Origin of the sequence: Mesorhizobium sp. KACC 23794 (genome assembly GCF_052180275.1) — a bacterium.
In the GTDB taxonomy this organism is placed as follows: Bacteria; Pseudomonadota; Alphaproteobacteria; order Rhizobiales; family Rhizobiaceae; genus Kumtagia.
In genome coordinates this window covers 5,819,788-5,933,750 of record NZ_CP197465.1, presented here as the reverse complement: position 1 = coordinate 5,933,750, position 113,963 = coordinate 5,819,788, and the positions used below count along the sequence as shown (strand labels likewise).

Sequence of the window (113,963 nt, the reverse complement as noted above, 5' to 3'; positions counted from 1 at the left end):
GAGGTGGCGCCCTACGTTGCCCCCCTCTGTCCTGCCGGACATCTCCCCCGCTTGGGGGGAGATTGGCTGTCATCTCCGCTTTCGCCAATCGTCGACGTTGCAGGAAGAGCGGCAGCGGTGACGCTGGCAATCTCCCCCCTTGCGGGGGAGATGTCCGGCAGGACAGAGGGGGGCACTGTCCCGCCAGCATCTCCATACTCTTGCTTGTCTCAAGAGACTATCCATGCGCCTTGAGCCCAAGCCCGCGCCGTCGATTGCCGCGACGCTGCTCTATCCGGTCGGCGCGATCCTCGTCACGCTGGGTTTTGCGGCGCTGCTGGTGCTGGCGGCCGGAGCTGATCCGCTGTCTGTCTTCACGCTCGTGGCGCGGGGAGCCGCCGGTTCGCAATTCGCGCTGCTGGAGACCTTGACCCGCGCTACCCCGCTGATCTTCATCGGGCTGGCGGTCGCTGTCGCCTTCAGGGCAAAGCTGTGGAACATCGGCGCCGAGGCACAACTGTATATCGGCGGGGCCGTTACCGTGGTGCTCGGCACCGGCCTGCTGCCTTGGCCGTCCTATGTGCTGCTTCCGGTCATCGCGGTGGCAGCTATGCTGGCAGGCGCGCTGCTGCTGCTGGGCCCGGCGCTGCTGAAGACAAAACTCGGCGTCGACGAGGTGGTCACCACACTGCTGCTCAATTTCATTGTCCTGCTGTTCGTCTCGATGCTGCTGGAAGGCGTTCTGAAAGACCCGACCGGCCTCGGCTGGCCGCAATCGCGAAAGGTGATCGAGGCTGCGCAACTGCCGCGCATCATCCAGGGCAAGCGCCTGCACTACGGTTTCGTGCTCGCGATCGTGTCGGCGGTCGTGATCTGGATCATCATGAAGAAGACCGCGCTGGGTTATGAAATGCGCGCGGTTGGCCACAATCCCGACGCGGCGCGTTTTGCCGGCATTCCGGTCAACCGGGTGTTGATGAAGACGGCGCTGCTGTCCGGCGGGTTGGCCGCGCTCGCAGGGTTCTCGGAAGTCGCCGGGCTGAAGGGCAACCTGACGCTCGACCTGTCGCCGGGCTACGGCTATTCCGGCATCGTGGTGGCCATGCTTGCCATGCTCAATCCGCTCGGCGTGGTCGCCGCCGCGATCTTCGTCGCCGGCATCTTTGTCGGTGCCGACGCCATGAGCCGTTCCGCCGGCGTGCCGAGCTATATCGCCGACGTCATGGTCGCCACCGCGTTGCTGACCATGGTGGTCGCGATCCTGCTGTCGCGGTTCCGGGTGCGGTGGAGGTGACGATGCAAGCCCTCGACATCCTGCTCACAGCCTCGTTCTGGGTCGCCGCGATCCGCATCGCCTCGCCGCTGATCTTCGCTACCATGGGCGAGTTGATCTGCGAGCGCGCCGGCGTGCTCAACCTCGGCATCGAAGGCATCATGACGGTCGGCGCCTTCGCCGGCTGGTTCACCGTCTACTCCGGCGGGGACCTGTGGACCGGGGTTGCCGTGGCGGCGGTGTCCGGCGCGCTGTTCGGGCTGCTGCACGGCCTGCTCACCGTGCCGCTCGGCCTGTCGCAGCATGTGGTCGGCATCGGCATCACGCTGCTCGCCACCAGCCTCACCTATTTCACCTACCGCCTGGTGCTTCCCGAAGTCACCTCGCCGCCGAAGATCGAACCTTTTTCGCCGCTGCCGATTCCCGGCCTGTCGCAGATACCGATCCTCGGCGAGGCGCTGTTCTCGCAGACGCCGCTGACCTATCTGGCCTTCGCCAGCGTTGCCGTCGTCGCCTGGGTGTTTTATCGCACACCGCTGGGGCTCGCCATGCGCGCCGCCGGCGAGAACCCCTCGGCGGTCGAGGCGCAAGGCATTTCCGTCAGTGGCATCCGCATCGGCGCGGTCATGGCCGGAAGCGCGCTGATGGCGGTCGGAGGCGCCTTCCTGACCATGTCGGCCTTCAACTCGTTCTTCTTCGAGATGATCAACGGCCGTGGCTGGATCTGCATCGCGCTGGTGGTGTTCGGTTCATGGCGGCCGGGCAAGGCGCTGCTCGGCGCCATCCTGTTCGCCGCCTTCGATGCCTACCAGGTGCGGCTTCAGCAGATCACCGGCGGCGTCGTGCCCTACCAGATATTCTTGATGATGCCCTATGTGCTGTCCATCCTGGCGCTTGTGCTCGTCGCGCGCCGGGCGACCTATCCGAGGGCGCTGATGATCCCGTACCAGAAGGGCGAGAGATGACATTTGACCTGATCGTCAAGGATGGCACGCTTGCCGATGGCCGCGTCGCCGATATCGGCATTTCGGGCGAAACGATCACCGCCATCGAGCCGCTCATCGAGGCGGACGCGGGGCGCGTCATCAATGCCACGGGGAACCTCGTCTCGCAGCCCTTCGTCGATCCGCATTTCCACATGGATGCGACGCTGTCCTATGGCATCCCGCGCATCAATGCATCGGGCACGCTGCTGGAAGGCATCGCGCTGTGGGGCGAACTGAAGCCGCTGCTCACCCACGAGTCGGTGACGGAACGCGCGCTCGCCTATTGCGACTGGGCGGTCTCGATGGGCCTGCTCGCCATCCGTACCCATGTCGACACCTGTGACGACCGGCTGCTCGCCGTCGAGGCGCTGCTCGACGTGAAGAAGACCGTTGCGCCTTATATCGACCTGCAGCTTGTCGCCTTCCCGCAGGACGGATTTTACCGCGACCCGACCGCCCGCGAAAACACGTTGCGCGCGCTGGACATGGGCGTCGACGTGGTCGGCGGCATCCCGCATTTCGAGCGCACCATGGAGGACGGCCGCCGTTCGGTTACCGAGCTTTGCGAGATCGCCGAGAAGCGCGGGCTGATGGTCGATGTCCATTGCGACGAGACCGACGATCCGATGTCGCGCCATATCGAGCAGCTTGCCTATGAGACGCAGCGGCTGGGCCTGCAGGGCAGGGTGGCCGGCTCGCACCTCACCTCTATGCACTCCATGGACAATTATTACGTCTCAAAACTGCTGCCGCTGATCGCCGAAGCGAGCGTCTCGGCAATCCCCAACCCGCTGATCAACATCGTCATCCAGGGCCGACACGACACCTATCCGAAGCGGCGCGGCCTGACCCGCGTGCCGGAGATGCTGAAGCATGGCATCCGCGTTGGCTGGGGCCAGGATTGCGTGCTCGACCCGTGGTATCCGCTGGGCACCGCCGACATGCTGGACGTCGCCTTCATGGGCCTGCATGTCGCGCAACTGACCAGCCCCGCCGACATGGCGCATTGCTTCGACATGGTGACGAAGGTCAACGCCGAAATCCTCGGCCTCGACCATCTCGGCCTGGAGGTGGGAAAACGCGCCAGCCTCGTCGTGCTCGACGCCGGCAACCGTGTCGAAGCGCTGCGCCTGCGCGCCGAGCGGCTTTGCGTGATTTCGCGCGGCAAGGTTGTCGCCGAGCGCGAGAAGCGGGCGACGAAACTGATGCTTGCCGGAAGACCCGGAACGGTTGAGCGGCGGCATACGCCGCCGGCCTGACGGCAGAGCGGCTTCGGTCCCTCTTCCTCGGCCGAATAAAGTATACTATTCAATTCAGGATTCGAATGAGGAGAGCAGCCATGTGGCGCAAGGCCCTGATTGTGGCGGGCATCGCCGCCCTGTGCTCAGGCTGTATGACGGCGGAACAGCAGCGTGCCGCCGACGAAGATAAATGCCGCGGCTATGGGTTTCGGGCGCGTACTGACGCCTTTGCCGAGTGCCTGCAACGCATCGATCTCGCCCGCAGCGCCGCGCGGCGCTACGATTCGGATTTCGACCGCTGGGATGGTCCGATCGTCGTCTACCGGCCGATGCTCGTGCCGGTACAGGCCGATTGATTACCCAGAATTGAAGTTCGTTCTTGGCGGCTTTCCGGTGAACTCGTCAGCTCGCCAGCACCAGCGCCCAGTAGCGGCGCTTCGGATTGGCGGCATCGCGAACATAGGCCAGCCCGAACCGCGAAAAAGCCGGGTCGAGCATGTTGCGGCGGTGGCCGGCGGAATTCATCCAGCGCGAAAACACTTCCGGTGGGTCCATGTCGCCATAAGCGATATTCTCGGCTGCCGCGCCGCGGACCCCATCGGCGCGCATGCGCGAGACGAAATCCTTGCCCCAGCCGGTGGTGTGCGCCATGCGCCCGCTGCGGGCCATGTAGCCAGCCTGGTGCAGTGCTGCCTGTTCCAGTGTCTGGTCGACGACCAGCGGCGGCAGGCCGTTCGACGAACGGATTTGCGCGAGCACGCTTTGACCGGCCACCGAGGCACCGGCGCCCTCGCCGACCTCCTGCACGGTGCTGCGGCAGCCCGCTGCCGCAAGACCGAGCATGGCGACGCTTCCGGATAGGAACCAGCGGCGATGGACGGAAATACTCTTCATGCGGCGGGCGTTATCCGACGAATCCTGCCGCTTTATGGCTGCCGTCGCAGAACGGCTTGTTCTGCGAATGCCCGCAGCGGCAGAGGAAGGCGCGGGTGACGCGGTCGATCGTGTGGCCGGTGCCGGAGACGATCTCCAGATTGCCGTCGAGGCGTAGCGGTCCGTTCGGCTGTGGCGCGACTTTCACCGGCCCGTTGCGCGCCGCAAGCGGCTGCGAGTCCTTGATGGCCGGTTCGCCGGTGGCCGTGAAGCCGGCCTTGGTGTGGCTGCCGTCGCAGAACGGCTTTCTGGCGGATGCACCGCATCGGCAGAGGGTCGCCCGCAGCACCGTCTCGCCATCGATCACCATCTCGGCGTTGATCGCCAGCGGCCCGTTTTCACGGATGCGGACAAGATTGACCACCGGCGGCGCCTCGGCCGGCCCGCCATCCTTGCGGCGATAGGTGATGGCGCCCGAGGGACAGTTTTCCGCGACCCGTACGATCGCCTCCGCGGACGCTGCTTCGGGATGAATCCATTCGCCCGGAGCGTTCGGCACGAAAACTTCCGGGTGCCCGAGCACGCAATTGCGGGAATGAATGCATTTCTTGCCGTCGAAACCGACGTCGATCGTCTCGCCTTCCACGAAATGCGTGGCCATGGGTGCGCTCCTCAGCTTGGTAAGAGGCAGGCTATCACAGCGCGCCGGATGGTTAAGCGCAATTCGGCGCGACTATCCGAACGTCGAACGATAGCGCTCCAGCGTGGCATCCAGCTTTTCGAGATTCTCGGCCGTGTAGGCGCCGTAGTCGACGCCGGGGGCCTGCATGTGGAGTTCGGAGACGAGGCCCCACATCACCTCGCGCAGCAGCGAGGCGCATTGCATGGCGGCGTGGGCGCGGCGAAGCGCTGCGTCCGGCTCGGCGCCGAAATAGAGCGAGAGCAGGGCGTCGGCCTCGGTCTCGGTCATGCCGGCATTGGACGCTGTGCCCGCCAGGTCGAACATCGCCGTGTTGAAACCGGCATATTCGAAGTCGATCAGCCAGAGCTTTTCGCCGTCATCGAGGAAGTTGGCTGGCAACAGGTCATTGTGGCCGAAGACGATCGGCAGCGGTTTTTGCGCGGCCTCAAGCTCGTCGGCGAGAGCCAGGAAACGCGGCAGTTCGCTCTTCATCCGGCTGCCGCCGGCTTCCAGCGTGCGGGCATAGTCGCGCAGCACGTGAAAAACCCAGAACATGAAACCGGCGCCCGAAACGTGGCGCGGCATCTCCTCGTGGAAACGCCGCACCAGCGCGGCGATGCGCGGTGCATTGGCGCGCACGTCGCCGCCATCAAAAGTCTTAGCGCCGAGGAATTCCGTGACCATGATGCCCGGCTCGGCATACCGCACCTCGGGACCGAAGCCGGCCGAGTGGGCAGCGCGCGCCGCCATGATCTCGCGCTCGCGAAAAACATGGTGGAAAGGGAAGTCGCGGCCGATGCGCACCACGTGCCTGCCGCCGGATTCGGTGATAAGGAAACTCTCGTTGCTGAGGCCACCTTTCAGGGGCTCGATCGTTATCCGGCTCTTCCACAGCGGCAATGCGCGGATGCGGTCTTCGATGGCGCTCATGCCGGTCCTTTTCTGGCTGCGTGGCGCGAGTTTCTTTCGCTGTTTCAGTTGAGTCAATCAACTGCGTGGTTATTTCTGTGTTTTTGCCTGAAAACGTGCCGAATTTATTGTCATAAGGCGGTTGTTCGCCTAAGAACCGGTCAGGGGAAAAATTCGCGACGGCGAGACCAGCATGAACCATTCAAAGCGCCACGGTGAAATCCTCCGCCTCGTGCAGGAAGCCGGCACCATCACCATCGCCGATCTGGCCGCCAAGCTCAACGTCTCGCTGGAGACCGTGCGCCGCGATGTGAAGCCGCTCACCGGCGACGGCTCGGTGCTGAAGATGCATGGGGCGATCGGCCTGCCGGCGCTGGCGGGCGAGGCGCCGTTCGAGCGCCGCATGCGCGAGAACGCCGAAGCCAAGCGGGCCATCGCCAGGGCGGTTGCAACCACCATCGGCGATGGCGATTCGGTGATGCTGGACACCGGCACCACGACCAGCTTCCTCGCCCGCGAGCTGCTCAGCCACCGGCGCCTGACCGTCATCACCAATTCGTCCGACATCGCCCGCACGCTGGCCACCGTCAACGGCAACAAGGTCTATATGGCCGGCGGCGAGCTGCGCAGCGATTCCGGCGCGGCCTTCGGCGGCTCGGCGGTGGATTTCGTCAGCCGCTTCAGCGTCAACCATGCGGTGATCAGCACCGGTGCCGTCGACGCGGTCATGGGCGTGATGGATTACGACCTGGAGGAGGCCGAGTTCGCGCGCATGGTGTTGACGCGCGGCGCGCGCCGCGTCGTCGTCACCGACCACACCAAGTTTGGCCGGCAGGGGCTGGTGCAGGTCTGCGGCTTCGACGGTTTTGGTGAAATCGTCACCGACCGGCTTCCGCCGCGCGACGTGGGGCACGCGATCGACAAGGCCGGCGCGAAGCTGACCATCGCAAGCCCGTAGGAGCCTCCCGACTTTCCAAGTCGGGCGGGCCGGTGTCTATTCGGCGGATGGCGTTCACTCTCAGGCAGTTGCAGTTCTTCGTGGCGGTGGCCGAGCAAGGCTCGGTATCGCGTGCCGCCCAAAACCTTTCGATTTCGCAGTCCTCAGTCACCGAAGCGGTGAAGGAACTCGAGGGCGACCTCGGCGTCGAACTGTTCGACCGCCACCCGCGTGGCCTCACCATTACCCACAAGGGCCATCAGTTCCTCCGCCACGCGACAAAAATCCTCGCCGACGTTTCCGACGCGCGCCGCACCTTTTCCGGACATCAGGAGCGGGGCGGCGGAAGGCTGCAACTCGGTGTCACATCCCTGGTCGCTGGGTACGTGCTGTCCGACCTGCTGGCGCGTTATCGCCGTGGTTTTCCGGGCGTCGAGATCGGCGCGATCGAGGACAATGGTGACTATCTGGAGCATCTGCTGGTCGGCGGCGAACTCGACGTCGCGGTGATGGTCATCTCCAATCTGCGCGACCGCATGGCGTTGCAGGCGGAAATCCTCGAAGTGTCGCCCTATCGCCTGTGGCTGCCGCTCGGGCACCCATTGTCCAGCGCCGACATCATCGGCATCAACGATATTGTCACCGAACCGCTGATCATGTTGACCGTCGACGAGATCGAGGAGAACACTGGCAAGCTTCTGGCGGCCCTCGGCGCCCGGCCACACGTTGCCTTCCGCACGCGCTCGGTCGAGGCGGTGCGTAGCCTCGTCGCGACCGGAGCCGGTATCGCGCTGCTGCCCGATCTCGTCTACCGGCCGTGGTCGCTGGAAGGTGACCGCATCGAGTCGCGCGACATTTCCGGCTCGCTGCCGGTCGTGCAGGTCGGCATGGTGTGGCGGCGCGGGTCGGGCCTCACCCAGGCCGCCCGCGACTTCATCGGCGTCGCGCAGGGGCAGCGGATGATGCGGCGGCTGGGAGGGCAGGCGCGGTAACCTGCTCTGCCTTGAATGCCTGCTTCGGAGGCGGTTCGAAGGCGCCGGCGCCGGCCAGCCGCACCATGCGGCGGAATGTCGGACATTCCATCAGGCTCGGCGCCGGACATGCCGCTGCATGGCGCAGCCCCTCGCGCATCGCTGTCAGCCGCTGGATCGTGTGGTCGAGTTCTTCGGCTTTCGCCGTCAGCCGTGCGCGGTCGAAGCTTGGCCTGCCGTCTGCCGCCAGCATGTCCCTGATCTCGTCCAGCGAGAATCCGGAGGCGCGCGCCAGGGAGATCAGAGCTAGACGCTCGAAGATGCCGGGGTCGAACAGCCGCTTGAGGCCGCGCCTGCCGACCGATGCGACGAGCCCCTTTTCCTCGTAGAAACGAAGCGTGGACGCCGGCACGCCGGACTGGCGCGCGACCTCGACGATATCCGGATCTTTCACTCTTGACCTCAAGCGCGCTTGAACTCGTAGACTGCATCGAGCCGTCAAGACAATCAACCTCAAAGGACAGAGCTGATGTCGGATATTTCGCCCAATCGTGATCAGACAGAACTCTGGAACAAAGGCAGCGGCGAAGCCTGGGTCGAGATGCAGGCGCTGCTTGACCGTATTCTGGAGCCGTTTGGGCGGCTCGTGGTCGACGCCGGTTGTCCCCGTGAGGGCAGTCATGTCCTCGACATCGGCTGCGGCTGCGGCGCCACCACCCTGGCGATGGCGCGCCGCGTCGGCGGGAGCGGCCATTGCGCGGGGCTCGACATTTCGCATCCGCTGATTACGGTTGCGAGGAAGCGCGCCGCCGCGGAAGGTGTCGCGAATGTGAGCTTCATCGAAGGCGATGCGCAGGTCTACGCGCTCGAACCGGGACAGTACGACGCCGTGATCTCGCGCTTCGGCGTCATGTTCTTCAACGATCCGGCAACCGCGTTCGCCAACATTCGCCGTTCCGCGCGGAACGGCGCGAAGCTCGCGTTCGTCGCCTGGCGCAGTCCGGCCGAAAACGAGTTCATGACGACGGCGGTTCGTGCAGCCGCACCGTTCCTGCCGCCGATGCCCAAGCCAGATCCGGAAGCGCCAGGCCAGTTCGCCTTTGCCGACAAATCCCGGGTAACGTCGATTCTGGAGGAGAGTGGCTGGTCGGCGGTCGAGCTTGAGCGGACGGACGTGGCATGCCAAATGAGCGAGGACGACCTGATGATCTATGTCACCCGGCTCGGGCCGGTCGGCAACGCTTTGCGGGAGGCCGACGAGCCTGCGAAGGAAAAGGTGACCGCGGCGTTGGGCCTAGCGTTTGCTCCCTTCATCAATGCAGGCTTCGCACGGTTCACCGCCGCTTGTTGGCTGGCAACGGCGCGGGCTTAACGCCCCTTACTGATCGAGCATAGCAGAACATCCGGTATCGCTTCGGCAATGGGAATGCCGTGAACTTTGGAAGCTGTTAGCATTCGCATGCCTGTTTGCTCCTCCGCCGGTCGATGGTATCCTTACGTCATGAACCAGCAATTCCGATCTCCTGGGCTTTCTCCCACCACGCAGGCTGCGGAAGGACTGATGCGGCGGCGCTGGACCGTGGCCGAGATCGAGGCAATGGTGCAGACGGGTATCATAGACGAGCACGAGCGCTTCGAACTGATCGGGGGGGAGATCGTTCCGATGAATGCCAAGGGCGCACATCACGAGCGTCTAAAGAACATGCTCATCTATCATTTCGTGAGGACCGCGCCGGATGCGTTCCGCGTTGCATCCGAGACCACCTTTCGTCTGGACGAGGACAGCTTCGTCGAACCCGACTTCATCTTCTTCCGCAAAGCCGACGGCTTGGCCAATCTCAACCCCCGTACCGCGCTGCTCGCCGTCGAAGTTGCGGATTCAAGTCTGAAGTGGGATCTCGGTCGCAAGGCGAGGATTTACGCCAATTTCGGCGTCCCGGAATTGTGGGTCGTCGAGGCGGTGTCGCGTGTTGCGCATGTCCACAGGCGCCCGGCGCTGGAAGGTTATGACGAGATTGTCAAGCTCTCGGAAGACCAGACACTGGTTTCTCAGGCAGTGCCTGGGCTCGCCGTGACGCTCTCCGAACTCGAAGAAATTTAGGCAACTCAAGAAACGGCCCAGGCCGGCTTAGATCGCTGCGGTGTCTCGCCAGACTTATCGGTAAAACCGATACCGGCTTTCTGCTAAATGAATTTGCGAAAGCGCGCCATTCACGTCACTTTGCATACATGGGGCTGAAGTCGCCGCTCATGAGCGACGCCCGTTTATGGGAGACGTGACAATGAAGCGAATTCTCAAGTCCTGTACGGCTTTGGCGCTGGCGCTCTCCGCAAGCGGCCAGGCGGTCGCGCAAGTCAAGGAAATTGGTGCCGGCGAGGGTCAAGTCAACATCATCGCCTGGGCCGGCTACATCGAGCGCGGCGAGACCGACAAGAACTACGACTGGGTCACGGATTTCGAGAAGGCGACCTCCTGCAAGGTCAACGTGAAGACCGCCGCCACCTCCGACGAGATGGTCGCGCTGATGAACGAGGGCGGATACGACCTCGTGACCGCTTCGGGCGATGCCTCGCTGCGCCTCATCGCCGGCAAGCGCGTCCAGCCGGTCAACATCGACCTGATCAAAAGCTGGTCGACGGTCGACGACCGCCTGAAGGATGCGCCCTGGTTCACCGTCGACGGCGCGCATTACGGCGTTCCCTACCAGTGGGGGCCGAACGTGCTGATGTACAACACGACGGTGTTCAAGGAAGCGCCGAAGAGCTGGAACGTCGTCTTCGAGGAAATGAACCTGCCCGACGGCAAGTCCAACAAGGGCCGTGTGCAAGCCTATGACGGGCCGATCCACGTCGCCGACGCCGCCAACTACCTGATATCAGCCAAGCCCGACCTCGGCATCAAGGATCCCTACGAGCTCAACGAGGACCAGTACAAGGCGGCCCTCGACCTGTTGCGGACCCAGCGCACGCTGGTCGGCCGCTACTGGCACGACGCCATGATCCAGATCGACGACTTCAAGACGGAAGGCGTCGTGGCGTCCGGTTCGTGGCCGTTCCAGGTCAATCTGCTCGCGGCCGAGAAGCAGCCTGTCGCTTCGACAATTCCGCAGGAGGGCGCAACCGGCTGGGCGGACACGACGATGATGGCCACCGACGCGGCCAACCCCAATTGCGCCTATATGTGGATGGAGCATTCGCTGTCGCCGAAGGTGCAGGGCGACCTCGCCGCCTGGTTCGGCTCGAACCCGGCGGTCCCCGCCGCCTGCAAGGGCAATGCGCTGCTGACAGACGAAGGCTGCAAGACCAATGGCTTCGAGGATTTCCAGAAGATAAAATTCTGGAAGACGCCGGTGAGCAAATGCGCCACGCAGAACGACCAGTGCGTGCCCTATTACCGCTGGGTGTCGGATTACATCGGCGTGATTGGGGGACGGTGAGCGGTGCTTACCCTCCCCTTGAGGGGGAGGGTCGGACCGTAGGTCCGGGGTGGGGTGAACAGCGCCGTCACCCCCACCCCCGCCTTCGGCGCGACCTCCCCCCTCAAGGGGGAGGTAGGCCGTCGCGATGCCAGTGATTGGTGCTCAGTTCCGCGCGCGCTCAGATCGTTGCAATGACCCCAGCCGTCTCCTTCAAAAAAGTCTCCCGCCATTTCGGCAGCGTGCGCGCCGTCGATGCGGTCGACCTCGATATCGTGGCGGGCGAGTTCTTCGCCATGCTCGGCCCGTCGGGTTCGGGCAAGACCACTTGCCTAAGGCTGATCGCCGGCTTCGAGCAGCCGACCGGCGGGGCCATCGAGATTTTCGGTGAACGCGCCGACGGTGTTCCGCCCTACCGGCGCAACGTCAACACCGTCTTCCAGGACTACGCGCTGTTTCCACATCTCAACGTGCTCGACAACGTCGCCTACGGCCTGATGGTCAAGGGCATCGGCAAGCCGGAGCGCCAAAAGGCGGCGGAGGAGGCACTCGCCCTCGTCCGCTTGCCCGGCTACGGCGCGCGAAAACCCGGCCAGCTTTCCGGCGGCCAGCGCCAGCGTGTGGCGCTTGCCCGTGCGCTTGTCAACCGGCCGAAAGTGCTGTTGCTCGATGAGCCGCTCGGCGCGCTTGACTTGAAGCTGCGCGAGAACATGCAGGAGGAGTTGAAGACCCTGCAGAAGGCGTTGGGCATCACCTTCGTCTTCGTCACCCACGACCAGGGCGAAGCGCTGTCGATGGCAGATCGCGTCGCCGTCTTCAACGACGGCAGGATCATGCAGATCGGCTCGCCGCAGGAGATCTACCAGAAGCCGCGCTCGCGTTTCGTCGCCGATTTCGTCGGCTCGTCGAATGTGCTGCCGCCGGATTTCGTCCAGCGCTGGTCGGGGCAGAACCGCTGGGGCAGTCTCAGGCCGGAGTCGATCCGCATCGCGCGCCAAGCGGCCGGCGAGGGTGTTCCTGCCCGCGTCGTCGCCATGAACTATCTCGGCAGCGCGACACGGCTGGCGCTCGATGTCGAAGGTTTTCGCCTGCACGCCATAGTGCCAGCAGGTTCGTCCTTGCCGGAGACCGGCGACGCGGTGATGCTCACCTTCAACCGCGAGCACCTGCATGTGATGGACGAGCCGGCATGAGCGTCGGGACGGTCATGCCTGTTGTACCGGCGCCGACCATCCTGCCGCGCAAGGGTGGCTGGGCCGGCGCGCTGTCCGACACTCTGTGGCGCAATCCGGGGCTGCTTCTGCTCATCATGCTGGCGCCGCCGCTTCTGTGGCTCGGCATCGTCTATCTCGGCTCGCTGTTCGCGCTGCTGATCCAGAGTTTCTTCTCGATCGACGAATTCTCCGGGATGATCAACCGGAAATTCACGCTGAAGACCTATGGCGACCTGCTGCAGGCGACCAACATCGACATCATCGTCCGTACGGTGACGATGGCAGCCCTGGTGACGCTGGCTTCCGCTGCCATCGCCTTTCCCATCGCCTACTTCGCCGCCCGTTACGCGCGCGGCAAATGGAAGGCGCTGTTCTATCTCGGCGTCATGCTGCCGCTGTGGTCGAGCTATCTGGTCAAGGTCTATGCGTGGAAGCTGATCCTCGCCAAGGAAGGCATTCTGGGCTGGCTGTTCGCCAAGCTGCATCTGACCTCAGTGCTCGACGCGTGGCTGTCGCTGCCTATTGTCGGCGGCAATTCCTTGTCGGTCAGTTGGACCGGCACTTTCATCGTCTTCGTCTATGTCTGGCTGCCCTTTATGATCCTGCCGGTGCAGGCGGCATTGGAGCGCGTGCCGGTCAACCTCACCGAAGCCTCGTCCGACCTCGGGGCATCGCCCGGACAGACCTTTCGCAACGTGATCTTCCCGCTGGCGCTGCCGGGCATCGTCGCCGGCTCGATCTTCACCTTCTCGCTGACGCTTGGCGACTACATCATCCCGCAGATCGTCGGTACGTCGCGGCTGTTCATCGGCCAGGCCGTCTACGCCCACCAGGGAACCGCCGGCAACATCCCGCTCGCCGCCGCCTTCACCGTGGTGCCGGTGGTCATCATGGGATTTTATCTGTGGGGCGCCAAGCGCATGGGGGCGTTCGATGCGCTCTGACCGAGGCAACACCGCCCCCCTTGCGCTGAAGATCGCTGCGGCAGCAGGACTGCTGTTCCTGCACCTGCCGATCCTGCTGATCTTCGTCTACGCTTTCACGACGGAGGAGAAGAGCTACCAGTGGCCGCCGCCGGGGCTGACCACGCAGTGGTTCGCCGCCGCCTGGAACCGGCCGGATGTCTGGGAGGCGCTGGCGCTCTCGGTCAAGGTCGCGTCGATCTCGACGCTGATCGCCCTGACCCTCGGTACGCTGTGCGCCGCCGCCGTCAGCAGGACGAAATTCTTCGGTCGCGAGGCGATCTCGCTGCTGGTCATCCTGCCGATCGCGCTGCCCGGCATCATCACCGGCATATCGCTGCGCTCCGCCTTCAGCCTGATGGAGATACCCTTCTCCACCTGGACCATCGTGCTCGGCCACGCCACCTTCTGCGTGGTCGTCGTCTACAACAACGCGGTGGCGCGCTTCCGCCGCACATCGGGATCGATGATCGAGGCGTCGATGGACCTCGGCGCGGATGGTTTCCAGACGTTCCGCTACGTGGTGCTGCCCAACATCGGCACGGCGCTGCTGGCGGGCGGCATGCTCGCCTTCGCGCTCAGCTTCGATGAGGTGATCGTTACCACGTTTACCGCCGGCCAGCAGCAGACACTGCCGATCTGGATGCTGGAGGAACTGGTGCGCCCGCGCCAGCGGCCAGTGACCAACGTCGTCGCCATGGTCGTGGTGCTGGTCACCGCGCTGCCGATCCTTCTTGCCTATTACCTGACGAAGGACGGGGATCAGATCGCTGGGGCGGGAAAATGAAAAAGAGAGCGAATAGCGAATAGGGAGTAGCGAATAGGGAAAATGCTGCGGTGGGAAACGGGCGCTTCACAGATGATCAGCCCGCTATTCGCAACTCCCTATTCGCTATTCGCCCAGCACAAAGGGAGACACATCCATGCTGACCGACATGCTGATCGGGGCGCGTTTCGAAAAAGGCACCGAGACCGAGGAGCCGATCTTCAATCCACGGACTGGGGAAACGGTGCTCAATCTGCCTGAAGCGAACCAGGCGCAGATCGACGCGGCGGTCGCCGCCGCCGAAAAAGCCTTTGCGACATGGTCGCGGACGACGCCGGGGCAGCGTTCCGGCTACCTGCTCAAGATCGCCGAGCGTATCGAGGCCGAGGCCGAGGAATTCGCCAGGCTGGAGGCGCTTAACTGCGGCAAGCCGATCAACGCGGTGCTCAACGACGAGATCCCGGCGATCGTCGACTGCTACCGTTTCTTCGCCGGCGCGGTGCGCACCATGCCGGGGGTCGTGGCGGGCGAATATCTGCCCGGCTTCACCTCCATGGTCCGCCGCGACGCCATCGGCATCGTCGCCTCCATCGCCCCGTGGAACTATCCTCTGATGATGATGGCCTGGAAGCTGGCACCGGCGATCGGCGGCGGCAACACGGTGGTGTTCAAGCCGTCCGAGCAGACGCCGTTGACGGCGCTGAAACTCGCCAAGATCCTCGCTAATGTCCTGCCGGAGGGCGTGGTCAATGTCGTGCTCGGGCGCGGCGAGAGCGTCGGCAACGCGCTGATCAACCATCCGAAAATCAACATGATCTCGATCACCGGCGACGTGGCCACCGGCAAGAAGGTGCTGCAGGCGGCCGCCAAGTCGGTCAAGCGCACGCATCTGGAGCTTGGCGGCAAGGCGCCGGTCATCGTCTTCGACGACGCCGACATCGATGCCGTCGTCGCTGGCTTGCGCGCCTTCGGCTACTACAATGCCGGGCAGGACTGCACCGCCGCCTGCCGCATCTATGCCGGCAAGAAGGTCTACGAAAAGCTCGTCGCCGATCTGTCCTCGGCCGTCTCGACCATCCGCTACGACAAGCCCGATGACACCGAGAACGAGATCGGGCCGCTGATCTCGAAACGCCAGCGCGATCGCGTCGCCTCCTTCGTCGAGCGGGCCTCCGAGTTGAAGCACATCGACATCACCACCGGCGGCAAGCCGGGAGAGGGCGGCGGATATTATTATCAGCCGACCGTGGTTGCCGGCGCGCTGCAGGAAGACGAGATCGTGCGGCGCGAGGTGTTCGGCCCGGTCGTCTCGGTCACACGCTTCTCCGATGTCGACGAGGCGGTTAACTGGGCGAACGACAGCGACTACGGCCTCGCTTCCTCGGTGTGGACGAAGGACGTGTCGCGCGCCATGGCAACCGCGGCGCGCCTGCAATATGGCTGCACCTGGATCAACACGCATTTCATGCTGACCAACGAGATGCCGCATGGCGGCGTAAAGCAGTCCGGCTACGGCAAGGACATGTCGCTCTACGCGCTGGAGGATTATACCGCCGTCCGCCATGTGATGGTCGCGCACGGTTAGTGCTTGGCCTCTCCGTGTTGGGGAGGCCTGATTGCCGGAGTATCAACAGGAGGAGATACGCACATGCATCGCCGCCATTTCATGACAGCCGCCGCAATGGCTTCGGCATTTCTTGTCACTGCGCCAGTCTTCGCCGACGACAGCCCAAAGGCTGTCGTGGAAGCCTATGTCTCAGGCTGGAACGCGCATGACTCCGCCAAGGCCGCAGGCTATTTCGCTGACGACGTCGTCTATTACGACGCCTCCGTCGGCAAGCCGGCGCAGGGCATGGCCGAGGCCAAGGGCGTCATCGACGGTTTTCTCGCCGCCGCGCCCGACGCCGCCTGGACGATCAAGGGCGCGCCCGTCGCCGAGGGCGACCGGGTGTCGTTCGAGTGGGAGTTCTCCGGAACCAACACAGGCGACTGGTCCGATGGCACCAAGGCGACCGGCAAGAAATTCTCCTTCACCGGCGCCTCGATGTTCACGGTCAAGGGCGGCAAGATCGTCAGCCAGAGCGACTACTACGACGCGTTGGGCTTTTACAAGCAACTCGGCCTGATGTAGTTTTCGCCTCCGGGCTGAGCTTTCGCCAATGGCAGGTCGCCCATGGGCTTCCTGTTGGCGGCATAGTATGGTCCTTCCAGGCCGTCCGGGGCGGCTCCATGGAGGGCTGCATGCAGACTGTCAACGATCACCAAGCATGGAGCGTCGGCGGTTTCCCGCTGCTTTTCCTGTGGCTTGCATTGATGGGGGCGGCCGCACTTCTGCTGTGGCCCTTGATCATTCCGATCGCCATCATCGGTGTGCTGTTTGCCAGCGGCTTTACCATCATTCAGCCGAACGAGGCGCGCGTCGTCACCTTCTTTGGGCGCTACATGGGAACGCTGCGCAAGAACGGTTTTCTCTACACGATCCCGTTCAGCTCCAAGACGCGCGTGCCGCTGAAGCTGATCAACTTCGTCACCGACCAGTTGAAGGTCAATGACCGCAACGGCAATCCGATCGAGATCGGCGCCGTCGTCGTCTGGCGGGTGACCGACGCAGCCCAGGCCACCTTCAATGTCGACGACTACAAGACCTTCGTCGCCAACCAGAGCGACATCGCCATCCGGGCTCTGGCCGCCCATTATCCCTATGATTCCGAGACGGAGAGTTCGCTGCGCGGCAATATCGACGACGTCGCCGCACAATTGCAGGCTACGCTGCAGGTCAAACTTGCCATCGCCGGCATTCATGTCGAGGAGACGCGGCTCAGCCATCTCGCCTATGCCTCTGAGATCGCAGGGGCCATGCTCAAGCGCCAGCAGGCGGTGGCGATCTTCCAGGCGCGCCGCTACATGGTCGAGAATGCGCTGGCCATCATCGACGAGGTGATGCTGCACTTCGACAAGCAGGAAGGCGTCGCCATTTCCAACGACAAGAAGGCGGACCTGATCAACAGCCTGCTGGTCGTCATGACCTCGGAAAAAGAGTCCAATCCGGTCATCAATGTCGGCCGCTGACCTGCTGGCGTAGCACGCTCCCGACGGCTTAAGCTCTTGTGAGGACATGTGGCGGCAACGCTCGCGCGCGTCGCCGCTCTGTTTTCGACGGCATGGCATGCCGGCCATCATTTCCCATGCTGGCCTCGCGCAGCCAATGTAACGGCTGTGTAACGTCTGGAGACGAATGGATACATTCGCCTCCTCGCCGGCGGCATGAGCCGGACGGCATTCCCTCCTATTCCTTCGATCGCCGGTTCGGTTCATCCGAACTGCGATTGTATTGGAAAATAAGAAGGAACGGGAATGCCGAGCTATACGGGCAATAATTCCGACAACACGATTGTCGGATCAGGAATAGGCGACTCGATATACGGATATGGCGGCGCCGACAATCTGAAGGGTGGTGACGGCGACGATTACATCTATGGCGGATTCAGCAACAGTACTGTCGATAACAGCGCCGATACGCTGGATGGCGGCGACGGCAACGACTATCTCTATGGCGAGGAAGGCAATGACATCCTGCTCGGCGGCGACGGCGACGACAGCTTGTACGGCGAGGACGGCAACGACAATCTGAACGGCGGCAGCGGCGCCGACTACCTGTACAGCGGCAACGGAACCGACAAGCTGGTCGGCGGGAGCGGCGACGACCGCATCTTCGCCGCGCTCGGCCGCAAGATCATCGATGGCGGCAGCGGCTTCGACCAGCTCGACTTCGATCGTTCGACCAGCACGACCGCGCATGTCTTCGCCCTCAACGGCGCGAGCAATGACAACACCACCACGACCGGCATCGAGGAACTCGTCTATCGCGCGGGTTCGGCCGGCGACACCATCTCCGGCGCCGATGGCGACGACGTCATCTACGGCAATGACGGCAACGACACCCTGCGCGGCTATGGCGGCGACGACGATCTCATGGGCGGCGCCGGCGCCGACAAGCTCTATGGCGGCGAAAGCCGCGACCAGCTCTATGGCGGTTCTGAAGCCGATACGCTGTATGGCGACGACGGCAACGACACGCTCTATGGCGGCTTCGGCAATACGACCACGGAGAACAGCAACGATCGCCTTTTCGGCGGCGAGGGCGACGATACGCTCTATGGCGAGGAAGGAAACGACAGGCTCGACGGCGGTGGCGGCAACGACACGCTCTATGGCGAGGCGGGAGACGACACGCTGATCGGCGGCAACGGCAACGACCACATCTATTCCGACCTCGGCGTGGACGTCATCAGCGGTGGCGAGGGTGACGACAGCATCTACGCCACCAACGGCAAGAAGACCATCGATGGCGGAACCGGTTTCGACTATCTTGAGATCGACCGTTCGGGCCAGTCGGACGCACAGGTGTTCAGACTGAACGGTGCTGCCGGCAACGATGGCAGCACCGCCGTCAACATCGAGCAGATGCACTACAGGGCCGGCGCCGGCGCCGACCTGATCGCCGGTGGCGCGGGCATCGACACCATCTATGGAAATGCCGGAAACGACCAGCTCGCCGGCTACGACGGCAACGACACGCTGCACGGCGATGCGGGCATCGACAAGCTGAATGGCGGCGAAGGCAACGACTATCTCTATGGCGATGCTGACGCCGACACGCTGATCGGCGGTGAAGGCAACGACGTCCTGTACGGCGGTTTCGGCAACTCCACCGCGGAACTGAGCGACGACGTGCTCTACGGGCTCGAAGGCAATGATTACCTGTATGGCGAAGAGGGCAACGACACGCTGGATGGCGGAACCGGCAACGACAACCTTAACGGAGAGGCGGGCGACGATACGTTGCTCGGCGGCAACGGCAACGACACAATGACCGGCGGCGTCGGCACGGACATCTTGCGGGGCGGCAACGGCAACGACAATCTGCAAGGCGAGGACGGCATCGATTATCTCTATGGCGGGCTCGGCAACGACATGCTGAATGGCGGCGCCGATGTCGACCGGTTCGTTTTCGACACGGCGCTGGACGCGGTGGCGAATGTCGACACCATCGTCGGTTTCTCCGTGGCGCAGGATCAGATCAGGCTGGAAAATGCGATCTTCACGGCGCTGACGACGGGCGGGACGCTGGCCGCGTCGGCTTTCGCTGCCAACCTGACCGGCGCTGCCGCCGACGCCAGCGACCGCATCATCTACGAGACCGACACCGGCAAGCTGTTCTACGACGCGGACGGCAGCGGCGCTGGCCTGGCGGTGCACTTCGCCACGCTGGATTCGGGACTGGCGCTCGGCAACACCAGTTTCTTCATCTACTGACGAGGCCGACGGTCGGTGCCGGGGGGGCACCGGCCAAGCCAGAGGCGCCGGCCGCATCCGCATGCGGCCGGCACCTCTTTTTGATGAGGTCCTGATGTCTACGGCCCTGGTGGCTGCCTTCAGCCGCACACCAGCCCTTCGGGGCCGCCGCTTCTTCATCTGCGAGTAGGGGAAGCCAAGCTGGAGAAGCGCGGGCATCGCGGCAGCATATTCCTCTGCCCGTATAAGGCAGATAGGTAGTCCAAAGGGCCGGAGTGGTGGTGCCTTGGCATCAAAGCTGACGCCCTTGGGTATAATCTGTCGCGCAAGGAAGCTTTGCTTTTTAGGTGCTTGACGGAAAAGCGCAGGGGCCGGGTAGATATTCGAAGCGACTGTGCCTTGTTCCCGTCATAACTTTCGGCAATAAAACGCCAGCTCAGAAGTACGTGGGCCTCGAAAGAGGCAGTTCATCCGGCCTGGGCTCTGAAAGTGCGACAACGTCGCCGACAGGGCTTGTGCGTCTATCGTCCGGGTGAACGAACATGGTTGGATTCTAGTCAGCCTCATTCGTCTCAGCGTCCGCTCAAACAGGCGGGCGTTTTCCTGCGATTGGCATGCATTTCGCTCCTGGCGGGGGGCTCGGCGTCACGTGTCGCGTTGAAGCAGGCGCATATCCGCGCCGGCACAACCGAGGAGACGAAGAATGCCGACCTTTAACGGAAATGACGATCCTAACACCATCGTTGGCTCGCCGATAGGCGACTACATCTATGGACGCGGCGGCGCCGACAAGCTTTACGGCGGCGACGGCGACGACATCATCTATGGCGGATATGGAAACACCACCATCGAGCCGAGCAACGATACGATAAGTGGCGGTGACGGCAACGATGTTCTCTATGGCGAGGAAGGAAACGATTCCCTCGCCGGCGGCGACGGCGACGACACGCTCTATGGCGAGGACGGCAACGACAAACTGAACGGTGGCGTCGGCTCCGACAACCTCTATTCCGGCATCGGTACGGACATCCTGACCGGCGGTACCGGAGACGACAATTTCTACGCGGGGCTCGGCAAGAAGACGATCAACGGCGGCAGCGGTTTCGACACGCTCGATTTCGACCGCACGACGAGCGTGACCGGCCATGTGTTTGCCCTGAACGGCGGGGCCGGCAGCGACGGCAGCAGCAGCGTCGACGTCGAGCGGCTGATCTACCGTGCTGGAGGCGGTGCCGACGACATTTCCGGCGCCGCGGGCGACGACGTCCTCTATGGCAATGGCGGCAACGACACCCTGAAAGGCTACGAGGGCGCCGACAACATCCAGGGCGGGGACGGCACCGACACCGGTTACGGTGGCGGCAGCAACGACTATCTCTACGGCGGCGCTGGCGCCGACAAACTGTTCGGCCAGGACGGCAACGACCTTCTGTACGGGGGCCTCGGCAACTCGACGGTCGAGACCGGCGACGATCGGCTTTATGGCGGCGAGGGCAACGATACGCTCTACGGTGAAGAGGGCAACGACATCCTCGACGGCGGCGGCGGCGACGACAATGTGTACGGCGAATCCGGCAACGACAACATGCTGGGTGGAACCGGCAATGATTATCTCTACGGCGACACCGGCGTCGATGTGATGAACGGCGGCGACGGCGACGACCGCATCTACGGCACGATCAACAAGAAGACGATCGACGGCGGCACGGGCTTCGACTATCTGGAACTCGACCGCAGCGCCACATCCGCGGCACAGGTTTTCAAGCTCAACGGCGCGGCCGGCAATGACGGCAGCACGGCGGTCAACATCGAGCAGATGCTCTATCGGGCCGGCGCCGGCGCCGACACGATCTACGGCGGCGACGGGAGTGACACGATCTTCGGCAACGCCGGTAATGACCAGCTCGCCGGAGCCGGGGGTTCGGACAGCCTCCGAGGCGAGGTCGGCAACGACAAGCTGAACGGCGGCGAAGGTGCCGATTACTTGTATGGCGGCGTCGAGGTCGACACCCTCATCGGCGGGGAAGGCAATGATGTCCTCTACGGCGGCGACGGGAATTCGACCGTCGATTTCAGCGACGACAGTCTCTACGGCCAGGACGGCAACGACACGCTGTATGGCGAGGAGGGCAACGACACGCTGGACGGCGGCACGGGCAACGACAATCTGCAGGGTGAGTCCGGCAATGACGAACTGCTCGGCGGAAACGGCAACGACTATCTCTACGGCGGCGCCGACAGCGACATCCTTCAGGGCGGCAGCGGCAACGACAGTCTGCAGGGCGAGGATGGGGTCGACTATCTCTACGGCGGGCTCGGCAACGACACGCTGAATGGTGGTACCGGCACGGATCGGTTCCAGTTCAATACGGCGCTCGATTCCGTGTCGAATGTCGATACGGTCTCCGGCTTCGTCGTAGGTGAGGATCAAATCCGCCTGGAGAATGCGATCTTCACCGCGCTGACGACGACGGGAGCACTGGCCGCCGGCTTTTTCCGGGCAAATACGACCGGGGCCGCGCAGGATGCCAACGACCACATCATCTACGAGACGGATACCGGTTATCTCTACTACGACAGCGATGGGACCGGCGCCGCGGATGCAGTTCAGTTCGCGTCCCTGACGGCAAATCTGGCGCTGACCAACGCCAGTTTCCTTGTCTACTGAGCAGTCGATTGCGGCCGGCGCCAAGGCGCCGGCCGCGTCCTCCTGCGGCAGTCGGAGGCTGGATCGCGCTGCAAAAACGCCTGTATTTCACACCGTTGGCATCTGGTCGGACCAGATTTTTCACGTTAGGCTCCGCCCCAAATTATGAGGGGAGGACACCATGAAAATCGGCTTCTGCATGTTCCTTTGGACGAGCAACGTCACGGGAAAACACGAGAAATTATTGAGGGATATCAAGGCGACCGGCTATGACGGCGTCGAGATCCCGATCTTCGAGGGCACGCCGGACGATTACAAGCGCCTCGGCGACCTGCTGGACAGGATCGGCCTGGAACGCACCTCGGTGACCGCCATGGGCGACCCTGCGCTGAACCTGATCGGCGACGCGGCGGCGCGCAAGGCCGGCATCAAATACATGAAATGGGCGATCGACTGCGCCCATGCGCTGGGGGCGGACAAGATCTCGGGGCCGATGCATTCGACGCTCGGGCATTTCTCCGGCGTGGGACCGACGAGGGCGGAGAAGAAGCGCTCGGTGTCGTCGCAGCGTGCCATCGGCGACTACGCCGCGACCAGGAACGTCACGGTGGGACTAGAGGCGCTGAACCGCTTCGAATGCTATCTTTTCAACACGATGGACGATCTCTGCGCACATCTCGACGAGGTCGACCATCCGCACGTCAAGGCGATGTACGACACGTTCCATTGCAACATCGAGGAGCAGGACCCGATCGGCGCCTTCACGAAGAGCCTGCGGCATATCGTGCATGTTCATATCTCGGAAAACGACCGTGGCGTGCCGGGGCGCGGCAACATCCCGTGGAAGAAGACGTTTTCGGCGATCCGCGACAGCGGCTATGACGGCTGGCTGACGATCGAGGCGTTCGGGCGCGGGCTCAAGGATCTGGCAGCGGCGACAAAGGTTTGGCGGGATTTCGCCGAGACGCCGCAAGCCGTCTACAAGGAAGGTTTCGTCCACATCCGCGACCATTGGAAGAAGGCCGGCAAGAAGTAGAAAATGTCCGCGGCGTGCGTCTTTCGAGGCTTGCCCGCATAAGTTTATTGTGAATTTGCAAAGGTTTGCGGGCTCGCACCTCAAGATGAGGACGGGCGTTGCCGCGTTGCGACACTCCTGCGACCGGTGGTCTCGCCCGGTGAACATAGCGTAACCGACGCACCTTGAGGTGCCGTCTTGCCCGGGCGGGCTTCGACGTCCTATCTGCGGGGCGATCATTTCCTCGCGGATGGAGTTTCACCTTGGCGCTCAGGCTCAACATCGTCATCGGCAGCACGCGGCCGGGCCGCATCGGTCCGAAAGTCGCGACCTGGTTTCACGAATTTGCCAAGGAAAACAGTAAGTTCGACGCCGTTCTGGTCGATCTCGCCGACTTCGAGCTTCCGGTCTACGACGAGCCCAAGCATCCGCGCCTGCAGCAATACGAGCATGCCCATACGAAACGCTGGGCGGAGAGCGTGGCTGGTGCCGATGCGTTCGTTTTCGTGACGCCGGAATACAATTATTTCGCACCGCCGGCCCTGGTAAACGCGGTGACCTACCTGTCCAAGGAATGGGCCTACAAGCCGGCCGGGCTTGTGAGCTATGGCGGGGTCTCCGGTGGGCTGCGGGCGGCGCAGTCCGAGAAGCTTCTGTTGACCACCTTGAAGGTCATGCCGATCCCGGAAGGCGTGCCGATTCAGATGGTTAATCAGTATGTCGGCGAGGACGGCGTGTTCCGCCCGAGCGAACAGATCGCATCGGGAGCCAAGACGATGCTCGACGAACTGCATCGCTGGGCCGAGGCGTTGCAGCCTATGCGGGGCTAGGCGCGGGAGCGCGTGAAGACCGTAATATCTCTTCTTCTCAATGTCTTATGGTGAATGCGCCGCTTCGAGGCGGCGATTCGCTTCACAAAACCGCTTCCAGACCCGCCGCGCGGCCATCATTTGACCGCTTCCGTGTTGAATCGGCTTCCAATCGCTTCACGCCACGCTACACCTGATCGACACACGGAAAGGTAATCTGGTCGGACCAGTTCGGTGAAATCGACGAGTGAGTTGTTGTTCAATCCGGATGGACTGCCGTGCCGGCAGGCGGTCGCCTATGCCGCCGGTTTCTCCGCAGGCGCCGGACGCCGGATCTTCGCGGCGGCTTCCTTGACGATCGGCAGCAGGCCCTCTCCGCCGGCGTCGTACACTTCGAAGAAATGACGCCGCATGCGCGGTTCCCAGAATTTGTTGATGTGCTCGGCCGTGCCGGCGACGCCTTCGTCATGCGGTTTGGACAGGAAGAACGTTCCGATCTGGTTGGCCATGCGCACGATTCTCTCGATGCCCGTGGTCGTATGGGTTTCGTCATGCGACATGTCTAGCGGCTCCGGCTGAAACCCGTCCGGGGTGTGTGAAGATATCGAAGTCCTCGCCGCGAACCAGCGCGACCAAGGTCATGCCGGCCTCTTCCGCCGTGCGGATGGCGAGCGCGGTGGGGGCGGAAACGGCGATGATGAAGGAAGCGCCGATGGAAGCGGTCTTCTGCACCATCTCGACGGAGACGCGGGAGGTCACGACGACGGCGCCGGCTGCTCCATTGACGCCGGCCTTCGCCAGCGCGCCGGCGAGTTTATCGAGCGCGTTGTGGCGGCCGACATCCTCGCGCGCGGCGACGATGCCTTTTCCGGGGATGTAAAAACCGGCGGCGTGAACCGCGCCGGTCTCGGCATGCAGCGGCTGGACTTTCGACAGCAATTTTACCGAGCCGACGATGTCGTCCGGCAGAAGCGTGAGCGGCGACTTGTCGACGTGGTCGGCCGACCGCATGGCTTCATCGATCGATTCGATGCCGCAGAGCCCGCAGCCGACCGGGCCGGCAAGGCGGCGGCGGCGCGCCTGGAAGCGGGTGTTGGCGGTGTCCTTCAGCCGGATCTGGATATCGACGCCGGCGCCGAGATCTTCGACCTCGATGGATTCGATCTCTTTCGGTTTGGAGATGATGCCTTCCGTCAGCGAGAAGCCGAGGGCGAAATCGTCGAAGTCGGCGGGCGACGCCATCATCACGGCATGCGTCGTGCCGGCATAGGACAGCGCCACAGGCGTTTCTTCCGGCACCATGCGGCTGGCGGCGGATGTTCCGGACGCGCGCCGGGCGATGCGGGTGGTGGAAGTGACGGGAGGGCGGGTCATGGGTACGACCCATACAGGAAGTGTGGGAACTCCACGTTACCCCCCTCTGTCCTGCCGGACATCTCCCCCGCAAGGGGGGAGATTGGCAGCTTCGTTGCCAGCGCGTCTTCAACACCGTCGGCCATTGGCGAAAGCCATGCGGCCATGGCGATCTCCCCCCTCGTGGGGGAGATGTCCGGCAGGACAGAGGAGGGCGCGAAGGAATGCGGCGGTCGCATTTCTTTATGGTATCCGGTTACTCAGCCGCCTCCAGATGCCCCTCGATGCGGCGCGAGCGGCGGGAGAGTTCGTCGTACTCTTCCTGCCAGCGGCTGGGGCCGTTGGAGGGTGAGACCTGCACGGCGGTCACCTTGTATTCCGGGCAGTTGGTGGCCCAGTCGGAGAAATCGGTGGTGATGACGTTGGCCTGCGTGTCGGGGTGGTGGAAGGTCGTGTAGACGACGCCGGGCGACACGCGGTCGGTGATCAGGGCGCGCAACGTCGTCTCGCCGGCGCGGCTCTTCAGCCTGACCCAGTCGCCGTCGCGCAGGCCACGATTCTCGGCGTCGTGCGGGTGGATCTCCAGCCGGTCTTCCGAGTGCCACATCACATTGTCGGTGCGCCTGGTCTGCGCGCCGACATTATACTGGCTGAGGATGCGTCCGGTGGTCAGAAGCAGCGGGAAGCGCGGGCCGGTCTTTTCGTCGGTCGCCACATATTCGGTGCGGATGAACTTGCCCTTGCCGCGCACGAAGCCGTCGACATGCATGATCGGGGTGCCGAGAGGCGCTTTCTCGTTGCACGGCCACGTCACCGAGCCCTCCCGGTCGAGCAGGTCGTAGCTGACGCCGGCAAAGCTCGGCGTGGTCGCCGCCACCTCGTCCATGATCTCGGACGGATGCGCATAATTCCAGGAAAGCCCCATCGCCTGCGCAAGCTTCTGCGTCACTTCCCAGTCGCCAAAGCCGTTCTTCGGCGCCATCACTTTTCGCACGCGATTTATCCGCCGTTCCGCATTGGTGAAGGTGCCGTCCTTCTCGAGGAAGGAGGAGCCCGGCAGGAAGACGTGGGCGTAGTTGGCGGTCTCGTTGAGGAACAGGTCGTGGACGACGACGCATTCCATGGCGGCGAGGCCAGCCGAGACGTGCTTGGTGTCGGGGTCGGACTGAAGGATGTCCTCGCCCTGGATGTAGATGCCCTTGAACGTGCCTTCGACGGCGGCGTCCAGCATGTTGGGGATGCGCAGGCCGGGCTCGTTGTCGAGCTTCACGCCCCACAGATTGTCATAGATGTCGCGCACCGCATCGCCGGAGATGTGGCGGTAGCCCGGAAGCTCGTGCGGGAAGGAACCCATGTCGCAGGCGCCTTGCACATTGTTCTGGCCGCGCAGCGGGTTCACGCCGACGCCGCGCCGGCCGATATTGCCGGTGAGCATGGCGAGGTTGGCGATGGCGATGACGGTGGTCGATCCCTGACTGTGCTCGGTGACACCGAGGCCGTAATAGATCGCGCCGTTGCCGCCCCTCGCATAGAGCCGCGCGGCGCCGCGGATTTCCTCCGCCGGCACGCTGGAGAGTTTTTCGACCTCTTCCGGGCTATGACGCTCCTCGGCGACGAAGGCGGCATAATCCTCGAACTCCGACCAGTCGCAGCGCTCGCGGATGAATTTTTCGTCGAACAGGCCTTCGGTGACGATGACATGCGCCAGCGACGTGACCACGGCGACGTTGGTGCCGGGCTTCAGCGGCAGGTGGTGCTCCGCCTCGATATGCGCCGACTTGACCATCTCGGTGCGACGCGGGTCGATGACGATCAGCTTGGCGCCCTGGCGCAGCCGCTTCTTCATGCGCGACGCGAACACCGGATGCGCCGAGGCCGGATTGGCGCCGATGACCATGACGACGTCGGTGTCTTCCACCGAGTCAAAATCCTGGGTGCCGGCGGAAGTGCCATACGTCTGGCCAAGGCCGTAGCCGGTCGGCGAGTGGCAGACGCGGGCGCAGGTATCGACATTGTTGTTGGCGAAACCCTGGCGGACCAGTTTCTGAACGAGGTAGGTTTCCTCGTTCGTACAACGGGAAGACGTGATGCCGCCGATGGAACCCCTGCCGTACTGATACTGGATGCGCCGGAACTCTTTTGCCGTATAGGCGAGCGCCTCTTCCCAGCTCACTTCGCGCCATGGATCCGAGATCTTCTCGCGGATCATCGGGTTGAGGATGCGCTCCTTGTGGGTGGCGTAACCGTAGGCGAAACGTCCCTTGACGCAGGAATGGCCGCGATTGGCCTTGCCGTCCTTCCACGGCACCATGCGCACGAGCTCGTCGCCGCGCATCTCGGCCTTGAACGAGCAGCCTACGCCGCAATAGGCGCAGGTGGTGACCACCGAATGCTCGGGCTGGCCGATCTTGATGACGCTCTTTTCGGTGAGCGTCGCGGTGGGGCAGGCCTGCACGCAGGCCCCGCAGGACACGCACTCCGAGTCCAGGAAATGCTGGTGCATGCCGGGCGATACGCGGCTGTCGAAACCGCGGCCCTCGATGGTCAGCGCGAAGGTGCCCTGCACCTCCTCGCAGGCGCGCACGCAGCGCGAGCAGACGATGCATTTCGACGGGTCGTAGGTGAAATACGGGTTTGATTCGTCCTTCGCCATCCAGCGGAAGTTTTCGGCGCCGTCGTTCTTCCTGAAGACGTGGTTGTCGCCCTCGTAGCCGTAGCGCACGTCGCGCAGGCCGACCACGCCGGCCTGGGTCTGCAACTCGCAATCGCCATTGGCCGCGCAGGTGAGGCAGTCGAGCGGGTGGTCGGAGATGTAGAGCTCCATCACGCCCTTGCGGATGGTTTTAAGCCGCTCGGTCTGGGTTTTTACCACCATGCCGGGCATGACCGGGGTGGTGCAGGACGACGGTGTGCCGTTGCGGCCTTCGATCTCGACGAGGCAGAGCCGGCAGGAGCCGAAGGCGTCGACCATGTCGGTGGCGCAGAGTTTTGGAATCGCAATGCCGGCCTCCATCGAGGCCCGCATGATCGACGTGCCTTCCGGCACGGTGACGGTGAAACCGTCGACGCTGAGCGTGACCTGCTTCTCGGATTTCGAGGCGGGCGTGCCGAAGTCGATTTCCTGGATGAGACCCATGGTGGTTCTCCTATTCCGCTGCTTCGGCGACCGCGTGCGGCCGAAAATCTTCGGGGAAATGGTTGATCGCGCTCATCACCGGATAAGGGGTAAAACCCCCGAGAGCGCAAAGCGATCCAAATTTCATCGTGTTGCAGAGGTCGGTGACCAGCTCGATGTTCTTCTGCGGCTCGATGCCGGCGGAAATCCTGTCGATGGTCTCGACGCCGCGCGTCGAGCCGATGCGGCAAGGCGTGCATTTTCCGCAGGATTCGATGGCGCAGAATTCCATGGCGAAGCGCGCCTGCTTCAGCATGTCCGCCGTGTCGTCGAACACGGTGATGCCGGCGTGGCCGATCAGCCCGTCCTTGCCGGCAAAAGCCTCGTAGTCGAACGGCGTGTCGAACAAAGCGCGCGGAAAATAGGCGCCGAGCGGCCCGCCCACCTGCACGGCTTTCACCGGCCTGCCGGTCGCCGTGCCACCGCCAATGTCGTCGACGATCTCGCCCAGCGTCAGGCCGAACGCCGTCTCGAACAGGCCGCCGTGCTTGACGTTGCCGGCGATCTGGATCGGGATGGTGCCACGCGAGCGGCCCATGCCGAAATCCTTGTAGAAGGCCGGACCCTTGTCCATGATGATCGGCACGGAGGCGAGGCTGATGACGTTGTTGATCACCGTCGGCCTGCCGAACAGGCCCTGGATGGCCGGCAGCGGCGGCTTTGCCCGCACCACGCCGCGCTTGCCTTCCAGCGAGTTGAGAAGCGACGTCTCCTCGCCGCAGACATAGGCGCCGGCGCCGACGCGGATTTCTATGTCGAAGGCGTTGGGTGAACCGAGCACGGTGGCGCCGAGCACGCCGCCCTGCCGCGCGACCTCGACGGCACGGCGCATCTTGTCGACCGCATGCGGATATTCGGAGCGGATATAGACGAAACCCTTGGTGGCGCCGGTGGCGATGCCGGCGATCGCCATGCCCTCGATCAGTACGAAGGGGTCGCCCTCCATGATCATCCGGTCGGCAAAGGTGGCGCTGTCGCCCTCGTCGGCGTTGCAGACGATGTATTTGCGGTCGCCGGCGGTATCGAGCACCGTCTTCCACTTGATGCCGGTCGGGAAACCCGCGCCGCCGCGCCCGCGCAGGCCGGAGTCCGTGACGGTCTTGACGATGTCGGCGGGCGTCATCGCCACAGCCTTTTTCAGGCCGGAGAGGCCGCCATTCATGCGGTAGGCGTCGAGCGACAGCGGATCGATGACTCCGCAGCGCGCGAAGGTAAGGCGGGTCTGTTTGGCGAAGAACGGAATCTTGTCGGGCGCGCCCAGCCAGCGCTTGTGGTAGCCGCCGGTCAGCAAGCCGGCATCGAACATCGACTTGACGTCGGACGGCTTTACCGGGCCATAGGCAATGCGGCCCTTCTCGGTCTGGACCTCGACCATCGGCTCGAGGAAGTAGGCGCCGCGCGAGCCGTTGCGCACGATCCGCGCTTCCTTGCCGCGCGCCTTCAGTTCGGCCTGGATCGCCTTGGCGACCTTGTCCGCGCCAAGCGCCAGCGCGCCGGAATCGCCGGGGATGTAGATGACCGGGATCATGAGCGGATCTCCGCGACGATCTCGTCGAGCTTTTCGGCGTCGAGCCGGCCGATGACCTCGCCGTCGAACATCGCCGAGGGGGCGCAAGCGCAAAGCCCGAGGCAATAGACGGGCTCCAGCGTTACCGACCCGTCGGCTGCAGTCTCATGAAAACCGATGCCGAGCAACTGCCGGATCTTTGCCGCGATGGCATCGGAACCCATCGACTGGCAGGCCTCGGCGCGGCAGATCTTCAGCACATGCCGGCCGGCCGGCGCGCGCCGGTAATCGTGGTAGAAGGTGACGACGCCATGCACCTCGGCATTGGAAATGTTGAGCGCCTCGGCGATCACCGGCAGCGACTCGGTCGGCACGAAGCCGAATTCGTCCTGGACGCCGTGCAGGATCGGCAGCAGCGGACCTTCCAGTCCGTTCACGCCCTCAATGACCGCCGCCGTCCTAGCGACGACGTCCGGCGGGGCCTGGGTACTTGCAGGCTGCATCATGATGCAGCGCCCTCCCTGATCGGCTTTTCACGTCGAGACGACGCTAAGCATTTACAAAACCAGACAAAACCGCCGAAATCAATAAAGCGGTCTCGTGGCTTGATAGAAATCATCTATCAAGCGCATCCTGATCAAAGGTAGTTCAGCGCGTGGTGCCGAAGTTGCCCGCCAGCGTCATCGCCTCGCTCAACAGCGCCGAGACCAGCGGCGTATGCGGCTCGCGGCGGGTGGCGACGAGGCCGACGAGATGGCTGGCGTCCGGTTCGACGATTGGAATGGCCCGGATCGGCTCGGCGAAGCCGAAGGTCTCGGCCAGGTTGAGCGGCATGATCGACGACCATTTGCCGGTGCGGATATGCGAGAACAGCACGATCATCGAATTGGATTCCAGCGTCGGCCGCGTCACCGCGCCGGCTTCCGTCAGATGCTGGTCGATGATGCGGCGGTTCTGCATGTCGGGCGTCAGCAGGCAGAGCGGCAGTTTCGCGACCTCGGCCCAGGTGACCTTCTGCCGTTCCGAGAATGGGTTGCCGGCGGCGGTGATCAACTGGTAGCGCTCGGAATAGAGCGGCACGCTGATGACGTTGCCCAGCGGCTCGTTGTCGAGATAGGTGATGCCGGCGTCGATGTCGAAATTGCCGAGCAGCGACAGCACCTCGATGGAGGTCCGCGACAGGATGGAAAACGTCACACCGGGATGTTTTTCGCGGAACGGCGTGGTGAGGTGCGCCACCATGGCGAGCGCCGTCGGGATCGCGGCGATGCGGATGCGCCCCGACAGGCCGTGTCGGGCGGCGCGCATCTCCTCGCGCATGGTGCGAGCGTCGCCGGCGATGCGCCGCGCCCATACCAGCACCTGCTCGCCCTCCGGCGTCAGCCCCTGAAACCGCGAGCCGCGGATGACCAGCATGACGCCGAGCTGGTCCTCCAGCTGCTTGATCGCGGCGGAAAGCGTCGGCTGGGTGATGCCGAGCTCCTCGGCGGCCCGGCCGAAATGCTGGGCTTTTGCGAGCGCGATGAAGAATTCCAGCTTGTCGATCATGCGAAGGCTTTGTAGCCGGAGCCACGGGTGTTCGCCAGCGATGCCGCCTGGATGTGCAGGCAATCGCTTGGAGGGATTGCCTGCGTGGATTCGAGTCCGGCTTGCCGCTTCCTTTCTCCGGCCAAGGCTATGACATTGATTTCCAGCGAGGGACTTTCCGTGCGAAATCAGGGCTTTCAGACCGGTGTGCGCAGATAGGGCCGCATGTCGCGCAACACGCGCGTGCAGCGTCCCATCGATTCCAGCAGCAAATCCGGCCCTCCGACCTGCAGCGGGTAGCGCAGAGCGGTGGCAGCTTTGCGGACTTCCGGATCGTTGCCAGCGTCCTGGACGGATCGGGTGAGCGCCGATTGCACGCCCGACGCCATCCCGCCCGGGCCGAACATGACGATCGGTCCGGTGATCGCCGTGCGCAGACCTTGTCCGACTTCGCGATAGGTCGGAACGCCGGCGAACCGTGGATTGCGCGCGCCGCCGAAGGTGGCGATCGGTCTAAGCGGCGGGCGGTTGTCCGCCGTGAGCAGGCTGATGGTGGGCAGGAAACCGACATCGGCCTTGCCTCCGTCCAGTGCCGCGATGACCTCGGCGCGCGTGCTTGCCAGCACATCGTCGAAACGCTGGCCGAACTGCGCCTCGATCATGGCGAGCGGCAGCGCGAACAGCAGGCTCGGATTGTGCGCCACGCGCAGCCTGCCGGCTTTGACACGCTCTTCGAAGGATTTCCAGTCGGTGATCGGGGACGCATGCGACACCACCAGCGCGGCGGAGATGCCCGTCGTGAGCTGTGCGACCGGCGTCATCTTGCGAAAGCTGGGGCGCTCCGGCGCCTCGGCCTCAGGATCGATGAAGGGGCTCAGCAATTGCGCCACCAACAGGGTGTTGCCGTCCGGCACGCTTTTGGAAACCTCTGCGAGCGCGCGTCCCCCGGCATCGCCGGACACTTCCCGGACGGTAACAGGGGCCTCCAGCAGCCGGGTCAACGCCGGCCGCAACAGCGCTGCCGCGTCGTCGGTGGAGGAATTGGGGCCAAAGGGCTCGATCAGCGTCACCGGCGATGCCGCGTCCGCCTGCTTCACGATCACTGTTCCGGCTGCCACGCCCAAAAGTCCGGCAAGCGTATCGCGTCTTGTCAGTCCAGCCATTTCTTCCGCCCTCCTGGTCTTCGACAACGCAGCCGCCCGAGAAGGACCGCGAAGCGTCGCGGCGAATCTGGCCGCGCCGGGGAAAGCGAGTCAATCTCCCGAAAGGCCTCAAGCATCGATTCATGTGTCGAGCCGGGCTCCGCCGGTCAAGCGGGAGCCCGTGCGGGTATCACCCCCTTGCCGCCGCTTCGAGTGCTGCCACATCAAGCTTCACCATCTGCATCATCGCGGCGGTGACACGCTTCGCCTTCTCGCGGTCCGGGTCCTTGAACAGGCGAGGCAGGACTTCCGGCACGATCTGCCAGGAGAAGCCGTATCTGTCCTTGAGCCAGCCACATTGGACCTCCTTGCCGCCGTCCGCCGTGAGCTTCGACCAGTACTCGTCGACCTCCGCCTGGTCCTTGCACGAGATCTGGAAGGAGACGGCGTCGTTCGGCACGGCCCCCGGGTGCGGCCCGCCGTTGAGGCAGACGAAAGTATGGCCTTCTATGGTGACTTCGGCGGTCAGCACCTGGCCTTCGGTTGTGTACGGCTCGCCGCCGCCCGGCGCCTTGACGACCTCGCCGACCTCGGCGTTGCGGAATACCGATGCGTAGAACTGTGCTGCTTCCCTGGCCTGGGTCTCGAACCACAGGCATGTCGTGATCTTGTGCATGACGTCTCCTTCCGGCTTGTTGTGTCGGTCAGCCCGAGGACGTAACTGGATCGACAAGTCCGACACCGCCCGCTCGTTTTTTCGCGCTCGTTCTGTTGTCCAAAGCGTTAACCATCGCGTCAATCTCTCGCTGAGGATTGAACCATGGTCGAGTTTCCCGCGTATTCTCGGCACTCGGCGATCGCCCGCGGAGAGAGCAATTTGCCCCGCACACAAAGCCAAAACTTTGATATTGATCCAGATTCCATGATGCAGATGCCCGTCGCGTCCTCGGACATCCGTGAGATGGAGCGTTTGGAGGCACTGGACCGCCTCGATGTGCTCGATGCGCCGCGCAACGAATCCTTCGATCGTATCGTACGCGTCATCAAGAATGTGTTCGACGTGCCGATCGCGCTGGTTTCGGTGATGGATGCCCACCGACAGCTCTACAAGGCATGCGAGGGCCTAGGAGCCGACCAGGCCGACCGGCGCAGCACCTTCTGCACGCATGCCATCCTTGCGGAGGCGCCGACAATTGTGCCGGACGCCACGCTCGATCCGCGTTTCGCGAACAATCCCCATGTGCTGGGCGAGCCGCATGTGCGCTTTTATGCCGGCGTGCCGTTGAGAACGAGCGATGGGCACAATATCGGCACTGTTTGCGCGATCGACATGAAGCCGCGTCCTTTCGGCAGCCGCAACGTCGATATCCTGCGCGACCTCGCGCAACTCGCGATGGACCGGATCGAACTCCAGCAGCTCGCCACCGTCGATGCACTGACCGGCGCCTTGTCCAGGCGCGCTTTCCGCACCAGCGGCGAGCGCGCACTGGCGCTCGCGCAACGTCACAAATACAATCTTAGCCTCATCACGCTGGATATCGATCATTTCAAATCGATCAACGACGCCTATGGCCACGCCGCCGGCGACCAGGTGCTGGCTGGGTTCGCGGCGTCATGTTCGGCAAATCTCAGACAATCCGACATTTTCGGCCGCATTGGTGGCGAGGAGTTCGCAATCATGTTGCCACATACCGACCGGCAAGGAGCGGTCGATGTGGCCGAGAAACTGCGCAGCGTCGTAGCGGGGCTGCCTTTCGAGCCGGACGGATCGCGCCGACAGGTTACCGCGAGTTTCGGCGTCTCGACGCTGGACATTGTCACCAGGGATATCGACAACCTGCTGGCTCATGCGGATTCGGCGCTCTACGAGGCCAAAGCCGATGGACGCAACCGCGTCGTCGCCTGGCGCAGTCAACAGCCGTTGGAGCGGCATATGCGCCGGCGCGTGCTGAAGGCGGGGCTCATCCACTTCAACGGCCGCGCGTCGACGATGGATTGCACCGTCCGCACGCTGGCCGACGATGGCGCTGGCTTGGACCTGTCCAGTTCCTATGGCCTTCCAGCAAAATTCAACCTTGTCATCCGCTCGGACGGCATTGACGTGCCTTGCCGCATCGTCTCGCAGACGGAACGCCACCTCGAGGTGGAGTTCTGCTCAATGGCGTAGTTGCTGACACCTTGGTGTTCGCGGCGAAAGGCATTATCTGGGGCGCAGCCGAAAGCCGAGAAGAATGCCATGACCGTCACCCGCGAAACCGTCATCGACAAGCTGAAGACCATCAAGGGTCCCGATTTCGAGGGCGACATCGTTTCGCTCGGGCTGGTCTCGGAAATCTTCATTGCGGACAGCAAAGTGTTCTTTTCGATCACGGTTCCGGCCGCCCGTGCACAGGAACTCGAGCCACTGCGCGCCGCCGCCGAGCGGGCGGTCAAGGGTATCCCGGGTGTAGCCGGCGCGGTCGTGGCGCTGACCGCCGAGAAGAAGGGCGGCGGCATGGAGGCACCGGTGAAGCGCCCGGCGCCTCCGCCTCCGGCAGTGCCTGCTCAGCGTCCGGCACCGGCCGCGAAGCCCGCACCGCACGCCCCGGCTTCTCACAGCACCGGCAAGCGCGGCGTGCCGGGAATCGAGGCGATCATCGCCGTCGCGTCGGGAAAGGGCGGCGTCGGCAAGTCGACGACCGCGGTCAACATTGCATTGGGGCTTTCGGCGCTGGGGCTGAAGATCGGGCTGCTCGACGCCGACATTTACGGCCCGTCGGTGCCGCGCCTGCTCAACATCCATGGCAGACCGCAGACGGTCGACGGCAAGATCCTGATTCCCATGGAGAATTACGGGCTGAAGGTGATGTCGATGGGTTTCCTCGTCGACGAGGAGACGCCGATGATCTGGCGCGGACCGATGGTGATGTCGGCGCTGACGCAGATGCTGCGCGAGGTCGAGTGGGGCAAGCTCGACGTGCTGGTCGTCGATATGCCGCCCGGCACCGGCGACGCGCAATTGACGATGGCTCAAGCTGTGCCGCTGGCCGGCGCGGTGATCGTCTCGACGCCGCAGGATCTCGCCCTGATCGACGCCCGCAAGGGCCTGAACATGTTCAAGAAAGTCGACGTGCCGCTGCTCGGCATCGTCGAGAACATGAGCTACTTCCTCGCCCCCGACACCGGAAAACGCTACGACATTTTTGGCCACGGCGGGGCAAAGCGAGAAGCCGAGCGGCTGGGCGTGACGTTTCTGGGCGAGGTGCCGCTGGAGATGGGCATCCGCGAATCCTCGGATGCCGGGGCGCCGGTGGTGGTGTCGAAGCCCGACAGCGCCGAGGCAAAAATCTATCGCGGCATCGCCGCCAAGGTCCTGGAAAGATTGAAGGAAGAGAGCGTGTCGGCATCCGCCGCGACGCCGGCGATCGTGTTCGAGTGAGCCGTTCTTAACCCTCCCCCCTGAGGGGAGGGTCGCGGAACAAATCGCGCGGCACGCGCGATTTTTGACGCGGGGAGGGGGCGCTGCTGCAGTGCTCCAACCTGAAGCAACCCCTCCCCGTCTCGCGATCTCCGCTTCGCTCCGAACGCTCGCCGACCCTCCCCTCAAGGGGGGGATTTAGGCGCCCACCTTCTCCCCGAACGTCGAAAAGAACTCGCCGGCAAGCTTCTTCGAGGTGGAGCTTATGAGCCGGCTGCCGAGCTGGGCGATCTTGCCGCCGACATCGGCTTTAGCTTCGTATTTCAGCACGGTCTCGTTCGGGCCAGCCTCGGTCAGCGTCACGTCGGCGCCGCCCTTGGCGAAGCCGGCGATGCCGCCCTTGCCCTCGCCTGAGATTGTATAGGAGTGGGGTGGGTTCAGGTTTTTCAGCGTTACCTCGCCGGCGAAGGTTGCCTTGATCGGCCCGACTTTGAGCACCACGGTTGCCGCCATTTCGGTGTCGGATTTCTTTTCCAGGCTCTGGCAGCCGGGGATACATTCCTTCAGGATGGCCGGGTCATTCAGGGCCTCCCAGACCTTCGCGATCGGGGCGGCGATGGTCTCCTCGCCTTCGATGATGAGTGCCATGGGAGCCTCCGCTGTTGTCGGTCAAGGCCTATCCGACACGAGCAGGCCTGTCCATCCGCACGAAAGTGCTGGCTTTCCCATACCTCCGGAAGAAACGCCGGGTTCGTGGACGCTGGCCATGGCCGCATCGGATCCGGTGCCTTGCCGCATACGACGAAAGGCTGTGATGTCAGCAAATGTATCACACTTTACAGCCCGTTTTGGTAGCGCTACCATTTCGTCTGCGGGTTGACGGGAGGAGACCGGAGGCGCGCACGATCAGCGCGCTCGCCTGGGCGTCCGGAAACACCAATCGGGAGGAGCCGATGGCGTCCGTCGCGATCCGCGATGTCTATAAATCTTTCGGCTCAGTCGAAATCCTGCATGGTGTCAGCATCGACATCGTCGATGGCGAGTTCGTCACGCTTGTCGGGCCGTCCGGCTGCGGCAAGTCGACCTTGCTCAGGATGATTGCCGGGCTTGAAGGCATTTCGCGCGGCGAGATCGCGATTGCCGACCGGGTCGTCAATACTGTCGCGCCGAAGGAGCGCGACATCGCCATGGTGTTCCAGAACTACGCGCTCTATCCGCACATGACGGTGCGCGAGAACATGGCGTTCTCGCTGATGCTGAAGAACGCCGCCAAGGCCGACAGCGACGCCAGGGTGAGCCGCGCGGCGGAGATTCTCAGCCTGACGCCGCTGCTCGACCGCTATCCGCGTCAGCTTTCCGGCGGCCAGCGCCAGCGCGTCGCCATGGGCCGCGCCATCGTTCGCGATCCGCAGGTGTTTTTGTTCGACGAGCCGTTGTCGAACCTCGACGCGAAACTGCGCGTGCAGATGCGCGCCGAGATCAAGGAACTGCACCAGCGCCTCAAGACGACGACGATCTACGTCACCCATGACCAGATCGAGGCGATGACCATGGCCGACAAGATCGTGGTCATGCATGACGGTATCGTCGAGCAGATCGGCAAGCCGCTGGAACTCTACGACCGGCCGAACAACCTTTTTGTCGCGAGCTTCATCGGTTCGCCGGCGATGAACCTGCTGAAGGGCAGCATCGGCGGCGAAGGCGCGCCGACCTTTGTCGGCGCCGGCGGCATCAGGGTGCCGCTGAACAGTGCGCGCGGCGCAGCAAACGGCACACCGGTCGTGCTCGGCATCAGGCCGGAGCACCTGAAACTTTCCGAAAACGGTTTCCCGGTGACCATAACCGTGGTCGAGCCGACCGGGGCGGAGGTGCAGATCATCGGGCGCACGCCGGGCGGCGAGGACGTCGTCGCCAATTTCCGTGACCGCCATGATTTCGAGCCGGGCCAGACGGTACGGCTGGCGGCCGACCTCATCCACCTTTTCAACGGCGAGACGGGGCAGCGACTGACGAACTGAGCCGGACGAACCGCGGGAAGAACGAAGAAACTTGCAAGGAACGCACAAAGGAGGAAATGACGATGAAATTCACCAGACGTGACGTTATCCGTACCACGGCGGGCGCCGCCGCCGGCCTTGTCGGCAGCCAGTTTCTGGGCCGGCCGGCCTTTGCCCAGGACGCTCCCAAGTACACGCCCGAGCAGGGGGCGACGCTGCGTGTGCTGCGCTGGTCTCCCTTCGTGCAGGGCGACGAGGATTCGTGGCTGGCCAACACCAAGAAGTTCACGGAAGCCACCGGCGTACAGGTGCGCGTCGACAAGGAAAGCTGGGAAGACATCCGCCCGAAGGCGGCGGTGGCCGCCAACGTCGGCTCCGGCCCGGACATCATGTGGGTGTGGTTCGACGACGCGCACCAGTATCCCGACAAGCTGATGGACGTGACCGATCTCGCCGACTACCTCGGCGGCAAATATGGCGGCTGGTATGAGGGCGGCAAAGGTTACGCCACCCGCGACGGAAAGTTCATCGGCCTGCCGCTGGCGGCGATCGGCAACGCCATCGTCTACCGCGACAGCTGGGTCAAGGAAGCCGGCTTCAGCGAGTTCCCGAAGGACACGGCGGGTTTCCTCGAACTGTGCAAGGCGCTGCAGAAGATCGGCCACCCGGCCGGCTTCACCCACGGCCACGGCGTCGGCGACGGCAACAATTACGCTCACTGGCTGCTGTGGAGCCATGGCGGCAAGATGGTCGACGAGAGCGGCAAGGTCGTCATCAATAGCCCCGAGACGGCGAAGTCGATCGAATATGCGATGGAGCTCTACAAGACCTTCATCCCCGGCACCGAGAGCTGGCTCGACGTCAACAACAACCGCGCCTTCCTGGCCGGCGAACTCGGCGTGATCGCCAACGGCATCTCGGCCTACCGGACCGCGCAGATCAACAAGGACAACGATCCGAAGCTCGCCGAGATCGCCAAGGACATCCGCACGACCAACCTGCCGATCGGTCCGGTCGGGCAGTCGGTGGAACTGCACCAGACCACCACGGCGGTGATCTTCAACTACACGCCGTACCCGAACGCCGCGAAGGCCTACCTCCAGTTCATGTTCGAGAAGGAGCAGATGGCCGACTGGATCGAAAAATCGCTGGGCTATTGCTGCCAGTCGCTGAAGGCCTATGCGGACAATCCGGTGTGGACCTCCGATCCCAATGCCGTCGCCTACTCCAAGGCCTCGGAGACGCTGCGGCCGAACGGCTATGCCGGGCCTCTGGGCTACGCCTCGGCGGCCACCATGGCCGACTACGTGCTGGTCGACATGTACGCCAAGGCGGTGACCGGGCAGGCAACGCCCGAGGATGCGATGAAGGAAGCCGAGAAGCGGGCTAACCGGTATTATCGGGTGTAGCGCCTACTTCCTTCTCCCCGTCTCTATACGGGGAGAAGGTGCCCCGTAGGGGCAGATGAGGGGCGGCGCCAAGCCCGCGTAGGTGTGTTCCCGCCTCTCACTGTCCTGCCGGACAACTTGCCGGGGCGAGCCGTGTGTCTCGCCCGTCCTTCGGACCCCCGTGAACGGGGAGAGAGACGCTATTTTCGCCGGTTTCGCCAACCGTCACCGAACGTGCGTGAACCAGGAACCAACCATGGCCTCCGTCACCACCACCGCGCCGCAAGTCTCGACCCGTCCTCGCCTGAGCGAGAGCAAGGGGTTCCTCAGCGCGTGGTTCATGCTGCCGGCTGGGGTGCTGCTGCTGGTGTTTTTGACCTACCCGCTGGGGCTCGGCGTCTGGCTCGGCTTCACCGACACGCGTGTCGGCCGGGCCGGCATCTTCATCGGGCTGGAGAACTACGAATATCTCTGGGACGATTCCATCTTCTGGCTCTCGGTGTTCAATACGCTGCTCTACACGATATCAGCCTCGATCCTGAAATTCGTGCTCGGTCTGTGGCTGGCCCTGCTCTTGAACGAAAATCTGCCGCTGAAATCCTTTTTCCGCGCGATCGTGCTGCTGCCCTGGGTGGTGCCGACCGTACTCTCGGCCATCGCCTTCTGGTGGATCTACGATTCGCAGTTCTCGATCCTGTCCTGGGCGCTGATCGAGATGGGCATCATCGACCACCGCATCAATTTCCTCGGCGACCCGACCAATGCGCGGGCCTCGGTCATCGCCGCGAATGTCTGGCGCGGCATCCCCTTCGTGGCGATCACGCTGCTCGCCGGCCTGCAAACCATCCCGCAGTCGCTCTACGAGGCGGCGACGCTGGACGGCGCCGGGCGCTGGCAGCTCTTCCGCTACGTGACGCTGCCGCTGCTCACCCCGATCATCGCCATCACCATGACGTTCTCGGTGCTGTTCACCTTCACCGATTTCCAGCTGATCTACGTGCTGACACGCGGCGGGCCGGTAAACGCAACGCACCTGATGGCGACTTTGTCCTTCCAGCGCGGCATCTCTGGCGGGCAACTCGGCGAGGGCGCGGCAATCGCGGTTGCGATGATCCCGTTCCTGTTGGCGGCGATCCTGTTCAGCTACTTCGGATTGCAGCGGCGCAAATGGCAGCAGGGCGGGGGCGACTGACATGGCCGTGACCACAAAACCGGTCGCCGGCGACGAAGGCGGCATGGGCTACCTGCAAAGCGTGCCGCGCCGCGTCGTCACCATCTACTTGCCGCTGCTGATCTTCGTTTTCGTGCTGCTGTTTCCATTCTACTGGATGGCGATCACGGCGGTGAAGCCGAATGTCGAGATGACCAATTTCAACGACTTCAGCCCGTTCTGGGTCGTCAACCCGACGCTTGAGCACATCCGCTACCTGTTGTTCGACACATCCTATCCAGGCTGGCTGCTGAACACGGTGATCATCTCGACCGCCTCCACCTTCCTGTCGTTGCTGGCCTCGGTATTCGCTGCCTATGCGATCGAGCGGCTGCGGTTTTCCGGCTCGCGGCAGGTCGGGTTGGCGATCTTCCTCGCCTACCTCGTACCGCCGTCGATCCTGTTCATTCCGCTGTCGCTGATGGTGTTCAACCTCGGCCTCTACGACACGCCGTTCGCGCTGATCCTCACCTATCCGACTTTTTTGGTGCCCTTCTGCACTTGGCTGCTGATGGGTTACTTCCGCTCGATCCCGTTCGAACTGGAGGAATGCGCGCTGATCGACGGCGCCAGCCGCTGGCAGATTTTGACAAAAATTGTGCTGCCGCTATCGGTGCCGGGGCTGATCTCGGCCGGCATCTTTGCCTTCACGCTGTCGTGGAACGAGTTCATCTACGCGCTGACCTTTATCCAATCGTCGGAGAACAAGACCGTGCCGGTCGGCGTGCTGACGGAACTGGTGCGTTCCGACGTCTACGAGTGGGGGGCGCTGATGGCCGGCGCGCTGATCGGCTCGCTGCCGGTGGTGATCTTGTACTCGTTCTTCGTCGAGCACTATGTGTCGTCGATGACCGGCGCGGTGAAGGAGTAGGGGAGGGGCTGTTTGTCTCGACCGTCGTTGCGGCCGCTCACTGTCCTGCCGGACATCTCTACCCGCAGGCGGGGAGAGAGACCAAGCTTCGCGGCCTTAGCCAATCTTCAACCCAGGCGATTGGCTAAGCCGGGGACCGCAGTAGTCTTCTTCCCCGTCCTCACGCGGAGAAGGTGCCGGCATGCGGATGAGGCGCAGCGTCGACGGTCAAGGCAAGTGGTCCACCGCATGGGCAAGAGTGGACTACAGCCCCATGCCGCTGCGCGGCAGCTTGATCAGGTCGCCGAATTTTGCACGCAGGCGGTCGTCGAGCGCCTTTGGCACGTGGCGGGGGAAACGCTCGGCCAGCACCTTCTTCTTCTCGGCGATGGCGCGCGAAAGGATGTCGGGCTTGCCCTTCTCGTTCCATTCCTTGGGCGAAAAGCGGTCGCCGATGGCTGGATAAAAATACTCGGTCTGCATCAGGCGCAAGGTCTGCTCGTTGCCGAGATAGTGGCCGGGGCCGTTGAGGCAGACTTCGGCGATGGTGTCGAGCGACAGGGCCGCGTCAGACACCTCGATGCCGCGCACGCAGCGCTGGCAGTGGCCAAGCATGTCGTTGTCGATGATCAGGCTTTCCAGGCAGAAACCGAGCAGCGAGGCGTGCATGCCCGCGGATTCATAGACGAGGTTGAGGCCGGAAAGACCGGCCATGACGTTGGTGATGCCCTTTTCGTAGCCGGACTGGATATCGGGCAGTTTTGAGTCCGCCATGCCGGCGGCCGACCCGCCGGGCAGGTCGTAGAACTGCGCCATCTGCGCGCAGGCGGCGGTCAGCAGCGCCTGTTCGGCCGACCCGCCGGACATGGCGCCAGTGCGCAGGTCGGACACGAACGGCCAGGTGCCGAAGATGCAGGGGTGGCCGGGTTTTATGGCGTTGACATAGACGAGACCGACCAGCACTTCCGCGACCGCCTGTACCACCGCGCCGGCAATCGCGGCCGGGGCGGTGGCGCCCGCCTGGCCGGCGGAAAGCAGAAGGATAGGGATGCCGCCCTCGACGCAGGCTTCCAGCACGCCGCAAGCGTCCTCGGCGAACTTCATCGGCGGCACGACGAAGCAGTTGGAGTTCGACACGAACGGCCGCGCGCGGAAATTCTCCTCGCCGCCGGCGATGGCGTAGAGCATCTCCAGCGCCGGCTTGACGTTTTCGCGCACGGTGAAGGACGTGCCGACATGCTTGGAGGTGCCCATGACGCAGGCGTAGAGCGTGTTGAAATCCATCTCCAGCGGGTCCGGTACGTCGCGCGGCACCATCGGGCGCTGGAAGAAATGGATGTTGTCGAGGCCCTCGACGAGGCGGGCGGCGTCGTAGATGTCCTGCAGAAGCGACTCGCGGTATTCGCGTTTCTCGACGTCGACCAGATGCACGGCCGCGCCCGCCGTGCCGTAATGCACGCGGGTGCCCTGGATCACCATGTCATGTTTGGGATCCTGGCCGTGCAAGGTGAAATTGCGGGCGGCTGTCTTGATCGTATGTTCGATCAGGCCGCGCGGGAAACGCAGGCGCTTGTCTTCGCCGAGCGTCGCGCCGGCGCGCACCAGCGCGTCGACGCAACTCGGGATGGCGTTGGCGAAGCCGACGGTTTCGAGCAGCATCAGCACCGCGCCGTGGATCTTTTCCAGGTCCTGCTGGACCAATGGTTTGTACCTGCCGCCTTCGAGGCCCGGCCGGATCGGCCTGACGTCGTCGGCCAGCGGCGCGGCCCGGAGCGCGCGCCGCGCCTCGCGGCCACCGGAGCGGCGCGAACGCGCATCTGCTCCCGAATCCTGTGCGGAAGTCTGCAATTCTGCCGTGTCCGACATGATTTTTCTCTCGATTCGAGGCGCCGGCTAAGATTTTTTCAAGCCGGATTCAGGTCCTCGATTAACCCCACTGCGGGAGACTATGCAGCGCCGTCGTTTTGCGCGGATGGACCAGCCGCTACGGCCGCATGGGCCAGAAATGTACCGGGCGAATCGACATTCCGCTCAATATAGGGTAACCCCCTATCCTATGAGTCATACCGTTCGTGAAAAGCCGAAACTGCTTGCGCGCATCCGACGGCTGAAAGGCCAGATGGAGGCGGTCGAGCGCGCCCTGGAAGCCGAGGCATCCTGCGGGGAGATATTGAATCTCGTCGCCTCGGTGCGCGGAGCGATCAACGGGCTGACGGCCGAACTGATCGAGGATCACATCCGCGAGCATGTGGTCGAGGCGGCCGATGGCGTGGCGCGCTCCAGGGGAGCCGATGAACTGATCGACGTCGTGAGGACCTATCTGAAATGAGCACCGTCCACGCAGGCTGGCCGCGGGATGGCCATGAGCATGTATTCCTTGGTGGCGACCACCGGCGCAACGAGACCCGCACATGGCTGGTCATCGCGCTGACCTCGGCCATGATGGTGGCGGAGATCGTGGCGGGGACAGTCTTCGGCTCGATGGCGCTGGTGGCCGACGGCTGGCACATGGCGACCCACGCAGCCGCCATGCTGATCGCCGCCCTCGCCTATCTTTATGCACGCCGGAACGCCCACAATCCGCGCTTCACCTTCGGGACCGGCAAGATGGGCGACCTCGCCGCCTTCGCCAGCGCCATCGTGCTGGCGCTCATTGCCATGGCGATCGCCTGGGAGAGCCTGCTGAGGCTGCGGGCGCCGGTGCAGATCGATTTCAACCAGGCGCTGGCCGTGGCCACGCTTGGCTTACTGGTGAACCTCGCCAGCGCCTGGCTGTTGCGCGAGGACCATCACCATGACCACGGTCGTCATCACCATGGGGCAGGTCACCCGCATGCACATGCAGGGGACGATGATCGCCATGGTCATGATCACCATGCGACGGGCGTTCGCGACAACAATCTTCGCGCCGCCTACCTCCATGTGCTGGCGGACGCGCTGACATCGGTGCTGGCGATCGCCGCGTTGCTGGGGGCGAGGGCGTATGGCTGGCTGTGGCTCGACCCTGCCATGGGCATCGTCGGCGCGCTGGTCATCGCCCGGTGGTCATGGGGCCTGATCCGCAACGCCGGCGCCGTGCTGCTCGACTATGTGCCGTCCGGCGAGAATCTGCCGGACGAAATCCGCCTGGCGGTGGAAACCCGCACCGACCGCATCACCGATCTGCACGTCTGGCAGCTCGGACCCGGTCATCATGGCGCGATCATCGCGCTGGCCTCCGCCGAGCCGAGGCCGCCGTCCTTCTACCGCGAGAAGCTGTCGCGCATCCACGAACTGTCGCACGTGACCATCGAGGTCGAGCCGGCCGCGGCTTGATCTCGTATCAGGCCGCCGCCGGCCTCCGCCCCGCGGCGGTGGCGAGTTCGCGGATGCCGGGCTCGATGTGCTGAAGCGCGATCGAGGAGATACCGAGCCGCATGAAGCGCGTCGGCTTCGGTGTCTGGTCGAAGAAGCGGTCGCCGGGCTCGATGATGACGCTGCGCGCCGACGCGGCTTCGGCGAGACCACGCGAATCGATGCCGCGCGGGCCTTCCAGCCACAGCGACGTGCCGCCGGCCGAGTCCGTCGAGCGCCATTCCGGCAGGAAGGCGGAGATCGCGTGCGACAGGCGCTTGCGGCGCTCTTCGAAGGCGGTGGAGAGGCGGCGCACCAGCGCCTCGTGGTGGCCGAGCGACAGGAACAGCGCCACGGCGCGCTGGTTGTTGGCCGGCGGATGGCGCAGCATGAAGCGGCGCAGCGCGCGCAGCTCCGCCACCAGCGGGGCAGGGGCGACAATGTAGCCCATGCGCAGGCCGGGTGCGAGCGTCTTCGACATCGAGCCGACATAGATAACCCGGCCGGAGCGATCGAGGCTCTTCAGCGCCTGCTGCGGGGCCTCGTCGATGAGCTGGCTGTCATAGCCGTCCTCGATGACGATCTGGTCGTTGCGGCTGGCGCGGGCCAGCAGGTCCTGCCGCCGCTCGGCGCTCATCGGCACCATGGTCGGGCAATGGTGGCTGGGGGTGACGAAGACGAAGTTGGCGTCGTCGGGTATCGACGAGGTGACGATGCCCGAGCGGTCGACCGGCGTGGCATGGATGTCGGCGCCGGCCAGACGGAAGATCGAGCGGGCGTCGGGATAGCCGGGATCCTCCATCGCCACCTTGGTGCCCTTGGCCATCAGCAGCGTCGACAGCATGTAGAGCGCGTTCTGCGCGCCAAGCGTCACGATGATCTCGTCGGGATTGGCGAAGATGCCGCGCCGCGGCAGAAGCCGCGCCTGGATCTGCTCGATCAGCAGCGGGTCGTCGCGGTCGACCATGTCGGCGGCCCAGTTGCGGATCTCCAGAACGGCCAGCGCCATGCGGTTGCATTCGCGCCATTCGGCGGTTGGGAACAGCGCCGGGTCGAACTGGCCGTATACGAACGGATAGGACGACTTGATCCAGTTCTCGTGCTTGGCGGGGCGCGGCATCTCGCTCGGCGCGAACTGGCGCAGCGCCTTCCAGTCCACTTCGCTGGTGGTGTCCGGCTGCTTCAGGTGGGGCTTGGCCGGGGTGGCGAGCACTTCGGGGTTGACGAAATGGCCGCGCCGCTCGCGGGCGACGAGGAAACCCTGGTCGACCAGTTGCTGGAAGGCGAGCACCACCGTGCCGCGCGCCACGCCGAGTTTTTCAGCGAGGATGCGGCAGGACGGCAGCGGCATCGAGGCTGCGATCTGGCGGTCGAGAATGGCGGCGACGATCGCCTGGCGGATCTGTGCCTGCAGCGTCTGGCCGGACTCGGCCGAGATGCGGAACAGGCCGGACCATATGGCCGCGTCGTTTCTCTGGGGCATCGGACGTTCCTCGAAACTGGAATCGATTTCATCGATCTTTCTGGACCAGAGAATGCTATTCCTGGTCCAATGGGTTGCGCCAATCAAAAATTCTGATCTCTAGGATTTGTGCCAGTGATGCTTGGACGCCGGGCCAGCGATGCGGGATGTCGCGTCCCGTGATGCTAATCGATTGAATTGTTCGCGCAAAACTGTCCCCTCGCAGTGCAAGGCGTGCTAGGTCTGGTAAAATTTCCTCCCCACCCCGTGAGCAACCGGAGCACCGCCGTGACCAGCACCGCCGTCAAGACCGCGCTCGACGCGCTGAAAGCCCACCGCACGACTTCACCCGCCGATATGCGAAAGGCCTTCGCGGACGACCCGCAGCGTTTCGAAAAATTCTCGCTGACCGATGGCGACCTTTTGCTGGACTGGTCGAAATGCGCGGTCGACACCGACACGATGCGGCTGTTGGCCGAGCTCGCCGAGGCGGCGAAGGTCGAGGAACGGCGCGCCGCGATGTTCGCTGGCGACAAGATCAACATCACCGAGAACCGCGCCGTGCTCCACACGGCGCTGCGCAACCCGCCCGGCGCGTCCGTCGTGGTCGACGGCGAGGACATCATGCCCGAGGTGCATGCGGTGCTCGATGCCATGCAGCGTTTTTCTGACGCGGTGCGCAGCGGGACGGCAACCGGCGCGACGGGGAAGAAGATAACCGACGTGGTCAATATCGGCATCGGCGGCTCGGACCTCGGCCCGGTGATGGCGACGCTGGCGCTGACGCCTTATCACGACGGGCCACGCTCGCATTTCGTCTCGAACATCGACGGCGCGCATATGCACGACACGCTGAAGGTTCTTTCGCCGGAAACGACGCTGTTCATCATCGCCTCGAAAACCTTCACCACGGTGGAGACGATGACCAATGCCGAGACGGCGCGCAAATGGATGGCGGCGTCCCTCGGCGAGGCGGCGACGGCGAAACATTTTTGCGCCGTGTCGACGGCGCTGGAGAAGGTGGCCGCGTTCGGCATCGCGCCGGACCGCGTGTTCGGCTTCTGGGACTGGGTCGGCGGCCGCTATTCGCTGTGGGGCGCGATTGGCCTGCCGATCATGATCGCGGTGGGCGCGGAGAATTTCCGCGCGTTTCTCACCGGCGCGCACGAGATGGACGAGCATTTCCGAAGCGCCCCGCTGCTTCAGAACATTCCGGCGGTGATGGGGCTGGTCGGCTATTGGCATCGCGTCGTCTGCGGCTACCCTGCGCGCGCCGTCATTCCCTACGACCAGCATTTGTCACGGCTGCCGGCCTATCTGCAGCAGCTCGACATGGAATCCAACGGCAAGGGCGTCACGCTGGATGGCGCCAAGGCCACGACCCCGACCGGCCCGCTGGTCTGGGGCGAGCCCGGCACCAACGGCCAGCACGCCTTTTTCCAGCTGCTGCACCAGGGCACGGATTTCATTCCGGTCGAATTTCTGGCGGCTGCCGAGGGGCACGAGCCGGAACTGAAGCACCATCATAATCTGCTGCTGGCCAATGTGCTGGCGCAGTCGGAAGCGCTGATGAAGGGCCGCACACTGGAGGAGGCCACGGCGCAGATGCTGGGCAAGGGGATGAAGGCGGACGAGGTGGAAAAGATCGCGCCACATCGCGTCTTCACCGGCAACCGGCCGTCGCTGACGATCCTCTACAAGGTCCTCGACCCGCGCACGCTGGGGCAGCTGATCGCGCTCTACGAGCATCGTGTATTCGTCGAGGGCACGCTGTTCGACATCAACTCCTTCGACCAGTGGGGTGTGGAATTGGGCAAGGAACTGGCGACGGCGCTGCTGCCTGTCGTGGAGGGAAAGAAGGATGCCGCCGGCGACGCCTCGACGGCGGGGCTTGTGGCGCATATCAGGAAGTTGAGGGGGTAGGGCGGCAAACGCGGACTATGCCTTCTCCCTGTTCTTCACGGGGAGAAGGTGCCCGAAGGGCGGATGAGGGGCGGCGCTGCCTTGTCAAGGTCCGCGCCGCCCCTCACCTGCCAGCCGGCATCCTCTCTCCGTATAGAGACGGGGAGAGGGACGACTGCCGCGACGCTTTCGCCAATCGGGAAAGGTAAGCCAATCTTGCACGACATAAAGGGAATCCTGTTCGACAAGGACGGGACGTTGGTGGACTTCCAGGCGACATGGTTCGCCATTGGCGACAGGCTGGCGATGCAGGCTGCGGGCGGCGACCGGGAGAAGGCGGACGCGCTGATGACCGTCGCCGGCTACGATTTCGAGCGCCACTGCTTCAAGGCGGACTCCGTGTTTGCCGCCGGCACAAATGCCGACATCGTGGCGCTGTGGTATCCGCAGGTGCCGCCGGCCGAGCGCGCGGTGATGACGGTCGGCTTCGACCGGTTTACGGCAGAGGAGGGGGCGGCGCAGTCGGTGCCGCTGCCCGGCAGCCGCGAAGCGATCGCGGACCTTCATGCGGCGGGCTTCCGGCTGGGCGTGGCGACGAACGATTCCACCGGCGGCGCGGAAAAGACTTTGCTGGCGCTGGGGGTCGCACAAATGTTCGACGCGGCTTACGGATATGATGGCGTCGCCAATCCCAAGCCGGCGCCGGACGCTATCCATGCCTTCTGTGACCTGACCGGGCTGAAGCCGTCGCAGGTGGCCATGGTCGGCGACAACCGCCACGATCTCGAAATGGCGCGCGCCGGCGGCGCCGGGTTGGCTGTCGCGGTGCTGTCGGGCACGGGGACACGGGAAACGCTGGCGCCGATGGCCGACGTCGTGCTGGGGTCGATCGCGGAATTACCGGGATTCCTGGCGGCGAGATAGGCTGCGGTTCGCGGACGTTGCCCATGGGTGCGAACCGTCGGCCGGGCATCGGCGCAAACGAGCGGAGACGAGGCTTGCCGGTCCGAACGCCTGCTGATCCGGCCGCCTTCATCCGCACGCAACTGCAGCTCGTGCCTGTTCCGTCGATGCCGGAGATCCGACTCTACACGGCGACGCCGGCGAGCGGACTTTGGCGGCTGTCGGCGAAAGGCGGGCGGGGAGAGCCGCCCTATTGGGCATATCAATGGGCAGGCGGGTTGGCATTGGTGCACTATCTGCGTGAGCATCCCGAGACGGTTGCCGGCCTGCGCGTGCTCGACCTTGGTGCGGGATCGGGACTGGTCGGCATCGCGGCGGCGAAGGCTGGCGCGGCGCATGTGATCGCCGCCGAGGCCGACACCAACGCCCATGCCGCGATCAGGCTCAACGCGTCCGAGAACCGCGTTGCTGTGCAATTGTTCGAGGGAAACATGCTGGCGGGGCCGCCACCCGCCGTGGACATCGTGCTGGCGGGGGATGTGTTTTATGACCGGGACGTGGCCGCGCGCATGCTTGCCGTCCTCGACCGATGCCTCGGAGCAGGGATCGCCGTCCTCGTCGGCGACCCGGGCAGGGCCCACCTGCCTCGTGTGCGCTTGCGTCTCCTCGCCGACTATGCGGTGGCGGATGTCGGCGACGGTGCCGCGCGTAATGCATCCGGGGTCTACGCGCTCGAATCGTCCGCGAACCGGTGGAACGCGCCTACCGTATGACGTGCTTCACGTCATGGCGACTTGCAATCGGTGGATCATTCGCCCAGCGCCTCGGCGATAAAGCGGCCGGCCGACTGCGTGGCCTGACGCCCGGCGGTGAGGTTTGCCTGCCACAGGTGCCAGGCGTGGATCATGTGCGGCCAGACTTCGAGCCTTGTCGGCACGTCGGCCGTGCCGAGCTTTCCGGCGATGCGGGCGGCGTCGTCCAGCAACGTCTCGGCCGACCCAACCTGGACAAGAACCGGCGGCAGGCCGGAAAGGTCGGCATGCAGCGGCGACACGAGCGGATCGCGCGGGTCGTGGCCGGCAAGGTAATTGGTGGCGAGCTGCTCGAGATAGTCGCGATGGATGAGCGGATCGATGGCGGCCTTGCTGTCCATTGTGGCGCCGGTCATCTCCAGATCGACCCAGGGCGAGACCAGCCACGCCGTGGCCGGCAGCGGTTTCCCGGCGTCGCGCAGGCGCTGCATCAGCGCCAGCGACAGGCCGCCGCCGGCGCTGTCGCCGCCGATGGCGATGCGGTTCGGGGCAAAGCCTTGCGCGAGCAAGAATTCGAAGGCGGCGGTGGCGTCGTCCAGCGCCGCCGGGAAAGGATTTTCAGGCGCCAGCCTGTAGCCCAGCGCCAGCGTGCGCACCCTGGCTGCGCGGCCTGCCTCGCCCACCATGCCGCGATGGCTTTTGATGGAGCCGGAGCAGTAGCCGCCGCCATGGAAATAGAGCAGGATTTTTGTCGCGTCGCTGCCGGGCGCGAGCGACCATTCGGCGGCGCATCCACCGACAGTCGCCGGCTCGAAGCGTATGTCCGGCGCGACGCCGTAAACGGATGCAACCGCGTCCAGCCGCTGCCGCCGCTCGGCAAGACTCGCCGGTCGGGGCTGCGAGGTGAGCAGTGTCCTTATCGCGTCGATTTCCTCGGCCATGCTTTTTCTCCCCCGGTAAATGTATCGCGGCGAAAATCATAAGGCGGCGGGAAGAGGAAGGCGAGGCGTCGGTTCTAATGAGATTGTTCCGCGGCCGCAGTTGGCTTGACTAGCGCCGCCACGAAGCCTCGCAGACTGCCCGCGACGAAATCCTGTACCGGCTGCTCCGGTCCAAATCCCCACCATAGCAAGGATCCCTGCCAGTGCGAGGCCAACAGCAGGCCTATGCCCTCTGGCACGCCGGGCGTTGCCGTGAAACAGGCGTCGAGCGCCTTGCACAGCGCGATCTTCCAGGCGGCGCCGCGCGCTCGCAATATCGGATCGCGAAAATCCTCGCGCAGCACCATCAGCCCCTCGGCATAGGATTCGATGCCGCCATAGCTGCCGGACAGCGCGACCAGAATGGCGATGGCGCCTTCCGGCGTCTGCGGCATCCCGGTGGAGAGCCGCGCGGTCTTTTCGTCAAGCGCGTCCCAGGCGTGCAGCAGGGCGGCCTGCTTCAGCCGGTCCTTGCCGCCGAAGCGCTGCACCAGCGTCGCGCCGGAAAGACCAGTGGCCTTGGCGAGTGCCGCGAATGTGAGTGTTTCCGGTCCGTCGCGGTGGATGATCTCCAGGGCGGCGTCGAGCACGCGGTCATCTGGCAATACCTTCTTGCGTGGCATCTTGACTCCAATTTATAAACGAATGATCATTTATAAATAATTTAGACGCCGATAGCCAGAGTGCCGGCGATCGGAAACGGGAGAAAACGATGGCGAGCGAGAACAAAAAGCGACTGCAAGGCAAGGTCGCGCTTGTGGCCGGCGCGACGCGCGGCGCCGGGCGCGGCATCGCGGTGGAACTCGGGGCGGCAGGAGCGACCGTCTATGTGACGGGCCGGACGACGCGCGGCCAGGTTTCCGAATATGGGCGGACGCTGGAGACCATCGAGGAGACGGCGGAACTGGTCACGGCGGCGGGTGGCGAGGGCATCGCGGTGCGGGTGGATCATCTCGTCGCCGACGAGGTCGAGGCGCTGGTAGCGCGCATCCGCGCCGAACAGGGCCGGCTGGATATCCTGGTCAACGACGTGTGGGGCGGCGAACTTCTGTTCGAATGGAACAAGCCGGTGTGGGATCACCATCTCGAAAACGGCCTGCGGCTGCTACGGCTGGGCGTCGACACGCATTTGATCACCGCGCATTTCGCCCTGCCGTTGATGATCGAGCGGCCGGGCGGGCTGCTGGTCGAGGTGACCGACGGCACGGCGGAGTACAACGCCGATCACTACCGGCTGTCGCCCTTCTACGATCTGGCGAAAACCTCGGTGAACCGCATGGCCTGGGCGCATGCGAAAGATCTGGCGCCGCATGGAGCGACGGCGGTGTCGCTGACGCCCGGCTGGCTGCGGTCGGAAATGATGCTGGAGCACTATGGGGTGGGCGAGGAAAACTGGCGCGATGGGATGAAGATCGAGCCGCATTTCATCATTTCCGAAACGCCGCGTTTCGTCGGTCGCGCTGTTGCCGCGCTCGCCGCCGATTCCGATCGGGCCCGCTGGAGCGGCCGGTCGCTGTCCAGCGGCGGATTGGCGCAGGTCTATGGCTTCACCGATCTCGACGGCTCGCGGCCAGACGCCTGGCGCTACGTCGTCGAAGTCCAGGACGCCGGAAAACCGGCTGACGCGACCGGGTATCGATAGGCACGCTTTCGACCGAAGGGCACTTGCTCCATCGGTTTTGCCGGATGCGAGGCGCCGCCCGGCGTGTCGCGCGGCGATGCCTCCGACCTGGACCGGCTCATTTCCGCCAGCTTCCGAGGCCGTTGGCGTCCAGATAGTTGACCGTGAAGCCATTGGCGACGCCGTCCTGCGTGGAGAAGCGCACGGAAGACAGCGAGCCTTCGGGGGCGTTCTCGCCGGAAGGCGCCATGGTGAAGGTATCGCCGTCCCACATCGACAGCGGGAAGCGGCTTGCCTGCGGGCCGAGCGTCAGGGTCAGCCGGTCGCCGTCGACCGTGATCTCGGCGGCGCCGAAATAGGGGTTTTGGTATTGCCCGGCATAACTCGAAAGCGGTTCGGCAGGTTGCGGATCGGCCGGCGGCTTCTGGCCGGCGAGGTCGCCCTCGGGATCGTAGAAGCCCTGCATCATGCCGTTGAAGGCGGCGTACCAGTCGCGCGTCGGCGCGCCATATTGCACCGTGTCCATGAACTCGGCCGCGATGGCCTCCGCGGCGCCGACCGGCGAGCCGTTGGTGAGCACGACGATGCCGACATCGGCTGAGGGAAGGATCTGGAAATAGGTGCCGGCGCCGAGCAGGAACGCGCCGGAATGGCCCATCGCGGTACGGCCGTTGGGATTGACGCCGACATTGAAACCGTAGCCATAGAAGCCCGAACGCGCGTCGGCTGCGTGTGCGGGGGAACTGAAGGATTGCGCGGTGATCGCCGGTTGCAAATCCTTCGCCGCGATGTTCGGCTGGCGCGGATAATGGCCGACATTGAGCAACAGTTTTAGCCATTCGGCGAGGTCGAGCACGTTGGACGACACGCCGCCGGCCGGCGCCTGGGCATCCGGGTTACGGTCGTAGAGTGGCTGGAAGCGGCCATCATGGAGGATATGCAGCACAGCCCGGTTCGGCCGCGCCAGGTAATCGGCGTGGCGCGAACTGGTCGAGGTCATGCCGAGCGGCTGGTACAGGACATTCTGGGCAAGATCCTCCCAGGCCTGACCGGATGCCGCCGCCACCGCCTCCGCGGCGATCGTCGTGCCGAAATTGGCGTAGTGGTAGGAGGTGCGGAAGGCGTCCAGCGGCACCTGCGAGAGGCGGGCGATGATCTGGTTCCGATCGAAGCCGAGATCTTCGAGTTCGTCGCCGGCGGCCTTGGGGAGCCCGCTGCGATGCGCGAAGAAGTCACCGATCGTGGCGTGTTGGGTCACATAGGGGTCGCTCAGCGTGAAGCCGGGCAGGCGGCTGGAGATCGTGTCGTCCCAGGAGACGACGCCGCTGCTGACCTGGATGGCGGCGACGGTGGCCGAGATCGACTTCGACACGGAGGCGACCTGGAAGACGGTGGTCGGATCGACCGTCGCCGGATCGCCGATCTTGCGCACGCCGAAGCCCTGCGAAAACACCGTCTCGCCGCCATGCACGACGGCCACCGCCACGCCCGGCACCATGCTGCGCTGCATGATGTCGGAGACATAGCCCGGAAGCGCGGCGAGGCCCATCGCCAGGCCGTTGTTGGCCAGCGGCATGACATCCTCGGGCGGCGTCGGGCCGAGCTGGACGGGGAGGGATTGGGCGAGGGCGGGCGTGGCGGCGAGCGAGAACGAGAGCAGGGCGGCGGGCAGGCGCAAGGCCTTGTGCAAGAGCGGCGTGGTATCGATCGTCATTGCTGTCCCCCAATCAGTCGCCGCGGAGCGGCACGGTCGGCTGAACTTGCCGGCGAATGCTGAACGGCGGTTTAACCGGGCCGCGAGAATGTGCCCCTGTCGCCGGATTCCGCCTATCCCCTCAGCGCCCGCCGCAAGATTTTGCCGACCGGCGTTTTCGGCAGTTCGGTGCGGAATTCGATGTAGCGCGGGCGCTTGTAGCCGGTGAGGTTGTCCTTGCAGAAGTCGCGGATCATGTCCTCGGTCAGCGACGGATCCTTCTTCACCACGAACAGTTTCGGCACCTCGCCGGAATGCTCGTCCGGCACGCCGATGGCGGCGACTTCCAGCACGCCGGGCAGGCGGGCGACCACGTCTTCCAATTCGTTGGGATAGACGTTGAAGCCGGAGACCAGGATCATGTCCTTCTTGCGGTCGACGATCTTGGTGAAACCGCTTTCGTCCATGAAACCCATGTCGCCGGATTTGAAATAATTGTCGGCGGTCATCACCTTGGCGGTCTCGTCGGGCCGGTTCCAGTAGCCAGCCATGACCTGCGGGCCGCGGATGCAGATCTCGCCGACCTGGCCAAGCGGCAGGTCGTTGCCGTCGTCGTCGCGGATGGCGATGTCGGTCGACGGCAGCGGCAGGCCGATGGTGTTGGAGAAGGCTGCGCCGTTGACGCGGTTGGCGGTGGCGACGGGCGAGGTCTCGGAAAGCCCGTAGCCTTCGGTGATGTTGACTTTCGTCACGTCCAGCCAGCGGTCGGCGACGACTTTCTGGACAGCCATGCCGCCGGCAAGCGTCAAGACCATCGCCGAAAAATCGAGCTTCCGGAATTCCTCATTGTTCATCAGTGCATTGAACAGCGTGTTGAGGCCGGGGAAGAAATGATAGGGCTGCTTCTGCAACTCCTTGACGAAGCCCGGTATGTCGCGTGGGTTGGGGATCAGGATGTTGAGCGCCCCCTGCTGCATGCCCATCAGCGCATTCACCGTCAGCGCGAAGATGTGGTAGAGCGGCAGCGCGCAGATGAAGGTGAGGTTTTCGGGTTTTGCCCTAACGCTGTAGGCGTCTTCGACCCAGAGCTTCAACTGCTCGACATTGGACAGAATGTTGCGATGGGTGAGCGTCGCGCCCTTGGCGACGCCGGTCGTGCCGCCCGTATATTGAAGGAAGGCGACGTCGTCGAGACCGACCTTGACCGGCTTCAGCCCGCCGCCGCTTCTCAGCGCCGCGGGGAAGGATGTGTGGCCAGGCAAGGACCAGGCCGGCACCATCTTCTTCACCTTGCGGACGACGAAATTGACGATCAGCCCCTTGAGGCCGAGCAGGTCGCCCATGGTGGCGACGACCACATGCTTGACTGCCGTATGCGCGACAACCGCCTGCAAGGTCGCGGCGAAATTCTCGAGGATGACGATCGCCTCGGCGCCGGAATCCTTCAATTGGTGCTCGAGCTCGCGCGGCGTGTAGAGCGGGTTGACATTCACCACGATATAGCCGGCGCGCAGGATGCCCATCATGGCAACGGGATATTGCAGCACGTTCGGCATCATGACGGCGACGCGCGCGCCTTTGGCGAGGCCTTTCGATTGCAGGAAGGCGCCGAATGCCGCCGATTTTGTTTCCAGATCAGCATAGGTCATCGACTTGCCCATGCAGGCGAAGGCGGCGCGGCCGGAATAGCGCTTGCAGGCGTCGACGAGGAGGTCGCCGATCGAAGCGTCGGCGAGCGGTCCGATTTCAGCCGGCACATTCTGCGGATAGCTTTTCAGCCAGGGTTTCGCGACCGGGACGCCCGTGTCGCTCGATGCTATGGCCAAATTCGTTCCTCCCGTATCGGGCCGCCCCCCACGCTTCCCGGCGCCTGAGGAGATACCGTTCAATTCCACCTATGTATTGTGCCGGCTTTGCCGGTTGCAAGCCTTGCCGCCATGTCCTTCGGCATCCAAGGGGCCTGTCCCGTGGCTACTTGCGGTCCTCATAGGGATGTGTGCCGTCTTTTGCCGACACAGAGGCCGTTCGATCGCAAGTCCATTCTCCGAATATAAGGAAAAGCTCTAAAGGCTTGGAAAGTGCATCCTGGCAACTCAGGTCTTTCGGAAAGCCATTTCCTTCCCAAGGGGAAATCAAGCAGGGTGTTCCAAACCCCGGAAAACGATGCTTATATGCCGCCTTCGCGAGCCTGTTAGAGGGGCTTGGAAGAATAACAGGGAGTAACCAATGTCAAGGAAACTGACTTTCGCGGCCGCGCTTCTGGCGGCGACCGCGCTGACCGGCGTGGCGAACGCCAAGACGCTTGTCTACTGTTCGGAGGCGTCCCCGGCGCATTTCGATCCCGGCCCGCTGACCGGCGGCAACGATTTCGACGCTTCCTCGCACACGATCTACAACCGCCTCGTCGAATTCAAGGACGGCACCACCGACGTCGAGCCGGCGCTCGCCGAAAGCTGGACGGTTTCGGACGATGGCCTGGAGATCACCTTCAAGCTGCGCCCGGGCGTCAAGTTCCAAACCCAGCCCTATTTCACGCCGACGCGCGACTTCAACGCCGATGACGTGATCTTCTCGTTCGAACGGCAGAACAACAAGGACAATCCTTATTACGCCTACCTGCCGAACCTGACCTGGGACTATTTCCAGGGCATGGACATGCCGAAATACATCAAGGCGATCGAGAAGGTCGACGACCTGACCGTGAAGTTTGTGCTCACCGAGGCGAACGCCCCGATGATCGCCAACCTGGGTATGGATTTCGCTTCGATCGTCTCGAAGGAATATGCCGACAAGCTCGCCGCCGAGGGCAAGAAGGAACAGTTCTCGACCCAGCCGGTCGGCACCGGTCCTTTCCAGCTCGTCGATTACCAGCTCGACTCGACCATCCGCTATCAGGCGTTCCCGGAATACTGGGGCGGCAAGCGCAAGATCGATGATCTCATCTTCGCCATCACCACGGACGCCAGCGTTCGTGCGCAGAAGCTGAAGGCGGGCGAATGCGATATCATGCCCTATCCGGCCCCGGCCGACATTGAGGGCCTGAAGGCTGACACCAATCTCAACGTGATGGAGCAGGAAGGCCTGAACATCGGTTACATGTCCTACAACGTCACCGAGCCGCCGTTCGACAACGTCAAGGTCCGCAAGGCCCTGTCGATGGCGATCAACAAGCCGGCGATCATCGACGCCGTCTACCAGGGCGCCGGCCAGGTCGCGAAGAACCTGATCCCGCCGACGATGTGGTCGTACAACAACAGCGTCGTCGACGACACCTATGACGTCGAAGGCGCCAAGAAGCTGCTCGCCGAGGCCGGCGTGACCTCGCTCACCACCGATTTGTGGGCGATGCCGGTGTCGCGTCCTTACAACCCGAACGCACAGCGCGTCGCGGAAATGATCCAGGCGGACTGGAAGGCGATCGGCGTCACCGCCAACATCGTCTCCTACGAGTGGACCGAGTATCGCGAGCGCGGCAAGCAGAAGGACCGCAAGGGACCGTTCCAGATCGGCTGGACCGGCGACAATGGCGATCCGGACAACTTCTTCGCGACGCTCTTCTCCTGCTCGGCCATCGGCGTGTCCAACTACTCGGCCTGGTGCAACAAGGACTTCGAGGACCTGATCCAGAAGGCCAAGACCACCTCCGATCCGGCCGAGCGCACCAAGCTCTACGAGCAGGCCCAGGTGGTGTTCAAGGCCGAGGAGCCGGCTCTGACGCTGGCGCATTCCAAGGTGTTCATGCCGATGAACAAGAAGGTGCAGGGCTATGTCATGAGCCCGCTCGGCAACCACCGCTTCGTCAACGTCGACGTCGCCGAATAAAAGGCAGGCGGCGCCGGGCCTGCCCGGCGCCGCCATCCCTATACCCAGATGCTTTCCTATATCCTCCGCAAGCTGGCGCTGATCATCCCGACCTTCATCGGGATTTCGATCTGCGCGTTCGCCTTCGTTCGCCTTCTGCCTGGCGATCCCATCCTGGCAATGGCCGGCGAACACGGGGTCACGCCCGAGCGCTATGCCGAACTGCGTGAGGCGTTTGGCTACAATCTGCCGATCTGGCAGCAATATCTCAGCTATCTCGGCCAGGTGCTGACCGGCGATTTCGGCGTCTCCGTCGCCACCAAGCGCCCCGTGGTCACGGAATTCTCGGCGCTGTTTCCAGCGACCCTCGAACTGGCGATCGTGGCGCTGATTATATCGGTGCTCATCGGCATCCCCGCCGGCATATTCGCCGCCATCAAGCGCGGATCGTGGTTCGACCAGGCGACGATGGGCGTCGCCCTGACCGGCTATTCCATGCCCATCTTCTGGTGGGGCCTGCTGCTCATCATCTTCTTTTCCGGTTACCTGGGCTGGACCCCGGTTTCGGGCCGCATCGGGCTGCAATATTTCTTCAGGCCGACCACCGGCTTCATGCTGATCGACAGCCTGATCTCCGGCAAGGCCGGCGCGTTCCGCTCCGCGGTCAGCCACCTGATCCTGCCTTCGATCGTGCTGGCGACGATCCCGCTCGCGGTGATCGCGCGGCAGACGCGCTCCGCGATGCTGGAGGTGCTGGGCGAGGACTATGTGCGCACCGCGCGCGCCAAGGGCTTGACGCCGCGCCGCGTCGTCGGCCTGCATGCCTTCCGCAACGCGCTGATCCCCGTCGTGACCACCATCGGTCTCCAGGTTGGCACGCTGATGGCCGGCGCCATCCTGACCGAGACCATCTTTTCATGGCCGGGCATCGGCAAATGGATGATCGAGGCCATCAGCAAGCGCGACTACGTTGTCGTGCAGAGCGGACTGCTGATCATTGCGCTGATCGTCATGGCGGTGAACCTGATCGTCGACGTGCTTTATGCCGTGATCAATCCACGCATCAGGGTGCATTGACATGACCGACCAGACAGCAGGCGAAGCAACCGCCGGCACCGTTCCGACCGGTCCGCGCCAGCGCGCCATCCTCGAATTCTGGCACTATTTCTCCATGAACACCGGCGCGGTCATCGGCCTCGTCGTGTTCGTCGCGCTGGTGCTGGTGGCGATCCTGGCGCCGCTGATCGCGCCGCATCTGCCGGACCAACAATATCGCGACTCGCTGCTGACGCCGCCCGTCTGGCAGGAAGGCGGCAAGTGGACGTTCCTGCTCGGCACCGACGCGGTCGGCCGCGACATGCTCTCGCGGCTGATCTACGGCGCGCGCTATTCGCTGTTCATCGGCTTTGTGGTCGTCATCTTTGCGCTGGTCAGCGGCATCATCCTGGGTGTTCTCGCCGGCTATTTCCGAGGCTGGGTCGACACGGTGATCATGCGCGTCATGGATGTCATCCTGGCCTTCCCGTCGCTGCTGCTGGCTCTCGTTCTGGTTGCGATCCTCGGGCCCGGCCTGTTCAACGCCATGCTGGCGATCGCGCTGGTGCTGCAGCCACATTTCGCGCGGCTGACGCGCGCCGCCGTGATGGCGGAGAAGAACCGCGAATATGTGGTTTCGGCCAAGGTCGCGGGTGCCGGGCATATCCGGCTGATGCTGGTGACGATCCTGCCGAACTGCGTGGCGCCGCTGATCGTTCAGGCGACGCTGTCCTTCTCCAACGCCATCCTGGAGGCCGCGGCGCTGGGCTTCCTGGGCATGGGCGCGCAGCCGCCGACGCCGGAATGGGGCACGATGCTGGCCGCCGCGCGCGAATTCATCCTGCGCGCGCCATGGGTGGTGACCTTCCCGGGTCTCGCCATCTTGATCACGGTGCTTGCCATCAACCTGATCGGCGACGGTCTGCGCGACGCGCTCGATCCCAAGCTGAAGCGCAGCTGATGACGACGCAATCCAGCAATCGGATGCAGATATGCCTCTGCTAGAAATCAAGAACCTCACGGTTTCGTTCGATACGTCGACCGGGCCGTTCATGGCGGTGCAGGGTATCGACCTCTCGGTCGAGCCACGCGAGGTGCTGGCGATCGTCGGCGAGAGCGGCTCCGGCAAATCCGTCTCGATGCTGGCGGTGATGGGGCTCCTGCCGTCCAGCGCGACGGTCAAGGCCGATGTGATGCGATTCAACGGCGTCGACCTGCTCGGGCTCAGCCCGGCCGACCGTCGCAAGATCGTCGGCAAGGATATCTCGATGATCTTCCAAGAGCCGATCGCCAGTCTGAATCCGTGTTTCACCGTCGGCTTCCAGATCGAGGAAGTGCTGCGTTTCCACATGGGCATGGACAAGGCGGCGCGCCGCGCCCGCGCGATCGAGCTGATGACGCTGGTCGGGATCGCGGAGCCGGCAGAGCGGCTGAACTCGTTCCCGCACCAGATGTCGGGCGGCCAGTGCCAGCGCGTGATGATCGCGATCGCCATCGCCTGCAATCCTAAGCTGCTGATCGCCGACGAGCCGACCACGGCGCTGGACGTGACCATCCAGAAGCAGATCCTCGACCTGCTGGTCGGCCTGCAGGCCAAATACGGCATGGGGCTGATCATGATCACCCACAATATGGGCGTCGTCGCCGAAACTGCCGACCGCGTGATCGTGCAGTACAAGGGCCGAAAGATGGAGGAGGCCGACGTGCTTTCCCTGTTCGAGAGTCCAAAGAGCAACTATACGCGCGCCCTGCTCTCGGCGCTGCCGGAGAACGCTGTCGGCGACAGGCTGCCGACCGTCTCCGACATGATGTTCGAACCTGCCATGCCGGGAGCCGCATGATGGCCGAGACGGTTCTCCAGGCAAAGAACATCGTCCGCGACTATCATGTGGGCGGCGGCATGTTCCGCGGCGCGCGCACGGTGCATGCAGTCAAGGGTGTCAGCTTCGCCGTCGAGAAGGGCAAGACCCTGGCGATCGTCGGCGAGAGTGGTTGCGGGAAATCCACGCTCGCCCGCATCATCACGCTGATCGACGCGGCGACCGCCGGCGACCTGTTCATCGACGGCAACAAGGTGGACATCGCCCGCGACGGGCTGTCGAAAGACATGCGCCGCAAGGTGCAGATCGTCTTCCAGAACCCATACGGTTCGCTCAACCCGCGCCAGAAGATCGGCGATATCCTCGGCGAGCCGCTTGTGATCAACACCGGCAAGCCGGCCGACGAGCGCCGCGACCTCGCCATGAAGATGCTGAAGAAGGTCGGGCTGGGACACGAGCACTACAACCGCTATCCGCACATGTTCTCCGGCGGCCAGCGCCAGCGCATCGCCATCGCCCGCACGTTGATGCTCAATCCGAGCCTGCTGGTTCTGGACGAGCCGGTCTCGGCGCTCGACCTTTCGGTGCAGGCGCAGGTGCTGAACCTGCTCGCCGACCTGCAGGACGAGTTCCAGCTCACCTATGTGTTCATCAGCCACGATCTGTCGGTGGTTCGTTATATCGCCGACGACGTGATGGTGATGTATTTCGGCGAGGCGGTCGAATATGGCAGCCGCGACGCCGTGTTCTCCAACCCTCAGCACAACTATACGAAGACGCTGTTCGCGGCGACGCCGCGCGCCGATGTCGAGAGCATCAAGGCAAGGCTGGCCCGCAAGAAAGCCGCTTGAGCGACGGTTTTTCCGGACGCGGAGCCTCCACCGCGTCGGGTGTGGAAACGGCTCCGCGGCGGCGGGGAGCCGCCTGCGGCATCGCCGACAATCACATTTTTGAGATTTCGGCGCGGCCGTACCGAGGTGAATCCGGCGTAATGGCTTGATTGCCTTGATGACCGGCGTTTTAACCCTATTTGCGGGCTGGAAGGCGAAGCAATTGACCTTTTCCGGGGTTGCTGCCAATGGCTTGAGGCGCGTTTCCATAGCAATCTTGGGTGGAATGGCATGGTGCGTGGGAGATTTTTCGAGAGCGCTGGCGTGCAAGGCCTGCCGATGGGGCAGAGTGGCCGCCGTGTGCCGTGGCAGTCGGGCTTGAAAACTTTGTTGAATGGCTTGACGTCCCGCCTCGGTGTCGTGGTTCTCCTGCTGGCGGTGTTCGCCACATCCGCCTATGCCCAAAGCTGTTCCGACCTGTTGCGGATGGCGGCGCGAGGCGGTGGCGGCACGTCCGAGACCGCAGCGCTGAGCAGGCAGCTTGTCGCCTTGCAGGCGCTTGAACGCAAACGCCAATGCGCGGGCAAGAGCCGAGGCGGCTTCTTCGATCCCTGCGCCGATCTGCAGAACCGCAAGGCCGAGGTCCAGCGGCAACTGGCGAAGGCGCAGGGCGGCGGCGCCGCTGTTTGGCGCGCACGGGCGGCGGCGATGGGATGCCAAGTCGAAAAGCGCCGGGCGACGACCGTGGCGAAGCGCCAGCCGTCGGGGCCGTATGTCGGCAGCAACGCCATGCTCTATTGCGTGCGCATGAGCGACGGCTATTTCTTCCCTGTACCAGGCGCGCAGTTTGTGGACTCCAGCGACTACAAGGATACGGTCGACCAATGCGGCTACATCTGCAAGGGCAGCGAGACTTCGGTCTATCGCCTCGACGATGCGGCGCTGGAGACCGAGGAGATGGTGTCGGTGGAGACAGGCAAGGCCTACAAGGAACTGCCGACCGCCTTCGCCTACCGGGAAAGCGTAAACTTCCAGGGCTGTGATTTCCCGAGCTATTATCGCCGGGTCGAGGAGGCGCGGTCGCGGACGGTGACGCCGTCTGACATGAAGAATGCGCTGATACCGTTGCCGAAGCAGCGGCCCGAAGACACTCCGCCCCTGATGGCGCTGAGCGAGGAAAAGCCGCAATCGCCGGCTCTCGCCAAGATGCCGGACGACCGGCCGGTGCGGGTGGTCGGGCCGAATTTCTTCCCTGAACAATAGCAGCACGGCCATTTTGGCGTGGCGCGATTTTCCTGCCGGGGCCGCCCCCGGCAGCCTTCCGGAGTTGCATGAAGTCCGGAATATCAAGGCAATCCAATAGGATGGCGTGGCTGGCGCTCGAGAATCGCGCAGTATCGTTCACGCGGCGCCGATTTTTGCCGGTCGATCGGCCTTTTTGGGGGCGTTCCGGCTGACAGAGCGATCATTTTGATTGTTGCTGGGGTGACCCGATCCGCCGGTTTTCGTCGACCGGTCTATGGTTGAGGCAGCCAACGAAATCTTCCGAAAATCCGCCGTTCGAAAGCGGATCGCAGAGTCGGACCGCTCGATCATTATGGTTTCTTATATATAACGACCGCTCGGGAAGGTTCGCCCAAATGAATTAAACCAACCAGTTGGTTGACAATTGCTGCAGGCCGCCTAGTATTCGCGATACAGGTTGCGCCGGGCTCCTATCGATGTCCCTATCCATATCCGATTCAGTTGTTTTGTCGCTTGGCCGGACAAACGCCGGCAAACGGCCGAGCATCGGCGGTGGGAAGACATGACAGGCGGTTTCGACATCATCATCGTGGGCGCGGGGGCGGCGGGCTGCGTGCTCGCAAACCGGCTGAGCGCCGATCCGGGTCGAAATGTGCTGCTGCTCGAGGCAGGCCCGGCGGGAATGCCGGTCGGCGCGAGAATGCCGGGCGCCTGGATCGGCCTGATCGACACCGAATACGATTGGAAATACCACACCGTGCCGCAGGCGCGCTGTTTCGGTCGCCGCATCGCCTGGCCGCGCGGCCGGCTGCTCGGCGGATCGGGCTCGACCAACGCGCTGGTCTATATGCGCGGGTCGCCTTCGGACTACGACCGCTGGCGCGGCAAGGGCTGCGCCGGCTGGGGTTTTGACGATGTGCTGCCCTGGTTCCGCAAGTCGGAGAACAACCCTCGGCTTGCCGGCTCGCCGATGCATGGCGATACCGGCGAGTTGCTGGTGGTCGACGTGCCCAATCACGATCCGGCTGAAAAGCTCTGGGTCGAGGCGGCGAAGGAATTCGGGCTGCCTTTCAATGACGACTTCAACAGCGGCGATCAATATGGTTGCGGCTTCTTCCAGGTTTTCATGAAGGATGGCGAGCGTTGCGGCCCGGCTACCGCATTCCTCGATCCCGCGTTGTCGCGGCCGAACCTGACGGTAATCACTTCCGCGACGGCGACGAAAATCCTGATCGACAAGGGCAGGGCGCGCGGCGTCGAATATCTGCATTTCGGCAAGGTCGAGACGGCTTATGCGGACGGCGACGTGGTGCTGGCCGGCGGCACGGTGAACAGCCCGCACCTGTTGCTGCTGTCCGGCGTCGGTCCTGCAGACGCGTTGAAGGCGCAGGGCGTGGCGCCGGTGCACGACCTGCCCGGTGTCGGCCGATCCATGCAGGACCATCTCAACGTCGTCGTCACCTTTTCGACGCGTGAAAAATTCGGCATCGGCGGCATCAGCGAGGCGGAATGGGCAGAGGCGGCCGGGGAATGGGGTGACCGGCGCACCGGCGCTCTGGCCAATCCCTGGTCGACCAGCGGCGGCCAGGCGAAATCGCGGCCGGATCTCGCCGAGCCGGACCTCCAGATCTACGGCATCGCGACGCCGCACCGCGACCATGCGCGCTACATGTCGATCGTGCCGGGCATCTCGATGTTCACCGTGCTGCAGCGGCCGAAGAGTGTTGGCACGCTGACGCTTCGTTCCGCCGATCCGCTCATGCATCCGGCGATCGATCCGAAATACCTGTCCGATCCCGAAGGAGAGGATTTGCGAACATTGGTCGACGCGGTCGGGCTAAGCCGCGGCATCGCGGCGACCAAAACGCTGGCCAAGCTTGGGTTGACGGAAATGTCGCCGTCGGCGGACGCGCTGAGCCGCGAGGAGATCGCCGCCTTCGTGCGTGCCCAGTGCCAATCGATCTATCATCCGACCAGCACCTGCCGGATGGGAGTGGACCACGAGGCGGTGGTCGATCCGGCCAGGCTCAAGGTGCACGGCCTGGAGGGCTTGCGTGTCTGCGATGCTTCCGTCTTCCCTGACGTGGTCGCCAGCAACATCATGGCGACCGTGATGATGATCGCCGAACGCGGCGCGGAATTTTTAAGGAAGTGAGGGAGGAAGAATTGGCCGAAGTTACTGAAAGCCTGTTGCGCACCTATGCCGAGTCTGACGGGCTGGGGCTCGCCGAACTGGTGCACAAGAAGGAAGTGTCGCCGCTGGAACTGGTGGAGGCGGCGGTCGTCACCATCGAGAAGCTGAACCCGACGCTGAACGCCGTGATCCACAAGCACTACGACATGGCGCGCGAGGCGGCGGCCGGCGTGGCCGGCGATGCGCCTTTCGCCGGCGTTCCTTATCTGCTCAAGGAACTGGCGACTTCCTGGAAGGGTTCGCCCAACACCAATTCGTCCTATTACCTCAAGGACGTGGTGTCCGACTTCGATGCCGAAGTGGTGACCCGCATCAAGAAGGCGGGTTTCCTGCTGGTCGGCAAGTCGAACGCGCCGGAAAATGGCTGGTCGATCTCGACCGAGCCGAAACTATACGGCGCGACGGTCAATCCATGGCGCGCCGACCTGACGGCGGGCGGTTCCAGCGGCGGGTCCTGCGCGGCGGTCGCGGCCCGCATGGTGCCGGTGGCCGAGTCCAGCGATGCGGCGGGTTCGATCCGCGTGCCGGCGTCCTGTTGCGGCGTTCTCGGGTTAAAACCGTCGCGCGGCCGCATCACCATGGCGCCTTATGCAGACGTGTGGCACGGCGGCGCGTATTTTCTCGCCAACACCCGCACCGTGCGCGACACCGCCGCCTATCTCGACGCGGTCGCCGGCGCGCTGCCGGGCGACGCCTACCAGCCGCCAGTGCCCGACAAAAGCTGGCTTGAGCTGTCGAAGCGGGCGCCGGCGAAGCTGCGCATCGGCTATTCGGTGACGCCGCCGGACGGGCGGCCGATCGACCCGGAGGTCAGGCAGGCCGTTCTGGATACCGCGAAGAAGCTGGAAGGGCTTGGCCACAGCGTCGAGGAACACAATATGGCGCTCGACGCCGACAATGCCTGGAAGACCTACACGCATATGAGCTGTGTCCAGACTGCGGCGATCTTCGACTGGCTTTCGGCGGTGGTGGGGCGGCCTGCGACGGCGGACGACGTCGAACCGATCACCTGGGCGATCATCGAGCGTGGCCGCGCCACCAGCGGCATAAGGCATATTTCGGACGTCGAGGCGGTGCGCCAGATGGGCCGCGCGATCGCGCTCGATATCAACGACTACGACATCTTCCTCACGCCGACGCTGACGCACCTGCCGCGCCCTGTCGGCTTCTACGACATGTCGATGACCGATCTGGATGCCTACAACGATCTGTGGACCGATGGGGTGTTCATGTTTCCGTTCAACATGTCCGGCCAGCCGGCCATGTCGATCCCGGTGGGGCAATCGAAGAGCGGCGTGCCGATCGGCGTGCAGGCGGTCGGCCGCTACGGTGACGAGGCGACGATTTTGGCGCTGGCGACGGTGCTGGAGCAGGAGATGCCGTGGGCGGGGCGGAAGCCGGCGGTTTCGGCGTGATGTTTGGCTCGCGCCCCCTCCACCATGCTTCGCATGGTCCCCCTCCCCCGCTTCGCAGGGGAGGATCCGCAACGCCGCAGCCGGCACGCCTTGGATCCTCCCCAGTTTACGGGGGAGGGGGACCACGCGAAGCGTGGTGGAGGGGGCGTCTGGGCCACCAAGAACAAGACAGGAAACGTCAGAGCAGCCCATGTCGCCCATAGACCCGATGCCGAAATCCTTCGACGGCGAGGCGCTTCTCGACGAGTTCATGTCGGCGCCGTCGCCGGAACTGGTGCGCGATCTGGAAGCCCTGCCGGGCGATATTCTGATCCTCGGCGTCGGCGGCAAGATGGGGCCGACGCTGGCGCGCATGGCCAAGCGCGCGGCGCCTTCGAAGCGCGTCGTCGCGGTGGCGAGGTTCAACTCGCCAGGTCTGCGCGAGGAGCTTGAGGAGAATGGCATCGAGACGATCGCCTGCGACCTGCTCGACGCGGAGGCGGTGAAAAAACTGCCTCGACTTGAGAATGTCGTGTTCATGGCTGGCTTCAAGTTCGGGGCGCAGGCCGACCCCGGCCAGACCTGGGCGATGAACGTGCAGGTGCCGGCGACCGTCGCCGACATTTTTCGGACCTCGCGCATCGTCGCCTTCTCGACCGGTTGCGTCTATCCTTTCGCCACCGTGCGCGAGGGCGGCAGCACCGAGGACGTGCCGCCGAACCCGCCCGGCGAATATGCGATCACCTGTCTCGGGCGCGAGCGCATGTTCGAAAATTATTCGAAGGTCCACGGCACGCCGGGCGTGCTGTTCCGCCTTAACTATGCGATCGACCTGCGTTACGGCGTGCTGCACGATATCGCGAAGAATATCCTCGACGGCAAGCCGATCGACGTGTCGATGGGCCATGTCAACATAATCTGGCAGGGCGATGCCTGCTCGCAGGCGCTGCGCTGCCTGGCGCATTGCGTCACGCCGCCGATGCCGATCAATGTCAGCGGGCCGGAGATCCTGCCAGTGCGCTGGCTGGCGGCCGAACTCGGCAAGCGGCTGGGCAAGGCGCCGGAAATCCTCGGCGCGGAAGCGGATCGCTCCTGGCTGACCAACACGGCGCGCGCCGCGCAGTTCTTCGGCTATCCGAAAGTGCCGGTGGCGACGATGATGGACTGGGTGGCGGACTGGCAGCTTGCCGGCCGTCGCAGCCTCGGCAAGCCGACAAAATTCGAGGTGAGAAGTGGCGCCTATTGAGGAGGCAGCTGACGCCCTCCTCGGCCATGCCGACATAGCCGACGCGCTGCTGCTTTCCGACGAGGCGCGCTGGAACCAGACGGCGGCCGACTGGGCCGTGTTCGTCGATCATGGCGAGGTTTTTGGCGTCCGCGCCGGCGGGCGGCTGGTGGCGACGGCGGCGATCCTGCCTTACGGCGGCTTCGGCTGGGTGTCGATGGTGCTGGTGACGGCCGACTGGCGGCGGCGAGGGCTGGCGTCGCGGCTGATGAACCGCTGCATCGCGGCGCTGAGGGCGCGCGGCTGTGCCGCGCTGCTGGATGCGACGCCGGAAGGAGCGCTGGTCTACGGCCAGCTCGGTTTCCGCAGCCAGTGCGGCATGGCGCGCTGGCGGGGGATGGGTTTGGGCGGGGTGTCCGGCCAATCCGTCACAAAGAAAGCCGTAAGCGATGGGTTACGGGAAGCAATCGCCGCCACCGACCGCGTCGATATTCTGGCGCGGGACGGACAGATCTTCGGCGGAGATCGTGGGTTCCTGCTGGAGAATTTCCTCGGCCGGCCTGGCACGGTGGCGATTGGAGAGGGTGGGAGTTTTGTGATCACGCGCCAAGGCCGGCGCGCCACCCAGATCGGGCCGCTCATCGCCGGTTCCGACGCCGAGGCGCGAAACCTGCTGGAGGCGGCGCTTGCGATGATATCCGGACCGGTCATTCTCGATGTGCTCGACGCCGGGGCAGGGCTGAACCCGGTTCTCGAAAAGCACGGCTTCGATGCGTTCCGAGGTTTTGAGCGCATGGTGCTCGGCCGCAATGGATTGCCAAGCCAGCCCGCGGCGCTGATGGTCGCCGCCGGGCCGGAATTTGGGTAAGAGTACGATTTTGTTGGCGGAATCGCCAAGCTGGAACACCCCTCATCCGCCTTCGCTTCGCTCAGGCACCTTCTCCCACAAGGGGAGAAGGTGGAGTTTCGCGCATGCGTGTCGGCCAATCGTCGACGTTGGAGATTTGCAGAAGCGGAAATGCTGTGCTCCCCCTTCTCCCCGTGTGCGAGAAGGTGCCTGAGCGAAGCGAAGGCGGATGAGGGGTGTTCCAGCTTGGCAATCTACCGAATGAGCGGCTGCCATCTGGACGGACACGCAATCTATACAGCCGCCGCCTTGCCCGCTCCCGTCGCTGCGACCAGCAGAGCGTGCTCGTCGAGCCCGGCATTGTCTAGCACCGCCGAGACGCCGCCGTGGCGCACGATGGCGATGCGGTGGCTCAGCGCCAAAACTTCGTTGAGTTCGGAGGAGATGAGGATGATCGCCACGCCTTCGGCCGAGAGGCGGCGGAGCACGGCGTAGATTTCCTGCCGGGCACCGACATCGACGCCGCGGGTGGGCTCGTCGCAGATCAGCACTTTTGGACGGGCGAGCAAGGCGCGGGCGAACAGCACTTTCTGCTGGTTGCCGCCGGACAGCGCGCCGATCGGCGTGTCGAGCGACGCGGCGACGAGGCGAAGGCCGCGCAGGATTTCGCCGGCTTCGGCGCGCTCCCGGCCGAGCCGCAGGAAGCCGCCGAGCGAGAAACGGCCGAGGGAGGCGGCCGTGGCGTTGCCGGTGATGGCCAGCGGCCCGAAAATGCCGTCGCGCTTGCGGTCCTCGGTCATGTAGACGATGCCGGCCGCCAGCACTTTCGCGGGATCGTCCGGCAGCGGGGCGCCGTCGAGATCGGCGGAGAAACCGCCGCGACGGCGCAGGCCGGCGATGCGGTGGGCGATCGACGTGCGGCCGGCGCCGACCAGCCCGGCGAGCCCGAAAATCTCGCCCTGGCGGATGTCGATCGGGGCGCCGTCCTCGCCAAGGCCGCGCAAGCCGAGCACGGTTTTCGCCCGGCCTGCCAGCGGCGCGGGGGCGATGCTGGCGGAAACCTCGCGGCCGGTCATCAACCGGATCAGTTCGCCCGACGTCAGGCCGGCCTTGTCGCGGCTGGCGACCAGCGCACCGTCGCGCATCACCGACACGCGGTCGGCGATCTCGAAGATCTCTTCCAGCCGGTGCGAGATGTAGAGGATGAGCAGGCCTTTTTCGCGCAGGGTGCGGATGACGGCGAACAGTTTCGCCTGTTCGGCGATCGACAGCACGGCGGTGGGTTCGTCGAGGATGAGGATACGGGCGTCGGTGGCCAGCGCCCGCGCCAGTTCGACCAGTTGCCGGTCGGCGACGCCGAGAGTGCCGACCGGAGCGTCCGGTGAGAGGGCGATGCCGTAGCGGTCGAGCAATTCGGCGGCGGCGCTTAATGCGGCGCGGCGGTCGACGACCCCCAAACGCCCCTTGAATTCGCGGCCGAGAAAAATGTTGTCGGCGACGGTGAGTTCCGGGATCGAGCTGAATTCCTGGTAGACGATGGCGACGCCGGCATTGCGCGCGTCGGCAGGTGAGGCGAAGGCGACCGGTTGGCCGGCGATGGCAATCGTGCCCGACGTCGGGTGGATGGTGCCCGACAGGATGTTCATCAGCGTGGATTTGCCGGCGCCGTTGGCGCCGCAGACGGCATGGACCTCGCCGCTTTCGGCGGCGAAGTCCACATGGTCGAGCGCCAGCACGCCGGGGAACCGGCGTGTCAGTGCGTGGGTTTGGAGCAGCGGCACGAAGAGATCTGCTTACTGCGGCAGAAATTCCTTCGGCAGGTCGGTCTTGAACCAGTCGTCGGGACGGTCCGGCTCGTTCAGCTTGGCGGCTTCGGCCGGGTCGAGGTAGCGCGTTGGTACGACGACGGCGGTGGTGGTCGGCTTGCCGGTCAAAATGTTCACCGCCTGCTTGACGGCCTCGCGCCCGACTTCCAGGCCGCTGGTGACCGAGCCCCACTTGCCTTCCTTGGCGACGAGTTTTGTCCAGCCGTTGTAGTCGTCGCCGGGAGACAAGGTCAGCTCGCCGAGCCGGCCTGCCTCGTCGAAAGCCTCGTAGATGCCCATCGACATCTGGCCAGCGGGCGAGAAGGCGCCGTCGATCTCGGGAAAACGCTGCAACAGGTTTTCCGTCAATTGCTTGGCCTTGGCGCGGTCCCAGTCGCCATATTCGCTACTGATCAGCTCCATGTCGGGATAGTTCTTCAGCACGTCCTGCAGCACCGCGAGCTGCACGACGGCGGCGGACGAGCCGGCGATTGGCAGCATGGCGAACACTTTTCCCTTGCCGTTCAGCGACTTGGCGAATTCGGTCGCCACCTGCTCGCTGTAGGTCCACTGGTTGACGTAAGCGTTGGAGGTAACAGCGGGATCGCGCATGAAGTTGTAGCCGATGTTTATCGTGGCCACGCCCTTGTCGTGCGCCTTCTGCAGCGCCGGCAGGATGGCCTTTTCGTCGACCGGCCAGAACAGGATGGCGTCGACGCCGCTGGTCAGCAGATCCTCGATGTCGGCGGCCTGCTTGGTCGGGTTGAAGGCGGCGTCGGTGACTTTCACCTCCTTGATCTCGGGATGCAGCGAGGCCTCGTACTTCACCGACTGCGCGGTGAAGTTGATCCAGGCGTTGCTGAGGTAGCCGGCCGACAGGCCGATCTTCAGGTCGCCCTCCTTCTTGTATTTGGAGGTGTCGAGAGGCTCCTTGGCCCAGGTCATGATCTGGTCGTAGGTTTCCTTCTTGGTCAGGTCCATGTCCTGCGCGACCGAGGCTCCGGTGGTGAAGGCGCCGATCATCGCGGCTGCGATGACGGGTCTGAGATAGTGACGCATTTTTTAACTCCCCTGCTGGTTGCTATTCCCGACTGCGACCACCGCTGCGGCTGCCGATCCACGAATGAGCGGCCGAGGCGGCGATGATGATGAGGCCTTTTATGGTGAGCTGTGCAGCGAAGGGCAGCCCGGCGACATTGGCGAGGTTCAGCGCGATGAACAGCACCATGACGCCGGCAAAGGTGCCGCCGACGCTGCCGCGGCCGCCGGCGAAGGTGGTGCCGCCGAGCACGACGGCGGCCAGAACGTCGAACTCCATGCCGGCGCCGGGATTGGTACCCGACACGCCGGTTCGCGCCAGCAGCGCCAGTCCGCCGAGGCCGGCGAACAGACCTGAGACGATGTAGGCGATGACGGTGATGCGGGCGGCCGGCAGGCCGGCCATCCGTGCCGCGTCGGGATTGGCTCCGACGAGATAGACGCCGCGCCCGAAACGGGTGCGTGACTGCAGGAAGATGCCGATGGCGACCGCGCCAAGCAGGCAGATGACGAGCACCGGCAGGACGCCACCGAAGATGCGGCTGTTCAACGCCTCGCGGAAACCCGGCGAGACGATGCCGCGCGCTGTGCCGCCTGTGCCCATCTGCACCAGGCCATAGACGACGATCGACATGCCGAGCGTGACGATGAAGGCCGACACTTTTCCGTGGGCGATGACGAGGCCGTTGGCGAGGCCAATCGCGGCGCCGCAGGCGCTGGCGGCCGCGATGCCCAGCCACAGATTCTCCGGCTTGCCGTCCATGACCAGCGCGCAGACCACGGCGCTCATCGACACGATCGCACCAACCGAGAGGTCGACGCCGCGCAGCAGCATGACGAAGGTGACACCGACGGCGGTGATACCGACAGGTGCTGCCTGGCGTACCAGATTGGTGAGGTAGTTCAGCTTGAAGAAGGCGTCGGAGGCGAGGCCGGCAAGCAGCAGAAGCGCCGCCAGCACGATCCACACCGCCGCCTTTTCCAGCGAGGGCAGGCGCATGCCCCGGGGCAGCGGCGAGGCCACGGCGCTCATGCCGGCTGCGCCACCCGGCCAGGCCGGTCGGCGAGGATGGCGACGATGACGATCAGGCCCTTGACCACGATCTGGGTGAAGGCTGGCACCTGCAACAGGTTGAGCAGATTGTTGAGCACGCCGAGAAACAGCACGGCGCCGAGGATACCGGCGACACTGACGCGCCCACCCTTGAGAGGCGTGCCCCCCAGCACCACCGCGACGATGGCGTCGAGCTCGAGCCCGTTGCCGGCATTGGGAAAGCCGGTGCCGAGGCGCCCGGCGACGAGCAGCGCGGCGACGCCGGCGCACAGGCCCGAGACCAGATAGGCGGTTCGGGTCAGGCCGTGCAGGTTCAGCCCGGCCTTGCGGGCGGAGTCGGCGCTGTTGCCCATGGCGAGCAGGTGCCAGCCGAAGATCGAGCGCTGCAATCCGTACCAGGCTGCGACGGCGACCAGAGCAACGAGGAATAGCGAGACCGGAACGCCGAGCACACGACCATTGGCGAGGAAGGCAATCGACGGCGCCACCTGGCCGATGCTGCGGTCGGTGAGCATGAAGATGACACCTTGCAGCACGCTGAGCATGCCGAAGGTGAGGATCAGAGGCGACATGCGCAGGCGGTTGATCAACTCGCCATTGAGCAGGCCGATCAGCGCGGCGAGCGTAAGGCAACCGATGACGACCGCGAGACCCATGCCGGGGAACGCCTCGAACATCATGCAGGCGACGACGGTGACCAATCCGACAAGCTGGCCGACGGAAAGGTCGATCATGCCGCCGGCGATCACGAAGGCCTGGCCGAGCGCCAGGATGGCGAGCGTCGCCGACTGGTCGAGCACGTTGGCGAGGTTGGAGGCGGTGCGGAACTGAGGCACGGAGACGACGCCGACCAGCACGAGCGCGGCCAGCGCCCAGTAGATGCGGGGCAGTCTTTGATGAACCGGGGCGCGGATGGCCGGAGGCCGCATTTGCTTTCTGTCCCGAAAGTAACTAAATAGTTGGTTATCACGGATGTGGATGACCGGTCAATATACGCTGCGCGCACTGGACAACGCCTTGCAATAGCTGGATTGTCCCGGAAGGGGAGGGATAGTCAGCCATCCGCTGGGTCGCAAGATACCACGGAAAAGCACGGACGGGAGGGACAACCCATGGCTGGACATCCGACACGCGCGGTTATCGAGAAGGCGGGGAGGACGACCGAGGCTCGTCAGCCCAGGCCGCGCGACTCTGCGGCGACCCGCGCTTCGCTGCTGGCGATGGCGATCAGCGAATTCGCCGACAAGGGTTTTGCCGGCGCGCGGGTCGACGAGATCGCCAATCGCGCCGGCGTCAACAAGCAGTTGCTCTACCACCATTTCGGCAACAAGGACGACCTCTACCGGGTCGCGCTGGAGACCGTCTATTCCGAGATCCGCGAGAAGGAGAAGGCGCTGCATCTCGGCGACCTGTCGCCGCTGGAGGCGATGCGGACGCTGATCGGCTATTCATTCGATTATCTCGTCGACCACCCGGAATTCATCAAGCTTGTCAGTGACGAGAACGCCCAGGGCGCGCCGCATGCGGCGAAGTCCGAGGAATTGACGGAAATGCACTGGCCGCTGGTGGAACTGCTGCGCGAGACGCTGAAACGCGGCGCGGCGCAAGGCGTTTTCCGCGACGACATGGACCCGGTCAACGTCTACATCTCGATCGCCGGCATCTCGTATTTCTACTTTTCCAACAATCCGACCCTGTCGGCGATCTTCGGCAAGAAACTGAACACGCCGGAGGCGATCGCGGAGCGGCGGGTGCATGTGATCGAGTTCGCGCTGGCGGCGCTACGAGCCTGACTACGGGTGTCATGCAGGTATTCGATTCGCCGCCCCTCACTGTCCTGCCGGATCACTCCCCGTTTTTCATATATCGCGTTCAATATCTCTAGATGTCATGGACAGAAGTTAAACCTGTCGATCACCTTGACCGCCCCTGGTTTCCGCAATGGCGAGGCGTGGATTCCCGACACTCTCCGCTCCCTTCGGTCGCTCACGAGGTCGAGAATGACGACAGTGACTGTTTGCTTCGGCTAATCTCCAACGTTGGCGACTGGCGGAAACGCAGATGGCTGTCGTCATTCTCGACCTCGTGAGCGACCGCAGGGAGCGGAGAGTGTCGGGAATCCATGCCTCGCCCTCGATGATATCAAAGTCCCAACAGAGTTTGTCGCGGTAGCGGCTTGAGCCACTTTGATCCAATGTCGAGTCGTCTCTCGCCCGCGTGCGCGGAGAGATTTCTTGCAAATGGGGTGAGCAGCGGCGGCCTAAAAATGAGCCTCGACTTGGAGAGCCTTCCTAAGAAACCAACTGGTTGGTTGACTGTGGGAGTGATTATGCTACGGTCCGCTTGACCATGCTGTGGCCCGATTGCCGGACCGCGACGGAGCGTAGCGACTCACACTGGAGCGACAGAGCAGAGATGGGGCTTCACCGCAGCGAACTGCCAGCCAATGTGAGCAGCCTGCTTCGCGCAGGGACCGTTATCCCCGCCCAGCCGCTGGCGCTCGATGCCGGGCGGCGGTTCGATCCGAGGCGCCAGCGGGCGCTGACACGCTATTATGTCGATGCCGGCGCCGGCGGGCTGGCGGTCGGCGTGCATACGACGCAATTCGAGATCCGCGACGTCGGCCTCCATGAGCCGGTGCTGTCGCTGGCGATGCAGGCGGCGCGCGAATGGACCGGACGTCCGCTGGTGATGATCGCCGGCGTCGTTGGCCCGACAGAGCAGGCGGTTCGCGAGGCGCGCATCGCCGTTGGCCTTGGCTATCACGCCGGACTGCTCAGCCTCGCCGCTTTCAAGGGCCGCAGCGAAGACGACATCATCGCGCATTGCAGGCGCGTGGCCGACGAGATCCCGCTGGTTGGCTTCTACCTTCAGCCGGCGGTGGGCGGGCTTCCGCTCGATGCGAATTTCTGGAAGCGCTTCTGCGAGATCGACAATGTGGTGGCGATCAAGGCGGCCCCCTTCAACCGCTACCGCACAATCGACGTGGTGCGCGGCCTTGTCGAGGCGCGGGCGGAGGATCGCATCACGCTTTACACCGGCAATGACGACCATATCGTGCTCGACCTTGCCGTCCCGTTTCCGGTCATGCGCGACGGAGAGGCGGTGACGGTCCGATTTCGCGGCGGGCTTCTCGGCCACTGGTCGGTATGGACGCGCGGCGCGGTGCAACTGCTCGACCGGATCAAGGCGGCGGTCGCGGCGGGCGCGGTGCCCGACGCGCTTCTGGCGCTCGACGCCCGCGTCACCGATTGCAATGCCGCCTTCTTCGACGTCGCCAACGATTTCCACGGCTGCATCGCCGGTTGCCACGAGGTGCTGCGCCGGCAAGGGCTGCTGGAAGGCATCTGGTGCCTCAATCCGGAGGAGGGACTGAGCCCCGGACAGGCGGCGGAGATCGACCGGATATGCCGGGTTCACAGCGATCTGGCGGATGATGATTTCGTGAAGGCAAATCTGGAGCGGTGGCTGGGATGACGATGAGTGGCGGCGCGGCACCGCTCCGCTTGTAGCCGGCTTGCGGCTGCTCGATCAGCTTGGCTATGCCGGTTGCCGGTACGCAAGCCCGAATTCAATTCCTTCCGGCTGTCCCCAGCCATCCCAGCGCCTTTTCGCTGTCGACCACCCAGCCGAATTTCATGGCGAAATTCTTGAGCGTCGCGGCCTGGAGATCGGGGGCGAAGGACGAGACGCAGTCGGAGATCAGCGTCGTGCGGTAGCCGTGATGGAAGGCTTCTCGCGCCGTCTCCTCGACGCAGATCTGCGTCACCGTGCCGGTCACCAAAAGCGAGCGCACGCCGAGTCGGCGCAGTTGGATGCCGAGATCGGTGGCGTGGAATGAGCCGTAGCCGAATTTGTCGATGACCGTTTCGCCGGGCAGCGGCGCCAGTTCGGCGATCACGTCGCCGCATTCCAGTTCGCCGTCCGCGTCTTGGTAGCTGCGCTTGACGCCCTGCCAGCAGCATTTTGTTTCCGATTGGCATTGTTTCGACCATAGCCACATCAGCTCCGGCGTGTCCCTGGCATAGAAGCGCGTGTAGACGACCGGCCGGCCGGCGGTGCGGAAGGCATCGATGAGGCGGCGGATCGGCGCAATCGTGGTGCGCGCGTCGGGAACCTCCAGCGGCGCGCCGACGCGCACGAAATCGTTCTGCATGTCGACGATGAGCAAGGCGGCGTCGGCAACCCGCTCGGCGGGCGGCACGTCCGCAGCGCTCGCCCAACTCTTCGAAATCGCGGCATCGGGCATGGCGGTCGTCCGGTTCGATGGCTTGCAGGCCCGCATGATGGAGCGGGCAGGTTGTGGAGTCAATATTTACCAACTGGTTGGTTGATAAATTCGCCTCTGGAGACGCCTTCGACCCGACTTCGCGCGTTGACAGGTGTGAAAAATTTTGCAACCTTTGAAAAAATTATCAAGCCGCACCTCAAGAGCTTGGATCAATGGCAGGGATTGGAAACGGCCTTCGCGACGATGAAAGCAGCATGGCGACCCGTGCCGCCTGGCTGCACTACGCCGGTGGGCTGACTCAATCGGAGGTCGCCAAGCGTCTCGGCCTCACCAGCCTGAAGGCCCATCGCCTGATCACCAAGGCCAATCAGGACGGGCTGGTAAAAGTCTATATCGACGGGGAAGTCTCGGAATGCGTGGTGCTCGAGACCGAGCTCTGCAAGCGCTACGGGCTGGACTATTGCGAGGTGGTGCCGGAGTTCGACGACGAGGCGCTGCCGCTGAAGGCGCTCGGCATCTCCGGAGCCCAATTCCTCAAGCGCGAGATCGAGCGCGGCGAGCCGGCGCTGATTGGCGTCGGCCATGGCCGCACGCTCGCCGCCTGCGTCGAATACCTGCCGCGGACGTCGGCAGGGTCGATCCGTTTCGTCTCGCTGCTCGGCGGCCTGACCCGAAAATTTTCGGCCAATCCGCATGACGTGATCCACCGGCTGGCCGAGCGCACCGGCGCGGAAGCCTATGTGATGCCCGTGCCGATGTTCGCCAATACCGCCGAGGACCGCGCTGTGCTGCTCGGCCAGAAGGGCGTCAGCGAGGTGTTCGATCTGGCGCGCGCGGCCGACCTGCTTTTCGCCGGCATCGGCACCACCGAGCGCGAGGCGTCGCTGGTCGCCACCGGCATGGTGGAGCAGGCCGAGATGGCCGAGGTCAAGCGCGGCGGCGGCGTCGGCGAGTTGCTCGGCCACTTCTTTGACGAAGCCGGAAAGCCGTTCGAAACGTCGTTGTCGGGCCGCGTGCTGGCGGTCGAGCGGGAGGATCTGCGCAACAGGAGGATTGTCGCCGTCGCCGGCGGCAAGGTGAAGGCCCGCGCCATCAAGTCGGTGCTGGAGAGCCGCTATCTCGGCGGTCTCATTACCGACGAACGCACGGCGCGGTCGCTCGTGGAGGAAAAGCCGGTCGGGTAGCCGGCAAAATATGCAACCGAACTACCCTGTGGAGGAGAATGGAAATGCATGAAAAAGAGAAAGACCTGATTGGTGCCTTCCTGCGTGGGCAGGTGGACCGCCGCGGCCTGCTGAAGGGGCTCGGCGCGCTCGGCGTCGGCGCCGCAGCCGGTGGCTCCCTGCTCGCAATGGCCCAGTCGCGCGCCATGGCTGCGGACTTCGACTGGCAGGCGCATAAGGGCAAGAGCCTGAAGCTGCTGCTCAACAAGCACCCCTATGCTGACGCCATGATCGCCAATTTGCAGGCGTTCAAGGACCTGACAGGCATGGACGTGACCTACGACGTGTTCCCGGAGGACGTCTATTTCGACAAGGTGACGGCGGCGCTCTCGTCCGGCTCGTCGGAATATGATGCCTTCATGACCGGCGCCTATATGACCTGGACCTACGGCCCGGCCGGATGGACGGAAGACCTCAACCAGTGGATCAAGGATCCGGCCAAGACCAGCCCGACCTATGCCTGGGACGACATGCTGGAGGGCGTGCGCAAGTCCTGCGCCTGGAACGGCCAGCCTGGCGGCACGCTGGGCTCCGACGATGCCAAGCAGTGGTGCATTCCGTGGGGATTCGAGCAGAACAACGTCACCTATAACCAGGCGATGTTCGAAAAGGCCGGCGTGCAGCCGCCGAAGGATCTCGACGACCTCGTCGCGGTTGCCGCGAAACTCACCAAGGACGTCGGCAACAACGTCTATGGCGTCGGCGTGCGCGGCTCGCGCTCCTGGGCGACCATCCATCCGGGCTTCCTCTCGGCCTATGCCAATTTCGGCCAGAAGGATCTCAACGTCACCGACGGCAAGCTCTCGGCGGCGATGAACACGGCCGAGTCGAAGGACTTCCACAAGAAGTGGGTCGAGATGATCCAGCAAAGCGGCCCGAAGGATTGGGCGACCTACACCTGGTATCAGGTCGGCACCGATCTCGGCGCGGGCGCGTCGGCGATGATCTTCGACGCCGACATCCTCGGCTACTTCCAGAACGGCGGCACCAAGGAAGCCGGAAAGCTGGCTTTCCACGGCTTCAAGGCCAATCCGGCCGCCGAAGCGCCGACGCCCAACATCTGGATCTGGTCGCTCGCCATGTCCAGCTTCGCCAAGGACAAGGATGCCACCTGGTATTTCCTGCAGTGGGCCTCCAGCGTCGAGCACGCCATCTTCGGCGCGACCAAGATGGACTTCGTCAATCCGGTCCGCAGTGCGGTCTGGAAGGACGAGATGTTTATCGAGAAGCTCAAGAAGTATCCGGGCTACTTCGAGATGTTCACGGCTTCCGCGCCCGGCGCCTCGATCAAGTTCACGCCGCAGCCGCTGTTCTTCGACCTCACGACGGAGTGGGCCGCGACGCTGCAGAAGATGGTGGCCAAGCAGGTGCCGGTGGACGAGGGGCTCGACCAACTCGCGCAGTCGATTGACGGGCAGCTCAAGGAAGCCGGGTTGGGCTGACGGCCTGCACCAAGCGCGGCTGGACAACGATCCGGCCGCGCGGCAAGCCAAGGCACGGCGTGACGCCCTGCCTTGGCCGCATGAAAGGTCATCAGCGGCGCTGCCCCTCAGCGTCGCTCGTGCGCCCGGCCGGCCGTCCGCTACTCCCTGCGGCGGCCGGCCGTGGTAACCTGAACAAGACGGAGCTTTCATGACCGCCGTAGTGTCGCATGGCCGGCCGCGTTCGCGCTTCCGCATCGGCAAGCGCGTGCTGCCCTATGTGCTGAGCCTGCCGGCGCTGCTGGTCTGCATCGGCATCCTCATCCCGTTCGTGACGGCGGTCTGGTACTCGCTGCACCGGTACCGGCTGAGCCAGCCCTGGGGCTACAAGTTCATCTGGTTCGACAACTACCTCGCCTTCTTCTCCGATCCGAAATTCTGGAACACGCTGCAGGTGTCGCTGCTTTACGCCGGCCTGACGGTCGTGCTGGAGTTGCTGCTTGGCCTCGGCATCGCGCTGCTCTTGCAGAAGCGCACGACGCTAAACAATTTCATCTCCATCATGCTCCTGATGCCGCTGATGACGGCGCCGGCGCTGGCGGCGCTGATGTGGAAGCTGATGACCAATCCTGGCTTCGGCATATTGAGCTATTTTGCCGGCCTGATCGGCCTCCAGGATTTCCGTTGGGCCTCCTCGCCGTCGACGGCGCTGTTCACCGTCGTGCTGGTCGATATCTGGGTCTACACGCCCTTCATCATGATCCTGCTGCTCGCCGGCCTGCGCTCGCTGCCGACGCAGCCCTTCGAGGCGGCAGCACTGGACGGCGTGCCGCGCACCTTCGTGTTCTTTCGCATCACCTTGCCGATGCTGACGCCCTACATCCTGACCGCGACACTGTTCCGCCTGCTCGATTCCATCCAGCAGTTCGACATTATCTACGCGATGACGCAGGGCGGACCGGGCGATACGCTGACGGTCTTCCAGGTCGAGGCCTATCTGAACTTCTTCCAGTCCACCAATGTCGGGCGCTCGGCCGCGCTGATGATCATCCTGTGGGCGATCACCTATTTCCTGTCGAACATCTTCATAAAAAACTGGCTGCGGCTGCGCGAACGCGCCCGTGGCGAGGCGTGAGGAGGACGAGATGGAACATACCTCCACCCTCGAACGGGTCTTGCGCGGCATAGCGCTGGCGCTGGTCGTCATCTTCTTCATGTTCCCGCTGTTCTGGATATTCCTGATGTCGTTCCAGACCAACGAGACGATCCTGCGCATACCGCCGTCGATCGTGTTCGAGCCGACGCTGTCGAACTACGCGGCGCTGATCTCCGGCCGGTTGGAAACGGCGGCGGGCACGCTGGAGATCAATTTTCTGCGCACGCTGTGGAACTCGGTGTTCCTGTCGGTGACGTCGGTCGCACTCGCCCTGCTGCTCGGGGTGCCGGCGGCCTATGCCTTCGCCCGCCACAAGTTCCGTGGCTCCGAGGATATCGCGTTCACGCTGCTGTCCTTCCGCTTCGCGCCGCCGCTGCTGGTGCTTCTGCCGCTCACCATCTATTTCCAGCAGCTTGGACTGGCGAACACCTATTTCGGCCTGATCTGGGTCTACCAACTGATCTGCCTGCCGCTGATCCTGTGGATCGTGCGCGGCTATTTCGAGGATATCCCGGCCGACATCGAATACGCCTACCGCATCGGCGGCCATTCCTGGTTTGCGACCTTCCGCAAGATCGCGCTGCCGCTTGCGGGGCCGGGCATCGCGGCGGCCGGCCTGCTCGCCTTCATCTTTGCCTGGAACAATTTCGTCTTCGCGCTGGTGCTGGCCTCCGCCGACAAGCAGCCGGTGACGGTGGGCGCGCTGGCTTTCGTCACCGCCAGCGGCATCCAGTATGGTCAGATCGCGGCGGCGATCGTGCTGTCGATCACGCCGACGCTGGCGCTTGCGCTCTACGCCCAGCGCTATCTGGTCGAAGGTCTGTCGCTCGGCGCGGTGAAGGGATAGCGGCATGGCAACGCTCGAACTGAGGAAAATCGTCAAGCGCTACAAGGACAAGGTCGTCCTCGACGATCTGACGCTGTCGGTCGGCGACGGCGAGACGATCGTGCTGTTCGGCCCATCCGGCGCCGGAAAGACCGTGCTGCTGAGGCTGATCGCCGGCGTCGTCGAGCCCGACGAGGGCCGCGTGCTGATCGGCGGCGAGGACGTGACCGACGTGGACGCCGAGGAACGCGGCATCGGCATGGCCTTCCAGAATTTCGCGCTGTTTCCGCATATGAGCGCCTTCGACAACATTGCCACGCCGCTGGAGGCCAAACGCGCCTCGCCCGGCGCCATCAAGGCCGGCGTGGAGAGCGTCGCAAAACTGCTGAAGATCGGCCATGTGCTGACGCACAAGCCACGCGCGCTCTCCAACGGCCAGAAGCAGCGCACGGCGCTCGCCCGTGCGCTTGCAGGTTCGCCGCCGGTGCTGCTGCTGGACGACCCGCTGCGCAATGTCGACGCGAAACTACGCTTCGAGATGCGGCTGGAGCTGCCGCGCCTGCTCGACGACCAGGGCGCCACAGTGGTCTACGTCACGCAAGACTATAAGGAGGCGATGGCGCTGGGCGACCGCATCGCTGTGATGAGCCAGGGAAAAATCCGGCAATTGGGCACGCCGGAGCAGATCTATCTCGATCCCGCCGATATCGAGATCGCACGGCTGTTCGGCGACCCGACCATCAACCTTCTGGATGTAAAACCGTCGAAGGATGCACGCGGAGTCTATGTCGGCCTCTCCAACGTGCAGGTCCATCTCGCCGGCCCGTTCGAACAGGCGGTCGGCCGCGACTGCGTCATCGGGCTGCGGCCGGAAGCGCTGTCCTTCGTGCGAGGCGACGCACCGGCGGCTATCCCCGTGACGGTCGAGGCGGAGACGCCGCTCAACGAGAAGACGGTGACGCTGGTGCGCACCGTGCGCGGCCGCGAGATTCTGGTGTCGCGGCCGGCAGGAACGCCCGGACCTGTCGCCGGCAACGCGCATATTTCGGTCAACCCGAAGAGCGCGCTGCTTTTCGACCGGGCGACTGGTGAGCGTGTCGGCGTGAACAAGGTGGTGGCACTGAAGAGCGGGGCGGCGGCATGAACACTGCGCTGTCAATCGAAAACGTCGACAAATTCTACGGACCCGTCAACCACGGCGTCCACGCGGTTAAACAACTCACCATGAAGATCGCCAAGGGCGAGATCGTCGCGTTGCTCGGCTCCTCTGGCTGCGGGAAAACCTCGACCCTGCGCATGGTCGCCGGGTTCGAGGAAGTGTCCCGCGGCACGATCGCCATTGCCGGCAAGCCGGCGCATATGCTGCCGCCGGTGAAACGCAATGTCGCCATGGCCTTCGAGGGTTATTCGCTCTACCCGCCACTGACGGTGCGTGAGAACATCGCCTTCGCGTTGAAGGCGTCGCGGCTGCCTAGGGCGACGGTCGACCAGAAGGTCGCCGAGATCGCCAAACTGCTGGAGATCGAGGACATTCTCGAGCGCTATCCCAGCTCGATCTCGGGCGGCCAGCAGCAGCGGGCGAGCCTCGGCCGCGCGCTGGTCCGCGATGCGAACCTGCATCTGCTGGACGAACCGATGGGACAACTGGAGCCGCAGCTTCGCGCCGTGCTGCGCGGCCGCATAAAACATTTCATCAAGGAGCGCGGGCTGACCGCGATCCTGGTCACCCACGACCAGACCGAGGCCAACGCGCTGGCCGACCGCATCGCGGTGATGGAAGGCGGCGTGCTGCAGCAGTTCGATACGCCAAGTATGATCAAGGAGCGACCGGCGAACCTGTTCACCGGCACGTTCGTCGGCGAGCCGCCGATGAATGTGTTCGAGGCCTTTGTCTCGGGCGACAGCGACCGCATCAGGCTGAAACTGCCGGACGGGCTGTCGCTCGATTACGAGCAGGGCAATTTCGCGCAAGGCGTCCGCGATGCGTTGTTGCAACACCAGCGCGTCGTCATCGGCGTGCGACCCTATGCGGTGCGCCGCGCAAAAGACGGCGTGCCGGCGACGGTTTCCGCCAACCAGTGGCTCGGCGACCAGACGCATATCGCCGCCGACTTCGCCGGCGGTTCTCTGGTTCTGGTCGAGCACGATCGGACCCGGCTGGAACGCGGCGAGACCATCGGCGTGCGCATCGATCCGCAAAACCTGCATGTCTTCGATCCCGCCTCGGGCGCGGCGATCTCGCACGGCACGGAGCTCGCGTGACATGCGCGACGTATTGATCGGCATCGACGCGGGCACGTCGGTCATCAAGTCGGTGGCCTTCGACCTCGCCGGCCGGCAGATCGCGTTCACGGCGATGCCGAACCGCTACGAGACGATTCCGGGCGGCGGCGCCGAGCAGGATCTGGCTCGCACCTGGGCGGATACCGCGACGACGCTGCAGCAACTGGCCGACAAGGTGCCGGACCTGGCCAGGCGCGTCGCGGCGATCGCGGTGACGGGGCAGGGGGACGGCACCTGGCTCATCGACAGGGACGGCGAGCCGGTCGGAAAAGGCTGGCTCTGGCTGGACGCCCGCGCCGCCGACATCGTCGAGGACATCCGCGCGCTGCCGGAGGACCGGCCGCGCTTCGAGAAGACGGGTTCCGGGCTTGCCGCCTGCCAGCAGGGGCCGCAGCTTCGGCTCATGGAGCGCATGACCCCGGAACGGATCGAGCGGGCGACAACCGCCTTCCATTGCAAGGATTGGCTCTATTTCCGGCTCACAGGCGAGCGCGCCACCGACCCGTCCGAAGGCTGCTTTACCTTCGGCGATTTCGCCTCACGGCGCTATTCCGACGAGGTGATCGAAGTCCTTGGATTGAAGCATCTGCGCCGCCTGCTGCCGCCGATGGTGGACGGCGCCTCGCAAAGCGCAAAACTGTCGGCGGCCGCGGCGGGCATGACCGGCCTGCTGGCCGGGACGCCAGTGGTGCTGGGTTATGTCGATGTCGCCTGTACGGCGCTCGGCGCAGGGCTCTACGATACGGCGGCAAGGCCCGGCTGCTCGATCGTCGGCTCGACCGGCATGCATATGCGGCTCGCCGTCGGCGCCGACGACGTGATCCTGAACGACAGCAAGACCGGCTACACCATGTGCATGCCGGCACCGGGCGTATACACGCAGATGCAGTCGAACATGGCGGCGACGCTGAACATCGACTGGGTGCTGGGGCTGGCCGCCGGCATCCTCGCTTCGCAAGGCATATCCCGCACCTCCGCCGAGATGATCCCGCTGATCGACGAATGGATCGCCACCTCCGCGCCGGCCTCGCTGCTCTACCAGCCCTATGTCTCCGAGGCCGGCGAGCGTGGCCCGTTCGTCGACGCCAATGCCCGCGCCGGCTTCGTCGGCATTTCCAGCCGGCACGGTTACGGTGATCTCGTGCGCGCGGTTTTCGAGGGGCTCGCTTTCGCCGGGCGCGATTGCTACGCCGTGATGGGTTCGTTGCCGGGCGAGGTGCGGCTGACCGGCGGTGCGGCGCGCAGCAGCGCGTTGCGAAAGATTCTCGGCGCATCGCTCGGCGCGAAAATCCGCACCAGCAAGCGCGAGGAAGCGGGCGCCGCCGGAGCGGCCATGATCGCCGCCGTCTCCATTGGCCAGTACGCTTCGATGGACGCCTGCGCGGCGGAGTGGGTAACGCCGCTGCTGGGAGCGGCGGAAGAACCCGACGCCGCGCTTGCCGGCATTTACGACGAAACCTATCCCGCCTATGCGCTGGCGTGGCAGGCCCTGCGGCCTGTCTGGCGCACCATGGCGGGATCGCGGAAAGACTGACATGACACGAAAGATTGCAATCATCGGCGACCGCTTCATGCTGCCGGAGGTGTTCCGGCGCGAGATCGAGAAAGCCTGCGGCACTGCGCTGGACATCCGCATGCTTGAGCAGCCCTGGCCCGACGAACCAATGGAGTTCGGCGACGCCTCTCGCGGCCTCGACATGGTCAGGGAATATTTCGGCGATCCCGACGAGGTGGTGGCTTTCATCGGCGATGCCGAGATTCTGGTGACGCAGCTCGCCCCGCTGTCGGACGGCATGATGAAGCGACTGCCCGATTTGAAGCTGGTGGCCGTGTCGCGCGGCGGGCCGGTCAATATCGACATGGCGGCGGCGCGCCGCAACGGCATTCGGGTCGTCAACGTGCCGGGCCGCAACGCCAGCGCCGTGGCCGAGTTCACCATCGGTGCGATCCTGGCCGAGACCCGGTTGATCCGCGTCGGCCACGAGTCGCTGCGCAAGGGCGAATGGCGCGGCGACCTCTACCGCGCTGACCGCACCGGCCGCGAACTCAACGAGATGACGGTCGGCGTGGTCGGCTACGGCAACATCGGCACGAGGCTGGTCAAGCTGTTGCGCGCCTTCGGCTGCAAGGTGCTGGTGTCGGACCCCTATGTCCAAATCAGCGCCGAGGACCGCAACGCCGGCGTCGAACTGGTGGCGCTGGACGACCTGCTTGCGCGCGCCGACGTCGTGACGCTGCATTCGCGGGTGACCGAGGAGACGAAACACATCATCAATCGCGAGACGATCGCGAAAATGAAGCCCGGCGTGATCTTCGTGAACACGGCGCGCGGGCCGTTGGTCGACTACGATGCGCTCTATGAGGCCCTGGTTTCCGGCCAGATCGCCAGCGCCATGCTGGAGACCTTTGCCGTCGAGCCGGTGCCGGCCGACTGGCCGCTGCTGAAGCTGCCCAACGTGACGCTGACCCCGCATATCGCCGGCGCCTCGGTGCGCACGGTGACCTACGCGGCAGAGAAGGCGGCCGAGGAGGTGCGGCGCTATCTGGCCGGCCTGCCGCCGGTCAATCCGTGTTGAGCGACGCTTCTTCCATGTCGCACTCCGTCCAGCACCCAGGCCCGGTCATAACCTCTCTAGGCCAGGCCCATGACTGACCCCGACACAGTCGATCTCTTCGTCATCGGCGGCGGTGTCAACGGCGCAGGCATCGCCCGCGATGCGGCGGGGCGTGGACTGTCGGTGGTGCTCTGCGAAAAGGACGACCTCGCTCAGGGCACCAGCTCGCGCTCGGGAAAGCTGGTGCATGGCGGGCTGCGCTATCTCGAATATTACGAGTTCCGACTGGTGCGCGAGGCGCTCATCGAGCGTGAGGTGCTTTTGGCCTCCGCGCCGCACATCATCTGGCCGATGCGGTTTGTCCTCCCGCACAGTCCCGACGACCGCCCGGCCTGGCTGGTGCGGCTCGGCCTCTTCCTCTACGACCATCTCGGCGGCCGCAAGCGCCTGCCCGGCACGCGCACGCTGAACCTCAAGACCGCGCCCGAGGGCGCGCCGATCGAGCCCAATTTCACCAAGGGGTTCGAATATTCCGACTGCTGGGTGGACGATGCCCGTCTTGTGCTGCTCAACGCGCTCGACGCCGCCACGCGCGGCGCTCGCGTGCTGACCCGCACGGCCTGCGTCTCGGCGCGCCGCGATAAGAGCGTCTGGGTGATCGAGACGCAGGATGGCCGCACCGGCGTGAAGCGCACATTCCGCGCGAAGGCGCTGGTCAACGCCGCCGGGCCATGGGTGAACGACGTGGTCGGCCGCGTCGCCGGGCTCAACGCCACGCGCAACGTCCGGCTGGTGAAGGGCAGCCACATCGTGGTGCCAAAATTCTGGGAGGGGCGGCAGGCCTACCTGGTGCAGAACACGGACAAGCGCGTGATCTTCATCAACCCCTACGAAAATGATCTCGCGCTGATCGGCACCACCGACATCCCCTATTCCGGCCGCCCCGAGGACGTGTCGGCCGAGGAGACCGAGATCGACTACCTGATCAAGGTCGTGAACCGCTATTTCAAGCGCAAGCTTTCGCGCCGCGACGTGGTCCACAGCTTCTCCGGCGTGCGGCCGCTCTATGACGACAACGCCGACAACCCGAGCGCGGTGACGCGCGACTACATTTTTGAACTCGATGCCCGGACCGGTGAGGCGCCACTGCTTTCGGTGTTCGGCGGCAAGATCACGACATTCCGCAAACTCTCGGAACACGCTCTGGAGAGGCTGAAACCATTCTTCCCAAGCATGGGCAAGAATTGGACAGCGGAAGCGCCTCTGCCGGGCGGCGACATTCCCGATGCGGATTTCGAGCGCTTCCTCGGCGCGCTCGCTGCCGAATGGCCGTGGATGCCGCTCTCTCTACTGAAGCATTTTGCGCGGCTCTACGGGACGCGGGCGAGAGAGCTGGTCGGTCGGGCACAATCGGTTGGCGATCTTGGCCGCCCGTTCGGCCCGGATTTTTACGAACGCGAAGCCGCCTTCCTGCTCGAGACCGAATGGGCCGAGACGGCGGAGGACATTCTCGAACGGCGCACCAAGCATGGGCTGCATCTTTCGGCGGAGGAGCGCGCCGCCTTCGAGGACTGGTGCAGGGGACGGCTGGCGAAGGCGGGATGATGGCAGATCGGCAGGAGCGGGAAACGTCGGAATTCGAGGCGCTAAGAAGCCTGTCGGCGCGGGTGGGGGCCGATCCGCTGCTGGTGCAGGCGGCGGGTGGCAACACGTCACTCAAGCAGGACGCCACCCTGTGGATCAAGGCGTCCGGCACATGGCTGATGAATGCCTTGCGCGATGAGATTTTTGTGCCGGTGCGGATGGCGCCTCTGCTGCAGGCGGTCGCCGACATCGACTCTGCCGCCGAGAAGGCCGAAGCGTTCGCCATTGCCGAGCTCAATCCCGGCGGCTTGCGACCGTCGATCGAAACGACCGTGCATGCGCTGATGCCGCAGCGCGTTGTCGTCCACGTCCATTGCGTCGAGACGATATCGCTCGCCGTGCAGGCGAACGCCGAGGCGGTCATCGGCGAAAGATTGCGCGGGCTGGACTGGGTGTTCGTGCCCTATTGTCGCCCCGGCCTGCCGCTGGCGCGCGCCATTGCCGAGCGGCGTGGGACGGCAACCGACATCCTCGTGCTCGGCAACCATGGACTGGTGGTTGCCGCCGAGACGGTGGCGGAGGCTGAAACACTGCTTGGCCGTGTCTGCGGACTGCTGGCGCGGACTCCGCGCAAGGCGCCGGCTGCCGACACCGACGCACTGCTGCGACTTGCCGCCGGCAGCGATTTTCGCTTGCCGGCGATGCCGGAAGCACACGCCGCGGCGACCGATCTGGAAAGCTGCCGGATGGCGGCCGCAGGTACGCTCTACCCTGATCATGTCATCTTCCTCGGCGAAGGCTCGGTGATCGCCGCGCCGGGCGACACGGCCGCGACCGTTGCGGCGAAGGCATCGGCGGAAAACCGTGCCGTGCCAGTGGAAATCCTGTTTCCCGGCAAGGGCGTGCTGGTGCGCCGCGACGCCAATGCGGGCGCTGAGGCGCTGGCGCGTTGTCTCGCCGACGTGACGGCGCGCATCGACGGGCAGGCGGGCCTGCGCTACCTGAGCGCCCAGGACGCGCACCAGCTGATCAACTGGGACGCCGAAAAATACCGGCAGGAACTGACCCGCCGGATGGGCGCCAAGCTGCAATGACCGATCTCGTCGTAGGCATCGACATCGGAACGTCGGGCGCCCGCGCGCTGGCGATGGATGCTTCCGGGACCGTGGTTGGACAGGCGTCGGCCAGGATGGACGATCATGGCGCCAATCATCGCGAGCCGTGCGTGTGGTGGCGTACGCTTGCCGTTGCGCTGGACCGGCTGGTCGCAGAGGTCGAGGCGGAGCGTGTCGTAGCGCTGGCGGTAGACGGAACGTCGGGCACCATGCTGCCCATCGACAGCTATGGCCGGCCGCTCGGTGACGCCTTGATGTATTCCGATGCAGTAGGGGATGCGGAAATCCTGACGGCGATCGCCGCCGCTGCCCCCTCGACCAGCGCTGCGCATGGCGCGACCTCCGGCCTCGCCAAGGCGATGCATTTCCGGAAAAACCTGGCGCCGTGGAAGGTCGTCCACCAGGCCGACTGGATCGCCGGAAAACTCTCCGGCCGGTTCGGCGTCAGCGACGAAAACAATGCGTTGAAGACGGGTTACGATCCGGTGGCGCGGTGCTGGCCCGACTGGATTGAAGCGGCCGGCGCGGACCGGTCATTGCTGCCAGACGTGGTTGCGCCGGGTACGCCGATCGGCCGGATCGGGGCGGATGCGGCGCGCTGCTACGGCCTGTCGCCGAAAGTGGTCGTTGTTGCCGGCACCACCGATGGCTGTGCTTCCTTCCTGGCGACGGGCGCGGCTGAAATCGGCGAGGGCGTGACCGCGCTCGGGACGTCGCTGACAGTGAAAGTCCTGTCCGCTGAACCGATCTTCGCGCCGCAATACGGGCTCTACAGCCACCGTATCGGCGACCGCTGGCTGGCTGGCGGCGCGTCGAACACCGGCGGGAAAGTGCTGGCGCATTTTTTTGCGGACAACCGCATCGCAGAATTGTCGGAGGCGATCGACCCGGCACGCCCGAGCTGCCTCGATTATTATCCGCTGGTCGGCAAGGGCGAACGTTTTCCCATCGCCGATCCCCATCTTGCGCCGCGCCTGGAGCCGCGGCCGGACGATGACGCAAGGTTCCTGCATGGCATTCTCGAAGGCATCGCGGCGATCGAGACGCTTGGATACGGACGGCTGGCCGAGCTTGGCGGACCGAAGCTGAAGACGTTGCGCAGTGTTGGCGGCGGCGCAGCCAACCCGGTCTGGACCGGCATAAGGCAGCGACGGCTTGGCGTTCCGTTCCTGCCGGCTCGGTCGGAAGAGGCGGCGGCCGGCGCGGCGCGCCTCGCCTTGCAGGGCGCCGTCGATGCGGGAGTGTTGCGGCCATGACGGTCCACAGCGTCGACGTCGCCGATCTCTCCCCGCTCGTCGGGCGCTACGACGTGTTTTTCGTCGACCAGTTCGGCGTGTTGCATGACGGCCGCAGAGCCTATCCGGGCGCGATCGACGGGCTTGAGCAGTTGAAGGCCTGCGGCGGCACAGTCGTGCTGCTGTCCAACTCCGGCCGGCGCGCCAGGCCGAACGAGGAGAGGTTGCTGCGACTGGGGTTTCGTCCGCGTTCGTGGAATCTGTTTGTCAGTTCGGGCGAGGTTGCATGGCGGAAGTTCGCTGGCGAGACCACGGAGCCGGGTTTGCGGCGCGGTGCGAAATGCCTGCTGATCGCGCGCGACGGTGACCGCAGCGCCGTCGACGGCCTCGATCTCGACCTGGTCGAGGATGGAGCGAAGGCCGAGATCGTGCTGCTGGCCGGCAGCGAGGGGGATCGCTTTCCGCTCGATCATTATCGCGCGCTGCTTGAGCCGGCCGCACGCGCCGGCGCGCCGCTGGTCTGCACCAATCCAGACCGGATCATGCTCGGCAGGTCGGGTCCGACCTTCGGCGCCGGCCGCATCGCCGAGATCTATGCCGAGTTGGGCGGCACGGTCGAATGGATCGGAAAACCCTATCCGGAGATCTATCAGGCAGCGCTCGATCTTGTCGGCAATCCGCCGCTGGATCGCGTGGTCGGCATAGGCGACAGCATCGAGCACGACGTCGTCGGCGCCAAAAATGCCGGCATCGCCTCGGCGCTGGTGCGGTCCGGCATCCTCGCCGATCTCGATCGCGCAGGGCTGGAAACGCTTTACCGGCAGCATGGCGTGCGACCGGACCATGTGGTGTCGCGGTTTGCCTTGGCGGCGAGGTGAGGATCGATGGCCGGCTTCACGCTTTCGCTGAACACCAATCCGCTGGTCAACCGCTTCGCCGAACCGGACGATCTCATCGATGCGCTGGCCTATGGTATCGGCATTCGCGACGTGCAACTGACGCATGAATTCGTCAACCCCGGCTGGCCAGCGGCGACGGTTCGCAAATACACACGGCTGTTCCGCAAGGCGCTGGACAGGACGGGCGTGCGCGTCACCTCGGGCATGACCGGACCCTACGGGCGGCTCAATCATTTCGGCCATCCCGATCCTGACGTGCGGCGCTACTATATCGACTGGTTCAAGATTTTTGCCGACATCTGGGCCGAACTGGGCGCCCAAAGCGTCGGCAGTCAGTTCGCGATCTTCACCTTTCGCGATTTCGACGATCCGTCCAGGCAGGCGGCACTGAAGAGCATCGCTATCGACAGCTGGGGCGAGGTGGCCGAGCACGCGAAGGCGGCGGGCCTCGCCTGGCTGATCTGGGAGCCTATGTCTGTAGGGCGCGAGTTCGGCCACACGCTGAAGGCGTGCCAGGCGCTGCAGGACGAGATCGACGCGGCAGGCTTCGCGATCCCGCTGAAGATGATGATCGACATCGATCACGGCGATGTCGCTTCGAGCGATCCGGCCGACACCGATCCCTACGCCTGGGCGCAAACCTTCGCCGCGCAATCGCCGATCATCCACATAAAGCAATCGTCGATGAACAAGGGCGGCCACTGGCCGTTCACGGCAGCCTACAATGAGGGTGGGCGCATAATTCCGGAGAAGCTGTTGCGAACTATCGGGAATGGTGGCGGCAGCGATAACGAAATCTGTCTGGAGCTGTCGTTCCGCGAGCGCGAGCCGACCGACCGGCTGGTGGTCGAGATGATCCGGGAATCGGTCGACCATTGGGCGCCGTTCGTCGATGCGGGGCGGAACGACCTAGCGGGCAGATAGGGCCGAGTAGACGGGCCTTTGACCCGGCGTCAGGCGACCTGGTGCAGCAATGCTTCGCCTGCTCTCAGCCGCCGGCAGTTTTCCACGGCGACGACGAGGCTGCGCTCGAACGTTTCGCGCGTCAGCCAGGCAATGTGAGGCGAGACCACGACATTCGGCAGTGCGAAGATCGGATTTCCGGCGGGAGCCGGTTCGGTCGCGAACACGTCCAGCCCGGCGGCGGCGATATGCCCGCTCGCCAGCGCTGTAACCAGCGCCGGTTCGTCGATCAGTCCGCCACGCGCGACATTGACGACGATCGAACCGGGTTTCATGCCGGCGATGGACGCGGCATCAAGCCAGCCGGCGGTCGTGCCGTCCTGCGGCACATGCAGCGAAACGATATCGGCGCGCGCCAGCAGTTCCTGCTTCGTCACATAGGGGAAATGCACGTCCGGATAGCTTCGCCGTCCCGTGTAGATGATGTCGGCCCCCATCACGGTGAGGATCGGCGCCAGAAGGCGCGGCACCGCCCCGAAGCCGACCAGCCCGACGGTGCGCCCGCCGATCTCGCCCAATCCGCCTTGCCATTCCAGTGGCCAGGACCAGCCCTGGCCGGCGCGGGTCGCGGCGTCGAAGCTGATCGTTCGCCTGAGGCAGGCGAGCATCAGTTGCAGGGTCAGTTCGGCGACGGCGCGACTGTTGGTGCCTGGCATGTTGCATACGGCGACGCCATGCCTTTTCGCCGCTTCGAGGTCGATCGTGTTCACCCCGACGCCGATCTTCTGAATGAGTTTCAGCCTGGGAGCGCGGCCGATCGCGTCGGCGGTCACCGGCCGCAAGATATGCCAGAGCACGTCGGCTTCCGGCAGGGCCGACAGATAGTCGGAATCGTCCTGCTCGCTGCAGAGCCGCACGGAAAGGCTTTCGGCAGAAAGGCCCGCCACGCGTTCCGCAAGCCATGATGCGCTGTCGAAGCGGAAAAGGACGTTCATGTCTTGCCCCATGGGAGTGACGACCGGGGGGGTAGCGTACCGCCGGTCGGCAGGACTTCGGAAAGCCGCAGGCCTTCGTTCCATTTTGCCATGCGCTCGGAGCGCGTGAAGGAGCCGACCTTGAGCTGCGGAACGCCCCAGCCGACGGCGAGGTGAACGATGGTCACGTCCTCGGTCTCGCCGGACCGTGCCGATACGACCGCCGAATAGCCTGCCGCGCGCGCTGCCTCCAGCGCAGCCTTAGTCGCGGTCAGCGTGCCGGCCTGGTTGGGTTTGATCAGCACGGCATTGCAGGCGCCGACCGACGCCGCATGACGGACGCGAGCGGCATTCGTGACCAAAAAGTCGTCGCCGATGATCTGCATCTTGCTTCCCGCCGCTTGGGTGAAGGCGATCAGTCCGGCTTCGTCGTCCTCGGCCAGTGGGTCCTCGATCGAGACGATCGGATAGCGTTTTGTCCAGCCGAGCAGCATGTCGATCATCTCTGTGCGCGACAGGGTCCGGTTTTCCCGGTCCAGGCGATAGCGGCCATTCTTGCCGAACTCGCTGGCGGCGATGTCGAGCGACACCGCGACATCCTCGCCTGGACGGAATCCCGCGCGCTCGATCGCCTGCACGAGGGTAGACAGTGCCTGTTCGTTGGAATCGAAAACCGGCCAGAAACCGCCTTCGTCGGCGACGCCTGCAAGCTTGCCCTGTTCGGCCAGCAGCTTGCCGGCGGCGCGATAGACCTCCGCCGTCCAGTCGAGCGCCGTGGAGAAATCCTCGGCCCCCACCGCGATGACCATCAGGTCCTGTATGTCGATCCGCCGCCCGGCGTGGGCGCCGCCACCGAAAATCTGGATTTCCGGCAAGGGCACGCGTCCCGGCACGGAATCGCCCGCAAGGTATTTCCATAACGGCACATCCAGGCCGGCCGCTGCCGCATGGGCCGCGGCCATGGAGGTGGCGATCAGCGCGTTGCCGCCGAGACGGCCTTTGTTCGGCGTGCCGTCGAGTTCGATCAGTGTTTGGTCGATGCCTGCCTGGTCGGTCGCGTCGAGGCCGGCCAGCGCCGGCACGATCTCGTCCGTGATGCCGGCCAGCGCCTTGATGACATCCATGCCGCCCTGCTTGGGGCCGCCGTCTCGCAGGTCGACGGCCTCGCCCGAGCCCGTCGATGCGCCGGCCGGCGCGATAGCGCGGCCGCGTGCGCCCCCGGCGAGCCCGATCTCGACCTCGACGGTGGGGCGCCCACGCGAATCCCAGACACGGCGCGCGGCGACGGTTTCGATGGCACTCTTCATGAAATCTCCTCGCGCCACAGCGCGGCGATATCCGACGGCCTGACGACCGGCTTATGAAGCAGCCGGATCGCGAAACGCCGGACCTTTTCTTTCTCGGCCTCAGCCGTGATGTATTCAGCCGGCGATTTTCCGTCGATGCGCGCCAGCATCAATCCAGGAAGCAAGGCGGCAACGCGCGCTTCGATCCCGGCCACCGGTTCCCATGTGACGCCTGCCGCATAGGTCTCCGACAGCGCCGCGAAGCAGGCCAGGAAACCGGCGCTGGCCGACGGTGTCCACAGGCATTTCAGCAGGAGATGATTGAGCACGAAGCCGAGATCGAAGGCAGGATCGCCGAACCAGGCGCATTCCGCATCGAGGATGACGGGGCCGTCCGGTCCGACCAGCATGTTCTTGGGGCTGACATCGCCATGCACCAGGCATCGCCGCGTCGCGGCGGTGGCTGCGGAAAGTTCGAAAAGGCGGCCGGCAACGGCGGGATGCACCCGCGCGGTCGCTTTGAGGTAGGGTTCGAGCCGTATGGCGTGGAAGGCGACGTCCGTGGCGAAACGGCTTGCGATCGCCGGATCGTCGGCGGTCGCGGCATGGATGGCCGACAGCACGCGGCCTACCTTGGCGGCGAAGCCGGCATCGGCGTGGCCGTCGCGCAGCATCGTCTTCCACAGGCCGAATTTTTCAGGCGGCAGGAAGCGCATGACCACGAGATGGCGGCCGACATCCTCGGCGATCAGCCCCGGCACATTGTCCGGGCGGATGGAACCCGCGACCCGCATCCATTCGGCCTCGTAGTGGCTGCGTTCCAGCGGCGCTTCCCAGACGGCCGCGACCTTCAGCCGGGCCAAGGCCCGCTTGACGCAGAGGTCCCCGCCGCGGGTCGAAACCTTCCAGATCTCCGACGACACGCCGCCGCCGAGCGGCTCCAGCAATGGCTGTTCGCCGGGGCGCATAATGCCGAGGCCTGCGAGGCCCGCCAGCACGTCAGCTTCGGATGATGTCACGGGATCGATACGATCCCGGTCAGGCACGCCCATTTCGTTCGACCCTGCACGGGATTCAGAAACCGGCGCGCATCCATCGTATGCGCTATCCCGGCACAATCACCGACGTGGCAAGCGTATCCTGATGCCGTTCGGACACCAGATGCCACTCCGGAACAACGATACGACTTTGCATCATTGTTCCGGCATTTCGGCCCGGGTCGATCAGCGCCGCTGCGCGCGCGCAGGTTTTGCAGAGGCAGCGCCCATCAGTGCCGCGACTTCTTCGATCGGCTCTCCGACCGTCAGCCGCGTGCCGGGAGCGGTATATTTCTCATCGAACGTAAGGGTCGAGCCACGCTTCTTGGTGGCCGAGGCGCCGTTGATTTTGGTGGTGTTGACCAACACCGGTAGTTCATCGCCCTTGGTAAGCTTGATCCACATGGTTCCTGCATTTCCGATTTGATCCCCCCATCCTCTTGTTCGCATATGCGAGCAAAATAAGGAAGGACCATCGTAGTGCGAAAGAACGGCCCGTCTTTGACAACAATGTGATCTGGCGAAACGACGCCGACTTCTCGTACGGGGGGTGGATCGTCCAGATTCCTGCCTATTTCGACTTCTCGATATGGCCACCGAACGCGTAGCGCATTGCCGACAACAGTTTGTCGGCAAATTCCGATTCGCCTTGGGAACTGAACCTGTCGAACAGGGCCGAAGACAGAACCGGTGCGGGCACGCCCGTATCGATCGCGGCTTTCAGCGTCCACCGGCCTTCTCCCGAATCGGACACCCGTCCGCCGAATTTCGACAGCGCCGAATCGGTCTTGAGGACGTCCGCCGTCAGATCCAGCAGCCACGACCCGATGACGCTTCCGTGCCGCCAGACCTCGGCAACGGCGCCGAGATCGACGTCGAACTGGTAATATTGCGGCTCCGAAAGCGGCGTGGTCTCCGCGTCGGCCTCGCGATGGCGCTTTCCGGAATTCGCTGCCTTCAGGATGTTGATGCCTTCGGCGTAGGCGGCCATGACGCCGTATTCGATGCCGTTGTGGACCATCTTCACGAAATGACCGGCGCCGCTCGGCCCGCAGTGGAGATAGCCGAGATGCGCCGTTCCTGTGTCGCCGACGGCAGGGGACGCGCCGGCGTCTGGTCCTGGCGCCAGCGTCGCGAAGATCGGATCGAGGTGGCGCACCGCCGTGTCGGGGCCGCCGATCATAAGGCAATAGCCGCGATCGAGACCCCAGACACCGCCGCTGGTGCCGACATCGACATAGCTCAATCCGAGCGTGGCAAGCCGGGCCGCCTGGTCGACCGCGTCGCGATAGTTGGAGTTGCCGCCGTCGATGATGATGTCGCCGGGCTCCATCAGGTCGGCGACCTGTGCCGCGACCCTTCCGGTGATCGCCGCCGGCAGCATCAGCCAGACGCAGCGTGGCTTTTCCAGCTTGCCCACGAATGCTTCAAGCGACTCGGCACCGATAGACCCTTCCTTGACCAAGGCCGCGACGCTTTCGGAATTTATGTCGTAGACCACGCATTCATGGCCATCGCGCATGAGGCGGCGAACCATGTTCGCCCCCATCCGGCCCAGTCCCATCATTCCGATCTGCATGTGTGTTCTCTGCGCTTGGGGCGAGATTGCCGATGCGCTTATTACCCGACATTTTCCGGGCTATGTCGACATGCATTCTGTGGCGGCGGTGGTTTCCTGCGCGGTCTGCCTGACGCCCGCGCCGCCGCTGGCTCGTCAAGGCAGATCAGCTTGACGTGTTCGGTCAGCGATCGCGCGATGGCGATGGATTGCTCGACATCGACAACATCGTGATCGAGCGCGATCCCATCCGCTGTGTGTAAGGAGATTGCAAAGGCGACGCGCCGCAAGCTGGCGCGGGTGCTGCCGACCGGCCCGAGCCGTTTTCCGTGCTCGAAGGCGCCTTCGGCCATCTCGGCCCGGCGATCGGCGGGGCAAGCATTCCGCTTCTGGTGAAACATTCCAACGACAAGGATCTGCTGTTCAAGGAATGAACAGCCTTGTGCTGTCGTTCCGACCGCGCGATCCGACGTCGTTTGAAGTCCGAACCATGCTTTGCTTGCGGCGATAAGATCCTATTTCGGCGCCATGCGGATGGCGCCATCCAGACGGATGGTCTCGCCGTTGAGCATCTCGTTGGCAATGATGTGCAGCGCCAGGCTGGCATATTCGGTCGCCCTGCCGAGCCGCGCGGGGAATGGAACCATTTCGCCCAGGCTCTTCTGTGCGGCCTCGGGAAGCCCCTTGAGCATCGGCGTCTCGAAGATGCCGGGAGCTATGGTGCAGACGCGGATGCCCAGCGGCGCCAGTTCGCGCGCGGCGGGCAGGGTCAGGCCGATGACGCCGGCCTTCGACGCGCCATAGGCCGTCTGGCCGATCTGGCCCTCATATCCCGCGACGGACGCCGTGTTGACGACGACACCGCGCTCGCCTGTCTCCAGCGGCTCCAGCTTCGACGCTGCATCGGCAAACAGCCTGAGCAGGTTGAATGTGCCGACCAGATTGATTTCGATCGCGCGACGGAACTCGTCGAGCGGCATGACGCCTTGCTTGCCGAGCATCTTTCGGGCCGGCGCCACCCCCGCGCAGTTGATCAGGATTCGGGCGGCGCCCAGTTCGCCCGAAACGGTCGCTACGGCGGACTCGGCACCTTCTGCGCTCGCCACATCGCATTTGATGGCGATGCCGCCAATTTCCGAAGCGACGATCCGGGCGCCGGCCTCGTTGAAGTCGAGCACCGCGACCTTCGCGCCGCGCGCCGCAAGCGCGCGCGCCGTCGCTTCGCCCAACCCGGATGCCGCGCCCGTGACGATAGCCACCATGTTTTCGATCTGCATCGCTGTGATCCTGTGTTGCCTGGTTTGAGGCTACGGCCCGACAAGGCCGGTAGCCGGATGGATTGGTCGTTTCCCGTCACGCGGACGAGGCATCGCGAAGTCGTTCGCCGCTGGCCTCCGGCAATCGGGCCGTTTGACAAATGTTTACTCAAGAGTAAATCAGTTACGCAATCGAATTCTCATGACTGATCCGCAAAGCAGGGATCCATGCCCGTCGCATCGCGCACCAGCGTCTCGCCATGGCCGAAACCCGAAGAACGGGAACGCGAGCGTGTCATGAAACGCGAAGCAGTGCTGCGCATGGCGGTCAAGTCCTTCAACGAAAAGGGTTTCCACGCGACTTCGCTCGACGATGTGGCGGCGCAGCTCAACGTCACGAAACCGACGATCTACCACTATTTTGCGAACAAGGACGACATTCTGTTCGAGTGCGTAAGGCGTGGGCTGGAGGGAATTAGCGAGGCGGCCGAGGCGGTGGAGCGCAATTGCGGCAGCGGGCTGGAGCGGCTGAAGGCGCTGATGCGGGACTATGCCTTGATCATGACCCGCGACTTCGGCATGTGCGTGACGCGCACCGCCGACCACGAATTGTCAGTGGAAAGCCGGGCCCTTTTTCGGCAACTGAAACGCCAGATAGACATGACCGTGCGGACCGTTATCGAGGACGGCATCCGCGATGGCTCGATCCGGGCAGGCGACGTACGGCTGATGACGTTCACCATTGCCGGTGCCCTCAACTGGATCGCGCGCTGGTACGATGCGGACGGGGAGATGTTGCCTGAAACCATAGCCGACGGCTGCATCGACATCATCGTGGGCGGCATCGCCGCCCAACCGCCGGGCCACGCTGTTCGGAAGATCGGAGAGGCCCGCTGATGGCGATCTCCAAGGCTTTTCAAGGCCGTCTGAAGCTGCCGGCCATTGCCGCGCCAATGTTTCTCGCTTCCGGCCCGGAACTTGTCGTCGAGGTATGCCGATCCGGTGTCATCGGCACCGGGCGTCAGATTGCGGCCGCGCGGATGATGGGCGCCGATCTCGCCTATCTCGGAAAGAGGCGATGGTGGATGAAGGCTATAAGAGCATGCTGATGGTGTCGGGCGCATCCGACATCGTCTACACGTCAGCCATTTCCGGCGTGAATGCCAATTTCCTGCGGCCAAGCATCGTCGCCGCCGGTCTCGATCCGGACGATTTGCGGTCCCACGGCGCTCTCGACATGGCGAGTGAGGCAAGAGCCTGGAAAAACGTGTGGTCGGCAGGCCATGGCGTCGGTTCGGTCGCCGACACGCCCGGCGCGGCCGATCTCTGCGCGCGGCTCATCGCGGAATACCGCGATGCGATGCAGGCACGGATGGACGACCCGTTCGTGCCCGATGCCGCACATCGAGCTTGCAGGCGGAGAGTGCGCAATGACCGTTGGCAACCCTGCAGCGGACTATGGAAGCAACGGTGGCATCGTCGAGTTCCGGTTCAACCGGCCCGCGCGGCTCAACGCGCTGGACGTGGAAGTGGCGCAGGGATTTGCTGCAGCAGTCGAGTGCGCCATCGGCGAGCCCTGGTCAAGGTGATTGTCATTTCGGCTGCGGGCAGGGCATTCGTCGCCGGCGGCGATCTGGTATTGTTCGGGAGCTCGGCCGGCAAACGAGCGGCCGCATGATCGACCCCATTCGTAAAGCCACCCCCCTTCCCAAAAAGCTCGCGCCGGACGTCAGATCCCCTGACACGGGCCGTAGCCGCAACAGCCGACGCTGCCCTTTATCCAAAGATACAGCGATCAATCGTTCACAACCGTCCACGTATCGTCGGGGTTGAAGCGGTCGATGTATTTGACGATCTGGCCGGTGGCCTCGCCGAGGTCGATCTCGTAGACGATGCCCTGCTGATTGACCGCAAACGTCTTCACGCCGGTCTCGCCGTATTTCACCGGCCAGGCCAACAGCCCGAAGCCGCCGATCATGTTGCCGTTGATGATGTAGTCATAGGCGCCGCCGGCGACATTGTCGCCTTGACCGGTGAGGATCTTGAAGCGATAGCCGAAATAGCCTTCGCCCTTGCGCGCGTCCTCCAGTTCGGCCTGGTTGAGGTCGCCCGCCGGGCTTTGGCCGTGCTCGGCATCGGTCGGCCAGTAGAGCCCGTCGGTCGCGCCTTCGCTGCTGATCAGTTTCTGCGCGAACTCTTCCACGCCGTCGCCGTCGTGGTCGTCCTCGGCATATTCCTCCTGCGCGTCGACATAGGCGCGCACCGTGGCGATTGCCTCCAGCTCGTTCTCGCCGACGCGCCGATTGACGATTTCCTCAAGCCCTGCTTCGCTGTCGAAAGCCCATTTGCCGTCGTCGTCGCCCTTCAAAAGCGGGAACGGAAACGGCCACAGCTTATCGCCGATCTGAAGGGTCTTGCCGTTCTCGATGTCGGAAACCACCAGTTTCTTGGCCGTCGCCTCGCGAATGCGGGCAAACGTGTCCATGATCCCGTCCTCGACCTTGAGCTTCGCCGCGTCGAGGCCGAGCAGCTTTGCCAGCCCGTCGAAGTCGTTGTCGGCCAACGTCTTCTTGAAGGCGTCGATGGCCGCCTCCGCGCTGTCGAACAGCGGCGGGTCTTCTTCCGCCTCCAGCGCGAAGATGCCGGGATCCTCGCCGGCGTCGGCCGCCTGCGCCGGCTGATCGGATTGGGCCTGCGCCAATGAGGCTGCCGGCATGGCCGCAAGCCCCGCCGCCAGGGCGGACAGGCAGGCGCCGCGCAGGATCTGATGAAGGATCGCGTTCATGGTTCTGCTCCCTTGTCCGTGCTCAACGCCTGCGCCCGCCGCCACCACGACCGCCGCCGCCACCGCGGGGTCTGCCGCCGCCGCCCATCGACCGCCCGCCGCCTCCACCGTGTATTTTGCGTCCGCCGCCGCCCCCATGCTGGATGGCTCGTCCGCCGCCGCGCTGGCCGCCGCCCATTGATTTCTGACCGCGATTGGATTGAACTTTAGAGACCTTGCCGCGATCGACATTGCCCAGCCCGGACGGCTTGTTGGGCCGCTTGTTGACCTTGCCGCCGGCTTTCGGCTTGCCGGCCGGGCGGTTGACGTTGGCCGGCCGTTTGGCGTCGGACCGAGCAGCGTCGCGCCTCGCTCCATCAGGCCGCGCCGTCGGCCTTGGTAGATCGGAGCCGGCTCGTGCCCGGTCGCCCTGTGGCTTGTTCTTGAGACCTTCAAGAGTGGACTTGCGGATGTCCTGGGCCTTGGCCGCGCGGGCCGGATTGTTCGTGGGTCTGTCGCGCCGGATGTTGGCTGCCCGGTTGCCGATGTTGTTCCTGCCGTTCGCTTCGACCCTGTTCTTGATGTTGGTCCGGTCGAATTTTGCAAGCTGATCCCGGTCGAAGTTGATCTTGGAGCGATCGATGTTTTTCCAGTCGACGTCCTTCAAATTGAGCTTGCCGTCGAAATCGATGTCGTTGAAGCACTTGTTGCAGTCGATATCGATGTCGCCGCCGTCCCAATTGCCGCCCCAGACGCCCCAGTCGTCCCAGTCGACGGCCGCCGCCCAGATCGCGCCGGTCACCGCGCCGGCGAAGAAGGTTGCCGTTGGATACCAGTAGCTGGGGTAGGGCTCCGGATAGTAGGTGATCGGCTCGGGTGGATAGTTCTCCACGTAGAGCATCTGCGGCTCGTAGCGCGGCACGTAGACCTTTTCGGTGTTCACCGACTGGATGACGATGTTGTCGCCCTGCGTCACGACCTTCATCTTGTCGTCGGTCTTGACGATGTCTTTGGCGACCGCCTCCTCGCGCAGCTGCTGGATGGCGATCAGCACGTCCTTCTGCTGGTAGGCGATGGCGTCGCCGAGCTGCTGCGTCCATTCGAGATCGTCGCTCATCATCTTGACGACTTCGGGATAGTTGAGCAGTGACACCACGCTGCCGTCCCAGCTTTCCTTCGGCTTGAGGTTTTTGTCCTTGGCGTAGGCGTCGAGATAGCGCTGCGCCTCGATGATCTGCAGCGGATAAAGCGACGCCGCTGTGATCACCGCGATCAACTCGTCCGGATAGAGCGCGATGCGCGCCACCAGCACTTCAAGCTCGTCGGCACTCAATGGCTCCGGCGCCTGCGCCACAGGCGCGGCTGGAGCGGCCGCCGTCTTCTGTTCCTGAGCAGCCGTCGGGTAGGCCGCGCATATCATCAGGCCCATACACGCCGCAGCGCCGGCCGCTCTTAAAATGGTGTTGAAGGTCATGTTTCAACTCCCCTGTGTCAGTGCTGCAACCTGGGTTCAGTTTCGCTCGAAGCATTGGGGCAGAATAAAATCATCGCAGACGCCGCCGATGTCCTGCACCCTCACATAGCCCTTCGAATTCAGGCACGCCGCAACCGCCTCGAACAGAAGAGGATCGTTTGGCAAAGCCTCTGCCTGTTTGACCGCAACGCCATCCGGATCGGCAGATGTTACCCGGCTGGCTTCCTGCGTGCACGCATCGATATCCCGACGGCTGGCGTTCTCGCTGGCCGCTGCCATAAGGACGAGAGACCCGAGGGCTATCGCCAGTAGGCGCGGCGTCGACAAGCCGGCCCTCGCCGGCTCAAGCCTCCAGCTTTCGCGCTTCGCTATCCCGCTTCCGATCAGGACCGGCAATTGCCAATACCTCGCATCCCAAGGGCCGACGCTGGTCACGAATGCCAGTCTACGCCCTGAAACTCCTTGCTGACCAGCGTTCCTTTCTCGCCTCGAGCGATCGCCGCGATGTCGGCCAGCGCGCCGATCGCCGCGGTTCGCCCGGTTGCCTCCGCGAATTGGCAGGCGGCCTCGACTTTCGGGCCCATCGAGCCTGCGGGAAACTTGTAGGCGGAGATCGCCTCGGGACTGGCGCGGTGGATCGCCTTCTGCTCCGGCGTTCCCCAGCCGGTGAAAACCGCCTCCGCGTCGGTCGCCATGACGAACAAATCGGCATCGAGTTCCCGAGCGAGCAGCTCGGAACAAAAATCCTTGTCGATGACGGCCTCGACACCCATCAGTTGCCGATCCTTGCCCGGCGCATACATGGTCGGAATGCCACCGCCGCCGGCGCAGATGACCACTGTACCATGATCCAGCAACCATCGGATCGGCCGGATCTCGAAGATTCGCTTTGGCGCCGGCGATGGGACGACGCGCCGCCATTTCGCGCCATCGAGCTTGAAAACCCAGCCCTTCTCCTTCTCGATCCTTTTTGCTTCGCCCTCGTCATAGATCGGCCCGACGAATTTTGTCGGGTTCTTGAAGCCGGGATCGTCGCCGTCCACCTCGACCATCGTCAGCAAGGTGGCAAAAGGGACCTCGAAAGGCAGAAGATTGCCGAGTTCCTGCTCGATCATGTAGCCGATCATGCCCTCGGTCTCGGCGCCAAGGACGTCGAGCGGATAGGCCTCGTCCGGCTTGTACGAAGCGCCCTGGAGCGCCAGCAAGCCCACCTGCGGGCCGTTGCCGTGACTGATCACGAGCTGATGGTCGCCGGCGATCGGCGCGATCGCTTCGGCGGCGGTGCGGATGTTGCGCCGCTGGACGTCCGCCGTCATCGGTTCGCCGCGCCGCAGCAGCGCATTGCCACCCAGTGCGATAACGATGCGCATCTCAATCCCCGAGCGTGGCGACCAGCAGCGCCTTGATGGTGTGCAACCGGTTCTCGGCCTGCTCGAACGCGACATTCGCCTCGGATTCGAACACGTCGTCGGTGACTTCGAGACCGTCGCTCATGCCGTAGTCCTCGGCGATCTGCTTGCCGAGCGTCGTCTGCGTATCGTGAAACGCAGGCAAGCAATGCATGAACTTCACCTGGGAGTTTCCGCTGGCTTTCATGAGGCCGGAATTCACCTGGTATGGGGTAAGAAGCTTGATGCGCTCCTTCCACACCTCCTTAGCCTCGCCCATGGAAACCCAGACGTCGGTGTGGATAAAGTCGACATCCTTGACCGCCGCCTTGACGTCCTCCGTGACGGTGAGCCGTGCGCCCGATTTTTCCTTCAGGTCGTTGGCGATCGTCATGTATTCGTCCGAAGGCCAGAGCGACTTCGGCCCGGAAATCCGAACATCCATTCCCATCAGGCAACCGACGATGAGGAGGGAGTGGCCCATGTTGGATCGCGTGTCGCCGACATAGGCATACTTGATCTGGGAGACAGGCTTGTCGCTGAACTCCCGCATCGTCATGACATCCGCCAGCATCTGCGTCGGGTGGTATTCGTCGGTCAGCCCATTGTAGACGGGTACGCCGGCATATCGGGCGAGTTCCTCGACACCCTTTTGGGCGGAGCCCCGATATTCTATGGCATCGAACATCCGGCCCAGAACGCGCGCGGTGTCCTTGAACGATTCCTTATGGCCGATCTGCGATCCGGCAGGATCGAGATAGGTCACATGCGCGCCCTGATCGTGGCAGGCGACCTCGAAGGCGCAGCGCGTGCGTGTCGACGTTTTTTCGAAGATCAGGCAGATCTCCTTGCCCTTCAGATGCTCCTGCTCGGTGCGGGCATATTTGGCGCGTTTGAGGTCGCGCGCCAGGTCGAGCAGATAGCGGAACTCCCGTGGCGAGTAATCCTGCACGGTCAGAAGCGAGCGGTTGCGAAGGTTCAGGCTCATCAGTCCACTCCTCCAGATGTTCAGTAGGCCGGGTCGCGCAGGATCGGGCAGGTCATGCAGTGTCCGCCGCCGCGCCCGCGCCCGAGTTCGGACCCGCGGATCGTTATGACTTCGACCCCGGCTTTGCGAAGCAGCGTATTGGTGTGGGGGTTGCGGTCGTAGGCGACGACAACGCCCGGCTCGAGCGCGACGACATTGTTGCCGTCGTCCCATTGTTCCCGCTCGGCCTCGTAGACGTTGCCGCCCGTCGTCACCGTCCGCAGCTTGCCGATTCCAAGTGCTTCCTCCACCACCTGCAGCAAGTGCTTTTCCTCACGGTGAACCTCGAAGGCACCGCTCTCGTCGAGGGGATAGATGCTGTAACATCGGACCTGGTCGACGACGTCGCGAAACACGGTCACCAGATCGCGGTCGCAGAAGGTGAATACCGTGTCGAGATGCATTGCCGCCCTGCTCTTGGGCATCAGGCAGCCGATGACGCGTGTCGCGCCGCCGCTCTTGAACAGTTCGCGCGCCACCTGTCCGACGGCCTGATGGGTTGTCCTTTCCCCGAGCCCAATGAGGACGACGCCCTTTCCGATCGGCATCACGTCGCCGCCTTCCATCGAGGCGTGGGCATACCCTTCATCGGAATCGCCCCACCAGATCTTGAAGTTCCCGCCGCTGAAGGAGGGGTGGAACTTGTAGACGGCACGCTGCAACAGCGTTTCAGGCTTGCGGGCCGGCCAGTACATGGGATTGCAGGTCACGCCGCCATAAATCCAGCAGGACGGGTCGCGCTGGAAAAGCGTGTTCGGGATCGGCGGCAGGATAAATTCGGCGTCGCCGAACGCCTCGGACATCATCCCCTTGCCGATGCTCTCGGGAAGATCGGCGACGGTAATGCCGCCGATCATCAAGTCCGAAAGATGTTTCGCATTCAATTCGTCCAGCCACGGCCGCATGAAGGCGGCGTTCTGAAAGCCAACGGAATTGGGTGTTATCAGCCGGTCGAGTACGAAGCTGCGGCCTTCTCCGACGTGGAACGTTTCGGCCAGCAGATCGTGAAGTTCCAGAACTTCGACGCCGCGCTCCTGCATCTTCAGCGTGAAGTCGTAATGGTCTTTCTGCGCCTCGTGCACCCAGATGACATCGTCGAAGAGCAGGGAGTGGCAGTTGCCGGGAGTAAGCCGCTGGTGCGCAAGCGAAGGCTTGCACACCATCACGGTGCGCAGCTTGCCGACTTCCGAATGCACACCGAACTCTCGCATCATTCCCCTCCAGGCTTGCCGCCTACGAACACAGGATCACCAGATCGTCACAACGACGCCGAGGTGATCGGGACGACCGGCGGAAAGCTCGATCGGAGCCATTGGCTAACCTTGTGAGAAATACCGGCGTCATGGCGCCCTTCATCTGGAGCGGAGCCATCGCGGCTCCTCAGAAAACTGACCGATTGCACCTTGTCGCAGCAGATTACTCTCGCCGTCAGACCAGCCTCCTCAAGCCCAGACGCCAACGGACATAGTCGACCCATGCGGAGCGGCGACGCCGTTGGCTACAATTGAACGGAGGATGGCCTGTTCATAGGTCGCGCAGGGTTAATTACTAGGTTTTACGTGTGTGGATTGGTCCAGTACCCCCACGGCATGAGACTGTCGGTCGGATATAGATCGACTACTTGCTCAACTTGGCGTTGATCGTGAACACCGTTGGTGTCAGTCGGCGCTTGCCCGAAGCAAACGCTAGGAGGCCTGTCGTGGGCATGCCCGTTGGGTATATTACCGTATCTTCGATTTGGCCTCGGTGGACTGCTGCAAAATGGCGCTCCTGCCATGGTAATCTGTGAGATCGGAAACCTTGACTGGACCTATCGACATGGCCTCGGACAAATCGATCGACCCGACAGCGACGCCCATATCCGCCGCCCAGCTCCGCCAGAAGCTGCTCGAAAAGGAGATGGAAAAAGTATCGCAGTATCGAAGGGAACAAGACGCCAAGCAGAAGGAACTCACCAAGTTCACGGACGAGTTCCTCGGCCATCACGTGACCGAGGAAGAGATCGCGACCGTGCGACGCTTGGTCATGATCGCCGTCGAAGCTGGCAAGCTCGAGGCGATGGTCTACAGTTTCCCGTCGGAACTCTGCACCGACAGCGGACGCGCGATCAACAGCAACGACCCGGCCTGGCCGCAGACCCTGCAGGGCAAAGCCAAGGAGTTCTTCGAGCGCTACCAGGCGTTCGGCAAGCCTCAAGGCTATAAGCTCAAGGCGATGATCATCAACTTCCCCGGCGGCATGCCGGGCGATGTCGGCTTCTTCCTGAGCTGGGCTCCCGAGACAAAATGACAGGTGGGAGCCCGCTCGTGGCGGGCTCGCCTTTCAAAACATGACGTCCTGTACGAAATTGCGCGGGGAGGAATCCTCGACGTAGTCGTCCGGTCGTTTCTGCCGCTTGCCCAGCTTCGGCTCCTCGAATTTCGGCGGCTCGTAGGGGAGGGCCTTCAGAAGGTGGGTGATGCAGTTGATGCGCGCCTTCTTCTTGTCGTCGGATTGCACGATCCACCATGGCGCGTGAGGCGAGTTGGTAAGGCGGAGCATTTCGTCATAGGCCTTGGAGTAGTCCCACCAGCGCCGATAGGACTCGAGGTCCATGGGGCTTAGCTTCCACTGCCGCAGCGGGTCTTCAATGCGTCGTCTGAAGCGTTTCTCCTGCTCGTGCTCGCTGACCGTCAGGAAATATTTCAGCAGCGTGATGCCGGACTCGACGATCGCAGCCTCGAAAGCGGGGCACAGTTCCAGAAAGCGTTGAGCCTGCTTTTCGGAGCAGTAACCCATCACCCGTTCCACACCCGGCCGGTTGTACCAGCTGCGGTCGAAGATCACGACCTCGCCCGCCGCCGGTAGATGGCGGATGTAGCGTTGCATGTAGATTTGGGATTTCTCGCGGTCGGACGGCGCAGGCAGAGCGACGATCCGGAATACGCGAGGGCTGAGGCGTTCCGTGATGCGCCTGATAAGTCCTCCCTTGCCGGCGGCGTCTCGTCCCTCGAAGATGATCACCACGCGCGCACCGGTGGATTTCACCCAAGCCTGCAAATGGGCAAGCTCGATCTGCAGGCGGGCAAGCTCCCTGGTGTATTTGCCGCCGGACTTTTCCTTTTCCGATTCTTGCCCGATATCTGAGGCAGAATGCGCATCGGCCGCTTCGGTCTTCTTCTCGTGCGGCTCCTGATCAGCCTTCCTGTTCTTTTTCTTGCTCATCGCTGCTCCCTCCCTGTTAAGCCGTGCTATGACGGCATTGGTGAGTTCGACGTCTCGACGCTGCGGGCTTCGAAGGCGCGAAGGGCATCGTCGAGATCGTCGAAGATCATCGCCGGGCCGATGCTGGCCAGGACACCGGCGCGCTCGAGCAATGCGCGCGCGTCGGCATGCAACTCCGCCAGGCCAACGGCTATTCCTCGGTTGGCGAGATCGGTGGCGAAATCGCCGAGCATGCCGGCGCCGGTGCTGTCGATCTGGGCGATTGCGCTGGCGTCGAGCACGAACCACCGGGTTTCGTCAGACAGCGTCTCGGCAATGGCGCGAAGCCGCGTCTCGACATAATCCGAATTGAAGAAAAGCAGGCTGCCCTGAACGATGGTGATGGCAAGCCCTGGAACGGCGCGAGCGGCTGGGCTGCGATGCAGTTTGTAGAAACCGTCGCGCCCCGGTATCCGGCCCAGCATTGCTTCACGCGGAAACATCATCTGGCGCAGCACGTAGAGCAGCGTCGCGCCGATCGCGATGATAACTCCGTACAGGACGCCGAGGCCAATTGGTCCGAACAGCGCGATCAGCGCGAACACGAACTCCATCGGGCTGATGCGCCATATCTGTCGCAACGCGCCCAGGTCGATCAGGCTTATCGCGGCGGCGACCAGGATCGCACCAAGCGCGGGAACGGGCAGGATCTTCAACGCGTCGCTGAGGAAGAGCAAGGTGGCAATGAGTGCTGCGGCCGCCACGATGCTCGCCATCTGCGAGCGTCCGCCAACATTGGCGTTGATGGCCGTTCTGGAATCCGATGCCGTTACCGGGAAGGTGCCGAACAAGCCAGCCGCGACATTGGCCGCGCCGAAGCCGACAAGCTCGCCATCGGCGTCGACACGGTAGCCGCCGCGAGCGCCAAAACTGCGCGCCGTGACGATGCCAGCGCCGAAGCTGACCAGGAAGATCGCGGCCGATCCGGACAGGATGAGATCGAACGGCAGATCGCCTACCGGCGGCAGACGAAGGCTGGGAAGCGCGGTGGGGACATCACCTACAACGGCAATCCCGTGTCCCTGGAAATCGAAGACAAAGGACAATGCGACCGAGATCACGACGACCAGCACCGGACCGGGAACGGGCGAGCGAAACGCCGTCGACACCTGCAATAGGGCGAACATGACTGCCGCGAGCAACAGGGACGGCCAGTGAATCAGATTTGCCTTCTGGATGAGTTCGACCAGAGGAGAAATCAGGCCGTCGGCTTCGACCGATACGCCTGTAACCCTCTTGATCTGCCCGATCATGATCGACAGCGAAATACCGGCGAAGAAGCCGATGAGGATCGGCCGCGATAGAAAGCTGGCAATGATGCCGAGGTGAAGCACCCGCGCCAGAAGGCAGAGCGCGCCCACGCACAGCGCCATGGTTGCTGCGACGGCGACGCGATCGGCCCCCGGCGCGGCCGCCAACACCGCCGCCATGGCCGCCGCCAGCACCGTCATCGTGGCCGCATCAGGCCCGACGATGAGTTGCCGCGAGGGCCCGAACAATGCGTAGGCAACCAGCGGCGTGATGCTGGCGTAGAGCCCTGTTTCCGGGGGAAGCCCGGCGATCGCCGGGTATGCTATCGCGCTCGGCAAGCCGACGGCGGCGATCGCCAGGCCGGCTGAGACATCGTTGCGAAGCCATGGCAGGCGATAGCCACGAAAGCTCGGTGCGAAGGGCAAGGACTGGAGATTGAGCTTCATCTCCGGCACGCCGCTTTGTCAGTGACCGCTCAGAACGAGCGTCTGTATCGGCAACAGAATCGCCTGCAGCCGCAACAGCAGGGCGTGGACAAGCCCAACGGTGTCGATCAGGTGCAGATAGAGCCAGCGCCCTGTGCTGATATCGGGCGATGCAAGCTCGTCGTGGTTGTTCGTATAGGCGTTGGCAATGCAACTGCTGCCGGGTGGGATGCCATCGAGCAAGCCTGGCCAGAGCGGCTCGAGATAGACGGTGATCGTTCCGGGACGAGCCAATTGGGTCACATCGACAAGCTGGTCAGTCGGCCTGACCTGGCCGGATGCGATCACATCCTGGATCTCGGTGACAACCATTGGGATGATGGTGAACGGCTTGGCGGCGCAGGTCGCCTCGGCGATCATGCCGACCTTCATCACCTGCGCTTCGATCTGCAGGAAACCCCCGACCAGTCCGACTCGCCTGTTCTCGGTGGGGACCAGGATGCCGGCGGACCGGATCATCGGGTTCACGACGTCGCCGGCGCGCAGCGCGAACTGCTGAACCACGCCGGTGACGCCGGCGCGCACGACTGTCCTGTCCAGTTCCACCTGGGCTTGCGCCAGTGCGGCCTCCGCACTTGCCTTCTGCGCCGGAAGCAGGCTTGAGATCTGGGTCTGCAGCACCTCCTTGCTGGCAAGGGCCTCTCTCACTCCTCCCTCGCGCCCGTCGGCGGCGACCTTCAGCCGCTCCAATTCGCGCTGGGTGACGACGTTGGCGTTGCGCTTCATCAATTCGGTCTTCGTATTCAGCTCGTCCTGCGCCTGCATGTAGGCGGCCTCGGCCTGGGTGATCCTGCCGTCCGCCGCCGCGAGTTCCATTTTCGCGACCTGCAGTTGGGCATCGACCTCTGCCGAGCGCCGGCGAGCCGTCTCCATGGCGGCCTCCTCCTCCCTGCTGTCGAGCCGAAACAACGGGGTACCGGCCTTCACTTCTTCGTTGAGCTTCACGAAGACCTCAGCAACGCGCCCGTTCTTCTCCGGCAGGATTGTCACGGTGCGGAAGGCGGCCGTGACATTGCTGCTTGCGGGATGGAAGTAGAAGATGAGCGTGATCAACGCGATGGTGAGGACAAGGCACGCGGTGATCCCGTACCGCAGTTCGTACCAGACCGTATAGATCGTGATCTCTCGACCGATCCTTTTGCCCTGCACGAACCGCCGAAACAGAAAATCAGGAAAGATCGTCAGCAGCGAGCATAGGAACAGTTCGACCATGCTTCACGCCTTTTCGCCGGAAACGCTTTGCGAAGGTTGCTGCGCTTGCGCAACAACAGGATTTTCTGGCGCCGCGGGGACGGCAGCTTGCGGCGGCGAGGGCGGCTGATCGTAACGGCTGGCGATGCGGCCGAGAGAATCCGCGATCGAAACCATCGGCGTCCTGAAGTCCGGGAACTGAACCATCGCAAGGAGCAGGCCGGCGATCCAGAACAGGTGGTTGTGGGTAAAAAGCGAAATCAGGGCAAGCACGCCGATGATCTCGATCTGGGTCCGGTTCGCCCGATGCGCCAGGCGTTCGGGCAACGCATGAAGCCGGAAATAGAATGCGCCGAGAAGCAGGATCATCACGATCAGGACCACGATCATGATGTTGAAGAGGATGTCGGTCTGGCCCGGGGCCGTTATGAAGGGAGGGAGGTGATCGATAGCCACCGGATGAATCTGGTTGTCCATGCCACTGCTACCCGTTTTCCACGCAGGAATCCCCAAACATACCGTATAGACGGAAGGCGACGGCAGAAGCGAGTGTGGCCGCGTAAATTACAGTAAGCTTTGAATTTTGCCCTCTATTGGCCTTCACCGTAGGGTCTGCGACGGCGTTCGCCAAAGGCTTTCGTGCTGACGGTTTTCGACAGGTCCCGCCCCGGAAGTCCGGCCTTGCGCAAGCCGTCGACAACCATCCCGACGAGATCCGGACGCAGGCTGCGCTTTTCCAGATCTATCAGGACGTGGTCACCGTAGTCTGGATCGATCGCCATGATGCGCCTGACGGCGCGAGCCGCTTCCTCATCGCGCCCGAGCTCAGCGGCCGCCATCGCCACAGCGACCGGGCCGTAAATCACGAGGCTGCCCATCTTCCTGGCTTGCATCAGTGCTTCCTCATATCGCCCATGCGCATAGTGATAGAGGAAGAGGCCAATCCGGTAGCCGCCAGGCTGGGCGGGATTCCGTGCGTAGGATTCCTCGAGAAGCGGGATCGCCCGATCCCATTTGCCCAGCATCGCATACCTCTGGCCCAGATCGGCGGTTATCGCCGTATCGTTGGGATTGATTGCCCGAGCAGCTTCAAGGGAGGCTATGCTGGAGTCCAGATCGTAGATGAACCAGTAAGCCAGCGACCTCGCATAATGGCTCCAACTCGAGTTCGGAGCCAGCTCGACCGCGCGGTCGGCCAGGGCTAGGGCACGATCAAGCAGGTCGGAGTCCGGCGGCACCGTATCGCCATGGAAACGATACGTGTTCGAGTAGATCAGCGATAGGCAGGCGAACGCATCCGCGTAACCGGGTTCGCGCCTGACCGTAAGTTCCAGGCATCTGCGGACCTCAGGCAACAATTGCGGGTCGAATGTTCGCCAATACTGGTGAAAACGAAGAACGCAGCCGTAGCTGCCCAGTTGGTCGGGGGGAGAGCCCTCACTGTCCTTGGCGCGGTCGCTGCTTATTATCCCGTAGGGCTGGGCCAGCATTTGAACGATACGGTTCGCCACCTCATTGCGCAGGGAGAATATCTCGCCCGGGCTCATGGACCGCTCGAAACTGTCCGCCCAGATCGTTCGACCGCTGCGCTGCTCGGCGAAGACAATATCCACCCAGAACCGCTCGCCAGTGATGGCTGCGCCGCCGCGCAACACATAGGCGGCCTTCATAGCCTCGGCGCCTTCGACAAGTGTTCCCGCTTCCGGACCGAATATCCGCAGCCCGGAGAAACGACTGAGACCCACCACAAGCAACCTGGTCAATCCGGTCACGAAGTGCGGAAAGGCCGAATGGTCGCCTTCCTCCGTGAAGGCCTCCACGAATATCGAAGGTCCGCCATCCGCGATCGGGCGCCTGTCTTCCTGGGGCGTCGCAGCAACCGGAGGATCCTGGATCATTTGGTCAAACGTCGGAACGTAGGAACCCTTTGGTATGTGGATCTGTATGCTCTCACTGCGGCCGCTTGTGAGATAATAGTGCTCCAAAGATCGGCGCAATCGACCGGCCACGATCCGCACAATCGAGTCGACCTGCGGATCGAAACTGTCGTCACGTCCGAACACAGAAGTTGCGATATTATAACCCTTGATGCGCGAGGGCCGACCCTGCAGCGTCTCTTCGACAACGTAAGTCAGAAAATTGCGCAACCTGTCGGTCGCATCAAAATCCTCAGACGATAATATCCTGGCGAGAGCCTCCCGCACGGCTTGCGGAGAAGGCTCGCTTTTCTTCTCCCCCCAGCCGAGCTCCCTCCCGGTCATTTTTCGTTCTCACAAACAATCGGGGGGCGGTTCAAACGCGCCGCCATTCTGCTTTGTTTGACCACTATACAGGAATGATATGGATCTTGAAACAGCTACAATAACCTATTTGAAACAGTGATTAACATCTGCGGCGCGTGGGAATGCGCTAACGTGAAGGCGGTAGCGCGGGAGGCAGCAACATGGCTGGCGCGAATGCGGCACGCCTTGACCTTACGCAGATCATCGCCCGCTTTCCGAATGACGGTGGGCTGATTCGCCGCCTGATACTCAGGGACGAGACGTTTCGCGGAATCTGCGAGGAATACATGCTCGCTCGCGCGAGTCTGTCGTGGTTCGAAGCGCTTCCTGATGGAGCCAACAGGCTCGAGGTCGCTGACTTTCGCGCGCTGATCCCTGGTCTTGAGACCGAGATAGAGCAATTTCTGCAGAAAGCGCGGCAATCGTTGTGACAGGGACAAAGCTCCGTCAGCCGACGATGCCACGCCATTCCAGGCATGGCCGCAGACGGCGGCAGGTTCCTCCAATGTGGTTGCATCCACCGCGCCTTGCTTGGAGCCAGGACAAGTGAGGCCATCGGATGGAATTCGGCCCTTTCAAGATTTTCCTCATGCTTTTCCTTGTGCTTGGCCCGATCAAGATATTGGTTCCATTCCAGGATCTGACGCAGCGTTTCGACCTCGCCATGCGCCGCCGAATTGCCCGCCGGGCCATATTGTTCTCGGCCGCAGCCTTGCTTGTCGCGGGGCTCCTCGGACGGACCATGCTCGAAAATTTTGGAATTTCGCTGCCGGTGCTCGCCTTGACCGGAGGCACGATCCTGTTCCTGGTGGCGCTGCAGACGGTGATGCAGGGTGGAACGCCTTCTCGAATCTATCGAGA

General features: G+C 64.0%; 103 protein-coding genes (1 of these 103 running past the window's edge). 62 read left to right on the top strand and 41 right to left on the bottom strand.

The window, feature by feature from the left end; translation table 11 throughout:
* Positions 1–223 precede the first annotated feature (223 nt).
* From ACSBOB_RS28855 to ACSBOB_RS28840, 4 genes are all read left to right on the top strand, one after another.
* Positions 224–1,273, top strand: a complete 1,050-nt coding sequence (locus tag ACSBOB_RS28855) for an ABC transporter permease (RefSeq protein ID WP_442579457.1) — start codon at positions 224–226, stop codon at positions 1,271–1,273.
* 2 nt (positions 1,274–1,275) lie between these two features.
* Positions 1,276–2,217: an ABC transporter permease gene (locus tag ACSBOB_RS28850; protein ID WP_442579456.1), complete on the top strand. Its 942-nt coding sequence runs from the start codon at positions 1,276–1,278 to the stop codon at positions 2,215–2,217.
* Positions 2,214–3,497: an amidohydrolase family protein gene (locus ACSBOB_RS28845; RefSeq protein ID WP_442579455.1), complete on the top strand. Its 1,284-nt coding sequence runs from the start codon at positions 2,214–2,216 to the stop codon at positions 3,495–3,497. Before ACSBOB_RS28850 ends, ACSBOB_RS28845 begins: the two co-directional genes overlap by 4 nt.
* A gap of 80 nt (positions 3,498–3,577) precedes the next feature.
* Entirely contained in the window at positions 3,578–3,835 is a 258-nt protein-coding gene (locus ACSBOB_RS28840; protein WP_442579454.1) for a hypothetical protein, read from the top strand.
* A 46-nt stretch (positions 3,836–3,881) separates the two neighbouring features.
* Here ACSBOB_RS28840 and ACSBOB_RS28835 read toward each other — a convergent pair whose 3' ends face one another.
* From ACSBOB_RS28835 to ACSBOB_RS28825, 3 genes are all read right to left on the bottom strand, one after another.
* Complete coding sequence (locus ACSBOB_RS28835; protein WP_442579453.1) at positions 3,882–4,373, bottom strand: CAP domain-containing protein; 492 nt, start codon at positions 4,371–4,373, stop codon at positions 3,882–3,884.
* A gap of 10 nt (positions 4,374–4,383) precedes the next feature.
* Positions 4,384–5,013 (bottom strand): CDGSH iron-sulfur domain-containing protein, encoded by a 630-nt coding sequence (locus ACSBOB_RS28830; RefSeq protein ID WP_442579452.1) that lies wholly within the window; start codon positions 5,011–5,013, stop codon positions 4,384–4,386.
* Positions 5,014–5,085: 72 nt separating this feature from the next.
* Positions 5,086–5,964 carry a phosphotransferase gene (locus ACSBOB_RS28825; RefSeq protein ID WP_442579451.1) on the bottom strand — a complete coding sequence of 293 codons (879 nt, stop codon included), beginning with the start codon at positions 5,962–5,964 and terminating at the stop codon, positions 5,086–5,088.
* A gap of 172 nt (positions 5,965–6,136) precedes the next feature.
* Between ACSBOB_RS28825 and ACSBOB_RS28820 the strand changes: the two genes are divergently transcribed.
* Both ACSBOB_RS28820 and ACSBOB_RS28815 read left to right on the top strand, forming a co-directional pair.
* Positions 6,137–6,901, top strand: coding sequence for a DeoR/GlpR family DNA-binding transcription regulator (locus ACSBOB_RS28820; RefSeq protein WP_442579450.1), 765 nt, complete (start codon positions 6,137–6,139; stop codon positions 6,899–6,901).
* A gap of 47 nt (positions 6,902–6,948) precedes the next feature.
* Positions 6,949–7,872 (top strand): LysR substrate-binding domain-containing protein, encoded by a 924-nt coding sequence (locus ACSBOB_RS28815; RefSeq protein WP_442579449.1) that lies wholly within the window; start codon positions 6,949–6,951, stop codon positions 7,870–7,872.
* On the opposite strand, the gene ACSBOB_RS28810 is transcribed toward ACSBOB_RS28815, so the two are convergent.
* Positions 7,814–8,305 carry a helix-turn-helix domain-containing protein gene (locus ACSBOB_RS28810; RefSeq protein WP_442579448.1) on the bottom strand — a complete coding sequence of 164 codons (492 nt, stop codon included), beginning with the start codon at positions 8,303–8,305 and terminating at the stop codon, positions 7,814–7,816. The two genes, ACSBOB_RS28815 and ACSBOB_RS28810, sit on opposite strands and share 59 nt — an antisense overlap.
* Before the next feature lie 75 nt (positions 8,306–8,380).
* On the opposite strand from ACSBOB_RS28810, the gene ACSBOB_RS28805 reads away from it, so the two are divergent.
* The 13 genes from ACSBOB_RS28805 (at position 8,381) to ACSBOB_RS28745 (ending at position 23,996) form a co-directional block, all read left to right on the top strand.
* Positions 8,381–9,223 carry a class I SAM-dependent methyltransferase gene (locus ACSBOB_RS28805; protein ID WP_442579447.1) on the top strand — a complete coding sequence of 281 codons (843 nt, stop codon included), beginning with the start codon at positions 8,381–8,383 and terminating at the stop codon, positions 9,221–9,223.
* A 207-nt stretch (positions 9,224–9,430) separates the two neighbouring features.
* Positions 9,431–9,952, top strand: coding sequence for a Uma2 family endonuclease (locus tag ACSBOB_RS28800; RefSeq protein ID WP_442579446.1), 522 nt, complete (start codon positions 9,431–9,433; stop codon positions 9,950–9,952).
* A 181-nt stretch (positions 9,953–10,133) separates the two neighbouring features.
* The gene (locus ACSBOB_RS28795) at positions 10,134–11,288 is read left to right on the top strand and encodes an ABC transporter substrate-binding protein (protein ID WP_442579445.1); all 1,155 of its coding nucleotides are present in this window, start codon (positions 10,134–10,136) and stop codon (positions 11,286–11,288) included.
* A gap of 173 nt (positions 11,289–11,461) precedes the next feature.
* Complete coding sequence (locus ACSBOB_RS28790; RefSeq protein WP_442579444.1) at positions 11,462–12,460, top strand: ABC transporter ATP-binding protein; 999 nt, start codon at positions 11,462–11,464, stop codon at positions 12,458–12,460.
* Between the two features lie 14 nt (positions 12,461–12,474).
* Positions 12,475–13,425: an ABC transporter permease gene (locus ACSBOB_RS28785; RefSeq protein WP_442583868.1), complete on the top strand. Its 951-nt coding sequence runs from the start codon at positions 12,475–12,477 to the stop codon at positions 13,423–13,425.
* Positions 13,415–14,230, top strand: a complete 816-nt coding sequence (locus tag ACSBOB_RS28780) for an ABC transporter permease (protein ID WP_442579443.1) — start codon at positions 13,415–13,417, stop codon at positions 14,228–14,230. The genes ACSBOB_RS28785 and ACSBOB_RS28780 overlap by 11 nt, the downstream gene beginning before the upstream one ends.
* Positions 14,231–14,366: 136 nt before the next feature.
* Entirely contained in the window at positions 14,367–15,794 is a 1,428-nt protein-coding gene (locus ACSBOB_RS28775) for a gamma-aminobutyraldehyde dehydrogenase (RefSeq protein ID WP_442579442.1), read from the top strand.
* Positions 15,795–15,857: 63 nt separating this feature from the next.
* The gene (locus ACSBOB_RS28770; protein ID WP_442579441.1) at positions 15,858–16,340 is read left to right on the top strand and encodes an ester cyclase; all 483 of its coding nucleotides are present in this window, start codon (positions 15,858–15,860) and stop codon (positions 16,338–16,340) included.
* A 110-nt stretch (positions 16,341–16,450) separates the two neighbouring features.
* Complete coding sequence (locus ACSBOB_RS28765) at positions 16,451–17,278, top strand: SPFH domain-containing protein (protein WP_442579440.1); 828 nt, start codon at positions 16,451–16,453, stop codon at positions 17,276–17,278.
* A 285-nt stretch (positions 17,279–17,563) separates the two neighbouring features.
* Positions 17,564–19,525 (top strand): calcium-binding protein, encoded by a 1,962-nt coding sequence (locus ACSBOB_RS28760; RefSeq protein ID WP_442579439.1) that lies wholly within the window; start codon positions 17,564–17,566, stop codon positions 19,523–19,525.
* A gap of 682 nt (positions 19,526–20,207) precedes the next feature.
* Positions 20,208–22,172 (top strand): calcium-binding protein, encoded by a 1,965-nt coding sequence (locus tag ACSBOB_RS28755; RefSeq protein WP_442579438.1) that lies wholly within the window; start codon positions 20,208–20,210, stop codon positions 22,170–22,172.
* A 160-nt stretch (positions 22,173–22,332) separates the two neighbouring features.
* Positions 22,333–23,187 (top strand): sugar phosphate isomerase/epimerase family protein, encoded by an 855-nt coding sequence (locus ACSBOB_RS28750; protein WP_442579437.1) that lies wholly within the window; start codon positions 22,333–22,335, stop codon positions 23,185–23,187.
* A gap of 242 nt (positions 23,188–23,429) precedes the next feature.
* Positions 23,430–23,996 (top strand): NADPH-dependent FMN reductase, encoded by a 567-nt coding sequence (locus ACSBOB_RS28745; protein ID WP_442579436.1) that lies wholly within the window; start codon positions 23,430–23,432, stop codon positions 23,994–23,996.
* A gap of 275 nt (positions 23,997–24,271) precedes the next feature.
* On the opposite strand, the gene ACSBOB_RS28740 is transcribed toward ACSBOB_RS28745, so the two are convergent.
* The 8 genes from ACSBOB_RS28740 to ACSBOB_RS28705 all read right to left on the bottom strand — a co-directional run bounded on the left by ACSBOB_RS28740 (position 24,272) and on the right by ACSBOB_RS28705 (position 33,355).
* Positions 24,272–24,535, bottom strand: a complete 264-nt coding sequence (locus ACSBOB_RS28740; protein ID WP_442579435.1) for a formate dehydrogenase subunit delta — start codon at positions 24,533–24,535, stop codon at positions 24,272–24,274.
* On the bottom strand, positions 24,525–25,349 hold the full coding sequence (gene fdhD, locus ACSBOB_RS28735) for a formate dehydrogenase accessory sulfurtransferase FdhD (RefSeq protein WP_442579434.1): 825 nt from the start codon (positions 25,347–25,349) through the stop codon (positions 24,525–24,527). The genes ACSBOB_RS28740 and fdhD overlap by 11 nt, the downstream gene beginning before the upstream one ends.
* A gap of 235 nt (positions 25,350–25,584) precedes the next feature.
* Positions 25,585–28,464 carry a formate dehydrogenase subunit alpha gene (fdhF, locus tag ACSBOB_RS28730; RefSeq protein ID WP_442579433.1) on the bottom strand — a complete coding sequence of 960 codons (2,880 nt, stop codon included), beginning with the start codon at positions 28,462–28,464 and terminating at the stop codon, positions 25,585–25,587.
* Positions 28,465–28,474: 10 nt separating this feature from the next.
* On the bottom strand, positions 28,475–30,031 hold the full coding sequence (locus ACSBOB_RS28725; RefSeq protein WP_442579432.1) for a formate dehydrogenase beta subunit: 1,557 nt from the start codon (positions 30,029–30,031) through the stop codon (positions 28,475–28,477).
* Positions 30,028–30,519, bottom strand: coding sequence for a formate dehydrogenase subunit gamma (locus tag ACSBOB_RS28720; protein WP_442583867.1), 492 nt, complete (start codon positions 30,517–30,519; stop codon positions 30,028–30,030). The genes ACSBOB_RS28725 and ACSBOB_RS28720 overlap by 4 nt, the downstream gene beginning before the upstream one ends.
* Positions 30,520–30,658: 139 nt before the next feature.
* Positions 30,659–31,558, bottom strand: a complete 900-nt coding sequence (locus tag ACSBOB_RS28715; RefSeq protein ID WP_442579431.1) for a LysR family transcriptional regulator — start codon at positions 31,556–31,558, stop codon at positions 30,659–30,661.
* Positions 31,559–31,734: 176 nt separating this feature from the next.
* The gene (locus ACSBOB_RS28710; RefSeq protein WP_442579430.1) at positions 31,735–32,607 is read right to left on the bottom strand and encodes a tripartite tricarboxylate transporter substrate-binding protein; all 873 of its coding nucleotides are present in this window, start codon (positions 32,605–32,607) and stop codon (positions 31,735–31,737) included.
* 262 nt (positions 32,608–32,869) lie between these two features.
* Positions 32,870–33,355 (bottom strand): VOC family protein, encoded by a 486-nt coding sequence (locus ACSBOB_RS28705; RefSeq protein ID WP_442579429.1) that lies wholly within the window; start codon positions 33,353–33,355, stop codon positions 32,870–32,872.
* 246 nt (positions 33,356–33,601) lie between these two features.
* On the opposite strand from ACSBOB_RS28705, the gene ACSBOB_RS28700 reads away from it, so the two are divergent.
* A complete protein-coding gene (locus tag ACSBOB_RS28700; RefSeq protein ID WP_442579428.1) occupies positions 33,602–34,846 on the top strand; it encodes a sensor domain-containing diguanylate cyclase in 1,245 nt (414 codons plus the stop codon).
* A 69-nt stretch (positions 34,847–34,915) separates the two neighbouring features.
* The gene (locus ACSBOB_RS28695; protein ID WP_442579427.1) at positions 34,916–36,097 is read left to right on the top strand and encodes an Mrp/NBP35 family ATP-binding protein; all 1,182 of its coding nucleotides are present in this window, start codon (positions 34,916–34,918) and stop codon (positions 36,095–36,097) included.
* 177 nt (positions 36,098–36,274) lie between these two features.
* On the opposite strand, the gene ACSBOB_RS28690 is transcribed toward ACSBOB_RS28695, so the two are convergent.
* A complete protein-coding gene (locus tag ACSBOB_RS28690; RefSeq protein WP_442579426.1) occupies positions 36,275–36,724 on the bottom strand; it encodes an SRPBCC family protein in 450 nt (149 codons plus the stop codon).
* Positions 36,725–37,029: 305 nt separating this feature from the next.
* Between ACSBOB_RS28690 and ACSBOB_RS28685 the strand changes: the two genes are divergently transcribed.
* From ACSBOB_RS28685 to ACSBOB_RS28670, 4 genes are all read left to right on the top strand, one after another.
* Positions 37,030–38,094, top strand: a complete 1,065-nt coding sequence (locus ACSBOB_RS28685) for an ABC transporter ATP-binding protein (RefSeq protein WP_442579425.1) — start codon at positions 37,030–37,032, stop codon at positions 38,092–38,094.
* 62 nt (positions 38,095–38,156) lie between these two features.
* Positions 38,157–39,482, top strand: coding sequence for an ABC transporter substrate-binding protein (locus ACSBOB_RS28680; RefSeq protein WP_442579424.1), 1,326 nt, complete (start codon positions 38,157–38,159; stop codon positions 39,480–39,482).
* A gap of 319 nt (positions 39,483–39,801) precedes the next feature.
* Positions 39,802–40,653, top strand: coding sequence for a carbohydrate ABC transporter permease (locus tag ACSBOB_RS28675; protein WP_442583866.1), 852 nt, complete (start codon positions 39,802–39,804; stop codon positions 40,651–40,653).
* A 1-nt stretch (position 40,654) separates the two neighbouring features.
* Complete coding sequence (locus tag ACSBOB_RS28670; protein WP_442579423.1) at positions 40,655–41,542, top strand: carbohydrate ABC transporter permease; 888 nt, start codon at positions 40,655–40,657, stop codon at positions 41,540–41,542.
* Between the two features lie 243 nt (positions 41,543–41,785).
* Here ACSBOB_RS28670 and ACSBOB_RS28665 read toward each other — a convergent pair whose 3' ends face one another.
* Positions 41,786–43,387 carry a trimethylamine methyltransferase family protein gene (locus tag ACSBOB_RS28665; RefSeq protein ID WP_442579422.1) on the bottom strand — a complete coding sequence of 534 codons (1,602 nt, stop codon included), beginning with the start codon at positions 43,385–43,387 and terminating at the stop codon, positions 41,786–41,788.
* A 190-nt stretch (positions 43,388–43,577) separates the two neighbouring features.
* Between ACSBOB_RS28665 and ACSBOB_RS28660 the strand changes: the two genes are divergently transcribed.
* Together ACSBOB_RS28660 and dmeF are read left to right on the top strand one after the other, a co-directional pair.
* On the top strand, positions 43,578–43,850 hold the full coding sequence (locus tag ACSBOB_RS28660) for a metal/formaldehyde-sensitive transcriptional repressor (protein ID WP_442579421.1): 273 nt from the start codon (positions 43,578–43,580) through the stop codon (positions 43,848–43,850).
* On the top strand, positions 43,847–44,836 hold the full coding sequence (dmeF, locus tag ACSBOB_RS28655) for a CDF family Co(II)/Ni(II) efflux transporter DmeF (RefSeq protein ID WP_442579420.1): 990 nt from the start codon (positions 43,847–43,849) through the stop codon (positions 44,834–44,836). Before ACSBOB_RS28660 ends, dmeF begins: the two co-directional genes overlap by 4 nt.
* Before the next feature lie 7 nt (positions 44,837–44,843).
* Here dmeF and pdxR read toward each other — a convergent pair whose 3' ends face one another.
* Entirely contained in the window at positions 44,844–46,337 is a 1,494-nt protein-coding gene (gene pdxR / locus ACSBOB_RS28650) for a MocR-like pyridoxine biosynthesis transcription factor PdxR (RefSeq protein WP_442579419.1), read from the bottom strand.
* A 336-nt stretch (positions 46,338–46,673) separates the two neighbouring features.
* On the opposite strand from pdxR, the gene pgi reads away from it, so the two are divergent.
* From pgi to ACSBOB_RS28635, 3 genes are all read left to right on the top strand, one after another.
* On the top strand, positions 46,674–48,239 hold the full coding sequence (gene pgi, locus ACSBOB_RS28645; protein WP_442583865.1) for a glucose-6-phosphate isomerase: 1,566 nt from the start codon (positions 46,674–46,676) through the stop codon (positions 48,237–48,239).
* A 195-nt stretch (positions 48,240–48,434) separates the two neighbouring features.
* On the top strand, positions 48,435–49,142 hold the full coding sequence (locus ACSBOB_RS28640; RefSeq protein WP_442579418.1) for an HAD family hydrolase: 708 nt from the start codon (positions 48,435–48,437) through the stop codon (positions 49,140–49,142).
* A 74-nt stretch (positions 49,143–49,216) separates the two neighbouring features.
* Positions 49,217–49,894: a class I SAM-dependent methyltransferase gene (locus ACSBOB_RS28635; RefSeq protein ID WP_442579417.1), complete on the top strand. Its 678-nt coding sequence runs from the start codon at positions 49,217–49,219 to the stop codon at positions 49,892–49,894.
* A 35-nt stretch (positions 49,895–49,929) separates the two neighbouring features.
* Here the strand turns inward: ACSBOB_RS28635 and ACSBOB_RS28630 are convergent, their stop codons facing one another.
* Complete coding sequence (locus ACSBOB_RS28630; protein ID WP_442579416.1) at positions 49,930–50,814, bottom strand: alpha/beta hydrolase; 885 nt, start codon at positions 50,812–50,814, stop codon at positions 49,930–49,932.
* Between the two features lie 74 nt (positions 50,815–50,888).
* Entirely contained in the window at positions 50,889–51,476 is a 588-nt protein-coding gene (locus ACSBOB_RS28625) for a TetR/AcrR family transcriptional regulator (protein ID WP_442579415.1), read from the bottom strand.
* Positions 51,477–51,565: 89 nt separating this feature from the next.
* Here ACSBOB_RS28625 and ACSBOB_RS28620 point away from each other — a divergent pair, with 89 nt between their 5' ends.
* Positions 51,566–52,495: an SDR family oxidoreductase gene (locus tag ACSBOB_RS28620; protein WP_442579414.1), complete on the top strand. Its 930-nt coding sequence runs from the start codon at positions 51,566–51,568 to the stop codon at positions 52,493–52,495.
* A 97-nt stretch (positions 52,496–52,592) separates the two neighbouring features.
* Here the strand turns inward: ACSBOB_RS28620 and ACSBOB_RS28615 are convergent, their stop codons facing one another.
* Positions 52,593–54,188 carry a serine hydrolase gene (locus ACSBOB_RS28615; RefSeq protein WP_442579413.1) on the bottom strand — a complete coding sequence of 532 codons (1,596 nt, stop codon included), beginning with the start codon at positions 54,186–54,188 and terminating at the stop codon, positions 52,593–52,595.
* A gap of 113 nt (positions 54,189–54,301) precedes the next feature.
* Positions 54,302–55,993, bottom strand: coding sequence for a long-chain-fatty-acid--CoA ligase (locus tag ACSBOB_RS28610; protein ID WP_442579412.1), 1,692 nt, complete (start codon positions 55,991–55,993; stop codon positions 54,302–54,304).
* 400 nt (positions 55,994–56,393) lie between these two features.
* On the opposite strand from ACSBOB_RS28610, the gene ACSBOB_RS28605 reads away from it, so the two are divergent.
* The 10 genes from ACSBOB_RS28605 (at position 56,394) to ACSBOB_RS28560 (ending at position 68,579) form a co-directional block, all read left to right on the top strand.
* Positions 56,394–57,989, top strand: coding sequence for an ABC transporter substrate-binding protein (locus tag ACSBOB_RS28605; protein ID WP_442579411.1), 1,596 nt, complete (start codon positions 56,394–56,396; stop codon positions 57,987–57,989).
* A 48-nt stretch (positions 57,990–58,037) separates the two neighbouring features.
* A complete protein-coding gene (locus ACSBOB_RS28600) occupies positions 58,038–59,045 on the top strand; it encodes an ABC transporter permease subunit (RefSeq protein ID WP_442579410.1) in 1,008 nt (335 codons plus the stop codon).
* Position 59,046: 1 nt separating this feature from the next.
* Positions 59,047–59,964 carry an ABC transporter permease subunit gene (locus ACSBOB_RS28595; RefSeq protein ID WP_442579409.1) on the top strand — a complete coding sequence of 306 codons (918 nt, stop codon included), beginning with the start codon at positions 59,047–59,049 and terminating at the stop codon, positions 59,962–59,964.
* Positions 59,965–59,995: 31 nt separating this feature from the next.
* Positions 59,996–60,844 (top strand): ABC transporter ATP-binding protein, encoded by an 849-nt coding sequence (locus ACSBOB_RS28590; protein WP_442579408.1) that lies wholly within the window; start codon positions 59,996–59,998, stop codon positions 60,842–60,844.
* Positions 60,844–61,674, top strand: a complete 831-nt coding sequence (locus ACSBOB_RS28585; protein ID WP_442579407.1) for a dipeptide ABC transporter ATP-binding protein — start codon at positions 60,844–60,846, stop codon at positions 61,672–61,674. Before ACSBOB_RS28590 ends, ACSBOB_RS28585 begins: the two co-directional genes overlap by 1 nt.
* Positions 61,675–62,043: 369 nt before the next feature.
* Entirely contained in the window at positions 62,044–62,916 is an 873-nt protein-coding gene (locus ACSBOB_RS28580; RefSeq protein ID WP_442579406.1) for a DUF2865 domain-containing protein, read from the top strand.
* 544 nt (positions 62,917–63,460) lie between these two features.
* Positions 63,461–65,053 (top strand): GMC family oxidoreductase, encoded by a 1,593-nt coding sequence (locus ACSBOB_RS28575; RefSeq protein WP_442579405.1) that lies wholly within the window; start codon positions 63,461–63,463, stop codon positions 65,051–65,053.
* An 11-nt stretch (positions 65,054–65,064) separates the two neighbouring features.
* Positions 65,065–66,507, top strand: a complete 1,443-nt coding sequence (locus ACSBOB_RS28570) for an amidase (RefSeq protein WP_442579404.1) — start codon at positions 65,065–65,067, stop codon at positions 66,505–66,507.
* Between the two features lie 190 nt (positions 66,508–66,697).
* Positions 66,698–67,732: an NAD-dependent epimerase/dehydratase family protein gene (locus ACSBOB_RS28565; RefSeq protein WP_442579403.1), complete on the top strand. Its 1,035-nt coding sequence runs from the start codon at positions 66,698–66,700 to the stop codon at positions 67,730–67,732.
* Entirely contained in the window at positions 67,719–68,579 is an 861-nt protein-coding gene (locus ACSBOB_RS28560) for a GNAT family N-acetyltransferase (protein ID WP_442579402.1), read from the top strand. The genes ACSBOB_RS28565 and ACSBOB_RS28560 overlap by 14 nt, the downstream gene beginning before the upstream one ends.
* 272 nt (positions 68,580–68,851) lie before the next feature.
* On the opposite strand, the gene ACSBOB_RS28555 is transcribed toward ACSBOB_RS28560, so the two are convergent.
* Genes ACSBOB_RS28555 through ACSBOB_RS28540 form a run of 4 tightly spaced genes read right to left on the bottom strand, consistent with a single transcriptional unit; the run spans position 68,852 to position 73,384 of the window.
* Positions 68,852–70,339, bottom strand: a complete 1,488-nt coding sequence (locus ACSBOB_RS28555) for a sugar ABC transporter ATP-binding protein (RefSeq protein WP_442579401.1) — start codon at positions 70,337–70,339, stop codon at positions 68,852–68,854.
* Between the two features lie 12 nt (positions 70,340–70,351).
* Positions 70,352–71,422 carry a substrate-binding domain-containing protein gene (locus ACSBOB_RS28550; protein WP_442579400.1) on the bottom strand — a complete coding sequence of 357 codons (1,071 nt, stop codon included), beginning with the start codon at positions 71,420–71,422 and terminating at the stop codon, positions 70,352–70,354.
* A gap of 22 nt (positions 71,423–71,444) precedes the next feature.
* The gene (locus tag ACSBOB_RS28545; protein WP_442579399.1) at positions 71,445–72,434 is read right to left on the bottom strand and encodes an ABC transporter permease; all 990 of its coding nucleotides are present in this window, start codon (positions 72,432–72,434) and stop codon (positions 71,445–71,447) included.
* Positions 72,431–73,384 carry an ABC transporter permease gene (locus tag ACSBOB_RS28540; RefSeq protein ID WP_442579398.1) on the bottom strand — a complete coding sequence of 318 codons (954 nt, stop codon included), beginning with the start codon at positions 73,382–73,384 and terminating at the stop codon, positions 72,431–72,433. Before ACSBOB_RS28540 ends, ACSBOB_RS28545 begins: the two co-directional genes overlap by 4 nt.
* A gap of 183 nt (positions 73,385–73,567) precedes the next feature.
* On the opposite strand from ACSBOB_RS28540, the gene ACSBOB_RS28535 reads away from it, so the two are divergent.
* Both ACSBOB_RS28535 and ACSBOB_RS28530 read left to right on the top strand, forming a co-directional pair.
* Positions 73,568–74,248, top strand: a complete 681-nt coding sequence (locus tag ACSBOB_RS28535) for a TetR family transcriptional regulator (protein ID WP_442579397.1) — start codon at positions 73,568–73,570, stop codon at positions 74,246–74,248.
* Positions 74,249–74,870: 622 nt separating this feature from the next.
* Entirely contained in the window at positions 74,871–75,932 is a 1,062-nt protein-coding gene (locus tag ACSBOB_RS28530; RefSeq protein ID WP_442579396.1) for a dihydrodipicolinate synthase family protein, read from the top strand.
* Between the two features lie 94 nt (positions 75,933–76,026).
* On the opposite strand, the gene ACSBOB_RS28525 is transcribed toward ACSBOB_RS28530, so the two are convergent.
* Entirely contained in the window at positions 76,027–76,704 is a 678-nt protein-coding gene (locus ACSBOB_RS28525) for a cysteine hydrolase family protein (RefSeq protein WP_442579395.1), read from the bottom strand.
* A gap of 194 nt (positions 76,705–76,898) precedes the next feature.
* On the opposite strand from ACSBOB_RS28525, the gene ACSBOB_RS28520 reads away from it, so the two are divergent.
* From ACSBOB_RS28520 to ACSBOB_RS28460, 13 genes are all read left to right on the top strand, one after another.
* On the top strand, positions 76,899–77,870 hold the full coding sequence (locus tag ACSBOB_RS28520) for a sugar-binding transcriptional regulator (protein ID WP_442579394.1): 972 nt from the start codon (positions 76,899–76,901) through the stop codon (positions 77,868–77,870).
* Between the two features lie 44 nt (positions 77,871–77,914).
* Complete coding sequence (locus ACSBOB_RS28515) at positions 77,915–79,351, top strand: extracellular solute-binding protein (RefSeq protein WP_442579393.1); 1,437 nt, start codon at positions 77,915–77,917, stop codon at positions 79,349–79,351.
* A gap of 190 nt (positions 79,352–79,541) precedes the next feature.
* The gene (locus ACSBOB_RS28510) at positions 79,542–80,465 is read left to right on the top strand and encodes a carbohydrate ABC transporter permease (RefSeq protein WP_442579392.1); all 924 of its coding nucleotides are present in this window, start codon (positions 79,542–79,544) and stop codon (positions 80,463–80,465) included.
* A gap of 10 nt (positions 80,466–80,475) precedes the next feature.
* Positions 80,476–81,333 carry a carbohydrate ABC transporter permease gene (locus ACSBOB_RS28505; protein ID WP_442579391.1) on the top strand — a complete coding sequence of 286 codons (858 nt, stop codon included), beginning with the start codon at positions 80,476–80,478 and terminating at the stop codon, positions 81,331–81,333.
* 4 nt (positions 81,334–81,337) lie between these two features.
* Positions 81,338–82,456 carry an ABC transporter ATP-binding protein gene (locus tag ACSBOB_RS28500; RefSeq protein ID WP_442579390.1) on the top strand — a complete coding sequence of 373 codons (1,119 nt, stop codon included), beginning with the start codon at positions 81,338–81,340 and terminating at the stop codon, positions 82,454–82,456.
* Positions 82,453–83,574: an ABC transporter ATP-binding protein gene (locus ACSBOB_RS28495; RefSeq protein WP_442579389.1), complete on the top strand. Its 1,122-nt coding sequence runs from the start codon at positions 82,453–82,455 to the stop codon at positions 83,572–83,574. The genes ACSBOB_RS28500 and ACSBOB_RS28495 overlap by 4 nt, the downstream gene beginning before the upstream one ends.
* 1 nt (position 83,575) lies before the next feature.
* Complete coding sequence (locus ACSBOB_RS28490) at positions 83,576–85,129, top strand: FGGY-family carbohydrate kinase (protein ID WP_442579388.1); 1,554 nt, start codon at positions 83,576–83,578, stop codon at positions 85,127–85,129.
* Position 85,130: 1 nt separating this feature from the next.
* On the top strand, positions 85,131–86,171 hold the full coding sequence (locus tag ACSBOB_RS28485) for a 2-hydroxyacid dehydrogenase (RefSeq protein WP_442579387.1): 1,041 nt from the start codon (positions 85,131–85,133) through the stop codon (positions 86,169–86,171).
* 69 nt (positions 86,172–86,240) lie between these two features.
* Positions 86,241–87,755 (top strand): glycerol-3-phosphate dehydrogenase, encoded by a 1,515-nt coding sequence (locus ACSBOB_RS28480; RefSeq protein WP_442579386.1) that lies wholly within the window; start codon positions 86,241–86,243, stop codon positions 87,753–87,755.
* Complete coding sequence (locus tag ACSBOB_RS28475) at positions 87,755–88,828, top strand: class II aldolase/adducin family protein (RefSeq protein ID WP_442579385.1); 1,074 nt, start codon at positions 87,755–87,757, stop codon at positions 88,826–88,828. Before ACSBOB_RS28480 ends, ACSBOB_RS28475 begins: the two co-directional genes overlap by 1 nt.
* Positions 88,825–90,105, top strand: a complete 1,281-nt coding sequence (locus ACSBOB_RS28470; RefSeq protein WP_442579384.1) for an FGGY-family carbohydrate kinase — start codon at positions 88,825–88,827, stop codon at positions 90,103–90,105. Before ACSBOB_RS28475 ends, ACSBOB_RS28470 begins: the two co-directional genes overlap by 4 nt.
* The gene (locus ACSBOB_RS28465) at positions 90,102–90,962 is read left to right on the top strand and encodes a TIGR01459 family HAD-type hydrolase (RefSeq protein WP_442579383.1); all 861 of its coding nucleotides are present in this window, start codon (positions 90,102–90,104) and stop codon (positions 90,960–90,962) included. The genes ACSBOB_RS28470 and ACSBOB_RS28465 overlap by 4 nt, the downstream gene beginning before the upstream one ends.
* A 6-nt stretch (positions 90,963–90,968) precedes the next feature.
* On the top strand, positions 90,969–91,907 hold the full coding sequence (locus tag ACSBOB_RS28460) for a sugar phosphate isomerase/epimerase family protein (RefSeq protein ID WP_442579382.1): 939 nt from the start codon (positions 90,969–90,971) through the stop codon (positions 91,905–91,907).
* 29 nt (positions 91,908–91,936) lie between these two features.
* Here ACSBOB_RS28460 and ACSBOB_RS28455 read toward each other — a convergent pair whose 3' ends face one another.
* The 6 genes from ACSBOB_RS28455 to ACSBOB_RS28430 form a co-directional block, all read right to left on the bottom strand.
* The gene (locus tag ACSBOB_RS28455; protein WP_442579381.1) at positions 91,937–92,881 is read right to left on the bottom strand and encodes a 2-hydroxyacid dehydrogenase; all 945 of its coding nucleotides are present in this window, start codon (positions 92,879–92,881) and stop codon (positions 91,937–91,939) included.
* Complete coding sequence (eno, locus tag ACSBOB_RS28450; RefSeq protein ID WP_442579380.1) at positions 92,878–94,167, bottom strand: phosphopyruvate hydratase; 1,290 nt, start codon at positions 94,165–94,167, stop codon at positions 92,878–92,880. The genes ACSBOB_RS28455 and eno overlap by 4 nt, the downstream gene beginning before the upstream one ends.
* Positions 94,164–95,165 carry a phosphotransferase family protein gene (locus tag ACSBOB_RS28445; RefSeq protein ID WP_442579379.1) on the bottom strand — a complete coding sequence of 334 codons (1,002 nt, stop codon included), beginning with the start codon at positions 95,163–95,165 and terminating at the stop codon, positions 94,164–94,166. Before ACSBOB_RS28445 ends, eno begins: the two co-directional genes overlap by 4 nt.
* A gap of 204 nt (positions 95,166–95,369) precedes the next feature.
* The gene (locus ACSBOB_RS28440) at positions 95,370–95,588 is read right to left on the bottom strand and encodes a hypothetical protein (protein WP_442579378.1); all 219 of its coding nucleotides are present in this window, start codon (positions 95,586–95,588) and stop codon (positions 95,370–95,372) included.
* A gap of 166 nt (positions 95,589–95,754) precedes the next feature.
* Entirely contained in the window at positions 95,755–96,762 is a 1,008-nt protein-coding gene (gene gnd / locus ACSBOB_RS28435) for a phosphogluconate dehydrogenase (NAD(+)-dependent, decarboxylating) (RefSeq protein ID WP_442579377.1), read from the bottom strand.
* 494 nt (positions 96,763–97,256) lie between these two features.
* The gene (locus tag ACSBOB_RS28430) at positions 97,257–98,018 is read right to left on the bottom strand and encodes an SDR family NAD(P)-dependent oxidoreductase (protein ID WP_442579376.1); all 762 of its coding nucleotides are present in this window, start codon (positions 98,016–98,018) and stop codon (positions 97,257–97,259) included.
* Positions 98,019–98,225: 207 nt separating this feature from the next.
* Here ACSBOB_RS28430 and ACSBOB_RS28425 point away from each other — a divergent pair, with 207 nt between their 5' ends.
* From ACSBOB_RS28425 to ACSBOB_RS28415, 3 genes are read left to right on the top strand one after another with little or no spacing between them, the layout of a single operon-like run.
* Positions 98,226–98,894, top strand: coding sequence for a TetR/AcrR family transcriptional regulator (locus tag ACSBOB_RS28425; protein ID WP_442579375.1), 669 nt, complete (start codon positions 98,226–98,228; stop codon positions 98,892–98,894).
* Entirely contained in the window at positions 98,894–99,106 is a 213-nt protein-coding gene (locus tag ACSBOB_RS28420; RefSeq protein WP_442579374.1) for a hypothetical protein, read from the top strand. The genes ACSBOB_RS28425 and ACSBOB_RS28420 overlap by 1 nt, the downstream gene beginning before the upstream one ends.
* Positions 99,076–99,675 carry a hypothetical protein gene (locus ACSBOB_RS28415; protein WP_442579373.1) on the top strand — a complete coding sequence of 200 codons (600 nt, stop codon included), beginning with the start codon at positions 99,076–99,078 and terminating at the stop codon, positions 99,673–99,675. Before ACSBOB_RS28420 ends, ACSBOB_RS28415 begins: the two co-directional genes overlap by 31 nt.
* Positions 99,676–99,792: 117 nt before the next feature.
* On the opposite strand, the gene ACSBOB_RS28410 is transcribed toward ACSBOB_RS28415, so the two are convergent.
* The 6 genes from ACSBOB_RS28410 to ACSBOB_RS28385 are packed head-to-tail and all read right to left on the bottom strand — an operon-like array spanning position 99,793 to position 105,861.
* A complete protein-coding gene (locus ACSBOB_RS28410; RefSeq protein WP_442579372.1) occupies positions 99,793–100,782 on the bottom strand; it encodes a DUF2950 domain-containing protein in 990 nt (329 codons plus the stop codon).
* A gap of 22 nt (positions 100,783–100,804) precedes the next feature.
* Entirely contained in the window at positions 100,805–102,235 is a 1,431-nt protein-coding gene (locus tag ACSBOB_RS28405; protein WP_442579371.1) for a DUF3300 domain-containing protein, read from the bottom strand.
* 36 nt (positions 102,236–102,271) lie between these two features.
* Entirely contained in the window at positions 102,272–102,631 is a 360-nt protein-coding gene (locus ACSBOB_RS28400; RefSeq protein ID WP_442579370.1) for a hypothetical protein, read from the bottom strand.
* Between the two features lie 35 nt (positions 102,632–102,666).
* Positions 102,667–103,605, bottom strand: a complete 939-nt coding sequence (arcC, locus tag ACSBOB_RS28395) for a carbamate kinase (protein WP_442579369.1) — start codon at positions 103,603–103,605, stop codon at positions 102,667–102,669.
* A gap of 1 nt (position 103,606) precedes the next feature.
* A complete protein-coding gene (locus tag ACSBOB_RS28390) occupies positions 103,607–104,611 on the bottom strand; it encodes an ornithine carbamoyltransferase (RefSeq protein ID WP_442579368.1) in 1,005 nt (334 codons plus the stop codon).
* A gap of 20 nt (positions 104,612–104,631) precedes the next feature.
* On the bottom strand, positions 104,632–105,861 hold the full coding sequence (locus ACSBOB_RS28385) for an arginine deiminase (protein ID WP_442579367.1): 1,230 nt from the start codon (positions 105,859–105,861) through the stop codon (positions 104,632–104,634).
* A 607-nt stretch (positions 105,862–106,468) separates the two neighbouring features.
* On the opposite strand from ACSBOB_RS28385, the gene ACSBOB_RS28380 reads away from it, so the two are divergent.
* The gene (locus ACSBOB_RS28380; protein WP_442579366.1) at positions 106,469–106,939 is read left to right on the top strand and encodes a histidine kinase; all 471 of its coding nucleotides are present in this window, start codon (positions 106,469–106,471) and stop codon (positions 106,937–106,939) included.
* Between the two features lie 33 nt (positions 106,940–106,972).
* On the opposite strand, the gene ppk2 is transcribed toward ACSBOB_RS28380, so the two are convergent.
* From ppk2 to ACSBOB_RS28355, 5 genes are all read right to left on the bottom strand, one after another.
* Positions 106,973–107,854, bottom strand: a complete 882-nt coding sequence (ppk2, locus tag ACSBOB_RS28375) for a polyphosphate kinase 2 (RefSeq protein WP_442579365.1) — start codon at positions 107,852–107,854, stop codon at positions 106,973–106,975.
* A gap of 26 nt (positions 107,855–107,880) precedes the next feature.
* Complete coding sequence (locus ACSBOB_RS28370; RefSeq protein WP_442579364.1) at positions 107,881–109,590, bottom strand: SulP family inorganic anion transporter; 1,710 nt, start codon at positions 109,588–109,590, stop codon at positions 107,881–107,883.
* A gap of 18 nt (positions 109,591–109,608) precedes the next feature.
* The gene (locus tag ACSBOB_RS28365; protein WP_442579363.1) at positions 109,609–110,841 is read right to left on the bottom strand and encodes an HlyD family secretion protein; all 1,233 of its coding nucleotides are present in this window, start codon (positions 110,839–110,841) and stop codon (positions 109,609–109,611) included.
* Between the two features lie 3 nt (positions 110,842–110,844).
* Complete coding sequence (locus ACSBOB_RS28360; RefSeq protein WP_442583864.1) at positions 110,845–111,297, bottom strand: hypothetical protein; 453 nt, start codon at positions 111,295–111,297, stop codon at positions 110,845–110,847.
* A 113-nt stretch (positions 111,298–111,410) separates the two neighbouring features.
* Entirely contained in the window at positions 111,411–113,081 is a 1,671-nt protein-coding gene (locus ACSBOB_RS28355; protein ID WP_442579362.1) for a tetratricopeptide repeat protein, read from the bottom strand.
* Positions 113,082–113,263: 182 nt separating this feature from the next.
* On the opposite strand from ACSBOB_RS28355, the gene ACSBOB_RS28350 reads away from it, so the two are divergent.
* Together ACSBOB_RS28350 and ACSBOB_RS28345 are read left to right on the top strand one after the other, a co-directional pair.
* Positions 113,264–113,533 carry a hypothetical protein gene (locus ACSBOB_RS28350; RefSeq protein WP_442579361.1) on the top strand — a complete coding sequence of 90 codons (270 nt, stop codon included), beginning with the start codon at positions 113,264–113,266 and terminating at the stop codon, positions 113,531–113,533.
* Between the two features lie 170 nt (positions 113,534–113,703).
* Positions 113,704–113,963, top strand: the 5' end (the start) of a protein-coding gene (locus ACSBOB_RS28345) for a MarC family protein (RefSeq protein WP_442579360.1). Its footprint extends 328 nt past the window's final position; only the first 260 of its 588 coding nucleotides appear in the window; the start codon lies at positions 113,704–113,706; the stop codon falls past the right edge of the window.

What these genes read in the sequence shown, in the direction of transcription:
- ACSBOB_RS28855 (WP_442579457.1), top strand. Translation starts at nt 224, where the DNA reads ATGCGCCTTGAGCCCAAGCCCGCGCCGTCGATTGCCGCGACGCTGCTC.
- ACSBOB_RS28850 (WP_442579456.1), top strand. Translation starts at nt 1,276, where the DNA reads ATGCAAGCCCTCGACATCCTGCTCACAGCCTCGTTCTGGGTCGCCGCG.
- ACSBOB_RS28845 (WP_442579455.1), top strand. Translation starts at nt 2,214, where the DNA reads ATGACATTTGACCTGATCGTCAAGGATGGCACGCTTGCCGATGGCCGC.
- ACSBOB_RS28840 (WP_442579454.1), top strand. Translation starts at nt 3,578, where the DNA reads ATGTGGCGCAAGGCCCTGATTGTGGCGGGCATCGCCGCCCTGTGCTCA.
- ACSBOB_RS28835 (WP_442579453.1), bottom strand. Translation starts at nt 4,373, where the DNA reads ATGAAGAGTATTTCCGTCCATCGCCGCTGGTTCCTATCCGGAAGCGTC.
- ACSBOB_RS28830 (WP_442579452.1), bottom strand. Translation starts at nt 5,013, where the DNA reads ATGGCCACGCATTTCGTGGAAGGCGAGACGATCGACGTCGGTTTCGAC.
- ACSBOB_RS28825 (WP_442579451.1), bottom strand. Translation starts at nt 5,964, where the DNA reads ATGAGCGCCATCGAAGACCGCATCCGCGCATTGCCGCTGTGGAAGAGC.
- ACSBOB_RS28820 (WP_442579450.1), top strand. Translation starts at nt 6,137, where the DNA reads ATGAACCATTCAAAGCGCCACGGTGAAATCCTCCGCCTCGTGCAGGAA.
- ACSBOB_RS28815 (WP_442579449.1), top strand. Translation starts at nt 6,949, where the DNA reads ATGGCGTTCACTCTCAGGCAGTTGCAGTTCTTCGTGGCGGTGGCCGAG.
- ACSBOB_RS28805 (WP_442579447.1), top strand. Translation starts at nt 8,381, where the DNA reads ATGTCGGATATTTCGCCCAATCGTGATCAGACAGAACTCTGGAACAAA.
- ACSBOB_RS28795 (WP_442579445.1), top strand. Translation starts at nt 10,134, where the DNA reads ATGAAGCGAATTCTCAAGTCCTGTACGGCTTTGGCGCTGGCGCTCTCC.
- ACSBOB_RS28790 (WP_442579444.1), top strand. Translation starts at nt 11,462, where the DNA reads ATGACCCCAGCCGTCTCCTTCAAAAAAGTCTCCCGCCATTTCGGCAGC.
- ACSBOB_RS28785 (WP_442583868.1), top strand. Translation starts at nt 12,475, where the DNA reads ATGCCTGTTGTACCGGCGCCGACCATCCTGCCGCGCAAGGGTGGCTGG.
- ACSBOB_RS28780 (WP_442579443.1), top strand. Translation starts at nt 13,415, where the DNA reads ATGCGCTCTGACCGAGGCAACACCGCCCCCCTTGCGCTGAAGATCGCT.
- ACSBOB_RS28775 (WP_442579442.1), top strand. Translation starts at nt 14,367, where the DNA reads ATGCTGACCGACATGCTGATCGGGGCGCGTTTCGAAAAAGGCACCGAG.
- ACSBOB_RS28770 (WP_442579441.1), top strand. Translation starts at nt 15,858, where the DNA reads ATGCATCGCCGCCATTTCATGACAGCCGCCGCAATGGCTTCGGCATTT.
- ACSBOB_RS28765 (WP_442579440.1), top strand. Translation starts at nt 16,451, where the DNA reads ATGCAGACTGTCAACGATCACCAAGCATGGAGCGTCGGCGGTTTCCCG.
- ACSBOB_RS28760 (WP_442579439.1), top strand. Translation starts at nt 17,564, where the DNA reads ATGCCGAGCTATACGGGCAATAATTCCGACAACACGATTGTCGGATCA.
- ACSBOB_RS28755 (WP_442579438.1), top strand. Translation starts at nt 20,208, where the DNA reads ATGCCGACCTTTAACGGAAATGACGATCCTAACACCATCGTTGGCTCG.
- ACSBOB_RS28750 (WP_442579437.1), top strand. Translation starts at nt 22,333, where the DNA reads ATGAAAATCGGCTTCTGCATGTTCCTTTGGACGAGCAACGTCACGGGA.
- ACSBOB_RS28740 (WP_442579435.1), bottom strand. Translation starts at nt 24,535, where the DNA reads ATGTCGCATGACGAAACCCATACGACCACGGGCATCGAGAGAATCGTG.
- fdhD (WP_442579434.1), bottom strand. Translation starts at nt 25,349, where the DNA reads ATGACCCGCCCTCCCGTCACTTCCACCACCCGCATCGCCCGGCGCGCG.
- fdhF (WP_442579433.1), bottom strand. Translation starts at nt 28,464, where the DNA reads ATGGGTCTCATCCAGGAAATCGACTTCGGCACGCCCGCCTCGAAATCC.
- ACSBOB_RS28725 (WP_442579432.1), bottom strand. Translation starts at nt 30,031, where the DNA reads ATGATCCCGGTCATCTACATCCCCGGCGATTCCGGCGCGCTGGCGCTT.
- ACSBOB_RS28715 (WP_442579431.1), bottom strand. Translation starts at nt 31,558, where the DNA reads ATGATCGACAAGCTGGAATTCTTCATCGCGCTCGCAAAAGCCCAGCAT.
- ACSBOB_RS28705 (WP_442579429.1), bottom strand. Translation starts at nt 33,355, where the DNA reads ATGCACAAGATCACGACATGCCTGTGGTTCGAGACCCAGGCCAGGGAA.
- ACSBOB_RS28700 (WP_442579428.1), top strand. Translation starts at nt 33,602, where the DNA reads ATGATGCAGATGCCCGTCGCGTCCTCGGACATCCGTGAGATGGAGCGT.
- ACSBOB_RS28695 (WP_442579427.1), top strand. Translation starts at nt 34,916, where the DNA reads ATGACCGTCACCCGCGAAACCGTCATCGACAAGCTGAAGACCATCAAG.
- ACSBOB_RS28690 (WP_442579426.1), bottom strand. Translation starts at nt 36,724, where the DNA reads ATGGCACTCATCATCGAAGGCGAGGAGACCATCGCCGCCCCGATCGCG.
- ACSBOB_RS28685 (WP_442579425.1), top strand. Translation starts at nt 37,030, where the DNA reads ATGGCGTCCGTCGCGATCCGCGATGTCTATAAATCTTTCGGCTCAGTC.
- ACSBOB_RS28680 (WP_442579424.1), top strand. Translation starts at nt 38,157, where the DNA reads ATGAAATTCACCAGACGTGACGTTATCCGTACCACGGCGGGCGCCGCC.
- ACSBOB_RS28675 (WP_442583866.1), top strand. Translation starts at nt 39,802, where the DNA reads ATGCTGCCGGCTGGGGTGCTGCTGCTGGTGTTTTTGACCTACCCGCTG.
- ACSBOB_RS28670 (WP_442579423.1), top strand. Translation starts at nt 40,655, where the DNA reads ATGGCCGTGACCACAAAACCGGTCGCCGGCGACGAAGGCGGCATGGGC.
- ACSBOB_RS28665 (WP_442579422.1), bottom strand. Translation starts at nt 43,387, where the DNA reads ATGTCGGACACGGCAGAATTGCAGACTTCCGCACAGGATTCGGGAGCA.
- ACSBOB_RS28660 (WP_442579421.1), top strand. Translation starts at nt 43,578, where the DNA reads ATGAGTCATACCGTTCGTGAAAAGCCGAAACTGCTTGCGCGCATCCGA.
- dmeF (WP_442579420.1), top strand. Translation starts at nt 43,847, where the DNA reads ATGAGCACCGTCCACGCAGGCTGGCCGCGGGATGGCCATGAGCATGTA.
- pdxR (WP_442579419.1), bottom strand. Translation starts at nt 46,337, where the DNA reads ATGCCCCAGAGAAACGACGCGGCCATATGGTCCGGCCTGTTCCGCATC.
- pgi (WP_442583865.1), top strand. Translation starts at nt 46,674, where the DNA reads ATGCGAAAGGCCTTCGCGGACGACCCGCAGCGTTTCGAAAAATTCTCG.
- ACSBOB_RS28630 (WP_442579416.1), bottom strand. Translation starts at nt 50,814, where the DNA reads ATGGCCGAGGAAATCGACGCGATAAGGACACTGCTCACCTCGCAGCCC.
- ACSBOB_RS28625 (WP_442579415.1), bottom strand. Translation starts at nt 51,476, where the DNA reads ATGCCACGCAAGAAGGTATTGCCAGATGACCGCGTGCTCGACGCCGCC.
- ACSBOB_RS28620 (WP_442579414.1), top strand. Translation starts at nt 51,566, where the DNA reads ATGGCGAGCGAGAACAAAAAGCGACTGCAAGGCAAGGTCGCGCTTGTG.
- ACSBOB_RS28615 (WP_442579413.1), bottom strand. Translation starts at nt 54,188, where the DNA reads ATGACGATCGATACCACGCCGCTCTTGCACAAGGCCTTGCGCCTGCCC.
- ACSBOB_RS28605 (WP_442579411.1), top strand. Translation starts at nt 56,394, where the DNA reads ATGTCAAGGAAACTGACTTTCGCGGCCGCGCTTCTGGCGGCGACCGCG.
- ACSBOB_RS28600 (WP_442579410.1), top strand. Translation starts at nt 58,038, where the DNA reads ATGCTTTCCTATATCCTCCGCAAGCTGGCGCTGATCATCCCGACCTTC.
- ACSBOB_RS28595 (WP_442579409.1), top strand. Translation starts at nt 59,047, where the DNA reads ATGACCGACCAGACAGCAGGCGAAGCAACCGCCGGCACCGTTCCGACC.
- ACSBOB_RS28590 (WP_442579408.1), top strand. Translation starts at nt 59,996, where the DNA reads ATGCCTCTGCTAGAAATCAAGAACCTCACGGTTTCGTTCGATACGTCG.
- ACSBOB_RS28585 (WP_442579407.1), top strand. Translation starts at nt 60,844, where the DNA reads ATGGCCGAGACGGTTCTCCAGGCAAAGAACATCGTCCGCGACTATCAT.
- ACSBOB_RS28575 (WP_442579405.1), top strand. Translation starts at nt 63,461, where the DNA reads ATGACAGGCGGTTTCGACATCATCATCGTGGGCGCGGGGGCGGCGGGC.
- ACSBOB_RS28565 (WP_442579403.1), top strand. Translation starts at nt 66,698, where the DNA reads ATGTCGCCCATAGACCCGATGCCGAAATCCTTCGACGGCGAGGCGCTT.
- ACSBOB_RS28550 (WP_442579400.1), bottom strand. Translation starts at nt 71,422, where the DNA reads ATGCGTCACTATCTCAGACCCGTCATCGCAGCCGCGATGATCGGCGCC.
- ACSBOB_RS28545 (WP_442579399.1), bottom strand. Translation starts at nt 72,434, where the DNA reads ATGAGCGCCGTGGCCTCGCCGCTGCCCCGGGGCATGCGCCTGCCCTCG.
- ACSBOB_RS28540 (WP_442579398.1), bottom strand. Translation starts at nt 73,384, where the DNA reads ATGCGGCCTCCGGCCATCCGCGCCCCGGTTCATCAAAGACTGCCCCGC.
- ACSBOB_RS28535 (WP_442579397.1), top strand. Translation starts at nt 73,568, where the DNA reads ATGGCTGGACATCCGACACGCGCGGTTATCGAGAAGGCGGGGAGGACG.
- ACSBOB_RS28530 (WP_442579396.1), top strand. Translation starts at nt 74,871, where the DNA reads ATGGGGCTTCACCGCAGCGAACTGCCAGCCAATGTGAGCAGCCTGCTT.
- ACSBOB_RS28525 (WP_442579395.1), bottom strand. Translation starts at nt 76,704, where the DNA reads ATGCCCGATGCCGCGATTTCGAAGAGTTGGGCGAGCGCTGCGGACGTG.
- ACSBOB_RS28520 (WP_442579394.1), top strand. Translation starts at nt 76,899, where the DNA reads ATGGCAGGGATTGGAAACGGCCTTCGCGACGATGAAAGCAGCATGGCG.
- ACSBOB_RS28515 (WP_442579393.1), top strand. Translation starts at nt 77,915, where the DNA reads ATGCATGAAAAAGAGAAAGACCTGATTGGTGCCTTCCTGCGTGGGCAG.
- ACSBOB_RS28510 (WP_442579392.1), top strand. Translation starts at nt 79,542, where the DNA reads ATGACCGCCGTAGTGTCGCATGGCCGGCCGCGTTCGCGCTTCCGCATC.
- ACSBOB_RS28505 (WP_442579391.1), top strand. Translation starts at nt 80,476, where the DNA reads ATGGAACATACCTCCACCCTCGAACGGGTCTTGCGCGGCATAGCGCTG.
- ACSBOB_RS28500 (WP_442579390.1), top strand. Translation starts at nt 81,338, where the DNA reads ATGGCAACGCTCGAACTGAGGAAAATCGTCAAGCGCTACAAGGACAAG.
- ACSBOB_RS28495 (WP_442579389.1), top strand. Translation starts at nt 82,453, where the DNA reads ATGAACACTGCGCTGTCAATCGAAAACGTCGACAAATTCTACGGACCC.
- ACSBOB_RS28490 (WP_442579388.1), top strand. Translation starts at nt 83,576, where the DNA reads ATGCGCGACGTATTGATCGGCATCGACGCGGGCACGTCGGTCATCAAG.
- ACSBOB_RS28485 (WP_442579387.1), top strand. Translation starts at nt 85,131, where the DNA reads ATGACACGAAAGATTGCAATCATCGGCGACCGCTTCATGCTGCCGGAG.
- ACSBOB_RS28480 (WP_442579386.1), top strand. Translation starts at nt 86,241, where the DNA reads ATGACTGACCCCGACACAGTCGATCTCTTCGTCATCGGCGGCGGTGTC.
- ACSBOB_RS28475 (WP_442579385.1), top strand. Translation starts at nt 87,755, where the DNA reads ATGGCAGATCGGCAGGAGCGGGAAACGTCGGAATTCGAGGCGCTAAGA.
- ACSBOB_RS28470 (WP_442579384.1), top strand. Translation starts at nt 88,825, where the DNA reads ATGACCGATCTCGTCGTAGGCATCGACATCGGAACGTCGGGCGCCCGC.
- ACSBOB_RS28465 (WP_442579383.1), top strand. Translation starts at nt 90,102, where the DNA reads ATGACGGTCCACAGCGTCGACGTCGCCGATCTCTCCCCGCTCGTCGGG.
- ACSBOB_RS28460 (WP_442579382.1), top strand. Translation starts at nt 90,969, where the DNA reads ATGGCCGGCTTCACGCTTTCGCTGAACACCAATCCGCTGGTCAACCGC.
- ACSBOB_RS28455 (WP_442579381.1), bottom strand. Translation starts at nt 92,881, where the DNA reads ATGAACGTCCTTTTCCGCTTCGACAGCGCATCATGGCTTGCGGAACGC.
- eno (WP_442579380.1), bottom strand. Translation starts at nt 94,167, where the DNA reads ATGAAGAGTGCCATCGAAACCGTCGCCGCGCGCCGTGTCTGGGATTCG.
- ACSBOB_RS28440 (WP_442579378.1), bottom strand. Translation starts at nt 95,588, where the DNA reads ATGTGGATCAAGCTTACCAAGGGCGATGAACTACCGGTGTTGGTCAAC.
- gnd (WP_442579377.1), bottom strand. Translation starts at nt 96,762, where the DNA reads ATGCAGATCGGAATGATGGGACTGGGCCGGATGGGGGCGAACATGGTT.
- ACSBOB_RS28430 (WP_442579376.1), bottom strand. Translation starts at nt 98,018, where the DNA reads ATGCAGATCGAAAACATGGTGGCTATCGTCACGGGCGCGGCATCCGGG.
- ACSBOB_RS28425 (WP_442579375.1), top strand. Translation starts at nt 98,226, where the DNA reads ATGCCCGTCGCATCGCGCACCAGCGTCTCGCCATGGCCGAAACCCGAA.
- ACSBOB_RS28420 (WP_442579374.1), top strand. Translation starts at nt 98,894, where the DNA reads ATGGCGATCTCCAAGGCTTTTCAAGGCCGTCTGAAGCTGCCGGCCATT.
- ACSBOB_RS28415 (WP_442579373.1), top strand. Translation starts at nt 99,076, where the DNA reads ATGGTGGATGAAGGCTATAAGAGCATGCTGATGGTGTCGGGCGCATCC.
- ACSBOB_RS28410 (WP_442579372.1), bottom strand. Translation starts at nt 100,782, where the DNA reads ATGAACGCGATCCTTCATCAGATCCTGCGCGGCGCCTGCCTGTCCGCC.
- ACSBOB_RS28405 (WP_442579371.1), bottom strand. Translation starts at nt 102,235, where the DNA reads ATGACCTTCAACACCATTTTAAGAGCGGCCGGCGCTGCGGCGTGTATG.
- arcC (WP_442579369.1), bottom strand. Translation starts at nt 103,605, where the DNA reads ATGCGCATCGTTATCGCACTGGGTGGCAATGCGCTGCTGCGGCGCGGC.
- ACSBOB_RS28390 (WP_442579368.1), bottom strand. Translation starts at nt 104,611, where the DNA reads ATGAGCCTGAACCTTCGCAACCGCTCGCTTCTGACCGTGCAGGATTAC.
- ACSBOB_RS28385 (WP_442579367.1), bottom strand. Translation starts at nt 105,861, where the DNA reads ATGCGAGAGTTCGGTGTGCATTCGGAAGTCGGCAAGCTGCGCACCGTG.
- ACSBOB_RS28380 (WP_442579366.1), top strand. Translation starts at nt 106,469, where the DNA reads ATGGCCTCGGACAAATCGATCGACCCGACAGCGACGCCCATATCCGCC.
- ppk2 (WP_442579365.1), bottom strand. Translation starts at nt 107,854, where the DNA reads ATGAGCAAGAAAAAGAACAGGAAGGCTGATCAGGAGCCGCACGAGAAG.
- ACSBOB_RS28370 (WP_442579364.1), bottom strand. Translation starts at nt 109,590, where the DNA reads ATGAAGCTCAATCTCCAGTCCTTGCCCTTCGCACCGAGCTTTCGTGGC.
- ACSBOB_RS28365 (WP_442579363.1), bottom strand. Translation starts at nt 110,841, where the DNA reads ATGGTCGAACTGTTCCTATGCTCGCTGCTGACGATCTTTCCTGATTTT.
- ACSBOB_RS28360 (WP_442583864.1), bottom strand. Translation starts at nt 111,297, where the DNA reads ATGGACAACCAGATTCATCCGGTGGCTATCGATCACCTCCCTCCCTTC.
- ACSBOB_RS28355 (WP_442579362.1), bottom strand. Translation starts at nt 113,081, where the DNA reads ATGACCGGGAGGGAGCTCGGCTGGGGGGAGAAGAAAAGCGAGCCTTCT.
- ACSBOB_RS28350 (WP_442579361.1), top strand. Translation starts at nt 113,264, where the DNA reads ATGGCTGGCGCGAATGCGGCACGCCTTGACCTTACGCAGATCATCGCC.